This window comes from Cytobacillus sp. IB215665, assembly GCF_033963835.1.
Lineage (GTDB): Bacteria > Bacillota > Bacilli > Bacillales > SM2101 > Nanhaiella.
This window is the reverse complement of the sequence record NZ_JAXBME010000007.1, coordinates 115,344-213,510: the sequence shown is the minus strand read 5'-3', so window position 1 is coordinate 213,510 and position 98,167 is coordinate 115,344. Positions and strand designations below refer to the sequence as shown.

91 protein-coding genes and 1 pseudogene (1 of these 92 running past the window's edge) are annotated in these 98,167 nt (G+C 33.7%); 53 read left to right on the top strand and 39 right to left on the bottom strand.

All coding sequences use genetic code 11. From position 1 onward, the window contains the following. Nucleotides 1-407 precede the first annotated feature (407 nt). Both SLH52_RS11800 and SLH52_RS11795 read left to right on the top strand, forming a co-directional pair. On the top strand, nucleotides 408-2,195 hold the full coding sequence (locus tag SLH52_RS11800) for a S9 family peptidase (protein WP_320209473.1): 1,788 nt from the start codon (nucleotides 408-410) through the stop codon (nucleotides 2,193-2,195). A gap of 695 nt (nucleotides 2,196-2,890) precedes the next feature. Continuing rightward, nucleotides 2,891-3,877 carry an alpha/beta hydrolase gene (locus tag SLH52_RS11795; RefSeq protein WP_320209472.1) on the top strand — a complete coding sequence of 329 codons (987 nt, stop codon included), beginning with the start codon at nucleotides 2,891-2,893 and terminating at the stop codon, nucleotides 3,875-3,877. Between the two features lie 68 nt (nucleotides 3,878-3,945). Here the strand turns inward: SLH52_RS11795 and SLH52_RS11790 are convergent, their stop codons facing one another. Both SLH52_RS11790 and SLH52_RS11785 read right to left on the bottom strand, forming a co-directional pair. Next, nucleotides 3,946-4,815 (bottom strand): Cof-type HAD-IIB family hydrolase, encoded by an 870-nt coding sequence (locus tag SLH52_RS11790; protein WP_320209471.1) that lies wholly within the window; start codon nucleotides 4,813-4,815, stop codon nucleotides 3,946-3,948. 190 nt (nucleotides 4,816-5,005) lie between these two features. After that, the gene (locus SLH52_RS11785) at nucleotides 5,006-5,782 is read right to left on the bottom strand and encodes a DeoR/GlpR family DNA-binding transcription regulator (protein WP_320209470.1); all 777 of its coding nucleotides are present in this window, start codon (nucleotides 5,780-5,782) and stop codon (nucleotides 5,006-5,008) included. 381 nt (nucleotides 5,783-6,163) lie between these two features. Between SLH52_RS11785 and treP the strand changes: the two genes are divergently transcribed. The 4 genes from treP to SLH52_RS11765 all read left to right on the top strand — a co-directional run bounded on the left by treP (nucleotide 6,164) and on the right by SLH52_RS11765 (nucleotide 11,178). Next, nucleotides 6,164-7,573, top strand: a complete 1,410-nt coding sequence (gene treP, locus SLH52_RS11780; protein WP_320209469.1) for a PTS system trehalose-specific EIIBC component — start codon at nucleotides 6,164-6,166, stop codon at nucleotides 7,571-7,573. A 415-nt stretch (nucleotides 7,574-7,988) separates the two neighbouring features. Next, nucleotides 7,989-9,674, top strand: coding sequence for an alpha,alpha-phosphotrehalase (gene treC / locus SLH52_RS11775; RefSeq protein WP_320209468.1), 1,686 nt, complete (start codon nucleotides 7,989-7,991; stop codon nucleotides 9,672-9,674). A gap of 26 nt (nucleotides 9,675-9,700) precedes the next feature. After that, nucleotides 9,701-10,417 carry a trehalose operon repressor gene (treR, locus tag SLH52_RS11770; protein ID WP_320209467.1) on the top strand — a complete coding sequence of 239 codons (717 nt, stop codon included), beginning with the start codon at nucleotides 9,701-9,703 and terminating at the stop codon, nucleotides 10,415-10,417. Between the two features lie 362 nt (nucleotides 10,418-10,779). Next, entirely contained in the window at nucleotides 10,780-11,178 is a 399-nt protein-coding gene (locus SLH52_RS11765) for a M23 family metallopeptidase (RefSeq protein ID WP_320209466.1), read from the top strand. A 132-nt stretch (nucleotides 11,179-11,310) separates the two neighbouring features. Here the strand turns inward: SLH52_RS11765 and SLH52_RS11760 are convergent, their stop codons facing one another. Beyond that, nucleotides 11,311-12,387, bottom strand: coding sequence for a hypothetical protein (locus SLH52_RS11760; protein WP_320209465.1), 1,077 nt, complete (start codon nucleotides 12,385-12,387; stop codon nucleotides 11,311-11,313). A 481-nt stretch (nucleotides 12,388-12,868) separates the two neighbouring features. On the opposite strand from SLH52_RS11760, the gene SLH52_RS11755 reads away from it, so the two are divergent. From SLH52_RS11755 to SLH52_RS11745, 3 genes are all read left to right on the top strand, one after another. Beyond that, nucleotides 12,869-14,173, top strand: coding sequence for an ATP-binding protein (locus SLH52_RS11755; RefSeq protein ID WP_320209464.1), 1,305 nt, complete (start codon nucleotides 12,869-12,871; stop codon nucleotides 14,171-14,173). A gap of 136 nt (nucleotides 14,174-14,309) precedes the next feature. Next, the gene (locus SLH52_RS11750) at nucleotides 14,310-15,113 is read left to right on the top strand and encodes a DUF368 domain-containing protein (protein WP_214481935.1); all 804 of its coding nucleotides are present in this window, start codon (nucleotides 14,310-14,312) and stop codon (nucleotides 15,111-15,113) included. Between the two features lie 113 nt (nucleotides 15,114-15,226). Further along, a complete protein-coding gene (locus tag SLH52_RS11745) occupies nucleotides 15,227-15,535 on the top strand; it encodes a cupin domain-containing protein (RefSeq protein ID WP_214481936.1) in 309 nt (102 codons plus the stop codon). 146 nt (nucleotides 15,536-15,681) lie between these two features. Here the strand turns inward: SLH52_RS11745 and SLH52_RS11740 are convergent, their stop codons facing one another. Continuing rightward, the gene (locus tag SLH52_RS11740; protein WP_320209463.1) at nucleotides 15,682-17,340 is read right to left on the bottom strand and encodes an AMP-binding protein; all 1,659 of its coding nucleotides are present in this window, start codon (nucleotides 17,338-17,340) and stop codon (nucleotides 15,682-15,684) included. Between the two features lie 300 nt (nucleotides 17,341-17,640). On the opposite strand from SLH52_RS11740, the gene SLH52_RS11735 reads away from it, so the two are divergent. The 3 genes from SLH52_RS11735 to SLH52_RS11725 all read left to right on the top strand — a co-directional run bounded on the left by SLH52_RS11735 (nucleotide 17,641) and on the right by SLH52_RS11725 (nucleotide 20,965). Further along, a complete protein-coding gene (locus SLH52_RS11735; protein ID WP_320209462.1) occupies nucleotides 17,641-18,879 on the top strand; it encodes an acyl-CoA dehydrogenase family protein in 1,239 nt (412 codons plus the stop codon). Between the two features lie 277 nt (nucleotides 18,880-19,156). Continuing rightward, entirely contained in the window at nucleotides 19,157-20,224 is a 1,068-nt protein-coding gene (locus SLH52_RS11730; protein ID WP_320209461.1) for a phosphotransferase family protein, read from the top strand. Between the two features lie 9 nt (nucleotides 20,225-20,233). Further along, nucleotides 20,234-20,965: a 2-phosphosulfolactate phosphatase gene (locus SLH52_RS11725; protein WP_320209460.1), complete on the top strand. Its 732-nt coding sequence runs from the start codon at nucleotides 20,234-20,236 to the stop codon at nucleotides 20,963-20,965. Between the two features lie 552 nt (nucleotides 20,966-21,517). Here SLH52_RS11725 and trpA read toward each other — a convergent pair. Genes trpA through trpE form a run of 6 tightly spaced genes read right to left on the bottom strand, consistent with a single transcriptional unit; the run spans nucleotide 21,518 to nucleotide 27,467 of the window. After that, a complete protein-coding gene (gene trpA / locus SLH52_RS11720) occupies nucleotides 21,518-22,324 on the bottom strand; it encodes a tryptophan synthase subunit alpha (RefSeq protein ID WP_320209459.1) in 807 nt (268 codons plus the stop codon). After that, nucleotides 22,287-23,519 carry a tryptophan synthase subunit beta gene (trpB, locus tag SLH52_RS11715; RefSeq protein WP_320209458.1) on the bottom strand — a complete coding sequence of 411 codons (1,233 nt, stop codon included), beginning with the start codon at nucleotides 23,517-23,519 and terminating at the stop codon, nucleotides 22,287-22,289. The genes trpA and trpB overlap by 38 nt, the downstream gene beginning before the upstream one ends. Continuing rightward, nucleotides 23,516-24,172 carry a phosphoribosylanthranilate isomerase gene (locus SLH52_RS11710; RefSeq protein WP_320209457.1) on the bottom strand — a complete coding sequence of 219 codons (657 nt, stop codon included), beginning with the start codon at nucleotides 24,170-24,172 and terminating at the stop codon, nucleotides 23,516-23,518. Before SLH52_RS11710 ends, trpB begins: the two co-directional genes overlap by 4 nt. Continuing rightward, a complete protein-coding gene (gene trpC, locus SLH52_RS11705) occupies nucleotides 24,159-24,929 on the bottom strand; it encodes an indole-3-glycerol phosphate synthase TrpC (protein ID WP_320209456.1) in 771 nt (256 codons plus the stop codon). Before trpC ends, SLH52_RS11710 begins: the two co-directional genes overlap by 14 nt. After that, nucleotides 24,922-25,947: an anthranilate phosphoribosyltransferase gene (gene trpD / locus SLH52_RS11700; protein WP_320209455.1), complete on the bottom strand. Its 1,026-nt coding sequence runs from the start codon at nucleotides 25,945-25,947 to the stop codon at nucleotides 24,922-24,924. The genes trpC and trpD overlap by 8 nt, the downstream gene beginning before the upstream one ends. Then, a complete protein-coding gene (gene trpE, locus SLH52_RS11695; protein WP_320209454.1) occupies nucleotides 25,944-27,467 on the bottom strand; it encodes an anthranilate synthase component I in 1,524 nt (507 codons plus the stop codon). Before trpE ends, trpD begins: the two co-directional genes overlap by 4 nt. A gap of 853 nt (nucleotides 27,468-28,320) precedes the next feature. Between trpE and SLH52_RS11690 the strand changes: the two genes are divergently transcribed. Beyond that, complete coding sequence (locus tag SLH52_RS11690) at nucleotides 28,321-29,613, top strand: MFS transporter (RefSeq protein ID WP_320209453.1); 1,293 nt, start codon at nucleotides 28,321-28,323, stop codon at nucleotides 29,611-29,613. Nucleotides 29,614-29,935: 322 nt separating this feature from the next. Here SLH52_RS11690 and SLH52_RS11685 read toward each other — a convergent pair whose 3' ends face one another. Further along, nucleotides 29,936-30,391 (bottom strand): GNAT family N-acetyltransferase, encoded by a 456-nt coding sequence (locus tag SLH52_RS11685; protein WP_320209452.1) that lies wholly within the window; start codon nucleotides 30,389-30,391, stop codon nucleotides 29,936-29,938. 610 nt (nucleotides 30,392-31,001) lie between these two features. On the opposite strand from SLH52_RS11685, the pseudogene SLH52_RS11680 reads away from it, so the two are divergent. From SLH52_RS11680 to SLH52_RS11670, 3 genes and pseudogenes are all read left to right on the top strand, one after another. After that, nucleotides 31,002-31,642 (top strand): annotated as a pseudogene (locus SLH52_RS11680) (HD domain-containing protein). A 217-nt stretch (nucleotides 31,643-31,859) separates the two neighbouring features. Next, entirely contained in the window at nucleotides 31,860-32,192 is a 333-nt protein-coding gene (locus SLH52_RS11675; protein WP_320209451.1) for a hypothetical protein, read from the top strand. Nucleotides 32,193-32,341: 149 nt separating this feature from the next. Beyond that, nucleotides 32,342-32,839, top strand: coding sequence for an NUDIX domain-containing protein (locus tag SLH52_RS11670; protein WP_320209450.1), 498 nt, complete (start codon nucleotides 32,342-32,344; stop codon nucleotides 32,837-32,839). A gap of 261 nt (nucleotides 32,840-33,100) precedes the next feature. Here the strand turns inward: SLH52_RS11670 and SLH52_RS11665 are convergent, their stop codons facing one another. Further along, nucleotides 33,101-33,691: an NAD(P)H-dependent oxidoreductase gene (locus tag SLH52_RS11665; RefSeq protein ID WP_320209449.1), complete on the bottom strand. Its 591-nt coding sequence runs from the start codon at nucleotides 33,689-33,691 to the stop codon at nucleotides 33,101-33,103. Between the two features lie 119 nt (nucleotides 33,692-33,810). Here SLH52_RS11665 and SLH52_RS11660 point away from each other — a divergent pair, with 119 nt between their 5' ends. The 4 genes from SLH52_RS11660 to SLH52_RS11645 all read left to right on the top strand — a co-directional run bounded on the left by SLH52_RS11660 (nucleotide 33,811) and on the right by SLH52_RS11645 (nucleotide 37,186). Beyond that, a complete protein-coding gene (locus SLH52_RS11660; RefSeq protein ID WP_320209448.1) occupies nucleotides 33,811-34,242 on the top strand; it encodes a MarR family winged helix-turn-helix transcriptional regulator in 432 nt (143 codons plus the stop codon). A gap of 461 nt (nucleotides 34,243-34,703) precedes the next feature. Then, the gene (locus SLH52_RS11655) at nucleotides 34,704-36,062 is read left to right on the top strand and encodes a helix-turn-helix domain-containing protein (RefSeq protein WP_320209447.1); all 1,359 of its coding nucleotides are present in this window, start codon (nucleotides 34,704-34,706) and stop codon (nucleotides 36,060-36,062) included. Nucleotide 36,063: 1 nt separating this feature from the next. Beyond that, nucleotides 36,064-36,684 carry a GyrI-like domain-containing protein gene (locus tag SLH52_RS11650; RefSeq protein ID WP_320209446.1) on the top strand — a complete coding sequence of 207 codons (621 nt, stop codon included), beginning with the start codon at nucleotides 36,064-36,066 and terminating at the stop codon, nucleotides 36,682-36,684. Nucleotides 36,685-36,709: 25 nt separating this feature from the next. Then, nucleotides 36,710-37,186, top strand: a complete 477-nt coding sequence (locus SLH52_RS11645; protein WP_320209445.1) for a GyrI-like domain-containing protein — start codon at nucleotides 36,710-36,712, stop codon at nucleotides 37,184-37,186. Between the two features lie 253 nt (nucleotides 37,187-37,439). Here SLH52_RS11645 and SLH52_RS11640 read toward each other — a convergent pair whose 3' ends face one another. Then, nucleotides 37,440-37,700: a hypothetical protein gene (locus SLH52_RS11640; protein WP_320209444.1), complete on the bottom strand. Its 261-nt coding sequence runs from the start codon at nucleotides 37,698-37,700 to the stop codon at nucleotides 37,440-37,442. 533 nt (nucleotides 37,701-38,233) lie between these two features. On the opposite strand from SLH52_RS11640, the gene coaW reads away from it, so the two are divergent. After that, nucleotides 38,234-39,052, top strand: a complete 819-nt coding sequence (coaW, locus tag SLH52_RS11635; protein WP_320209443.1) for a type II pantothenate kinase — start codon at nucleotides 38,234-38,236, stop codon at nucleotides 39,050-39,052. A 236-nt stretch (nucleotides 39,053-39,288) separates the two neighbouring features. On the opposite strand, the gene SLH52_RS11630 is transcribed toward coaW, so the two are convergent. Next, nucleotides 39,289-39,705: a hypothetical protein gene (locus SLH52_RS11630; protein ID WP_320209442.1), complete on the bottom strand. Its 417-nt coding sequence runs from the start codon at nucleotides 39,703-39,705 to the stop codon at nucleotides 39,289-39,291. A 338-nt stretch (nucleotides 39,706-40,043) separates the two neighbouring features. On the opposite strand from SLH52_RS11630, the gene SLH52_RS11625 reads away from it, so the two are divergent. Further along, nucleotides 40,044-40,559 (top strand): hypothetical protein, encoded by a 516-nt coding sequence (locus SLH52_RS11625; protein WP_320209441.1) that lies wholly within the window; start codon nucleotides 40,044-40,046, stop codon nucleotides 40,557-40,559. Nucleotides 40,560-40,906: 347 nt separating this feature from the next. Here SLH52_RS11625 and SLH52_RS11620 read toward each other — a convergent pair whose 3' ends face one another. Next, nucleotides 40,907-41,098, bottom strand: a complete 192-nt coding sequence (locus tag SLH52_RS11620) for a hypothetical protein (RefSeq protein WP_320209440.1) — start codon at nucleotides 41,096-41,098, stop codon at nucleotides 40,907-40,909. A gap of 605 nt (nucleotides 41,099-41,703) precedes the next feature. Next, the gene (locus tag SLH52_RS11615; RefSeq protein ID WP_320209439.1) at nucleotides 41,704-42,294 is read right to left on the bottom strand and encodes a LysE family translocator; all 591 of its coding nucleotides are present in this window, start codon (nucleotides 42,292-42,294) and stop codon (nucleotides 41,704-41,706) included. 116 nt (nucleotides 42,295-42,410) lie between these two features. Here SLH52_RS11615 and SLH52_RS11610 point away from each other — a divergent pair, with 116 nt between their 5' ends. From SLH52_RS11610 to SLH52_RS11590, 5 genes are all read left to right on the top strand, one after another. Further along, on the top strand, nucleotides 42,411-42,965 hold the full coding sequence (locus SLH52_RS11610) for a helix-turn-helix domain-containing protein (RefSeq protein WP_320209438.1): 555 nt from the start codon (nucleotides 42,411-42,413) through the stop codon (nucleotides 42,963-42,965). A gap of 147 nt (nucleotides 42,966-43,112) precedes the next feature. After that, the gene (locus SLH52_RS11605) at nucleotides 43,113-43,676 is read left to right on the top strand and encodes a GNAT family N-acetyltransferase (protein WP_320209437.1); all 564 of its coding nucleotides are present in this window, start codon (nucleotides 43,113-43,115) and stop codon (nucleotides 43,674-43,676) included. 387 nt (nucleotides 43,677-44,063) lie between these two features. After that, nucleotides 44,064-44,462, top strand: a complete 399-nt coding sequence (locus SLH52_RS11600; RefSeq protein WP_214481972.1) for a GntR family transcriptional regulator — start codon at nucleotides 44,064-44,066, stop codon at nucleotides 44,460-44,462. Next, complete coding sequence (locus tag SLH52_RS11595) at nucleotides 44,446-45,345, top strand: ABC transporter ATP-binding protein (protein ID WP_320209436.1); 900 nt, start codon at nucleotides 44,446-44,448, stop codon at nucleotides 45,343-45,345. The genes SLH52_RS11600 and SLH52_RS11595 overlap by 17 nt, the downstream gene beginning before the upstream one ends. Further along, a complete protein-coding gene (locus SLH52_RS11590; protein WP_320209435.1) occupies nucleotides 45,320-47,383 on the top strand; it encodes a DUF6449 domain-containing protein in 2,064 nt (687 codons plus the stop codon). The genes SLH52_RS11595 and SLH52_RS11590 overlap by 26 nt, the downstream gene beginning before the upstream one ends. Nucleotides 47,384-47,501: 118 nt before the next feature. Here SLH52_RS11590 and SLH52_RS11585 read toward each other — a convergent pair whose 3' ends face one another. Beyond that, nucleotides 47,502-47,942, bottom strand: coding sequence for a Dps family protein (locus SLH52_RS11585; protein ID WP_214481977.1), 441 nt, complete (start codon nucleotides 47,940-47,942; stop codon nucleotides 47,502-47,504). A gap of 389 nt (nucleotides 47,943-48,331) precedes the next feature. Between SLH52_RS11585 and SLH52_RS11580 the strand changes: the two genes are divergently transcribed. The 8 genes from SLH52_RS11580 (at nucleotide 48,332) to SLH52_RS11545 (ending at nucleotide 56,495) form a co-directional block, all read left to right on the top strand. Then, the gene (locus SLH52_RS11580) at nucleotides 48,332-49,042 is read left to right on the top strand and encodes a phosphoadenylyl-sulfate reductase (protein WP_320209434.1); all 711 of its coding nucleotides are present in this window, start codon (nucleotides 48,332-48,334) and stop codon (nucleotides 49,040-49,042) included. Between the two features lie 12 nt (nucleotides 49,043-49,054). After that, nucleotides 49,055-50,134: an anion permease gene (locus SLH52_RS11575; protein ID WP_320209433.1), complete on the top strand. Its 1,080-nt coding sequence runs from the start codon at nucleotides 49,055-49,057 to the stop codon at nucleotides 50,132-50,134. A 50-nt stretch (nucleotides 50,135-50,184) separates the two neighbouring features. Further along, nucleotides 50,185-51,330 carry a sulfate adenylyltransferase gene (gene sat, locus SLH52_RS11570; RefSeq protein ID WP_320209432.1) on the top strand — a complete coding sequence of 382 codons (1,146 nt, stop codon included), beginning with the start codon at nucleotides 50,185-50,187 and terminating at the stop codon, nucleotides 51,328-51,330. 320 nt (nucleotides 51,331-51,650) lie between these two features. Next, on the top strand, nucleotides 51,651-52,253 hold the full coding sequence (gene cysC / locus SLH52_RS11565; RefSeq protein ID WP_320209431.1) for an adenylyl-sulfate kinase: 603 nt from the start codon (nucleotides 51,651-51,653) through the stop codon (nucleotides 52,251-52,253). 244 nt (nucleotides 52,254-52,497) lie between these two features. Next, the gene (locus SLH52_RS11560; protein WP_320209430.1) at nucleotides 52,498-54,111 is read left to right on the top strand and encodes a nitrite/sulfite reductase; all 1,614 of its coding nucleotides are present in this window, start codon (nucleotides 52,498-52,500) and stop codon (nucleotides 54,109-54,111) included. A gap of 357 nt (nucleotides 54,112-54,468) precedes the next feature. Further along, complete coding sequence (locus SLH52_RS11555) at nucleotides 54,469-54,666, top strand: DUF3906 family protein (RefSeq protein ID WP_320209429.1); 198 nt, start codon at nucleotides 54,469-54,471, stop codon at nucleotides 54,664-54,666. 443 nt (nucleotides 54,667-55,109) lie between these two features. Next, on the top strand, nucleotides 55,110-55,844 hold the full coding sequence (locus SLH52_RS11550) for a sirohydrochlorin chelatase (RefSeq protein WP_320209428.1): 735 nt from the start codon (nucleotides 55,110-55,112) through the stop codon (nucleotides 55,842-55,844). 21 nt (nucleotides 55,845-55,865) lie between these two features. After that, nucleotides 55,866-56,495, top strand: a complete 630-nt coding sequence (locus tag SLH52_RS11545) for an NAD(P)-binding protein (RefSeq protein WP_320209427.1) — start codon at nucleotides 55,866-55,868, stop codon at nucleotides 56,493-56,495. Between the two features lie 28 nt (nucleotides 56,496-56,523). Here the strand turns inward: SLH52_RS11545 and SLH52_RS11540 are convergent, their stop codons facing one another. After that, nucleotides 56,524-57,264 (bottom strand): DUF2071 domain-containing protein, encoded by a 741-nt coding sequence (locus SLH52_RS11540; protein WP_320209426.1) that lies wholly within the window; start codon nucleotides 57,262-57,264, stop codon nucleotides 56,524-56,526. Nucleotides 57,265-57,641: 377 nt separating this feature from the next. Between SLH52_RS11540 and rsgA the strand changes: the two genes are divergently transcribed. Together rsgA and SLH52_RS11530 are read left to right on the top strand one after the other, a co-directional pair. Beyond that, nucleotides 57,642-58,703 (top strand): ribosome small subunit-dependent GTPase A, encoded by a 1,062-nt coding sequence (gene rsgA, locus SLH52_RS11535; RefSeq protein WP_320209425.1) that lies wholly within the window; start codon nucleotides 57,642-57,644, stop codon nucleotides 58,701-58,703. A 467-nt stretch (nucleotides 58,704-59,170) separates the two neighbouring features. Further along, complete coding sequence (locus tag SLH52_RS11530) at nucleotides 59,171-59,341, top strand: hypothetical protein (RefSeq protein WP_320209424.1); 171 nt, start codon at nucleotides 59,171-59,173, stop codon at nucleotides 59,339-59,341. A 259-nt stretch (nucleotides 59,342-59,600) separates the two neighbouring features. Here SLH52_RS11530 and SLH52_RS11525 read toward each other — a convergent pair whose 3' ends face one another. From SLH52_RS11525 to SLH52_RS11495, 7 genes are all read right to left on the bottom strand, one after another. Beyond that, nucleotides 59,601-60,161 carry an NADPH-dependent FMN reductase gene (locus SLH52_RS11525; protein ID WP_320209423.1) on the bottom strand — a complete coding sequence of 187 codons (561 nt, stop codon included), beginning with the start codon at nucleotides 60,159-60,161 and terminating at the stop codon, nucleotides 59,601-59,603. Nucleotides 60,162-60,187: 26 nt separating this feature from the next. Further along, complete coding sequence (locus tag SLH52_RS11520; RefSeq protein ID WP_320209422.1) at nucleotides 60,188-61,279, bottom strand: low temperature requirement protein A; 1,092 nt, start codon at nucleotides 61,277-61,279, stop codon at nucleotides 60,188-60,190. A gap of 123 nt (nucleotides 61,280-61,402) precedes the next feature. Then, nucleotides 61,403-61,678 (bottom strand): GNAT family N-acetyltransferase, encoded by a 276-nt coding sequence (locus tag SLH52_RS11515; protein WP_320209421.1) that lies wholly within the window; start codon nucleotides 61,676-61,678, stop codon nucleotides 61,403-61,405. A 60-nt stretch (nucleotides 61,679-61,738) separates the two neighbouring features. Then, nucleotides 61,739-62,146 (bottom strand): (4Fe-4S)-binding protein, encoded by a 408-nt coding sequence (locus SLH52_RS11510; RefSeq protein ID WP_320209420.1) that lies wholly within the window; start codon nucleotides 62,144-62,146, stop codon nucleotides 61,739-61,741. A gap of 838 nt (nucleotides 62,147-62,984) precedes the next feature. Beyond that, nucleotides 62,985-64,001: an NADPH dehydrogenase NamA gene (gene namA / locus SLH52_RS11505; RefSeq protein ID WP_320209419.1), complete on the bottom strand. Its 1,017-nt coding sequence runs from the start codon at nucleotides 63,999-64,001 to the stop codon at nucleotides 62,985-62,987. A gap of 508 nt (nucleotides 64,002-64,509) precedes the next feature. Continuing rightward, entirely contained in the window at nucleotides 64,510-65,268 is a 759-nt protein-coding gene (locus SLH52_RS11500; RefSeq protein ID WP_320209418.1) for a glycerophosphodiester phosphodiesterase, read from the bottom strand. 459 nt (nucleotides 65,269-65,727) lie between these two features. After that, a complete protein-coding gene (locus SLH52_RS11495; protein ID WP_320209417.1) occupies nucleotides 65,728-66,801 on the bottom strand; it encodes an S-layer homology domain-containing protein in 1,074 nt (357 codons plus the stop codon). A 637-nt stretch (nucleotides 66,802-67,438) separates the two neighbouring features. Between SLH52_RS11495 and SLH52_RS11490 the strand changes: the two genes are divergently transcribed. From SLH52_RS11490 to SLH52_RS11475, 4 genes are all read left to right on the top strand, one after another. Then, on the top strand, nucleotides 67,439-67,594 hold the full coding sequence (locus tag SLH52_RS11490; protein WP_320209416.1) for a hypothetical protein: 156 nt from the start codon (nucleotides 67,439-67,441) through the stop codon (nucleotides 67,592-67,594). Nucleotides 67,595-67,630: 36 nt separating this feature from the next. Further along, nucleotides 67,631-70,951, top strand: coding sequence for an efflux RND transporter permease subunit (locus tag SLH52_RS11485; RefSeq protein WP_320209415.1), 3,321 nt, complete (start codon nucleotides 67,631-67,633; stop codon nucleotides 70,949-70,951). A 186-nt stretch (nucleotides 70,952-71,137) separates the two neighbouring features. Next, complete coding sequence (locus tag SLH52_RS11480) at nucleotides 71,138-72,013, top strand: TetR/AcrR family transcriptional regulator (protein WP_320209414.1); 876 nt, start codon at nucleotides 71,138-71,140, stop codon at nucleotides 72,011-72,013. 11 nt (nucleotides 72,014-72,024) lie between these two features. After that, nucleotides 72,025-72,924, top strand: a complete 900-nt coding sequence (locus SLH52_RS11475; protein ID WP_320209413.1) for a fumarylacetoacetate hydrolase family protein — start codon at nucleotides 72,025-72,027, stop codon at nucleotides 72,922-72,924. A 56-nt stretch (nucleotides 72,925-72,980) separates the two neighbouring features. On the opposite strand, the gene SLH52_RS11470 is transcribed toward SLH52_RS11475, so the two are convergent. Beyond that, on the bottom strand, nucleotides 72,981-74,840 hold the full coding sequence (locus SLH52_RS11470; protein WP_320209412.1) for a DNA ligase D: 1,860 nt from the start codon (nucleotides 74,838-74,840) through the stop codon (nucleotides 72,981-72,983). Between the two features lie 170 nt (nucleotides 74,841-75,010). On the opposite strand from SLH52_RS11470, the gene SLH52_RS23385 reads away from it, so the two are divergent. Beyond that, a complete protein-coding gene (locus SLH52_RS23385; RefSeq protein ID WP_413785519.1) occupies nucleotides 75,011-75,415 on the top strand; it encodes an S-Ena type endospore appendage in 405 nt (134 codons plus the stop codon). A gap of 91 nt (nucleotides 75,416-75,506) precedes the next feature. Here the strand turns inward: SLH52_RS23385 and SLH52_RS11465 are convergent, their stop codons facing one another. Together SLH52_RS11465 and SLH52_RS11460 are read right to left on the bottom strand one after the other, a co-directional pair. Then, nucleotides 75,507-76,958 carry a DUF11 domain-containing protein gene (locus SLH52_RS11465; protein WP_320209411.1) on the bottom strand — a complete coding sequence of 484 codons (1,452 nt, stop codon included), beginning with the start codon at nucleotides 76,956-76,958 and terminating at the stop codon, nucleotides 75,507-75,509. A gap of 247 nt (nucleotides 76,959-77,205) precedes the next feature. Then, nucleotides 77,206-77,607 (bottom strand): S-Ena type endospore appendage, encoded by a 402-nt coding sequence (locus SLH52_RS11460; protein ID WP_320209410.1) that lies wholly within the window; start codon nucleotides 77,605-77,607, stop codon nucleotides 77,206-77,208. Between the two features lie 175 nt (nucleotides 77,608-77,782). Here SLH52_RS11460 and SLH52_RS11455 point away from each other — a divergent pair, with 175 nt between their 5' ends. After that, nucleotides 77,783-78,319 carry an HAD family hydrolase gene (locus SLH52_RS11455; protein ID WP_320209409.1) on the top strand — a complete coding sequence of 179 codons (537 nt, stop codon included), beginning with the start codon at nucleotides 77,783-77,785 and terminating at the stop codon, nucleotides 78,317-78,319. 53 nt (nucleotides 78,320-78,372) lie between these two features. Here SLH52_RS11455 and SLH52_RS11450 read toward each other — a convergent pair whose 3' ends face one another. Further along, on the bottom strand, nucleotides 78,373-79,227 hold the full coding sequence (locus SLH52_RS11450; RefSeq protein ID WP_320209408.1) for a Ku protein: 855 nt from the start codon (nucleotides 79,225-79,227) through the stop codon (nucleotides 78,373-78,375). Nucleotides 79,228-79,755: 528 nt separating this feature from the next. Here SLH52_RS11450 and SLH52_RS11445 point away from each other — a divergent pair. After that, nucleotides 79,756-80,853, top strand: a complete 1,098-nt coding sequence (locus SLH52_RS11445; RefSeq protein ID WP_320209407.1) for an SDR family oxidoreductase — start codon at nucleotides 79,756-79,758, stop codon at nucleotides 80,851-80,853. A 421-nt stretch (nucleotides 80,854-81,274) separates the two neighbouring features. Here SLH52_RS11445 and SLH52_RS11440 read toward each other — a convergent pair whose 3' ends face one another. Genes SLH52_RS11440 through SLH52_RS11430 form a run of 3 tightly spaced genes read right to left on the bottom strand, consistent with a single transcriptional unit; the run spans nucleotide 81,275 to nucleotide 83,161 of the window. Next, nucleotides 81,275-81,928, bottom strand: a complete 654-nt coding sequence (locus SLH52_RS11440; protein ID WP_320209406.1) for an ABC-2 transporter permease — start codon at nucleotides 81,926-81,928, stop codon at nucleotides 81,275-81,277. A gap of 2 nt (nucleotides 81,929-81,930) precedes the next feature. Further along, entirely contained in the window at nucleotides 81,931-82,779 is an 849-nt protein-coding gene (locus SLH52_RS11435; protein ID WP_320209405.1) for an ABC transporter ATP-binding protein, read from the bottom strand. A gap of 4 nt (nucleotides 82,780-82,783) precedes the next feature. After that, the gene (locus SLH52_RS11430; RefSeq protein ID WP_320209404.1) at nucleotides 82,784-83,161 is read right to left on the bottom strand and encodes a GntR family transcriptional regulator; all 378 of its coding nucleotides are present in this window, start codon (nucleotides 83,159-83,161) and stop codon (nucleotides 82,784-82,786) included. Between the two features lie 776 nt (nucleotides 83,162-83,937). Between SLH52_RS11430 and SLH52_RS11425 the strand changes: the two genes are divergently transcribed. From SLH52_RS11425 to SLH52_RS11405, 5 genes are all read left to right on the top strand, one after another. Next, entirely contained in the window at nucleotides 83,938-84,531 is a 594-nt protein-coding gene (locus SLH52_RS11425) for a DedA family protein (protein WP_320209403.1), read from the top strand. Nucleotides 84,532-84,915: 384 nt separating this feature from the next. Beyond that, nucleotides 84,916-85,788: a DUF5667 domain-containing protein gene (locus SLH52_RS11420; protein WP_320209402.1), complete on the top strand. Its 873-nt coding sequence runs from the start codon at nucleotides 84,916-84,918 to the stop codon at nucleotides 85,786-85,788. A 425-nt stretch (nucleotides 85,789-86,213) separates the two neighbouring features. Continuing rightward, nucleotides 86,214-86,948 (top strand): RNA polymerase sigma factor SigI, encoded by a 735-nt coding sequence (sigI, locus tag SLH52_RS11415; RefSeq protein ID WP_320209401.1) that lies wholly within the window; start codon nucleotides 86,214-86,216, stop codon nucleotides 86,946-86,948. Nucleotides 86,949-86,968: 20 nt separating this feature from the next. Further along, on the top strand, nucleotides 86,969-88,681 hold the full coding sequence (locus tag SLH52_RS11410) for an anti-sigma factor domain-containing protein (RefSeq protein WP_320209400.1): 1,713 nt from the start codon (nucleotides 86,969-86,971) through the stop codon (nucleotides 88,679-88,681). Nucleotides 88,682-88,997: 316 nt separating this feature from the next. Continuing rightward, nucleotides 88,998-89,504: a ferritin gene (locus tag SLH52_RS11405; RefSeq protein ID WP_320209399.1), complete on the top strand. Its 507-nt coding sequence runs from the start codon at nucleotides 88,998-89,000 to the stop codon at nucleotides 89,502-89,504. Nucleotides 89,505-89,632: 128 nt separating this feature from the next. On the opposite strand, the gene SLH52_RS11400 is transcribed toward SLH52_RS11405, so the two are convergent. Further along, nucleotides 89,633-89,833, bottom strand: coding sequence for an alpha/beta-type small acid-soluble spore protein (locus SLH52_RS11400; RefSeq protein ID WP_214482057.1), 201 nt, complete (start codon nucleotides 89,831-89,833; stop codon nucleotides 89,633-89,635). A 657-nt stretch (nucleotides 89,834-90,490) separates the two neighbouring features. Continuing rightward, the gene (locus tag SLH52_RS11395; RefSeq protein WP_250886596.1) at nucleotides 90,491-90,640 is read right to left on the bottom strand and encodes a YjcZ family sporulation protein; all 150 of its coding nucleotides are present in this window, start codon (nucleotides 90,638-90,640) and stop codon (nucleotides 90,491-90,493) included. A 142-nt stretch (nucleotides 90,641-90,782) separates the two neighbouring features. On the opposite strand from SLH52_RS11395, the gene SLH52_RS11390 reads away from it, so the two are divergent. Next, nucleotides 90,783-92,141: a TrkH family potassium uptake protein gene (locus SLH52_RS11390; protein WP_320209398.1), complete on the top strand. Its 1,359-nt coding sequence runs from the start codon at nucleotides 90,783-90,785 to the stop codon at nucleotides 92,139-92,141. 194 nt (nucleotides 92,142-92,335) lie between these two features. Here the strand turns inward: SLH52_RS11390 and SLH52_RS11385 are convergent, their stop codons facing one another. The 5 genes from SLH52_RS11385 to SLH52_RS11365 all read right to left on the bottom strand — a co-directional run bounded on the left by SLH52_RS11385 (nucleotide 92,336) and on the right by SLH52_RS11365 (nucleotide 97,509). Continuing rightward, nucleotides 92,336-93,115: an amino acid ABC transporter ATP-binding protein gene (locus SLH52_RS11385; protein WP_320209397.1), complete on the bottom strand. Its 780-nt coding sequence runs from the start codon at nucleotides 93,113-93,115 to the stop codon at nucleotides 92,336-92,338. A gap of 12 nt (nucleotides 93,116-93,127) precedes the next feature. Further along, nucleotides 93,128-94,336, bottom strand: coding sequence for an amino acid ABC transporter permease (locus SLH52_RS11380; RefSeq protein ID WP_320209396.1), 1,209 nt, complete (start codon nucleotides 94,334-94,336; stop codon nucleotides 93,128-93,130). A 9-nt stretch (nucleotides 94,337-94,345) separates the two neighbouring features. Continuing rightward, complete coding sequence (locus SLH52_RS11375) at nucleotides 94,346-95,515, bottom strand: ABC transporter permease subunit (RefSeq protein WP_320209395.1); 1,170 nt, start codon at nucleotides 95,513-95,515, stop codon at nucleotides 94,346-94,348. Between the two features lie 89 nt (nucleotides 95,516-95,604). Next, nucleotides 95,605-96,642 carry an amino acid ABC transporter substrate-binding protein gene (locus tag SLH52_RS11370; protein ID WP_320209394.1) on the bottom strand — a complete coding sequence of 346 codons (1,038 nt, stop codon included), beginning with the start codon at nucleotides 96,640-96,642 and terminating at the stop codon, nucleotides 95,605-95,607. A gap of 519 nt (nucleotides 96,643-97,161) precedes the next feature. Then, nucleotides 97,162-97,509, bottom strand: a complete 348-nt coding sequence (locus tag SLH52_RS11365; protein WP_320209393.1) for a DUF3905 domain-containing protein — start codon at nucleotides 97,507-97,509, stop codon at nucleotides 97,162-97,164. Between the two features lie 239 nt (nucleotides 97,510-97,748). Between SLH52_RS11365 and SLH52_RS11360 the strand changes: the two genes are divergently transcribed. The 3 genes in view from SLH52_RS11360 to SLH52_RS11350 are tightly spaced (at most 20 nt apart) and all read left to right on the top strand, a layout consistent with a single transcriptional unit that may run on beyond the window. Next, complete coding sequence (locus SLH52_RS11360) at nucleotides 97,749-97,886, top strand: hypothetical protein (protein WP_320209392.1); 138 nt, start codon at nucleotides 97,749-97,751, stop codon at nucleotides 97,884-97,886. A gap of 20 nt (nucleotides 97,887-97,906) precedes the next feature. Further along, the gene (locus tag SLH52_RS11355) at nucleotides 97,907-98,071 is read left to right on the top strand and encodes a hypothetical protein (protein ID WP_320209391.1); all 165 of its coding nucleotides are present in this window, start codon (nucleotides 97,907-97,909) and stop codon (nucleotides 98,069-98,071) included. A gap of 6 nt (nucleotides 98,072-98,077) precedes the next feature. Then, nucleotides 98,078-98,167 carry the 5' portion of a hypothetical protein gene (locus SLH52_RS11350; RefSeq protein ID WP_320209390.1) on the top strand. Its footprint extends 75 nt past the window's final position, so only the first 90 of its 165 coding nucleotides appear in the window; its start codon is at nucleotides 98,078-98,080; the stop codon falls past the right edge of the window.

Below are 98,167 nucleotides of genomic sequence, written 5' to 3'. Positions count from 1 at the left end.
AGGAACTACGGGGATAGCCTAATCAATTAGAAGCCGTTAGGTTTCCGTACTTAGGAATCCCCCCACTTCAATCATGACCGTAAGGTCTGATAAGTGGTGGGTAGTTCAAAAAACTCTTATATATCATCTCCATTCAAATTTTGTAAATTGATTAAGAGTAGTGTTATGAAACTTTTATGTTGATTTCCCTGATGAGCTTGTAACTTAACAGGTGAGGGGAGAAGACTCATACCACATCAATAAAACGAATCTCAGGATGAATAAAATATCAGATTCATAAACTACTGTAAGCTATACTCAAAATCATTCTCTAGACGGAGATAAAATCCAACCTCTATTATAAGACAGTGTGATTATTAAGATTTATAATAGTAGATGTGTATACATTTATTAAAGGGGAGATTAATATGCTAACATTTAAGAAACCTGATGTCGAACAGTTTTTACGTGCGTACAGAATTCAAAATTTTGTCGTGAATAATGATGAAAGTCAGCTTATTTTTAGCACGAACATTAGTGGGAAATTCAATTTGTGGGGAATGGATTTACCTAACCAGTTTCCGTATCCGCTTACATTTAATGATCAAAGTTGTCACGACCTTCGTTACGACAAAGCTGGGAAGTTTGTTATTGCAGCATTTGATCATGAAGGGGACGAAAATACTCAACTATATATGATTCCTCCTCATGGTGGACACCTAAATCCCCTAAGAACGGCAGAGGGGCACCAACACATCAACCCTATTCTGTCAGAAGATGGGAAAAGACTATATTATTCTTCTACGAAGGATGACCCAACATACTTAAAAGGGTACTGTTATCAAATGGATTCAGGAGAAGAAAAGGTAGTAGTAGACGGAGATGGAGCGGCTACTTATATAGCTGATATTAGTCCAAATGAAGAAAATATGGTTTTAATTAAGCATTTCTCAAATACACATACGTTAGGATATGTAAAAACAAATGAAGAACTATTTTCATTAACACCAGATTCCGAGAATCAACATACAGTCACCGATGTAGTTTATGTATCTGATTCAGAGCTCTTTTTCCTTACTGATTACAATGAAGATTTTTCATATATAGCAAAATTTGATATCGTAAATCGAAAATTTAGTAAGGTTGTTTCTTTACAAGATGAAAGCTTTAACACTATTAAATATAATGACAGACAGAAGCAATTATATGTGGTTAGTGAAAAAGGTGTTGAAGACCATTTATATGTATACGACCTTAAGTCAAACCAATTAAAAGAAATACAACTTCCTGTTGGAAAGGTCGAACAGCTTTCAGTTTCAGAAAAAGGTAATATTTATTTGTTAGGTACAACTGCTACAAAGCCTTGGAATATATATGTAAAAGAAACTGCTACAAACGAATGGGTATTATTGACTAATAACCGAGTGTTAGGAGTGGATGAGGAACAGCTAGTTGATCCTCAAATACTGAAATATAAATCATTTGATGGTCTCGAAATTGAATCACTCTTTTTCAAAGCAAAGCCTGAAAACAGTAATGGTCACGTTGTCTTTTGGCCACATGGAGGACCACAAGCTGCAGAACGAAAATTCTTTAGAGGAGTGTTTCAATATATTGTTAATGAAGGGTTTAGTATATTTGCTCCAAACTTCAGAGGCTCAACTGGTTATGGTTTGCAATTCACAAAAATGGTTGAAGGTGACTGGGGTCATGGACCGCGGCTTGATAATGTCGAAGGTATAGAGTTTCTCATAAATAATGGCTATGCTGAAAGAGATAAAATCTTTCTTATGGGAGGAAGCTTTGGAGGGTACATGTCGTTGCTACTCCATGGTAGACATCCAGAATACTTCAAAGCTGTTGTAGACATTTTTGGACCTAGTGATCTGTTTTCGTTCATTAATTCCGTACCAGAGCATTGGAAACCTGTTATGAACCAATGGGTAGGAGACCCTGAAAAAGATAAAGAGAAATTAATTGAATATTCACCGATCACATATTTAGAAAATATGACAAAACCTATGCTCGTCATTCAAGGTGCAAATGATCCTCGTGTTGTTAAAGCTGAGTCAGATCAAATTGTTCAAGCGTTACAGGAGAAAGGGCGAGAAGTCGAATATATTGTTTTAGAAGATGAAGGGCACGGTTTTTCTAAAAAGGAAAATGAACTTAAGGTGTACAGAGCTGTAAGTGAGTTCTTTAACAAACATATGTAAGGATAGTATAGTCCTTTATACGATTATGGAATAAAGTTCTACGGTTTAGCGACGAAACCAAAATCCTATTCATTTTGTGAAAAAACAAAATGGGTAGGATTTTTATTGTTCAGAAATTACACTTTTCTTCCTATTTTTTGATATTTATATATATAATTACTTGCGATAAATATTAATGTGTATTCGTTTTTTGAAGCATAATCTTTCTATACATACCGTTAAATAGTACAGGTATATCTTCTTTAATGAAGCGGTTTTCTTTGTTGTTTTCGTATAACTTGTTAAAGTTTTTTTTCGTATTAAAAGAATGTAATTTTAATAGTTCATTCATTAATAATAGTGATAATCCCGTATATTTATGTGCAAAATTGAGAATTAAAGCTTCGTATTTTTATACTTGATTTTAAATATTCTTTCTACTGATTAGCTATTTATTATGTAAACCCCACTATTCTACTAATGTACTCTAGAGCTAGCTGCATCATAAATTGGTATAGTGTTTCCACATTCACCAATTTGTAAAACTACAATAGCTATATATCTTTTAGTCGGCTGCTAATCAGCCTATAGGACGAATCAAACTCATTCCTAAGCTAGTTTATCTTTGGAATTATTTAGCATATTATTTATAGAGAATAGTCAATGACATTTATGTACAATGCCTAACTATGTAGTGTAAGGGAGGATAAATTAAAATGTTAAAAGCAAAAACGCCAAATTTTATTGATGCTAACAAACAAATTATTCAAGATAGTATTGCTTCGTTAGAAATGATTAGGATCGGTGGAGTCGAACAATGCATTCTTATAAGGGGAAAAAATAAACATAAACCGCTCATACTTTTTTTACACGGGGGACCTGGTGCTGCTCAAATAGGGTATGCTCCAAAGCTTCAGCAAAAGCTAGAGGAAGATTTTGTAGTCGTGAACTGGGATCAAAGGGGGGCTGGAAAATCTTACTCAAAAGAAGTTCAAATTGACAGTTTAAATATTAGCCAATTCCTCTCAGATGTACACGAGTTAGTAGTATTACTTCTGCAGAGGTTTAATCAACAGAAATTATACTTAGTCGGGCATTCCTGGGGAAGTCTGTTAGGATCGATATTTGTCAAGAGGCATCCCGAGCTAATACATGCATATATTGGTGTTGGTCAATTTGTGAATATGGTGAAAAATGAAGAAATCTCTTATCGTTTTACACTTGAGAAGGCTAATAAAACAAAAAATAACAAGGCAAAGAAGCAATTAGAAAAAATTGGATACCCACCGTATAATAAAATGACTGATATCGTTATTCAGAGAAAGTGGTTAGATAAATTTGGTGGTGCTGTTTATGGATCTACCCAAATGAAGTCCATTCGTAAATCGGTATCGTATAGAGAATATTCTATTATAGATTGGCTACGCTTTATGAGACATAATAAATTTTCTTTTTCCAACAGTAAGCTATGGGATGAGCTGATGGCGATGGATTTGGTAAGCGAAGTAGATGAAATGAAAGTACCAGTGTATATTTGTGTTGGTCGTTATGACTACACTACACCGTTTGAGCTTGCTGAGGAATATTATGAGCATTTAAAAGCACCAAAAAAAGAACTCGTGTGGTTTGAAAAATCAGCTCATTCACCTAATTTTGAAGAGCCAGATAAATTTTACGAAGTGTGTATGCAAGCAACAAAATAATAGTTATAACGAAAACAACTGACCGTGACGCCCTATGGTTACGCGGGTCAGTTGTTCTAAGCTGTAATTTATAATGATACTTTCTCGTTAATCTTATGAATAATGGCATGTGCGACACCATGCTCATCATTAAGTAATGTCGTCATATGGCAAACATCTTTAATTTCTTGTTTTGCGTTCCCCATTGCAACACTATACCCAACCTTTTTAAGCATCGACAAATCATTATGGCTATCTCCGATTGCAACTGTTTCGCTAAGTGGAATGTTTAGCGTATTTGCTACAAGCTGTACTGCATTTCCTTTAGATGCTTTATGATGTTGAAGTTCAAAGTTATTATCTGCTGATGAAACAACAGTGAGGTTTTCTTGTTCTGTGAAATAATCCCATCCTTGTAGTCGCTTTTCCTCGTCTAGGGAAAAAGCAAGGATGTTATATACTGCTTCTTTTGTATGAAGAATATCTTGATAATGATTAACAAATGTAAAGCCTGTTTGAGTAAATTGTTTGTGAGTATCGGCAAGAAGCTTTTCTTTACTTATCTCTGGGTTTGCACTTGTTAAGCGGTCTACCTCGATTGCCAAAACATCACGACAATGATGTGGAGTATATATTCCGTTATCTGTTGTAACCTCGTAATAAAGTTCAGTGTCTTCTAGCCACTTTATACTACGTTCAACTACGTTATTCTCCATAGCAAATGAATGGAGTAGTTCACCTTTTTCTGTATGAATCATCGCCCCATTTGAACTAATGATTTTTGTTGATAACTCAGCGTCTTTACATATTTTAACGGCATCAAAATAAGCTCTTCCTGTTGCAATGATAACTTCTACACCATTGTCCTGAGCATCTTTAATTGCAGCTAAGTTTACTTTACTAATATTCTTCTTATGATTTAGTAGGGTGCCATCAAGATCTATTGCAAGTAATTTCATGCCCCTTTTCCTCCTGAATTCTATATTAATGGCTGTCATCGTATAGAATGTTGTCTTTCGTACTAATAATTAAACACTTACACAACTAGCGTTCGTGCATCTTTTCTTCGATAAAGGCTATAAAAATCATATAATACTCATCAGTTACTCAAAAGTAGGTGACAAAGCAACATAGTTCACGAAAAGAGCCTTATAAATTTAACATTTGTGAAGACGCAACTAATAGTTCAACATCATAGTCATGCAAAACATTCATGAGTGAATCATCAATTTGTTGATCGGTAATGATCACATCAATTTGTGATAATGCTGCAAATGTAAAAAAAGCCTGTGTATGAAATTTCGTTGAATCAGCTAAAACTATTACTTCAGTTGCTTGCTCAATCATTTTCTTTTTTACAAATCCATCCTCTTCATGTGCAATGGTCAGACCGCGATTTGATATACCAGTAACACCAATAAATGCCTTGTCAACGTTGTAGTGTGAAAGTTTTTCTACAGTGGATGAACCATAGAGAAAGCGGTGTTCTTTATTTAATTGACCACCTAGTAAGTATATGTCTGCTCCAGGGTTATTGGACAAGATTAATGAATGACTAATTGAATTTGTTACTACTGTACAATCTGTAGCTTGAAGAAATTCTGCACAAGCTTGTACGGTTGTCGATTCATCCATAATAATAATATCGCCATCGTTTACTAGCGTGGCTGCAACTCTACCAATTGCTTCTTTCTCTTTAGAAAGGAGACGTAGTCTGTCATTATAATTTTTTATTTCATTATTTAAAGTTGGTAGAATTGCCCCACCTCTTGTTCGTAAGATAGCTTGCTTTTCTTCAAGCTTGACAAGGTCACGCCGAGCAGTATCACGTGAAACATTATATTGTTGACAAATTTCATCAATGCTTATCTTTTTATGGATTTTTAAGTAATTAAGAATGGCAAGCATTCTTTCCTCTTGAAACAAAAGATCACACCCTTCACATACTTATTGTAAGTAATTATAAGTAAAAATAATAAAATAATCAAGCGTTTATAAGTTTTTGTGATTTTTAGTAAGTTATATTAAGTGGTTTTTATATAGAATGTTGTTTTTGTACTAACAAATAAAAACATATACAAGTAGGTTCGAGGCATTTTTTTTCTATAAAACGTGACTGTTGAATTTTTATCTTGATTGTTAGAACGATAACAGCAAAGTTTACGAAAAGTACCTTAAGTTAAGGTAATAATATTCAATTAGAATATCAAAAATTATTATTGACTACTTGTATATACAGGTTTATACTTTAAATGTAATTTGTATATACAAGTTAGTGAAATATGTAAGCGATATCAGGAGGGTGAGATGATGAGCGAAAAACAACAAGTTGAGCAAATTATTAATGCAATAGGTGGGAAAGAAAACATTGAGGCTGCAACACATTGTGTTACGAGGTTAAGGTTTGCGTTAAAAGATGATGATATCGTAGATAAGGAAGCTTTAGAAAAGATAGAAATTGTAAAGGGTACTTTTCTTGCTAATGGTCAATTTCAAGTTGTTATCGGTCAAGGTTTAGTAGACAAAATATATAATCAACTCGTAGAAATGGCCGAAATAGGTAGTTCAACAAAAGAAGAGATTAAAACAGTTGCCGAAAAGAAATTAAACCCAATTCAGCGAATGATTAAAACGTTAGCAGATATTTTCATACCTATTTTACCTGCCATCGTTACCGCTGGGTTATTAATGGGGATTAATAATATTCTAACTGGTCCAGGTATATTTTATGATGAGAAGTCTTTAATTGACGTTCATACACAATGGAAAGATATTGCTAATATTATAAATTTAATTGCTAATACTGCGTTCGTTTTTTTACCTGGTCTAATTGGTTGGTCAGCTGTAAAACGGTTTGGTGGAAGTCCGTTACTCGGTATAGTACTCGGCCTAATGCTTGTCCATCCTGGTTTACTTAATGCATGGGCTTATGGAGATGCGTTAGCAAATAACGAAGTTCCTTACTGGAATTTATTCGGTTTAGACGTAGCAAAAATAGGATATCAGGGTCAAGTGTTACCTGTATTAATAGCATCATTTGTCTTAGCCAAGATTGAGCTGTTTTTAAATAAGAGGATTGCAGATGCTTTCAAACTTTTATTAGTTGCACCAATTACTTTATTAGTCACAGGGTTTTTATCATTTATTATTATTGGTCCAATTACTTTCGCAATTGGGAATGGCATTACAGATGGGTTAGTATTGGTTTTTGATAAATTTGCAGCATTAGGTGGATTATTATACGGTGGGCTTTACGCACTACTAGTAGTAACAGGGATGCACCATACTTTCTTAGCAGTAGATATACAACTGATCGGTAGTACTGGTGGAACATTCTTATGGCCAATTCTTGCTTTATCGAATATTGCTCAAGGGTCTGCAGCATTTGCTATGATGGTAGTATCAAAAGATGAAAAACTGAAAGGGTTATCACTTACTTCAGGGATCTCAGCATTTTTAGGAATTACAGAACCAGCTATGTTCGGTGTTAATATTCGGTTTAAATACCCGTTTCTTTTTGCAATATTTGGTTCAGCAATAGCAGGTATGTTTATTACAATAAATTCTGTTCAAGCTTTCTCTATAGGTGTAGGAGGTCTTCCAGGATTTTTATCAATTGTACCTGATAAGTGGATTTCATTTTTTATAGGTATGGCTATCGTATTAGTTGTTCCATTTGTGTTAACAATAGTATACGGTAAATTAAAGAAAAGCTAATTAATATGTTGGGGTACACATGAGATTGTTCAAAATAGACGGAGTCGATTTTCAATTTGATTGAAAGGTTACAGGTCGGATATAAAATCCTTATTACTATTACTCATTTTTTAACTTCATTTGATATGGCGTGTGTACTAAAATATTCTCTTTAGTGAATTTATCCTAATCGATGATTGAGCGCAGAAAAAGCAAAGCTTTTTCTGCGATGCTCATTTTAAGTAGCTTTTAATGCTCAGCGGTAGATTTTATAAAGAGAATATAAGTAATTATAAGGTCGAGGATACAAGTGGCTAGAAAATAGTAGGTAAATGAAACGATGAAATGGTCATCATTACAATCGATAATTTCTGTACTTTTATTGGAATGATCAATGCATCCAAGATTACTCAACAAAAGGATAGGTGGTAACAAAATGAAAGACGCTTGGTGGAAAAGATCTGTAGTATATCAAATTTATCCAAAAAGCTTCAAAGATACAACTGGAAACGGTGTAGGTGATTTACAGGGAATCATTTCTAAGCTTGATTATTTAACCGAACTTGGTGTAGACATCATATGGCTAACACCTATATATAAATCCCCGCAGCGAGATAATGGTTATGATATTAGTGATTATTTTAGTATTCATGAGGAATATGGAACGATGGCTGACTTTGACTTATTATTAACTGAAGCACACAAGAGAAATATGAAGGTTATTATGGATATTGTTGTAAATCATACATCGACTGAGCATGCTTGGTTTAAACAGTCACGTGAAAGTATGAAAAATAAATATCGTGATTTTTATATATGGCATGATGATATGGGGAAGGAACCAAATAATTGGCAATCAAAGTTTGGCAACTCAGCCTGGGAACTTGATGACCAAACAGGTCAATACTATTTACACTTGTTCGACATTACACAAGCAGATTTAAATTGGGAGAATAAACAAGTTCGCGAACATGTATATGAGATGATGCACTTTTGGTTTAAAAAAGGAGTTGACGGCTTTCGTTTAGATGTCATTAATCTTATTTCAAAAGATCAGCAATTTCCTAATGATGACATAACCAGATCAGGTACTACAGGGGACGGAAGGAAATTTTATACCGATGGTCCACGTGTTCATGAGTTTATACATGAGATGAATAGACAAGTGTTTTCAAAGTACGATAGTATGACAGTTGGCGAGATGTCATCAACAACGATTGACCACTGTATTAAATATACAAACCCAAAAAGACAGGAGCTTGATATGACCTTTAATTTTCATCATTTAAAGGTTGATTATCCAAATGGAGAGAAATGGGAGGTTGCAAATTTTAACTTTTTGCAACTAAAACAAATTTTGTCCACATGGCAGAGCGAAATGATTAAAGGTGGTGGTTGGAATGCTTTGTTTTGGTGTAATCATGACCAACCAAGAATTGTATCAAGATTTGGTAATGATCAAAGGTACCATAAGGAATCTGCTAAAATGCTAGCAACAACGATTCATTTGATGCAAGGGACACCTTATATATATCAAGGAGAAGAAATTGGAATGACAAACCCTAACTTTGATCGCATAGAGGATTACCGTGACGTAGAGTCGTTGAATATTTACAAGATGAAAAAGAATGAAGGAATGAAAGAGAACGAAATACTCAATATTTTAAAACAAAAATCTAGGGATAACGCAAGAACACCTATACAATGGGATAATAGCAAAAATGCTGGCTTTTCCAAAGGAAAACCTTGGATTAATGTTTCTGCTAATTATAAACATATAAATGCAACTGAAGCTCTACGTGATAACAATTCTGTCTTCTATCATTATAAACAACTAATTTCATTAAGGAAAAAGTATGACATCATCACATATGGGGATTTTCAACTAATTTTAGAAGATCATCCGCAAATTTATGCGTATGTAAGAAGCTTTAAGAATGAAAAATTGTTAGTGATAAATAATTTTTATGCTAAAGAAGCTACTTTTCTTTTACCTGAAACGGTCGAAATAGATGGTTATTCTAACAGTATATTATTATCAAATTATAATGATTCACCAATGAACATTAATTATATCGAACTAAGGCCGTATGAATCGATTATTTATCACTTAACAAAATGATGATACAATAAATTTGGTGATTTAATATGAGACAAAACAAATATAATGCAATATATAACGATATTACAGGAAAGATTCAACGTGGAGAAATAGAACCGAATACAAAGTTACCATCTGAACATGATTTAGCAAAAAATTATGATACATCAAGAGAAACGATTAGAAAAGCGTTGAATTTGTTATCTTTAAACGGCTATATTCAAAAGGTGAAGGGAAAAGGGTCTATCGTGTTAGATTTACGAAAGCTTCAATTCCCGGTGTCAGAGCTAGTAAGCTTTAAAGAAATTGCTCAAAAGATGGAAGGACAATTAGCAACACATGTTCATGAGGTCGTTTTAAGTGAACCTAACCTTTATATTCAAGATCAATTGAATATATCACCAACTGAAAAAGTATGGGAAGTCTTGCGAGTTAGGGAAATCAATGAAGAGAGAATTATTTTGGATAAAGATTATTTTATTCAAAAAATCGTACCGACATTAACGAAGCAAATTTGTAAGAATTCTATCTATGAATATTTAGAGCGAGAATTAAATTACAAAATAAGCTTTGCAAAGAAAGAAATTACAGTTGAAGAGGCAACGGAGGAAGATCAGCATCACTTAGATTTAAATGGTGATCGACACATTGTTGTAGTTAAAAATTATGTATATTTAGATGATGCTAAGTTATTCCAATATACAGAATCTAGACATCGGATGGATAAGTTCAAATTTGTAGATTTTGCTAGAAGAAGTCAATAAGAAAGTTCTTTTTATTAGACCTATTCATTGCAGTTCTGCCCGAGTTAGAGTCGGGATTCAAGTGGCATCTAGGCGTGAGCGGTATTAAACCGAACTCATGCCTTTTCTTTTTGTGAAGAATAATTTCTCACTTAATTATTGTGAAAATTGTACTATACATGTAACTAATTTTTGATCAGGTGGAGTATAGTCTCCAACTGATATTCTTTTGTGATGTCGAAGTTTACCTGCTGTAAAATAGGCAATTCATCTAAATTATAAATGCAATGCTTATACTTATGATAAACATGTATTTTACATAAGAAAGAGAACCTTTAGTACAAGTAATTACTATTATATTGAAAAAGGGGGAGGTTAATTTTGTGTTTATAAGACCTAGTAAAGGTAAAATTATATCCGGTTTTCGGACAAAACGTAGGCCAAATCATCACGGTATTGACATCGCTCAATCAGGTAAAATAAATATTTTAGCAGTTGCTAATGGTAAGGTTAGTCGTTCGTATACATCAAAAAGCTATGGAGAAGTCATTTTTGTTGTTCATCATATTAATGGTCAAACGTGGGAGACAGTATATTCACATCTAGAACTGGGGACAAGAAAGGTAAAGGTGAATCAACTAGTAAAGCAAGGTCAATTATTAGGATATATGGGTGATACGGGTTATGCTTCAAGGCAGCATCTTCACTTTGAACTTCACAAAGGTCGATGGAATTTTAATAAAACCAATGCAGTTAACCCGTTGGATTTTATAGAAAGTTGATCTATCATTTCTTTTTCTAGTAGACTCAGAGTTACGCTAACATTGTAGTCGGGGATAGTTATTTTTTAAGGTACAAAAAAGCTGTCGACTTAGTCGAGAGCCTCGAGCTTGTTTAATTAGTTGTCTACTTCTTCATGCTTTAGTGGAATTTTCATTTCCAAGGTAATGAGCAAGTTGGTCATAAAAATCCTGTGGATGATCAGCATTCAAAATGATTCTGCTAACATTTTTTTTCATACCATATAGAAGCTTTACTTGCTGAGGTTCGTTTAATAAAATCTCAAACATAGGTTTTTCTTTTATAAAATCGATGGCTCTTGCATCAAATAACGTATTTAATTCTTTATTCGGTATCTGCTCTGGACCATCATAATGCTTAAACTCTTTAATTTTATCAAGTGGTATATCAATACGTTTAGAAAACCCTACGGTTAATAACAAGTTTTGTTTAGTTAATAAAAAGGGAGACAATCTAGTTGCCTGTATTTCAGCTAAGATAAACAGAACACTGTAAATGTTTAAAATAAGAAGAATATAGGCTACGACCTCATTCCATTGATGTAAAAAGTAATGGAGGCCAATTGATTCTATAACAATCGCATGAATGATCATAATATTACAGGCTATCATACTAGTCTTATGGTGGTAGGTAAATCTTAACTCAGACGGGTTCGTAAATTTCTTTCGCCATGAAAAGAATGCATAATATAACATACTAATGTCTGTAAGTAGAATTTGTACTATACGATTTCCAGGTAAATGTTTTTCAGCTGTTTGCTTAATATTATGCTGGAAATATGTACTGTTTGAATGGTTAGATTTATAGTCTTTAATGATAATCTTCATTTTTGAGACGATTTTAAATAAAATATATAGTTCTAGTAATACAAAAATTGCTTCGCAAAAAATTACAAAGTAGTTTACAAAGGGAAATTCTTTAAAATAATTATTAGGAACAATTAAGTATGCCACACCGTAACTGAGAAGAATAACTAAACCTATATATTTGATGGAAAAACGCTTTCGAATAATGAAAAGGTAAGTTAATAAAGGAATGACTAAAATAAAATCAAGTAATGAACCTATAATTGCAGCGTCGGGAATTGGTTCTAATGAGGGCAAGTTGTATAAAGTGAAATTCGTAATTAAAATGATACTAATTAACAGCAAGAACCAAATATAGTTATGTTTTTTGATCACATTTGTCATATTAAACCACCTCTGACACCCATTATATAACATATTTCATAAATTTTCACTATTACCATTCATGTTATATTCTATACTAATTTGAGGGTAAAAAAATCCAACTGATAAATTATATCTCTGTTATAATAGAATTATCATGCATTCACCTAATATGTAATTAATTTGGACTACTACTTTCTAGCTAATATTGAGGAGTATTTGTATATTTTGTGAGGCTCTTTTACATAACACTTACATTTAAGAAAGTGATATGTAATATGTGATTTTTATAGCCTTTGGAAGAAAATACGCTCCGAACGTTAGTTATATGCGAATATAGCTTTTATTGCGAAAAAGCAACAGAGTGGGCATGATAGGCGGTGTTTAAATCATCGCTTATTTTATATCGTACAATTTTATTCTTACATTGCACGTGCTAGATTTACTAAAGGCTAAATCATAACGAATGATCATCGTATATACTGTTGAAAAAGGTGAGTAGATGCATTCAAGATTAATTGTAAATAAGCGACTTGTATTGGCATACTTTATTGGTGGTATAGTTTGGATTTTTTTTATAGATGATATTCTGATTCTTCTTAACATAATGCACGATCCTTACGCATTAAAACTAGTAGAAACTATTATTTTTATAGTGGTTTCATCATATTTATTATATAGTTTCATAAAACAAACTGAATATTGTAAGAAGGCTGAAGAGGATGAAAACCAATTATCGCTATTAATCAATTCGATGCCAGATTTCGTTTGTTTTAAAGATGGTGAAGGACGTTGGTTGAAGGTAAATGATTTCGGTCGAGACCTTTACCACTTAAATGAGGTTGATTATATTGGGAAAACAGATGCAGATTTAGGGGTAATTAATCCCTTTTTTAAAGAAGCGTTTGATGAGTGTTTGAAATCAGACAACGATACATGGAAGCAAGCGAAGATAACAAGAGCAGATGAATCATTTATATTACCTAATGAAGAGACAAAAACTTTCGATGTGATAAAAGTCCCATTGTTTTATGATAGTGGAGAACGAAAAGGACTCGTCATTATTGGTAGAGATATTACACAACAAAAACTTACTGAAGCGATGCTATTGAAAAAAGAGAAATTGTCGGTAATCGGTGAAATGGCGGCTGGAATAGCTCATGAAATTAGAAATCCACTAACAGGTGTTAAAGGGTTTCTACAGTTAATGGGAGAAAATAATACTGCTTCAAAAGATCATCTTTCGATCATCATGTCAGAGATGGATAGAATTAACCACATTGTTAGTGAACTGTTAGTACTATCTAAGCCACAGCCTAAAAAATATAATCCATTTTTATTAAGTGAATCGCTATCATATGTTTGTAATATTACATCACATGAAGCGAAGGAGAAAGGTATCATCATAGATTTTGGCAATGATTCATATGACCCAACAGTATTCGGTGATAGAAATCAACTAATCCAAGTTTTTATAAATATCGTTAAAAATGCTATAGATGCTATGCCTAGAGGGGGAAGGATCGATATTAGTGTAAACAATATTGATCAAAAGTTTGTTAAGGTCATAGTAGTAGATGATGGCATAGGAATACCGAAAGAAAGACTCAATAAAATAGGAGAGCCATTCTTCACCTTGAAAGAAAAAGGGATGGGCTTAGGGTTAACGATCAGTAATAAAATCATAAATGAACATAAAGGAACAATCAATATTAAGAGTGTTGTTACAGTTGGTACTACCGTTAGTATCACGTTACCGGTATACAATGATCATGTTCCCGAAGCTTGCAAATCTAGTAATAAATAGATTGTTTTATTCTTTCTACTAATCACAATTAATTTCTGTTTATACATAGGACTTGACATATGACCTAGTAAATAATATGATGTTAATTTCAACGAAATGTTTTTACTTAAATTATCAATAAGTAAGGTGTGAATATATGGAGTGGAAAAATCTTTATAGAGGGTTCCTTATGGGGACAAGCGATCTTATTCCGGGAGTAAGTGCCGGAACAATAGCAGTCATTTTAGGCATATACAACAGATTGATACAAGCGATTAATAGTTTTTTTAGCAAAGATTGGAAAAAACAACTAGGCTTTTTAATTCCTTTAGGCGTAGGGGTTTTATCAGCTATATTTCTTTTAAGTCATTTAATAGATGTACTATTGGAGGAATACCCCCAACCGACTAACTTTTTCTTTCTAGGGTTAATTATCGGTATACTACCGTTTTTGTACATAAAAGCAGATATAAAAAATACATTTACTAGTAAACACTATATCTTATTAGTAATTGCCTTTCTAGCCATTGCTTCTCTATCTTTGTTTAATCAAAAAACTGTCGTTTTGGAGACAATAGGTGCTACACAATTATTAGTTTTATTTTTTTCTGGTTTTTTAGCAAGTATGGCAATGGTGTTACCAGGTGTAAGCGGCTCTTTTGTATTGTTGCTCATCGGTATGTATGAACTTATTCTACATGAAGTTTCAGAGTTTAATTTCATCGTCATTGGTGCTGTTGGAGCGGGCGTATTATCTGGTATCGTCCTTATGAGCAGATTGTTAAAGTATCTTCTTACTTCTTATCCAATAATGATGTATGCAGCTATTATTGGAATGGTGGCTGGATCAACCTTTGTTATTTACCCAGGAATTGACGGACAAATTATTATTAGTATAGTGACGCTTACTGTTGGGTTTGCCACAGCAGTTATTTTAGGGAGAATCGAAAACAAAAACTAACGAAAGAAAAAAACCCCACCACTTAGTGATTCATATCACTATGGTGGGATTTATTTTGATCTATAATGAGAATAGTTATCAATCAACCTATCTATAACTAGGAGGCAATGAAAATGGAAATAAAAAATATATCTGATTTTACAAATGACAATAAAGTGCTAAAAAAAGTGGTCTACCGTACAGACTACTCTACAACAGTATTGGTAAAGCTAGCACCTGGGGGAGAAGTAGCAGAGCATAATCACCCTAAGCATGACATTTTTGTGCAGGTGGTCGGAGGTGAAGTGAAGTTTGTTGTAAACGGTGAAGAACATGAACTGTCAAAGGATCACTTACTAAGATTAGAGGGTCATGAAAAGGTTAGTCTTCAAAATAACACTGAAGCTGATGCAACAGTTTATATAATACTTTCTAAACAATAATGAGGATAGAGTATAATGGGAGTCTTTCTTCATAACTTTTATGCGTTAATTGACATATAGTAGTAGCTTATAATAAGATTCACTGATCCTTCTTTACTGGGAACAGTGAATCTTTTATGTACGTTAACGAATCTATTATTTATACACTATACTGTTTTACTATTTTGGCTTATGCATTCAGTTACCTGTTTACGAAGTTTATATTTTTGAATTTTACCTGATGCAGTCATTGGGTAATCATTTAGAAATAGAATATATTCAGGAATCTTATAAAAAGCGAGTTTACCTGTGCAAAAAGATTTCACATCTTCTTCTGTGATGGTTCGACCTTCCTTTACTTTAATACAAGCAGCTACCTTCTCACCATATTTTTCATCAGGAATGCCAATTACTTGTACATCTAAAATATCATCGTGTCTATATAGGAATTCCTCTATTTCACGGGGATATATATTTTCTCCACCCCTGATAATCATATCTTTCAGTCTTCCAGTTATCTCTATATAATGATCAGCATCCATAATGGCTAAATCTCCAGTATGAAGCCATCCATCTTGGTCAATTGCCTCGTCTGTCGCTTCTGGCATGTTGTAATATCCTTTCATGACTAAATAGCCTCTCGTACAAAGTTCACCAGGTGTTCCATATGGTACTTCTTTACGAGTAACAGGATCGACTATTTTAACTTCTACATGCTCGTGTGGTTTACCTACGGAGTTAACACGTCTGTCTAGTGGATCATTAGTCGTCGTTTGGGTTATGACAGGTGAAGATTCAGTTTGACCGTAGGCAATTGTAATTTCCTCCATACCCATCTCGGTCATGACTTTCTTCATTACTTCGATTGGACAATTAGAGCCAGCCATAATTCCTGTACGTAGTGTTGATAGATCATATCGGTTAAAGTTCTCATCATTTAATTCTGCGATGAACATCGTTGGAACACCATGTAATGCGGTACACTGCTCTTGTTCCACTGTTATCAATACTTCTTCTGGGTTAAATTCTACAATAGGTACCATTGTAGCTCCAACGGAAACACAGGCTAAAATACTTAGGACACAGCCAAAGCAATGGAAAAATGGTACGGGGATACATAATTTATCGTTATTTGACAACTTCATTGCTTGAGCAACCAAATATCCGTTATTAACAATATTATTATGTGTTAACATGACACCTTTGGGAAATCCAGTTGTGCCAGAAGTATACTGCATATTTATAACTTCATCTGGACTTAAAGATATCTCAACATCCTTAAGTTGTATATCTGTTATGTCATGACTAAGTTCCAAAAGCTGATTCCAATTCAGCATATATGATGGAGTCTCTCCAGAACCGATATAAATGATGTTTTTTAAGAAAGGTAAGTCATCAATATCGAGCTGTTCTCTATTGAGAATTTGCGTTGTTGACTTAGTAATCTCTTCTATAATATCTATGTAAGAAGTTCCCTTATATCCGTTAATACAAAACAAACTTGTTGAATCTGATTGCTTCAATAAATATGCTAACTCGGATTCTTGATAACTAGTATTAACTGTTACGAGAATTGCTCCTATTCTTGCAGAAGCAAATTGGAGTAATAACCATTCAGGAACATTCGTAGCCCATACAGCTATGTGATCACCTTTTTTAATTCCTAGACCTAGTAATGCTTTCGCAAGATTTGTTGTCTCATCATAAAATTGCTTATACGTTAATCTTTTTCCTAACTTTGAGTAAACAACTGCTTCTTGATCAGGATACTTGGAAACCGCTTCAAGGAGTACATCTCCTATTGTTTGGTTTTTTAATGTAGTCATAATTACCTCCTCATGTAAATGAAAATTTCACATTAAAATTTCCTGACGTCTAGCAAAAGAATACTTATTATAAGCGTGATTTCATAATAGTTGCAGTAGTTGTTATATGGCTATTCTTATCGTTTTAATAAGATGTGCAAATATGATCATTGTATTGTTAACTTGTAAATCTAATTACATTATATACCTAAATTTGAATTTTCAAAACATTTTTAAAATAACCTTGAATAAATCAAATAAGAAGATGTATGATAGTAATAGTTCTACGTACTGACCAGTAAGTATGTGAGGGGGAGTAAGATGAATTTTTCATATTCTGATAAGGTTAAAGTGTTGCAAAATAGCTTAATAGATTTCATGGAAAAGTATGTTTATCCAAATGAAAAAACTTTTGAACAACAATTAAACGAGAGTGAGAGTAGATGGACGGTACCTCCAATAATGGAGGAATTAAAAAACAAAGCAAAAGCAGAAGGGCTGTGGAATTTGTTCTTGCCAGATAGTCAATATGGTGCTGGGTTAACGAATGTTGAATATGCTCCATTATGTGAGATTATGGGGCGTTCAATCATAGCACCTGAAATATTTAACTGCGGTGCACCAGATACAGGCAATATGGAAGTGTTAGTGAGATATGGTACTGAACAACAAAAAGAAAAATGGTTAAAACCGCTACTAGAAGGTGAGATTCGTTCTTGTTTTTCGATGACTGAACCTAATGTGGCTTCATCTGATGCTACTAATATTGAGGCGAGTATTATTCGAGAAGGTGACGAATACGTCATCAACGGACGTAAAACGTGGTCATCGGGTGCTGGTGATCCCCGTTGTAAAGTAGCTATAGTCATGGGGAAATCTAACTTCGATGCTCAAAAGCATGAACAACAATCTATGATTATTGTTCCTCTTGATACACCAGGAGTTAAGATTGAAAGGTGTTTATCTGTGTTTGGCTATGACCATGCACCTCATGGACATGCAGAAATTACGTATAATAACGTCCGAGTATCAGCAGAGAACTTAATATGGGGGGAAGGGAAAGGGTTTGCAATTGCCCAAGGTCGACTTGGACCCGGAAGGATCCATCATTGTATGCGCTTAATTGGAGCTGCTGAAAGAGCACTAGAAGAAATGTGTGATAGAGTACAACACCGAGTTGCTTTCGGTAAGCGATTAGCAGATCAAGGTGTAATAAAAGAGTGGATTGCAGATTCTAGAATTGAAATAGAGCAGGCTCGGTTACTTACGTTGAAGGCTGCTTATATGATGGATACAGTAGGTAATAAACAAGCAAAAATGGAGATAGCGATGATCAAAGTGGTGGCTCCCAATTTAGCACTAAAAGTCATTGATAGAGCGATTCAGTCTTTTGGAGCAATAGGGGTGAGCGATGATTATACACTTGCGGCACAATGGGCTAACGCAAGAACACTGCGCCTTGCTGATGGGCCAGATGAAGTGCATAGAGCACAAATTGCCAAAATGGAGCTTAGAAGAAATAAAGAGCAGGTCAACAATAATGAAAAGCTCTTCTCATAAACTTTCGTACTATTTTTACTAAGTTAAAAGGGTTGAAAAGAATAAAGCGTCTCGAATAAAGCTGATGAAAAGTAGATTCATTAAAAACTCATATGCTGTAACAAAAGGCGATCAACACAACTTGTCAAGTTAAGCTAAGTGTGTTTTATAGTTTTTACCTCACTTTATAGGTGGGGTATTTCAATCGAAAAACAACAAACATATTAAGTGAAAAGACAATGGAATAACAAACTTGATGTTCTAAATAAAATAATATTTAATAAAGAGGTGCTAAAAAATGACAGATACGATACCTATTCGAAAAGGAGAAGACTTACAGGTTGAAAAACTAAAGAAATTTTTGCACACTGAATTTGTAGATTTACCAGATGCTCCTCTTGAGATTAAGCAGTTCAGTGCAGGTCATTCAAATTTAACATACGAACTTACAATAGGGGATTGGGTGGCGGTTCTTCGTCGTCCACCTTTAGGTCCTGTAGCTCCAAAAGCCCATGATATGCAAAGGGAATTTCATATTTTACAAGAGTTGCATCCCCATTATCCTATTGCACCTAAGCCTTTGTTATTTTCTCCGGATGAAACGATCGTTGGTAGCCCGTTTTTTATAATGGAGCGAAAAAATGGGGTTGTCATAGATACTTCATTTCCGAAGGGTGTATCGATTACGCCAGAATTAACAAGAAATATCTCTATGGAAATGGTAAACTCACTTGTTCAACTCCATAGTATTGATTATAAGCAAACAAAGCTAACAGAAATTACTAACCCTGATGGGTTTTTAGAAAGGCAAGTACATGGATGGATTAAGAGATATGATAGAGCGAAAACAGATGATATTCCTGAAGTCGATTTATTGACAAAATGGCTAGTTTCTCACATTCCTAAATCTCCACAATCTACTCCAATCCATTATGATTTTAAACTTAATAATGCCATGTTCGCGAAAGACGATTTGACAAAAATGGTAGGTTTATTTGATTGGGAAATGACTACGGTTGGAGATCCATTGCTAGATTTAGGTGTAGCTATGAGTTATTGGATACAGCAGGATGATCCTGATATTTTAAAAATAGGGTTAGGAGGCACCTCAGTAACAATTCAAAAAGGTTTTATGACTCGCGAGGAGTTCATAAGTGCATATGCAGAAAAAAGTGGTCTTGATGTGTCTAATATTAACTTCTATTTGACTTTTGCTTACTTTAAACTAGCAGGTATATGTCAGCAAATCTACTATCGATGGAAAAAGGGACAAACGAAAGATCCACGTTTTGAGTATTTCAATCATTTTGTAAATGCATTAATTATTCATGCACTGCATACATCCAACAAAAATGATTCGTATTGAGGTGCTATGATGTCAAAAATTCATCTATTGATGCGAAAGGAAGAAATTGATTCCGAAAAAATGCTCGATAATAAGCTAGCGGTCATTTTTGATGTGTTATTAGCGACATCAACAATTACATCTGGTCTATACTATGGAGCGAAGGAAGTTATACCAGTATTAAATGGTGAGGAGGCAGTAAAGGAATCATTGCATCGACAAGAGAATAGCTATGTACTTGTCGGGGAGTATGAAGGTAAGACGATAGAAGGGTTTCTTGATCCGAATCCATTAACATTGAGAGAAAAAATAGCTGAGAAAACGATGATCTTATCAACAACAAATGGAACAGTTGCGATTCGGAAAGCAGCTAGTTCAAAAAAAGTATTTATTGGCTCATTATTAAATGCTGCAAAATTAGCAGAAGTAATTGAATGTGAACATAATGATGAAACTGTAGTCATTATTTGTTCTGGAACATCTGGTGAATTTTGTTTAGAAGATTTTTATGGAGCAGGGTGCTTTCTTGATTTTTTGTTAAATCATACAAATAAAGACTGGGACCTATCCGACTCGTCACTAGCAGCTCTTTATTTTTATCGAGGTAATAAGAAAAATGGAGAAAGCCTTCTTTTGGCAACACATGTAGGTTCTATGCTAAAAAAGTACGGTTATGAGAAGGAAGTAGAGTTTATTAGCAAAGTAGGTACCATGGGAATTGTTCCTTATTTGCACGAACAAGTAATTTTACCAATGTATTAACAATGGAAATTAAGAGGTAGATGGTTTGTGCTACATGCTAAACAGTCTCACTGAGGTGAGACTGTTTAACTAAAATAAATAATATAATATGTATTTTTTAGGAGAGTAAGTCTAGGGATATCACGGATACAACATTCCACCGTTACCTACAGGACGTGGGCAATGGTGGAATTGCAGTCGTCTCCTCTAACTCCGCCTCCTAGCCTCTCGAGATCACTTCACCATTTCACCCAAAGGCAAAAAGCGCCTTCAGTTGAAATGGTTCCAGTGCTAGTCGAGTCTAAGCAAGTCGCCTCTGCTTTTATTATTATCTAGCTCCTGCGCCAATCCCCTCGAGTCACTTCGCCCCCACACCCGAAGGTAAAAGGCACCTTCAAGTATGGGGGCTCCAGCGCTTGTCGGGGATGAACAAGTCGCCTCCGCTTTTATTATTATCTAGCTCCTGCGCCAATCCCCTCGAGTCACTTCGCCCCCACACCCGAAGGTAAAAGGCACCTTCAAGTATGGGGGCTCCAGCGCTTGTCGGGGATGAACAAGTCGCCTCCGCTTTTATTATTTACCTATCATCTTCATAATGTTATTTTTAAAAGATTGCAAGGCTTCTTGTCTAGTTTCTTGATTTAATAAAACATCTTGCTGTGCTGCAATCATATTAATGATGGCACTTCCAATAATTACGCCGTCACAATGTTGCTGAAGCATTTTTACTTGTTCGTATGTTGATACACCGAAACCAACGGCAACAGGTACTTTGCTATGCCGCTTAACATGTTCTAAAAAGGATGAAATATCTGTATTCATTTCTTTTCTTGTCCCAGTTACACCTAACGAAGATACACAATATAAAAAGCCAGTTGCATTTTCTGCGATTTTTTGTACACGATCTTCTGAATTAGGAGCTACGAGTGATATAAATTCTATACCTTCTTTGTTACACCGGTCTCTCATTTGTTCACTTTCTTCAAATGGTAAATCAGGAATTAACAAGCCATCGACATCATTTTCCTTCATATGATTAAAAAATGCATCCTCACCTACTTGTAATACAGGATTATAATAAGTAAAGATAACGACGGGAATTGATACACCCTTCTTTCTCATCTCAGGCACAAGCTCGATAGCCTTTCTAAGAGTCATCTTATGCTTCAGAGCTCGGTTTGCAGCATCTTGGATAGTTGGTCCATCAGCTAATGGATCTGAGTATGGTACTCCTAATTCAAGTATATCGGCACCGGCTTCCTGTAAATTAACAGCAAGGTCAATCGTAAGTTCAGGAGAAGGGTCACCTGCCATAATAAATGGGATAAATAAATCTTTTGTTTTAGTGAGCTTTGAACGAAATGGCTTTGTAGCTATCATGGTCATCTTCTCCTTTCAACTTATCTATTAATGTACTCATATCCTTATCACCGCGTCCTGACAAACAAATAAGAATGGTTTCATCACTGGACATTTGTTTCGCTTCTTCGAATGCTTTTGCTAGTGCATGAGCACTTTCAATCGCAGGAATAATCCCTTCTTCTTGAGAAAGGAACAGTAGGGCATTTAATGCTTCGGCATCAGTGACATATTCATAGCGAACACGTTTTGTTTGATGAAGATAAGCATGCTCTGGTCCAATACCAGGATAATCTAAACCAGCAGAAATGGAATAAGGTTCAATAATTTGACCGTCCTCATCTTGTATTAAATAGGTGAGCGATCCATGAATGACACCAGGAGTACCCTTTGTTAGAGTTGCCGCATGTTCATCAGTATCGACACCAAGTCCGGCAGCTTCGACACCAATTAGCTCTACGTCATCTTCTAAAAATGGATAGAACATTCCGATTGCATTACTACCACCACCAACACAGGCATATACCCGATTCGGTAAATGATTTTCCTTTAACAAAAATTGCTCTTTCGCTTCATCACCGATAATTCGTTGGAAGTCTCTAACCATTTTTGGGTATGGATGAGGACCAACTACTGAGCCGATAATATAGAAATGATCATCGCAGTGGCTAACCCAATAACGTATCGCTTCGTTAGTGGCATCCTTCAATGTTTGTGATCCGCTTGAGACAGGAATGACCTCAGCGCCTAATAACTGCATACGAAATACGTTCAATTTTTGTCGTCTAATATCTTCTTTACCCATAAAGACTTTACATTCTAATCCAAATTTAGCTGCTACAGTTGCTGTTGCAACTCCGTGTTGGCCTGCACCAGTTTCTGCAATTATTTTTGTCTTTCCCATTCTTTTTGCTAGTAATGCCTGTCCGATCGCATTATTTAATTTGTGAGCACCTGTATGATTCAAATCTTCACGTTTTAAATAAATTTTCGCACCACCGATTTTTTCAGTAAGCTGATCTGCATACGTTAGAGCAGTCGGTCGTCCGCTATACTCTTTTAAAATCTCTGTATACTGCTGTTTAAATTCAGGGTCGGTCATTGCTTCTTGTAGCGCTTCTTCTAATTCTGCTAATGGTGCCATTAACGTTTCAGGTACGTATTTTCCACCGAACTTACCGAAGCGTCCTTGTTGGTCAGGGACTGTCTGTTTCATCTCACATCTACCTCTCTATGAATTTCTTCTAATAAGCTTGCTACTTTCTCATCATCTTTCTGATCTTGTGTTTCTATACCACTAGAAACATCAATTCCAAATGGCTCGTATTGAAGCAATTGTGTCACATTCTGAGGAGTGATCCCTCCAGCTATAAAGCAAGGAACACCTTGCTGCTGTGCTTCTTTAAGATATGAAGGAACAGCTTCCCAATCGAAGGTTATACCAGACCCACCCCATGCACCTTGGACTTTACTATCAACGACATAGCCGTCAACGACGCCACTATATGTTTGCATAAGCTGTAACCCTTGACGTTGATGGTGAATGACTTTCCATATAGGTATGTCAACTTGTTCACGTAAGGATAATATATATGGCACAGTTTCAGTTCCATGCAATTGGATGACATCAAGGTTTACATTGTCAAGTACGTTCAAGATTGTTGAAATATCCTCGTTCACAAAAACACCAACTAGTTGCTGATTGTCTTGTAGAGGATATTTTTCAATCCACTCAGCTAGCTGAAAAGGGTTAACTTGACGTTTGCTCGCTGAGAAAATAACCCCTACATAGTCAGCGGTAGATGTAGTAGTAGTTTTTAAATCTACGAGTGAGCGGTTGCCACACAATTTCACCTTAGTTGTTTTCAACGTATTCACTTCCCATTAACTGGCGTATTGCATGAACTAGGTCATCTTGACGCATTAATGCTTCACCTACTAACACTGCGTTCGCTCCACAATGTTTTAACATTGTAATATCATCATATGTGAAAATGCCACTTTCACTAACTAGTAGGCTGTCTTTCGGAACATCACTCACTAAATCAATTGTTTGTTCGAGTGATGTTTCAAATGTTTTTAAATTTCTGTTGTTAATACCAATGATTTTTGGTGTGAATATTGATAATACATTGTTTAATGTCTCTTTCGAATGTACCTCGACTAATACATCGAGATCGGCTTCTTGAGCTTGTACGTATAACTCATGTAGGTGAACAGGAGATAGTGCCTCACCAATTAATAGGATGGCATCTGCTCCTAATCGTCTACTTTCTTCAACTTGAATGGAATCGATAATAAAATCTTTTCTTAGAGCGGGTATGTTAACTATTTTTTTTATATCAGATAAATATGAATGGTGTCCTTGAAAAAATGGTTCATCCGTCAGTACTGAAATTGCGTTTGCTCCAGCTTGTTCATACGCTTTAGCAATAGTCGTTGGATGAAAATCTCCTCGAATGATCCCTTTGGAAGGAGATGCTTTTTTCACCTCCGCAATTAGTCCAAGTGGTAGAGTAGTATTTTTCAATGCTTCATAAAATGAAAACTTTTCTACTTGCACTTCATCTCGTAGTTCTAACTTATTAATCTCTTCACGTTTTACTTCTAAAATCTTTTCAAGCATGGAGCTGCTCCTCCTTTAAATCTCTGATCGATTCGTAATATTTATGAACATCTCCACGATCAATGGCTTGTTTTACTTGATGAACCCCTTCAGCAATACTCGATACTTGCTGTGCTACATATAATCCGGCTCCTGCATTTAACAAAAAGATGTTCGTTGCACTTTCATTTGCTGTTCCAGTAAAAATTTGTTGAATCAATTTTGCACTTTCCTTAGGGCTTGATATTTTTAGATCTTCCATATTTCCTCTCGGTAAGCCAGCATCTTCAGGAGAAAATACATAGCGAGATACTTTACCATCTTTCAGCTCGACGATATCAGTGTCTGCAGTAATTGATATTTCATCTAGGCCATCTTGTCCAGTAACGAATAATACATGTTTAGAGCCTAGTGCATGAAGAGTGTGTGCTAATTTTTCTGAATAGCTAGTATCAAAAATCCCGATTAATTGATGCTTAGCGTTTGCAGGGTTTGAAATAGGCCCTAATAAATTAAATAATGTACGGAAGCCGATTTCTTTACGAACTGGCGCTGCATGTTTCATCGCAAAGTGATAGTTTGGAGCGAATAAAAACGTCATTCCTTTTTTAATTAAAGCTTCTTTTCCTTGTTCAGGTGTTGTTTCAATTTGAATATTTAATTCTTCAAGAACATCAGCGCTTCCACTTGAAGAGGATACATTCCTATTTCCGTGTTTAGCAACTTTAACACCTAATGAAGCTAAGCAAATGGCAACTGCAGTAGAAATATTAAAAGTAGAGTGCCCGTCACCACCAGTTCCACACGTATCAACGACAATTTCGTCATTATATTCGATTGTTTTCATATTGTGCCTCATCGCTTTTGCAAAACCAGTAATTTCATCTACGGTTTCACCCCTCAGGCGAAGAATAGTAAGTAAAGTTGCTAGCTGGCTATTTGTTAATTGTCCGGACATAATATCGTTCATCGTATGAAATGATTGCTGCTCTGACAAAGTGTTACCTTCAATTAATTGTTTTAACGTATCTTTTATCATTTTGTCATTCCTCCTTGTTGTGGCTCTTTTGCGAATAGCTTTTCGGCTGATTGAATCGTTCGTAATAAGGCACTGGCTTTGTTTACTGTTTCTTTCCATTCAAGCTCTGGTTTTGAATCAGCAACAATACCTGCGCCTGCTTGAACGTAGGCCGTTTCATCTTGGAGAAATATCGTTCTAATCGTAATACATGAGTCTATATTGCCGTCATATCCAATATAAACAATTGCACCAGCATATAGGTTACGAGCGGTAGGTTCAAGCTCTTGTAATATTTGCATAGCTCTGATTTTAGGTGCACCTGATACTGTTCCAGCTGGAAAAGAGGACACAAGAGCATCCACTGGTTGAACGTCATCACGTAACCTACCAGTTACTTTACTAATAATGTGCATGACGTGAGAAAAATGAGTGACAGTCTTTAACACTGGTGTATCAACTGAGCCGAAATTTGCAACACGACCAATATCATTTCTTGCAAGGTCTACTAACATATAATGTTCGGCAATTTCTTTTTCATCTGCTAATAATTCTTGCTCAAGTGCTTTGTCCTCTTCTTTCGTTCGACCCCGGCGACGGGTGCCGGCAATCGGGTGGATTTCTAAGTGTCCGTTCTCAATTTGTATTAGCCTCTCAGGTGAGCTGCCAATGATCTCAAATCCATCCATTTGAAAGTAAAACAGATATGGTGATGGATTAACCTTGCGTAATACACGATATAACTCAAAGCCGCTCACATTCACTTTTTTATGAAAACGTTGAGATAACACTCCTTGAAAAATATCACCGTCTAAAATATAGTCTTTTATTTTGTTTACATGTTCCTTGAACTTTTCCTTTGAATAATTACTTTCAATACCTTTAAGGTCAATTTCAGTGTTTCGCTCAATAGGCATCATTAAATCAGAAAATGTAGTGGACTGTTTAATTTGTTCAAGTAAAGAGTCTATTTTTGATACTGCACCGTTGTAGAGTGAAGTTTTTTCATCATTGGTTTCATCACCGTTTAAACGCACAAAGTGTAGCAAGGCAACTTCTTTTTTCTCATGATCGAAAGCAATAATTGTTTCACAAAAAAGAAATTGATAGCGTGCAACACGTATATCTTGATTGTTTGGTTCAGGGACTTTTTCAAAATCCGATATGGCGTCATATGAAATATATCCTACGCCACCACCTTTAAATGGAAAATTCACTTCAGGAATCTTTACAGCTAAATTATTTAATACATCATTTAAAGCATCTTTAAAACTAGCAGCTTCAGCTACGCTATCATTTGTGTAATCGTATATTTGAAACGTGCGCTGCTCTTCTTTAATTTTTATAAATGGGTTTAAGCCGATAAATGAATATCTTGACCATGGAGAAGAAGGGTCATGACTTTCTAAAATATAAGTTGCTTGATCTCGTAACGTTTGAAATAATTGGACCGCTGTTAATGTATCTGATAAGAAACTATAAGTTAATGGGATTGTACGGTATTGATCCGTATCTTGAATAAAATGTTGTAGAGTTTCCATTGTTCACTTCTCCTTTAATTAATAATGGAGAATGAAATGGTTGAGGAAAGTGAATAAATATTGAAGAAAAAAAGATGTATCTAAATAAAGTAGCATGCATTTTGCATGTACTTTTAATGACATTATAACTATACTCGCCTCAACTAATCATACTCATTCTCAACTAAACTTATAATGAATCGTTTATTTATAAAGGAATAAACAGAACTTGTCAGCTTTTAGTGTGACTATGTTTCTCCTTTTATATTGCAATATGGGTTGATCAAAAGATTGATCAAATTTCATAACTCTCTCTTCTAAGCTTGTTTGTAAGTTTAATATATGTTGTCGTAACTGTCAATGGTGTATTCTTCAAGATCACAATTAATAACAACCAATAATCTCACACTGTAATAAAATAGACAAATACAGCTGTTGACAAATTTATGCAAGACGTGATAGTCTGTTAAAGACTTATAAAAGAAGGAGGTTACGTTATTATGTTAAACATAAATCAGTTCTTATCAACTATTACAAATATACATTACGTGACCTCAGCGGTTATTCATTAACGATTTATTTAAATTGTAAATGTATAACGCAGTTCACGTATATATCGTGGGCTGCGTTATTTTATTGGAGGAATAGAAGGGGCACAAAAGTGTTGTCTCTATAATGTGATATCCAAAAAGCGTATCGTATGCCTACGGTACGCTTTTTTTTCGTGAAAATTCACTAAGTTTATCAAATGATACTTTTTGTAGGGGGCTTGAATATGGAAAGATGTAATACAACCTGTTATAAAACAAAAGAGAATGAGAATATGGATAGCGGTTAGAAAATAAAGGAAAATTGGAGAAATGTGGTGTATCATATGAAGTGGAAAGATTGGGATCGTAATTTAAAGGTCCGTTTGTTTGGAGAAGGAGTTATAAATATATTATTCTGGATGTATTTCCCATTTATGGCGATCTACTTTGCAGATCATTTTGGTAAGGGAACTGCGGGATTGTTATTAATATTATCTCAATGTGCTGGGGTAATTGCTAATTTGTTCGGAGGATATTGTGCTGACCGTTTTGGCCGCAAAAAAATGATGGTATATTCTTATATTGGAACGGCATTTTCATTTATACTGTTTGCTGCTGCTAACTCACCATGGTACGAATCACCTGTATTATCATTTATAGCGTTTTCATTATTAGGAATATGGGGTTCTCTTTATTGGCCAGCGAGTCATGCAATGGTAGCGGATGTGGTTCCAGAAAAAGATAGAAACAATGTATTTGCAATTTTTTATATGATGATTAATATAGCAGTAGTTGTCGGACCAATACTGGGAGGGATATTCTTTTTCAATTATCGCTTTGAGTTGCTTGTTATAGCATTTGTAACGAGTGTGATATTTTCAATTGTTTTACAAATATATGTACGAGAAACGGCGCCGAAATTTGAACAGACGAAGCAAGAGGATGGAGATAAGAAGTGGTACTCATTTGTAATGGAACAAATGAGAAATTACCGAGTAATTGTGACTGATAAAGTATTCTTTATCTTTATTATTGCAGGTATATTAGTTGCACAAACGTTTATGCAGATGGACTTATTGTTAGCTGTATATATGGCAGAAATTGTACCAGTTCAAACAATACTCTCTTTTAATGAATGGACATTGAAAGCTTCTGGTGAACAAGCGTTTAGCTGGGTGATTGCGGAAAACGGTTTGTTAGTTGCTTTATTCACTGTTCTTGCTACAAAGGTATCAAACAAATTTAATGAGCGGAACGTGTTTATGATGTCGGCATTGACTTACGGGGTAGCAATTATACTGTTCGGTAGTACTGTAAACATTTGGGGCTTATTTTTTGCTATGTTTTTATTTACAGCCGCAGAATTAATGGCTGTTGGCATACAGGAAGGGTATGTTGCTAAGCTCGCACCTGAAAATATGAGGGGACAATATTATGCTGCAGCTAGCTTAAGATTTACGATAGGTCGTACACTTGCTCCAATATCTATTCCTTTAACGATATGGATCGGTTTTACTAATACTTTTTATGTCATTGGCTTACTAGCTTTCGTTAGTGCGGGACTATATTATGTGATGGGTTATTTAATGGAGCAGCAGACCAAATCGTCAAAAGGTATGAAGAAAAAACTAGTATAAGATAGTGGTATGAAGGTTTTTAGTTTTGTAAACAAACTTTTTTTGTAGGTCTTTTTCTAGTTTAAAGAGATGTTATTACTGTTCAAATTTTTTTAATAGCAACAAGTAATTTATAAAGATAGGCTATCTCATGAAGTCTTAAATAAGACTTAGAGATAGCCTTTTGTTATTGTAGATTTGAAAAAAGTCACCGTGGTTATAAAAAACTTTGAATATGGTTATATAAAAGGGTGTAGTTATATCCTTGAATGAATACCTTTTTAATGACATAAAGCCGTTCCGTTAAACGTTTATAGAAGATAATATTAAGCTGTATGACTACTCATAATTCTTTTGTCATAAATACACTATATGGATCATCTTCGTAATCTGAAAATGGCTTGCAATATTCAAATCCATAATTTTCATAGAGTTTACGAGCAGCTTCAAAAGCTTCCATAACACCGGTCCCTAAACTTAGCCGTATATAACCTCGTTTCTTAGCTTCTTCAATTATATGTTCAAGTATTTGCTTGGCAACTCCTTTACGTAAATGTGAAGGAACTGTTTTCATAGATTTTAATTCCCCGTGCTGAGAGTCAAGTTCTATAAGTGCTCCACAACCAACTAATTCATTTTGTTCCCATGCACTCCAAAATGTAATTTCAGGTTTTTTTAAATCTTCTATATTAAAACCATAATTAATATCGTCTGGGTAATGAACCCCCATGTTATGGACATGCTCTTCTATTAATGAAGTTATTTCAGTGCCTGTTAAGTCATCAAGTTTAATATCCAATAGAATCACTCCTCAGCATATCATATCGTTGTATTAAAAAAGAATTATACATGTGTAAATATATGATTGTAAACAAAAACAGTAGAAATTTATTCCTCTAATAAAATTCACATATTATTATAGACTCCATTTAAATCGGCTAAATTACGTTAGGTTTCCATCCTTGCTGTTTTATAATAAGATTAATGGAGATTAGAAAATATAAAAACGTTTAACTATCTATAACTATATGAGTACAAGTAATCGTTGAGGGGATCTTTTTTCATTGAAAGGTCCATTTAATCGAAAGAAGGACATTGTTACAATCTGTCGAAAAAGTAAGTATCTCCATAAATCCTAATAAAATCAAAAGACAATAAGCTGTTTTTTCATTAGTGGAGGGGGTTTTACTGTATGTGTATATAGAAAGACCAATGGTAGATGAAGTGAAATATTAGCACCAATATACCGAGATGCTTATTTATAAAACGAATAGAATGTTAAAAAAGTAGAAGAATTACAATGCTGTAAATTATAAAAGAAAATAGAGAATTTATAAATAAAGTTGTTAAGCTATCATGAGCAATCCTTGTGAAGGAGGGGTTGCCTTTTTGAGAAAGATGGATTCCTAATGAGATACATTTTAGAAAGGACTTATGCAATGGAATTACTCGAGTGGGCATATCAACAAAATCCAGGTCCATGGTTTGATCATTCCATTAATGTTGCAAGAGCAACTGAGAGTATTATCTCAGAACTGATTAATAATGGGTACAATCTTAATATTGATTTGGCATACAATGCTGCTCTTCTCCACGATATAGGTAGATATAAAGGTTTCCAAAATCTGTAATTCACTCTTATGATGGTTATATTTATATGAATGATTTGGGGTATAAGGGAAATGCAATTATTTGTATCACTCATTCGTTTCCTTGTAGAAATGAACATCTAGAGATTGCAGCAGATTGGAGTCTTGTTCCCGATTATAAGAAAAATCTGATGGTTGAAATTTTAAATAAGCATAGTGATTATGATTTATATAATAAAGTCATTACCCTCTGTGACGCTATCGCTGATGCAGAAGGCTTCACTACTCTTGAAAAAAGATTAATTTCAGTTGGTTTACGGCACGGAACAACTTCACACACCTCTTTACATTGGAAGGGATTCTATACTTTTAAGAAAGAGTTAGAAGTTTTGATTGGTAAGAGCATATATACACTCCTCCCCGAAGTAGAAAATTCTATATATACAAATATCAATTATTAAATATACGATATTTCTCAACAAACTGGTGTTTTAAAAGTGGTTTTAATAAGTTCTTTTCGCAAAGTTAGTGGATCATTAACAGCGTTGTAAAATAGTAAAGGAATAACATTACTTCTTGTAGTATGATTATCATAAAGATTATTCAACTAACGGTTCAACTACATCAAAACGTGAGAGAAATAGTCAGGAAAGAGTTACACTATGAATAGGAGATTCAATGAAAAAAATTATTTTATGGATTGTTATTGTACTTGTATTTTTCTTGGCTTTTGAATACCAAAAGCCAGTAATGACAACTTATGATGCAACAAAACAAGCGTTAGCCTGTGTGAATAATCCTTCAGAACGATTAGCTATAAAATCGGTTGATTATGCTTTAAAAGACCTTGAAACAGTACATACATCAATTAATGTTAAGAGTGGATTTTTCAATCAATTAACAAATCAAAGAGATTTAAGTATTACTTTGGTTTTTAATGGTGCAGAAGCAACAGTTAAAATGGATGCCTATAGTGGAAAATGTATTGCTGTAACTGGTCCGTTAAATTAACAACATCTCATTACTTATTAGGGTGAGGTTTAGCTAATAAGAATCTTATAAAGTCATATCTTTGATATGGCTTTTTTGTACCAAGTTAAAATATATTTGTACCTCAGCAGGGCAAACACATGAGTATATAGTTGAAGTGAGGTTTATAGATGGAATGGGAAGAATCGTATTTAGGGAATCTTAGGACATTTGTGGGGAATCAAAAATTAATTATTCCGTCTGTGAGAGCAATTATTGAAAACGAAGATGGAAAAATTTTGTTTGTAGAAAGATCAGGTGAAGGTAAGTGGGGGATGCCTGCTGGTTCGATTGAATTAAATGAATCTATTCATGAATGTTTAGTTAGAGAAGTGAAAGAAGAAACCGGTCTATATGTACTTTCTTCAAAAGCAATTGCAGTCTATACAAACCAAAAATACTCAAATAAAAATAAATACGGGGATGAATATCAACTGTTTGAGTTCTTGTTTTTAGTTGATAAGTGGACAGGATCAATAAAGAAAAATACCTACGAAACAAGTAACGCAAAGTTTTTTAGTCCTAATAATCTACCAACGTGTACAAATGAATTTTGGACATCGTTCCATAAAGATGTTATAGCTGATTTGAAGCTTTTTAAAGTGAACTCGCAATTTATTCTTAAGTAAATGTATAGTGGAGCCTCTCCATTTCATGCGCTAAAAAATTCAAGTGATTTTCCGCAAAATGACTCGAGATAGTAGGGCTATCTCGACCTTAAGACTAATGGCTATTAAAAATGGGTCAACCAGGTAGCTGGTTGACCTCATAATACAAGATGGTGCAATAAATGTTCTACATCATGCCATGTAGAACGAAAATAAATTAGGAAAGACTATAAGAACGCTACTTTTATATGTTATTCCTTTATCATCTATCTGTACAAATTCCTAATTTGATACTTTTTGAAAGTAGCGATACGTTTTATTTAACTTTTGTGATTGTCTACCTTCTTGACTCTCCATATTACCAAATTCAAAGAATTTTACTTTTTTGATGCCTACAAAATTCATTATTGCTTTCTTCATTAATACTTTATGAACATTATTTAAGAAAATAAGTGGATAATTCGTAGGCCCCTTCATTGTAGAAACACAGACTACTGATTTTCCTTTTAAAAGTCCTTCTGCCATCCCTAGTCGTCCCTTATTTTTATAAGCAAAATTAGAAGCAAACACTCGATCAATAAATCCTAAGAGCATTGCAGGAGGCCTTCCCCACCAAATTGGATAAACAAAAACAATTTTATCTGCCCACAATATTTGTTTTCTATACTTCTCTAGATCAGCATCAGTATGCATATCTCTCCTTAATTTATCTTCATTAAATATAAGCTGAGGAGTAAATTTTTCTTCATATAAATCTATTACTTTTAAATCAGTAACATGTGGATTCTCTTTACTTCCTTCTATAATTTTTTGCAAAAATGCATAGGATAAGCTGTTATGATTTGGGTGTGTATAAATAATAAGAGTGTTCATTCCTTCACCTCATTTATTTATCATTTGATAAATAAAATATAACCTAAGTTATTTTAGTTGTCAATTGATAATTTTATTTTGATATCTATTTTGATATCTTATTATTAGAGGTGAAAATAATGGACAACATAACTCTTTTTAATAAATTGATTAAATTTACAGATTCAGTATATAGTGTTACTTACGAACTCTCGAAAGATGAGAAGCCACAAAATATTACATCCGTACAATATGATATTCTTGTTTTAATAGCATTAAAAAAACGAACTAGTCCCAGCCAAGTTAGCGATTGTCTTCATATATCAATGCCAAATGTTAGCCGTGAACTAAAAAAATTAGGGGAACACAATTTAATAAAAAGAAGTTCGGATGTAGAGGATCGAAGAAAACAGTACATTTCTCTCTCTAAGGAGGGGGAGAAGTTGATTGAAGAAATTTATAATCGCATCTTGATCAAGTTCAATAACAGAATCAAGAATCCTTCTCAAAAAGAATTAGAAGAAATTGATCGTGCTATTGATGTGCTACAAAAATACGTTTATTTTGACTAACCAAACAAGTTTTATTAGTATGCAATAACATAAATGAATATCAACTGCCAGTAAATAGAGCCAGATCTGTAATTGATCCTACTGAGTGCTCTAAAACTGGCATAAGATGGCGCAAATCTGAAATACGGATAAGTGTCTTTTTCTTTTTTATGGCCAGATAAATAAAGGATCCTTTAATGGAATAAACAATTGTATAAATAATGGGTATTTAAAATAATTTATAATAATTTAACAAATTAATCTGAAATTAGTAAGTCCTATTCGTTTGACATGGACTTCTATGGTCATGGCTTATAAGAAAGTAGATATTGTAGTTATTAAGCTATTAAGTGGTGTGAAGGTCAAAAGTATAGGTTTGTGATAATTTTGGACAAAAGCATTTTCGATACATTTGATATAATTATCTTTAATAACATCTTTTGAATAGTGTTAGTAAAGTTTATCAAGAAAGGTGGTGTATCATGAATTATTTAGATAGTGTTCAAAAAGCTATCAATCTTTTAGAAAAAAATATTGAAGACAATATAGAACTAAATGATATTGCTAAGACAGCAATGATGTCACTTCCTCATTTATACCGTATGTTTTATTCGCTTACTGGTCACCCAATCAAGGATTATGTGCGCAAAAGACGCATAAGCGTTTCTTCGGAACATCTGAAAAACTTAAAAAAATCAATTATGGATATTGCTTTAGATTGTGGATTTGAATCACAAGCATCTTTTTCAAAATCATTCAAAAAAATAGTTGGAGTTACACCGAAAAATTACCGAGAATCGGATATGTATTATTGTTTCGAAAGGATTGATTTATTCGAGAGAGTAACTTACATGGAGGGACGTGAATTGTTTGAAAGATACCCAGAGGTTAATGTGATTTATGTAAAAGATATGACTGTATTCAGCTATATCTATAAATCAAATCGTCTAGAAGGCATTGAACAGGATGCTTTTAAGTATGTTCAACAGTTAATACAAAATGCGAAGTTAGATAACAAGAAAATTCAGTGTTTCGGGCGTAACCTCAATTTAGAAGATGATGAGGTATCACATTATAATTCTAATAGGTATGCATATGAAATGCTTATATATGCGAAAGGAGATCTTGATTTTACGATTGAAGGAATGGAAATTAAGGATATACACGGTGGGATGTATGCTGTTGGATCAACCCAATCAGATAGTGATAAAGAAATTATTTCTTTATGGAATCGAATTTACTCTGAATGGCTGCCTAAAAGTTTATTTAAAGAAGGCTCTCATACATATCTAGAGGAGTACATTACATATAGCCAAAAGTTAGTGCGAATGAAACTTTATTTGCCAATTGAGCGTCAGCTAAAGCCTGAACTTATTAAGATAGAGGAAGTTGAATCGTTTCAGGTTGCTTATTGCAAGGTTTTTGGGTTAGACAGCTTAGATAAAGCTGATAAAACCTTATCTCAATGGTTAGAAACTGATTCTTCATTGGATTGTACAAATAGTAACCTTTATGTATCTTACAATTATGGAAATGAAGACAAGGTAGAATATTGGAGTGAATATGGTATTACAACTGGTTCTAATTGTAAGAAAATTCACAACCCTAATATTAAACGAAAGACTTTAGGTGGAGGATTGTATGCTGTTATTGAAACGAAAGCATATGGAACATTAATTGGTGTTTTAGAAATGATACACCGTTGGATCGTCGGTGAAAAGAAATATATACTAGATGATTCGAGACAGTGGTTTGCACAATACAACTCCTCTCCATTTAATTCAAATGCCTATGAGGTTACCGCTCGAAGTTATATACCTATTAATGAAAGGAGCAAATAGTGTGAGTAAGAATAATTCTATAAGAGAATTAATTCCTTTAGAAGACTATCACCCTCAACAGACACCACATGCCTTAAAAGTGATTTTAGGTAAACAGTATCAGCAGAAAACAAGACACTTTGAAGTAAAGATCGTCACCATTGAACAGTTTAATATGCTAGCTCTTAAGGTTAATGGTAGCATGAAAAATTTTGAAGCGGGACATGAAGTAAGAAAAGGGTGGAAAAGACTACAGGATATCATTGTTGCAAATAATATAGTTTCTGTAGAAGAGAATGAAGGGATTGTCTTTTACGATCAAGCAAATATGGTTCAGTCTGATGGTTCGATTGAACTTTCTATAGGAGTAAAAGTGGAGGAAATTCCTTATATTCCTAAGGAGTGCACAAAAGTGACTATTCCGAAAAGACATTATGCAAAGATAGAATGCCGTTGCTTCAGTAAAGAACAAATGAATCTTAGGTACGATTATCTAAATAAATGGTTTAAGGACAAAGGATATCAAATTGATAATAACTCTTTCTCTCTTGAACCAAATCGTCTAGATTCATTTAATCCGTTTGAAATACCAGCTGATGAGATACAAGTTTTTGATTTTGATATATTGTATCCAATTAAGTAAAGTAACAATAATAGGAGGGGCTATATTGGAAAAATTAGAACATATGAAACCGTCAATTGTTGAACATGAAGAATTGAAACTTGTAGGAATACCATGTGTCAGTTTAAAAGAAATGAAAAGTAAATTTGAGAATGCTAAAGAAAGTTTATTTACTTTAGTCAAGCACTTACCACATATAATTAACGAGCGGATTCATTACGGAATTTGGCCTGTTTCCGAATTACAGGATAATCCTGAGACACATGTTTATATTCTATGTGTTGAAGTTGAATCGTTTAAAAATATCCCAGATTGGTTAATTAAAATTACACTTCCTAAGCAACGTTGTGTAGTAGTTAGAAACAAAGACCATAGCTTTGATGATGCAGGAGAAGCACTTTATTCATACATTGAAAGTAATAACATAGAGTTAAGCTCGATTGGTTTGCAGTACCGAATTTGTGAAAGATACAACTATGATGGTGAGGGATATACACGATATACTCTTCCAATCGTTTCATAATCCCTCTATCTTTCAAACGTATCACAACTGTACTTATTATCTACAAAAGTCTTTATGATAAAGAAAAATAGTGCAAAAATCTAGTTTGCTATCTATGCAATCTATGGATTAATTTTCTAAGCTATTACTGGCTGGGGGTTTCATCCTTATGGTTAGAAGCTTTTTCAGTTTTCATTAATCTATTATAGTCTGAGAACACTCTCGCAACAAAATCAATGAAAAAAGCACCTAATTATTAATACTTAACTATGTATTATTTATACAAAACTCTAATTATATCTGATCGAAAGTTCTCCGTTAAATTACCATCTTGCAGGATAGCATCAATATCTGATTCAATAATTAATCTTCTGAAATCCAAATTAAAACTCATCGCAAATGCATCATTTTTAGCAAGGTCATTAAACCAGCTCTCACTTCTTAGCTGTTTAATGCGTTTGTAAAATAATTTCGATTTTTTCGTGCCAATTCTAGGAGCAAGTAAACCTATTAACAGTTCTAATAAAATATCCATACTATAAATCCCTTTACTTACTGCACTAATCAATGCGTGAGGAGAACAAAATATATTAAGTACATTGTCTATCACGACATAGCGAAATCCCTAACTCAATGAATAGGGATTTTTGTGTTAGATTAAATTGGTTGTTACAAACTCCTTTATTACTTTGCTCACCTTTTTGAAATGTTGTTACGTTGATGCATCTGTAATTAAATATAAAATATTATCCGCATTTAAACAAAAGGAATTAGTTAAAACAACTTTCGTTACAAAAATGATAGGAACCCTATTCCGTCAGGTGAAATTACGGAAAAAGCCATGATTTGGAAAATCAATTTATAGAAATATAATTTTAGGAATTTTAAAAACTTATGGACTCAATGCCAGCTTATTCATTTAAAAAAATTAATAACGTCAATGTTCATCGAATATTGCATTATTGAATAATGTTATAATTATTTACTACAGTATGTTTTGTAAAGAATATAGATGTAATCATTCACAAACTGTGTTTTCTAAACAGTATTAAATAGAGAGGGTAAGGAATGAATCACTCAAATATAGGAATTGATGCTGGCGGTACACTCGTTAAAGTTGCGTACTCAAATAAAGATTTAATTAAATATAAATTATTTTCATCTCATAGACTAGATGAGGTTGTTTCATGGATTCGATCTTCTTTTCATCACCCAGAAATTTGTCTAACTGGTGGTAAACAACAAGTTCTTGCTAATAAGTTAGAATTACCTACAAGATCTATCTTAGAATTTGATGCTACATGCAAGGGAGTAGCATTTATTTTAAAGCAGCACCAACTTTTTCTAGGAGACAGTTATATTTTAGCGAATATTGGAACTGGAACTTCCATACATATTGTGAAAAACGGTGAACAACAACGAATTGGTGGAACTGGTGTTGGTGGGGGAACATTGATGGGTTTGTCTTATTTATATTCTGGAAAAAAAGATTTTACTGAGATCATTCAAATATCAAGGGATGGTAATAGAGGTAATGTTGACTTAAAAGTAAGTGATATTTTTGAAGGGGTTGTACCTCCCATTTCAGGAGATCTTACAGCAAGTAATTTTGGAAACATAGGTAAACTCTCCAAAGAACCCCCTTCTCAATCTGACATAATTGCTTCCATAATTGGCCTTATAGGAGAAACAGTTGTCACAATTTGCGAACAGGCGGCAAATCGTTTTGATTCACAATCAATCGTATATATTGGTTCAACTTTTCGTTCTAATCCAATATTAAAGAATATAATTAAAGAATATACCGAAATGAGAAAAAAGAAACCCTTCTTTTTGGAAGAAGGTGAATTTAGTGGAGCTGTAGGTGCTTTAATCAGTTTGAAATAAGCAATAATAAAGTTGTGATTAATTTGAGGTAGTACAGGTTACTAGTAAGTTAACTTTTGTAAGTACCTGTAAATTACCCTATAGTGATCTAAGCAAAATGGCGTAAGTCTGAAAAGAATGCGCCATTTTGTCAGGTTTTTAAGTTCAGAATGTTATATATTTTTATAGATTTCAGAAAATCGAGTTCTATGGTATCTTCTATCTAAGCTTCTCCGATATCCCCTTCTTTTACTATTTTAATTGTTATGTATTTTCTTTCTGTTGAGCATACCTTTGAAGGTTGCACAAATAAATATTAACCACATAGTAATTGATAATGGTAATAAAGTAAGACCCATTCCATAGTCCCCTTCATCTACATAATTATACGCATTTCGAAGTAGCAAGTAATATGGAATTGTACCAATATATAATATAACATTTAATAAAGGTATATAAAGTAAGTACCTCCAAACGCCAAAATATAACTTGGAGGCTAATTTATAACTAATATAAATATATAATACCAATGTCAAAATAGTTATAACGGATAAGAATGAACTTACTTTATTTGCATAAACCGCCAAGAACGATTCAAAAAATATACCTAATACGATTGTGGTAGTAAATAAGAAAATTATAAAATTATATAATCCCCATAGCTGTTTAATCATTTATCCTCCTAAGTAATAATCTTCATACATAAGTAACTCTACAGTAATAACTTGAATAAAAGAATATGTAATAATAGCCAATTGTTAATAAATCGAAAGGTTATCTCGACACCTTGAGAGTAATCCAAATTGAAATAAATCAATCCGAATTAAATAAATTAATTTGCGAGATTAAGACTCTTACACTAAGTTGGAATATTTAAGCTATGTCAGGAAAAGATTACTTTCCTCTTAATATAAATTTAATTTATTTGATCTGAACAGTTGTATTTTGATCTATATAAAATAAATGCATATATACAAGCGTTCTTGACATTATAAAATGGAGGAGGTCAATAATGAATTCGAAAATCCTAAAAATAGGATTCATAATATTACTTATTTTATCACTTACACTTAATGTCATATTAAACGAAAAAGTAAAGACAAATCAGAAATTCATGAACAATATTTACCTTGAATTCATAAGCAATGAATTTAGTATAGCTAGGAATTTGAATATGCTTGTAGACCATGCTGATAAGCAACAAGGAATGGATTATTATCAGACGTTAAGAAATGTAAAAAGAGCATCTGATATAAACTCTTATTTTATGTATAAAATAAATATTGATGGTAACATGATATCTTTTGTTGAGAAATCCAGTAACATAATCTTTTCTTTCTATGAAAAATCGTTATCTGACGAGTTAACTGAAGAAGATTTTTTGGCTTTGGGTGATTTGAACAGTATTTACCAAATTTTTGTAGAAGGTAGTGAGGATTTGAACTTTACATCATTTACAATTTCAGACATTAAAGAAGAATTATCTAAAAGAGCTGAACGAGTAACTGGAGCTGGCTATCTTGATTAAAAAAACACCTCATAAGTCAATTTAAGGTGTTTAATAAAGTGCAAGTTATTTAACAAACGTAACGAGAAATTAGTAAATTCCCCCATTTAATAACTACCTTAAGAAAAAATATGAATTAAGTATATGTGAAAAGGTAGAAACAAATGCAAAGAGAAATTCGAGACAATAAAGGGTGTATTTTTTATTTTACTAAACAAAAGATAGATTGTAGCTGCTAGGGGAATTTCTATGAACATTAGGACTGGGGTCGAATTTTTAACTTATTGAAGCATTAAATTTTTTTCTGTTAAAGAAAATTATCTTCAACATTATGCTGCTCCCTTCGAGAAAGGAGCTAAATATAATTACTAAGTCAAATCTGTTGGAATAGATGGAGTTTCTTCAATATCAGAGCAAGAACAGTTCGTGTTATAGTATGTAAAATATATATAAGAGAATCCAATAAGAGCCACAATTATTGCAATAAATAAACCTTTCTTAAAGTTTCTATTCTGCTTAATAGTATTTAGTATTGGTGAAATTGTGCTAGATTGCTTCATTAAATATCCTCCTCTACTATAATGAGTTGCTGCACATTAATTTTAGTTGAAATTAATAAAGAAGGAAAGGCTTGGAATTAATAATGACCTCGGGACGAGGTTAAAAATGAGGGATACAAATAAAGATCAATAAATCCCAAACTCTTTTTTAATGGCTCTTTTCGAAAAGATTTGTTGTTTTTAATATGACAAAGAGTAGTTACTCTTTATGATAATATTTATAAAGTTAAGTGATATATATATGATAAGGAGGAAATATTTGTACTTTTATAATCCTTATTCAAATTTTAAGAAGAGGACTAGTTAAAAGTTCTCTTTTTAATTGTATAAGATGTATTTATAATTTTAGTACCATATTGTGTAATAGCAAGTGTTATTGATTAAACGAATTTGTGGTGACGCAAAATTGCATCAATACCAAATATGTAACACATGTGTTGAAAAAAATTTCTATTAGACATCATTAGGGAATGGTTTAAAAATAGAAGACATAAAGATTTATACTAAAAAGCTCGAGAAAAATCTAGGTGTGATTTAGTTTGCATTCAATGTCTAGTAATAACAAGTTTAAGAGTTTAATAAATTCTGTAGTCTTGCTAATATCCTCAATGGATAATAATGGAGATGGCACTATAAACCAATAATAACGCCATAATAATGTTAAATAGACTCCTATATTTATCTAATAACTTCTGAAAGATAGTCCCGAATAAACTCCAACTACATGAACTGACAATACCAACAAACCCTAAAAATAAGGCATAAATAAAGTAAATTATATATGAATTGTAATAAGGATGAATAAATGAAGACACTACTGTAACTCCATATAGAATCCCTTTTGGATTTATAAACTGAACTAAGAAGCCAATAACAAATAGATTCTTTTTTTCATTACTATCATTCTTTTTATCATCCGTTCCATTGTCTTTGATAGTTTTAAATGCTAGATATAACATGTAACTGACACCCAATATGGTTAAGGGTGTTTTAATGCTGGGCATAATTTTTAAAAGCAAGTGGTTAAAAATACTGCATAGTGAGATAAGTGTAAAAAAACCTAAACCAACCCCTATACAAAATTTGAGTGTTTTCTTTAGTCCATATTTAGTGGCAAATGACATAGCCATAAAATTATTGGGCCCTGGTGTGAAGCTACTGATCAAAACAAACAAAAGAAATGGTAATAAAGGCATAAGTAGGATCCCCCCCCTAAATGTATGTTATAGTGTATTAAAGTACAATATACTATACTTATATGTTATATTATACAAAATGTGCGTTATAATGTAAATTTTAATGAGGTGATGTAATGGAAGAGATTCAGAAAATATTAGGAAAAAATCTGAAGGCCATACGAGAAAAGCAAAAACTAAGCTTAGAAAAGGTTTCTGACCTAAGTGGTGTCAGTAAAGCCATGATTGGTCAAATTGAAAGAGGAGAATCAAGTCCAACTATAACAACGATTTGGAAAATTGCGAATGGGTTAAAGGTTTCTTTTACATCACTAATAAATGTTCCTGAACCTGAAGCTAAAATTGTTTTAAGAGATGAGGTCCAAGTTTTATCAGACGATAATGGGAGGTACAGAGTTTTTCCTACCTTTCCTTTTTCAGAAAATAAGCAGTTTGAATTATACTCAATTGAAATAGAACCAGAGGGGAACTTAGATTCTCGTGGACACAAGGATGGAACCGAGGAATATATTACTGTTTTTGACGGAGAAGTCCTTATAAGTATAAATGGGTCGAACTATAAATTGAAAAATGGTGATTCAATTAAATTTAAGGCTGATAGACCACATTCATATTACAACACGGGGGATATATTAGCTCGATTAAGTATGACGATTTACTACCCAGAATAATAAAAAGCTGGGTTCTGATTCAGACAGATGAAGTCGTTTTGAAATTTTTTCATACTTTTTCTATTTTCTACTTACGTATTTGAGTTAATTATTAACTTCGAAATAATTGTAATTAAGCAATGTAGGTTAGTTAAGGAGTGATTTCCGATGCTTAATATTGAGATAAGAAGGCCACGAAGTGGGGATAATGTCGAGCTAAATCAATTTTTTAGTACAGTCATTATAGATACATATGCAAGAGAAGGTTTATCGGAATTGTTTGATGAGATAGAAAATGAAATTGAAAATAAGAAACAATACTTGAAATGTGACTTTGATAGCAATGGGAAGAATCGGTATTTTTTAATAGCTTCAGATAAAAATAATAATAAAATTATCGGTACAATTGAATACGGTCCAGCTAGTGAGCTGATTAATAGTTGTACAGGTAGTATATTGAGCGAGTTGTATGAGGTAGGTACTGTATTTGTACATCCAGATTTTCAAAATCGAGGTATTGGGACTTTACTATTAAATGTGATGTTTTTGACCTTACTGAATAGAGGAATAAAGGAATTTTGTTTGGATAGCGGATATACAAATGCACAAAAGATATGGAAGAAAAAATTTGGAGAGCCTGATTATTTAATGAAGGACTATTGGGGTGAGGGATTCGATCATATGATTTGGAGGAGAAGTACTAATGATATGTCCATTATATTTAATAGTTGATTTCAGTTCACTTTAAAAATATTTCTTATCAACTTCGCAAGGTATTTAAACTCATTCGATGTAAAACGATCAAGTTCCAAAGGGAATGAAATTAGTAACGCTTTTTTGATCTTTAGACGCAGAGGCCGTTTTGACAAAATGGCTTCTTTTTATTAGTAAAAGTAATAATGGTGCTTTAAAACCTTTTGATCAAACTTTTTACGAAAGCTACAACAGGTTCGGATTAGTATAACTTACTCAGCTCTATTGGACATCCCCATTAATGATATCCACCAATCCACACTCCGAATAAAACAGCTAAGTTTGTCCTTTACAAATGGAATTCAGTTTTATATAATCAATCTGTATTATAGGTTGTAATACAGATGGTACAGGGGGAGGGAAGCAATGTTTAATTTAGATCTCCGAAGTAGACAGCCAATCTATGAGCAATTAGTTGATAATATCAAACAGTTGATTATTAACGAAGTACTTAAGCCTGATGAGCAACTGCCATCGGTTCGGGCATTAGCAAAACAATTAACGATTAATCCTAATACGATTCAAAAAGCATATCGTGAGCTTGAACATCAGGGGTATATTTATTCTGTGAAAGGAAGAGGTAGCTTCGTTACACCATCGCCACAACTCCCTAATCAAGAGAAGCTCGAAAAGATGATGGAAGAAATCAAGAAATTACTATTAGAAGCGTTTTATTTAGGTATGACAAAAGAGCAAAGTATACAGCTAATTAATGAAGTAGAAAAAGTGGTCAAAGGAGGAGAACGCTATGATACAACTAAATAATGTTAGTAAATATTTTGATGGTCAAAAAGCGTTGAACTCTGTCAATCTACAAATTAATAAAGGGTCGATATTTGGACTACTAGGATCTAATGGTGCTGGGAAGACAACTCTATTGAAGTTGCTTGCAGGGATTTATAAACAGCATAGTGGAGAAGTGCTAATTAATGATGAACAAGTTTTTGAAAATGAACGGTTAAAGCAAAATATCATTTTTATTCCAGATGTTGTCTACTTTTTCTCGCACTATTCAATTCTGCAAATGGCGAAGTACTATAAAAGCATATACCATTCGTGGAATGAAGAAAGATTTAAAGAACTTCAACGTGTATTTGGGCTTGATCCTCGAAATAAAATACATCGCTTTTCTAAGGGTATGCAACGTCAAGTTGCTTTTTGGTTAGCATTATCAACAATGCCTGACGTATTAATCTTGGACGAACCGCTTGATGGGCTTGACCCAGTTATGCGAACAAGGATAAAAGACTTGTTAATTCAAGATGTTGCAGAAAGAGAGATGACGGTTTTAATCTCTTCTCATAACCTCCAAGAAGTAGAAGGGATATGTGATCAAATTGGCATTTTACATAAAGGACAGCTCATCATGCAAAAGGAAATTGATGCGATAAAATCAGATGTACACAAAATACAAATTGCCTTTAGTAATAATATCCCTATGAATTTGTTCAACGAGGTAGATATGTTATATAAAGAAGAACGCGGTAGTGTTATTATTTGTATCGTTAGAGGGCATGAACAGGACATAAGAACAAGTTTCTTACGATACCAGCCCGTTATATTTGATGTTTTACCGCTCACATTGGAAGAGATATTTATTTATGAAATGGGGGATGTAGGCTATGCGATCGATGACATCCTGGTTTAAAGGAGGCATCTTCATTCAAGATGTGAGGAGTGTGCTATGGGTCGGCACAATCTATTTTATGTTACTATTGCTTACTGTCCCATTATCTATTATTGATTTCTATAATCAGTTAAATAAAGGTTTTATTTATCGGGAATTTGATTTCTTTTCAGATGTGCAATATATAATTATTATTACTGTGCCAGTTGTTCTAGCTATCTTTATATTCCGTTATTTACAAACGAAAAGGTCTGTTGATTTTATTCATAGCATGCCGATAAAACGTTCAACGATTTTTCATCATCATATGATATTTGGTGCAGTCAATCTTGTATTACCAGTGATCCTTACTGCTTGCATCGCTATAGTCTTAAGGTTAACTTTGCAGTTGGATGCATATATATCACTGAATGATATATTCAATTGGTCAGGAAGCATTGTTTTATTTACGTTGTTTATCTTTGTTATAAGTGTATTTGTGGGGATGTTTACAGGGTTGTCTGTAGCCCATGGGATATTAACGTATATTTTCTTGCTGTTTCCATATGGGATAACTGTTTTAATATCGATGAATCTTGGTGTTTTACTATATGGGTTTAACTATGAATATTATTTGAATGTTGGAATTGAAAAGCTATCTCCCCTCACAAGCTGGTATAATAGATTTTTTGGATACAGCAATGAACCTGTAGAGATATTTACTTACACAGAAGTAATCGGGTATGTCATTGTAATGGTTTTTATTTATCTATTCTCAATATTGATTTATAAAAAAAGAGGGTCAGAAACCGCAACCCAAGCAGTAACTTTTAGTATTTTACAGCCTGTATTTAAATATGGGGTAACCTTTTGTACGATGCTTGTAGGTGGCGTCTACCTTTGGACTTATCAACAAAGTTTTTCTTGGACAATCGTAGGGTATGTCATCGGTTCGATAATTGGGTATTGTGTAGCTGAAATGACTTTACAAAAATCATGGAGAATCGTTCCAATTAATAAAGGTTATGCTGTTTTTACGGCAACGATGGTTTTGCTCATTACTGTCATTAATTTTGATATCATTGGCTTTGAAGAAAAAATGCCAAACATTAATGAAGTTGAAAAGGTTTATTTTGACAATGGTATATATTCTTATTTGAAAGACGATGAAGGCATTAAACGTTTTGAATATGCTGACAGTAAAAATATTGTACACGTTTATAACCTTCACCAACAGCTAGTAAAAGATAAGGAGAAAAATAAAAACAACAATGAAGCGGTAATAAACATACATGTTGTTTATGGACTAACGAACGGTAAGAAGTTTGTACGGTCTTATGATATACCAAAAGATGGTACTTACGAAAATTATTATAAACCGATTTACGAATCTGCTGAATTTAAGAAGATGGATTATGATGAACTATTTGCAATAGATGCTGAGCATATTGAACAACTTGTTTTTTCTCCTAGTCATGAATTAGACAAAGAAAAAACTGTAGCTGAAGATGAGAAAATTGAGGAGTTTTTAACATTAATTCGAGAAGATATTTTAAGTCAAGAATATGAGGACATGAGGGCTGGAAAAGGTAATGGAGGCGATGTAACCATCAGGTTAGGAAATAGCTCCCCATTGTTTGCAAACTATGGAAGGGGATTGGAAAGGAAAACGGCAATTTCTATTCATTGGGACTATTCATATAATCGAATAGTTACATGGTTAGAACAAAATGATTATATGCAATACGCGACCATTCATCCCGAAGAAATCTCAAATATGAGGATTATTGAATTAAACAATGATGAAATAAAGTTAGTAGAGAATATTTTTTGGCGTGATACAGATAATCTAGAAGAGATGTTTGAAGATGATTCCAGAGATGTACTTACCATCTCAAATGACGAACAAATACTAGATAGTTTACGGAATTATCAAGCTGTTTTTAGTTATTCTGAAAGAAGTAATCACGCAAAATATATCGTGTATTTTGAATCAGTATATGGGGACTATTCTTTCTTTAGTAGCTTCAACGATGCAAACGTACCAGGCTATATCAACGAATATTTTAGTAGTAATTAAACATGTTTTTTAGGCTACCAACCCTATTAAATAGAAAAAATAGCACCTGCTCATGGTGCTATTTTTTATTCTATAAAATGTTCACTGTTGTTTGTCCTTAGTTGCCCCTTGTTTTTTCTTATTTTAAATATGCTTTTAACATCCACACATGCTTTTCTAATGAGTTTTTAATGCCAATAAACATATCCGCAGTAGGTTGATCATTAGCATCTTCTGCTTGTTCAATTAATAGTTTGGATTCGTGGATCACTTTAAAGAAGTCTTCGGCAATGGCTCCAACCATATCTTTTGGTGTTTCTTTGTTCGTTGCTTCTTCAATTGAAGTGTGTTTTAAATAGTCAGCTAACGATGCAATAGGTTGTCCTTCGATAGTTAGAATTCTTTCAGCGATTTCATCAATATAAGTAGCTGCCTCGTCGTAAAATTCCTCAAACTTAGCATGTAGAGTAAAGAAATCAGCTCCAGTAACATACCAATGGTAATTATGAAGCTTCGTATACAATACGTTCCAGTTTGCTAGTTGTTGGTTAAGAGATTGAATAAGTGTAGTGTTTGTCATAAATGAATCCTCCTAAATTAGAATAATTATATTATATTACAGATTATAATAATTATCAATAAGAATTAATTACAATATAAAAATCTTAATAAATTAAATATTTAACACTATATATTGTTAGCTTGAATACGTAGTCTATTCAATAAAATATGAGTTTTTTGTATAGGAATAAGACCTAATTTTATCCGAAAAAAAATAATTGATTGATTTTCTTATCAGAATTTTATAAACTAAAACAAATACTAATCATTGTATTCCTACTTGTTTGGTTGGAGATATCCTTAAAGTCGATTATGCTTAATGGTAATCTTTTCTGGTAAAGGTGAAATGAGAAGTAAAATGTATTTAAACGAACATCCATTTGTGGCATTAAATAAAGGGGGGAGAATATGGCTTCAATAACGTATGATAGCTGGTCAGATCAACTATCAACAGATATTCAAGCACAGTTTAAAGAAAGTTTAGATGTGTTGAAATGGGCTTATAAGGAATATAAAGATGAGATCGTTTATGCTTGTAGTTTCGGGGCCGAAGGAATGGTTCTTATTGATCTCATTAATAAAGTTAATAAGACAGCTAAAATCGTTTTTCTTGATACAGATGTACATTTTAAAGAAACTTATGAGTTAATTGACAAAGTGAAAGAAAAATATCCTACCTTACAAATTATGCTTCAAAAACCAGAGCTAACTCTTAAAGAGCAGGCAGAACAACATGGTGATGAGCTTTGGAAAACAAACCCTAATCAATGCTGTAATATTAGAAAAATATTACCTCTGCAAAAAGCATTAAAAGGTAATTTAGCATGGATATCTGGACTAAGAAGAGAGCAATCTCAATCGAGGAGCCATACTAATTTCATCAATAAAGATGATAAGTTTCAGTCTATTAAAATATGTCCACTCATTCATTGGAGTTGGGAAGATATTTGGAATTATATCCGGTTCTTTAATTTGCCGTACAATCGCTTACACGATCAAGGCTATCCAAGTATCGGGTGTGAGTACTGTACGTTACCAACTGGTGATGATAAAGATTCCCGATCTGGACGTTGGGCAAATAGCTCTAAAACAGAATGCGGATTACATCAATCAGGTTAGGAAGAAGAGTAGATGATATTTACAATAACCGCATTTGTTGTGGCTATTTTATTCGCATTAAATATTGGTGCTAGTGGAGCAGCTGCTTCCATGGGAGTCGCGTACGGATCTGGTGTCATTTCCAAAAAGAACATTGCACTTGTTATTAGTGGCATAGGTGTTTTTTTAGGTGCTGCATTAGGTGGAGGAGAAGTTGTTAAAACGATAGGAACTGAAATTGTGCCAGCGTCAATCATTAATGTTCATATAGCAATTAGCATTCTTGCAGCAGCTACAATTTCTTTATTCATTGCCAATATTTTGGGGATTCCTTTATCAACAAGTGAAGTGACTGTCGGGGCGGTAGTTGGAGTAGGTATTGCTTTTAAAGCACTTATGTTTGATACTTTAATTATTATTATGCTGTTTTGGATTGTCACACCGCTAGTTTCTTTTACAATTACGTTGTTATTTGGCAAGTTGGTTAAGAGGGTAGAAAGCAAACAAGGTTTCCTACAGTCAAAAAAGTGGAAGACTATATTAGCAGTACTAGTTGTGGTGACAGGTTTTCTTGAAGCTTTTTCTGCAGGAATGAACAATGTTGCTAATGCAATTGGACCACTTGTAGGAGCAGAGCTGATCCCCTTACAATCTGGTATCATCCTAGGTGGTTTGTTTATCGGAATTGGAGCAATCGTTTTAGGTAGAAGAGTCATTGAAACGAATGGCAAGAAAATCGTAAGATTATCGTTATTACAAGGGAGTGTAGTATCAGGTACAGGAGCAACTCTTGTATTTATCGCATCAATTTTTGGGCTTCCGGTACCGATGACACAAGTAACCACTTCGGGCATAATAGGCATTGGTATTGCCGAGCAAGGTAGAGGCCTCTTAAAGAAACGATTAATTAAAAAACTTCTCCTTGTTTGGATTGTTTCACCAGTATTTGCGCTAGCAGTATCTTATGGATTTATCAAATTATTTATTCAAGTAGATTTATATGTTGTAAGTGCGATGATGAGTGCTGCGTTTGCATCGTATGGCTTGCTGAAGTTAATGAGGTATACACAAGAAGACAGACGGTCATATCATGAAGACGGCGGAGGTATTTAGCACTTTAATTCCGACTAAAAAGATAAGATAACTTAAAACGGAGGTAACTTATGAGTTTGAAACCACATGGGGGAGAATTGATTCAACGCCTTAACTCTCCTTATTCAGTAAACGGCATTACAACAGAAATTGAGTTAGATTTAATGGCTTTAAGTGATTTAGAATTGATTGCAACAGGGGGCTATAGCCCACTAGAAGGCTTCTTAGGCTATAAAGATTATACTTCAGTTGTGCATGATCTGCGCTTAAGTTCAGGTGCACCATGGAGTATCCCTATTACCCTGCCAGTTTCTGAGGCTAAAGCTTCAAAACTAATTGTAGGCGAAAAAGCAAAACTTGTTAAAGATGGCACTGTTTATGGTGTCATTACAATAACTGAGGTATATACACCAGATAAAGAAGTAGAAGCTCAGCACGTATTTCAAACGACAGATTTATCACATCCTGGTGTAAAAAAATTATTTGATCGTCCTAATGTATATGTTGCTGGTCCTATATATTTAGTTGAGCGTCCAAAGAAGGATAGATTTAATGAATACTATCTTGACCCTCGAGAAACAAGAGAAATATTTCAACAAAAGCAATGGAATACAGTGGTAGGATTTCAGACTCGTAACCCTGTTCATCGTGCACATGAGTATATTCAAAAAAGTGCACTAGAAATTGTTGACGGTCTTTTACTTAATCCTCTTGTAGGAGAAACAAAGTCTGATGACGTTCCAGCAGATGTGAGAATGGAAAGCTATGAAGTGCTACTTAAGCACTATTACCCTAAGGAAAGAGTCTTTTTAGCAGTATTTCCAGCCGCGATGCGCTATGCTGGTCCTAGAGAAGCAATTTTCCATGCTCTAGTTCGAAAAAACTATGGCTGTACTCATTTTATCGTTGGCCGTGATCATGCAGGTGTAGGAGATTACTATGGAACTTATGACGCACAAAAGATTTTTGATCAATTTTCTAAAGAAGAAATTGGCATCGAAATATTAAAATTTGAACATGCGTTTTATTGCAAAAAAACGAAAACGATGGCTACGTCGAAAACAACACCTAGCAGTTCTGAAGATCATCTTCATTTAAGTGGTACGAAAGTAAGAGAAATGTTAAGAAATGGGGAGGTTCCTCCAGAAGAATTTACTCGACCAGAGGTCGCGGAGGTACTTATTAAAGGATTGAAAAAAACATCAGTCCACTCATAAATGTTCGGTGTTGACAATTTTGTGTAGAAGTGACGAGATATTTAATAGGGGCGTCTATTAAGGGAGTTAAAAAATCTTATTAGGCAGCCCCATTATTAAAAATATAACATTTTGGATAACGCTCTTGTTTGTAAACTTTGTTGCTATTTTATTAAAAGCGGACAATTTGACGAGTTTTATAAGTACTCAATAAATGTTTAAGTATAAAAGGTGCTACGAAAGATATATGTTTACGTGTTTATATCTTTGAACGAAAAGCAACAATCAATGCGAAAACAGCCTTGTTTTATTATATATTAAGTAATATAGGAGAGGTGTCCATGTCATCATCTAAAAACATCGTATGGCACGAAACAACAATTACTAGGAAAGATCGAAACAGCTTAAATAATCATAATAGCTGTGTGTTATGGTTTACCGGGCTTTCTGGATCTGGAAAGTCAACGCTTGCGAATGCAGTTGAAGTTAAGCTACATGAAAGCCAAGTTAGAACTTATGTTTTAGACGGTGATAATATACGTCATGGCTTGAACAAAGACCTTGGCTTTAGTGAAGATGATCGTAAAGAGAACATACGCCGTATTGGAGAGGTATCTAAGCTATTTACAGATAGTGGTCAAATTGTTTTGACAGCTTTTATTTCACCGTTTAGAGAAGACCGTAATAGCGTAAGAGAGCTTTTTTCTAATCATGAGTTCATCGAAGTATACGTAAAGTGTCCACTTGAAGTATGTGAAACACGTGATCCAAAAGGGTTATATGACAAGGCGCGGAAAGGTGAAATTCCTGAATTCACAGGCATTAGTTCACCATATGAGCCTCCTGAACAACCTGAATTGATTATTGAAAGCAACAAAATGACAATAGAGCAATCTGTTGAACAGGTAATAAATTATTTAAAAGAAAAATCAATAGTAAAATAATATGGTTTCTTTCGCAAATAATTTTGCATTAGTTACTATATATATACAATAATAGATTATATAAAAAAGTTTCCTTCGAATTTCATACGTTCAATGATTTTATGTAAGGAAACTCCATACTTATATAAATAACGAAATAAGTCATGGGATGAATGTAGAGAGAATACACTGCACAACAGTTATTTTTCGATATTTATTGAACATGAGCTATAATACGTTATAAGGGAGTTAAGGAGGGTGCTAAATGGCATATGTGAAAACATGGGAAAACAATGAAAAATTAAACAAAAATGAAAAACAGAAGTTACAAAAAGATGGGTTAGAAATATTAAACGATATTCCACATTATGCGAAAAATGGTTTTCAATCTATCCCAAAAGATCAATGGGATTATTTTAAGTGGGCAGGATTATACTTACAAAAGCCTAAAGAAGATGGATATTTTATGATGAGGGTTAATGTTCCTTCTGGAATTTTGACTTATGATCAAGCTAATGTATTAGCTGGGATTAGTAAAGATTATGGTAGAGGTGTTTTTGATATAACAACACGTCAAGCTGTACAGTTCCATTGGCTAACAATTGAACAAATTCCAGATATTTTTAAACGCTTGGAAAGTGTTGGTTTGTCTTCAGTTGGGGCTTGTGGAGATATCACTCGTACGATAGTTGGTAACCCACTTGCGGGTATTGATGGGAGTGAACTGTTTGATACAGAACCTATCGTTAAAGAAGTATATGAATTTTTCCAGCATAATGAAGATTTCTCAAACCTTCCTAGAAAATATAAAATGTCAATAAGTTCAAATGTTCATAATGCGGGGCATGCAGAAATAAATTGTTTAGCATTTATTCCAGCAACAAAAGAAATTGATGGAAAACAAGTTGCTGGTTTCCATATTAAAGTAGGTGGAGGGCTTTCAGCACGTCCGTTTTTAGCTCAAGAACTTGATGTGTTTATACTCCCTGAACAACTCAAGGAGACAGCAATAGCAATAACAACATTATTTCGAGATTACGGTTACCGTGAAAAGCGTCATTTGGCAAGGTTGAAATTTTTAGTTGCTGACTGGGGAGTAGAGAAATTTAAAGAAAAATTAGAAGAACTGACTGGACCATTACTTTCAAAAGGTAAAAATGAATTGAAGGAATGGAATGCAGGTTATTTTTATGGAGTACACAAACAAAAACAAGAGGGATTAAGTTATGTTGGCTTTAACGTACCTGTAGGAAGACTAACTGCTGACGAAGTTTTTGAGCTAGCTAGGATATCAAAAGCATACGGAAATGGTGAGATCCGCACTTGTAATTCTCAAAACTTGATCATTCCAAATATTCCAGATGAACAGGTAGATGTACTGTTAAAGGAACAAATCTTTAATAGAATTTCAATCAATCCTAGGAACTTCATTGCTTATTCAGTTTCATGTACAGGTATTGAATATTGTAATTTAGCACTTGTAGAAACAAAAGAAAGAATGCGAAGTATTGCTGAATATTTAGATGAAGAAATTGCGATTGATCAGCCTGTACGCCTTCATATGGTTGGCTGTCCAAATTCATGTGGTCAACGTCAAATTGCCGATATTGGTTTACAAGGTGTGAAAATGAAAACGAAAGAAAAAGGTATGGTAGAGGCTTTTGAAATCTATGTTGGTGGTACGCTGAATAATGATGGGAAATTTAATGAAAAATTAAAGGGTAAAGTCGATGCGGACAATTTAGGCCCTGTATTAAAAGATTTCCTAAGTTATTTCAAGGAGAATAAAGTAGAGAAAGAATCATTCTATGACTTTGTTGGTCGAGTGGGGATTGAACCGCTTCAAAATGAACTAGACCAAATTTTAGCTCAAATATAACACAAAGGATTTTCGCTAACCTTGTTTTGCTATTGAGCTTTTTTTAGAACAGTAATTAATAATATTTGCAATTGACCTTATATTATATGAGAAAAGGTGCCACGAATACTTGGTTTAAAAGTATTTAGCTCTTAATATGAAAAAGCTAGGGTTAATGAAATACATCTAACATAAACACAAAGGATAATGAACAAATTCTCACATGAAGGTACTACACCTTCATGTGAGTCATTATTTACATGCTTATTCCTATAGAGAGAGCAAGTGAATAGCAGGCTCATCTCATTATCGGTCAAAATCAAGATGGATAGTCACCCTGACTTTTCCACTACGTATTTAACTTAGTAGGTGATTAAAGTGAATTTGTACAAATTTGAAGTGAAAATAAATGAAGAGGTTGTAGACGTAGTCATTGCATCAAAAAGCGATGATGAAGCGTTTCATTATGTAGAAATAGAGTTAGAAAAACATTTTTTAAGTATGCCTGATATAGATGATATCACACTTTATGAAAAGAAGATTATCCGTAATGGAAGTGGTTTTGTTTTGGCATAGGCTCTCTTAGTAAAATATGTTGTTATTTATACTAATAATGGATAGTATGATGAGTTTTATGAGAACTCAATAAATGTAATTGTAGAAAAGATGCGCCGAAGGCTATGTATACGTGCGTAATACTTAGAACGAAAAGTAACAATCATTGCGAAAACAGCCTTCAGTTAACTTTGTTGTTATACGGTTGCTAAACACAAACCTCATTTTAAATGAAAAAGATGCCAAAAACGCTTGGTTTATTTCTTATTACGAAAATCAACAAGCAATGTGAAAATAGTCTTAGTATAACATATAATATTGTTAGGATCTTTTCATTATCTTTGTTGCATTGTATTGAAGATACTAACCCATTACTATATTTCAGAAAAGATGCGATCAACGGATTAGATACATGTTTACATATTCGTATTTTTATTATTCACTTACAATAATACGAGGAGGGGATGAAAGTGAAAGCTATTCTCTATATAGGGCATGGTAGTAGGGTTGAGGAAGCTAAACTTCAAGCTGTTTCTTTTATAAACGAGATGAAGCAACTAATTTCAATCCCCATTCAAGAACATTGTTTTTTAGAGCTGGCATCACCAACAATTGCTGAAGGAATTAACAATTGTGTTGAGCGAGGTGCTACTGAAATTATTGTTGTTCCGATTTTGTTACTTACTGCCCACCATGCAAAAAAAGATATACCAAACGAATTAGCTAAAGCTAGCACTCATTTTCCTGACATAGTTATTAAATATGGTCAACCTATAGGTGTTCATGACAAAATCATTGATATTATGCTCGAGAGATTACATGAGAAAACAACAGTAATTGATGGAGATACGTTAATATTGCTCGTTGGTAGGGGTAGTAGTGATCCTGATGCGCCTCGAGATTTACGGACGATTGCGAAGCTCTTACTTGAGCAATCAGGAGCAGGATCAGTTGATACTTGTTTTTTAGCAGCAGCAGAGCCTTCTTTTGAGGATATGTTACAGCAAACAATATGTTCCCAATTTAACAAAGTCCTTGTACTTCCATATTTATTGTTTACTGGTATACTAATGAAATCAATGGAGCACACAATTAAGAGCATAGCATCCAATGAAAAAGAATATATTTTATGCAATTATCTAGGTTATCATAAATATTTAGGAGATATCATTAAAGAGCGTACAGAAGCATTGTTATAACACGTTATAAGGAGAAATAAGATGAGTAGCTTTCCAATAATAGTTCAGCTGGAAAACAGAAATGCGGTAGTTGTTGGTGGTGGTAAGGTTGCATCTCGAAAAGTTAAGCACTTAATCGGCGCAGGTGCTAATGTAGTCGTTATAAGCCCAAATATAAACGAAACAATGAAAACCTATGTAGCAAATCATCAGGTGGTTTGGAAAGAAAAAACGTTTGATCCTAGTGATGTAGACAATGCGTTTGTAGTTATTGCAGCAACCGACAACGAAACCGTTAATAAAGCCGTCGCTGATGCAACAAATTGTCACACACTTTTAAATGTTGTAGACCAGCCTCATTTGGGAAATTTTACCGTTCCTAGTATATTACGGAGAGGAAAACTATCTATTTCTGTTTCAACTGATGGAGCTAGCCCTCATTTAGCAAAAAAAATTCGAGATGAACTAACGAACCAATACGATGAAACCTATAGTCATTATTTAGACTTTTTATATGAATGTAGGCACATAATAAAAAATAACGTTAAGAATCCACGAGAAAAGCAAGAGTTATTATTAGAAATTATTGACCCGGTCTACTTTTCCTCATTAGAAATGCGAGATAAAATATTATCAAAACTAAAAGCAATTAATAGGAGAGTTAAATTTTAATAAAGTGGTATTTGCCCCATCATAGCTGTTATATGTTATTGCTATTAACTAACCCCCATAATAAAGCATCTTTCTTAGATGAATAATGGACGATGGGTTGTTCTGTTATTATAGAAAGATTTTGATCAAAAAAAGAAGAACTGTCAAAGGAAGTACAAGTGCCTTTTCGGAGCAGCCAAGGTTCGTGTATAAGATCTCCACGGTAGACGTTGTTATGTTTGTTGACGGTAAACAAACAATAACGATTCACTAAAAAGCTAACTAAATCTGCATTGTGCGGAGTAAATCTTTCATCATCAATCGTAAAATGTGCATGAAGTAGTGGTGAGAATTGACGCTGTTTTTGAGAGCACATATAGCTGTATCGATTTTGGTCGTTGTCAGTTGTAATTATAGAATAAGTATATGGTAAATGGTAAAAAAAAGCAGCAAGACGGCTTGCGATGAAATTGGATGCATGAATCTTTAGAAAAAAGACGCCTCGGATTCCTTGATATGTAACATACGTCCTTACATTGATTTGTTGAAAAGGTTTGAACAACGATAAAAATGGGATGCCATTAACATACATGCCGCTCATCGAAAGAAATACGATACTTATCCATGCTTGGTGTTCGTAACAATCTAGTTTTAATGGATACGGAATGATCTTTTCTAAAGAACGTGTACATACAGGCCAATGAGCAAATATGAGATCATCCCATGTTTGTTTAAATAATGGCTGACGACTTGATTGTTGAATGGGATGGAAACGGTTATTCTCCGACATTTTAACTCACAGCTCCTTAGCTATTAGGAGTTTCCTTAATTTATGTATAGAATAATCTATAACAAGAAAATTTATACAATAAACCTTTACATTTATATTTTGCAATGATATATTATACATACATTATTTGAACGGGGAGGGTTGTATTATGAGTAAATTAATTGTAATTAAAAGCGTAACTGGATATTTCATAATACAGCCCATAAACATAGCTATATAAGTTTCAATATGCTTTCAATGTGAGAAACGATATGATATGAATGTTTAGCCATGGGCTGTAGTATGCCTATGGTCTTTTTGTGATTTTGGAAAAAAGAAGACAACAAAATTTTTTAACAATAATTTAAAAAACATTCAAACATATCGGAGGAATAACGTTGAATTTATTAACTTTAGGATGGAATAAACAATTTGAAGAAGCATTTTTACCATACAAAAACTCAGAATACTCAGTAGGAAGAGTCGCATTAGAACATAAGCGGATGTACCGAATATTCACAGAGCAAGGAGAACTATTAGGAGAGGTTTCGGGAAAATTTCGTTACAATACTCTTGCTAGAGAAGATTTTCCTGCTGTTGGAGACTGGGTCGTAATTACAACACAACAAAATGAAGATAGAGCTTTAATTCATGCGGTGTTGCCAAGGCAAAGTAAGTTTTCAAGAAAAAGTGCAGGAGAAGTTACTGAAGAGCAAATAGTTGCAACAAATGTAAACTCAATCTTTTTAGTAGCTGCGTTGAATCAAGATTTCAACTTAAGAAGGTTAGAAAGGTATATTTTGCTCACATGGGAAAGTGGCGCTAATCCCGTCATCGTTTTATCTAAAAGTGATTTATGTACGGACATTGAAGAAAAATTAGCAAGAGTAGAAGCTATAGCATTTGGCGTTCCGATCCATGTCATTAGCGCTAAAGAGGATACAGGGATTGAAAGCTTGCAACAATATTTAACAGACGGTCAAACAGTTGCGTTGCTAGGCTCCTCAGGTGCTGGAAAATCTACGCTATCTAATAAACTATACGGCAAAGATGTTCAAGCTGTTCAACAAGTGCGTGAGGGCGATGATCGAGGGAGGCATACGACAACACACCGAGAACTAATCGTGCTCACAACAGGAGGTATTATTATAGATACCCCAGGTATGAGAGAGTTGCAATTATGGGATTCAGAGGATAGTGTGGCACAAAGCTTTCAAGACATAGAAGCACTATCAGAGCATTGTAGGTTTACAAATTGTAAGCATCAGTCTGAACCTGGTTGTGCAGTGTTATCCGCGATTGATCAAGGTGTACTAGAGCAAAGTCGATTTCTCAGCTTTGTAAAAATAAAAAAAGAGCTTGCTTATCTAGAAAGAAAAGCAGATAACAAGGCTAGAATAGCTGAGCGGAAAAAGTGGAAAAAAATAAGTGGCGATAGAACAAGGTTTCATCGTAAGTAAATTTGAATCTTGTTGAAAACTTTGTTCCTATTTTACCTACTTTAGAACAGCAAAGTTTGCTTATAAAAGATGTTACGAATGCTAAATATGTGTTATTACCATATTACGAAAAGTAATAATCAATCCCATAACACTTACGTATACTGGATATTGAGGAATCAGGTGGGAATTTTTATTCCACCTGATTTGTTTGTAGAGCGGAGTTGTATACGAAAATGGTTGAAAATGATACACATGAGTATACATAAAAATTTTGAATCATAAATACCTAAGAGTTAAAAATTTATTTCTACAAAGCAACATTTTGGCTATATGATAACTCTCCATTTCAATAATGACTGCTATGTATGATAAACAATACGGGATTTTATTTAGTCAAAAGTAATAACTATAGGAAGGTTTCACGAAACTAGGGAATGACTAAAAGATAACTAATAATTATTGCAGTATCAGGAGAGGTAAACTACGTGATTTGGTTAATTATTTCAAAAGTTCTAGTAATTTTAGTCGGCTTACATTTTCTTATTACAGGGTATAAAATTAATAAGAACTCACAAAAAAATGAAGTATTCATTAGTCCAAATACATATTATAATGCTTCTTTACTTTTGTATAATGATGATTTACATATAAAATAATTTCTCATCGTACCAAATGGATGAAAAAGCAATAGATTATAAGAAGAAGCCCCTCCAAATAACAATAATATCTGAAGAAGTTTACTAAAAGCGGATCAACTATTTTAACCCCGACTTAAACTAGGACGGGGTTAAAAATACTTTAAAGCTGAGAGTGAAACAAACTATTAATCATTTGTAGACACCTTTTATCGAATTAGATAGAAACTTTTGTACGTGTGCTCTTTAATCATGTAGAGATTTTTTCACGACCTTAAGTTTACTTAAAATTTTTTATCCAATTTTCAAAAGAATGAACGAGCCTTTCTATATATTGACTAGTTCTTTCATCTACTAATTCACCTTGTTCATTAAATAAGCTGTGTACTCCAGATATTAATACTTGCGGTTCCACCATAACTAACGAACGTGTTGAAGTTAAGATTTGTCTTAGTTGAGCCTGAGCCTGTGCAGTACCTGCTCGTCCCGGAGTTCCTCCCATAATTGCTATTGGTTTTTTTAATAAAGGAGCTTCTTTTCCACCTCTAGAAGCCCAATCCAGAGCATTTTTTAATACACCAGGAACGGCTCCGTTATATTCTGGAGTTACAATCAGGAGGGCGTCGGACTCTTGAATAGTTTTTTTAAATTTAGTGACAATCGAAGGGTCTTCATTCTTTTCAAGGTCTTCGTTAAACATAGGGATATCAGACAAGTCGAATGTATTGATTTCCATTTGTTGAGGTGAAAGCCTGATTGCTTCTTGGAGAAGGGCACGATTGTATGATTCTTTTCGTAAACTACCTGCAAATCCTAGAATTTTTGTTTTTTGTGTGTCCATTGGTTTCTTCCTCCTTTAGATACTTTTTAGGTTGTTGTTACTTTAGCATACACTAAAAAGAATATTGCTATTTGCGTCATAAGAATGAGCCTTGGTACTACAAACATGATGTCTATAATAAAAAAGATTGAAATTAAACCTAGGAATAATCCTAAATGATAAATTTTTAAGCGGTGGTGTTCATACCTATACATATGAAAAACCAATGTTGTTGCAAAAAAGTAAAGAATGACAGCAAAGAATAATAATCCGATCATAAACAAATAGTTTAAATCATGCAAATAAATCAAATTGATAGAAGCAGCAATCATACTTAATGTAATGAATATAATAAGGTGTCCATATACAATCAATTGACCTGCAGACTTTATCGATTTGTCTATTTTTTTATCTAAGTTATCAAAATATTGCCACCACATCGCTATAATAACTATAAATGACATAACAGCATAAGAGATGGACTCCAAATCCCCTTTTTCAGGCTGTAGGACGACAATGGTGCTAATAATCAATTCACCGAACAAGATAATTGTCAAAAGCCCAAAGCGTTCTAATAGATGTCCGATGTTAATAGGTGCTTTAACTAAATATTTTCTCCCGAAGATAGGAACTAATATATCCACAAATATACCTAAATAAAATATGACATATCTAATCCATGAATCGAAAAAAATAGAAGAAAAAGATACGATAATTCCAATCCAAAAAAACTTACCTAAAAACTGTGCAGTCTTTTTATGATGTATTGTTTCATACTGTTGTACTATTATATATTGGATAGCTGTTAGTCCTCTTAAACCGATATAACCAACCATGAATGGCACGTAATAGGTATCAAAATCAACCGATAAGCTAGAAGTCATAATTAGAACAAAGAACATTTGTACAATCATATACAACCGTTGATGAACAAAATCTTTCCCGAAACGGTTAATGAATAAAGTTTGACCTACCCATGCCCACCAAATGGGTATCATCATAATAATAAATTTAACAAAATATTCTGTGTGTATAACACCTTCTTCTACATGGATAAGCACGTGTGTTGCAGTTGATATAGCCGCTACAAAAACTAAGTCATAAAATAATTCAAGCCACGTTACCTTTTTTTCTTCCATCCTCATCAACTCTCAGTCTAATCATATTTTTACATACAAAATATATTTAAATATTGTTAGTTAGTAGTTACACATCCTTTGATAAATTACGATGTTTATTTCTTTTAATGTAAGGATTAAACATTAGTGTGCAAGAACATCCCTATAATCTGGCTTCTTATCAAATTGGCTTTTAGCAAATGGACATAAAGGGATAATTTTTTTGTTTTCTTCTCTTGCTAGATTAACTACCTTATCTACTAGTGCTTCTCCAATTCCCTCACCACGTAGTTCGTTTGATACGAAAGTATGGTCAATTATTAAACGCTCCGTACCTGAGTTAACAAAGGTGATCTCTGCAATTAGTTGATCTGCATTTTCGATATAAAATCGATTGACTCCTCTTAATATATTTTTCATTATGCCCCTCCAATAGGTTTTAAGTTGACCTCATTTAATTATGCTGTCCAACTTAAGTTTTTAATTTTCATTTACATGGCTATTATCACAGAATGGACTATTTTTAGAAGAACCACATCCACAAAGAGTTGCACGTGTACATTTAATTGTAGATTCTTTGTGTTTTATCGAGAGGTTCCCTTTTATATAGATAGGACCAATGGAAGGAGCTTCGATGGTTGTCTCATTAGCTGGTGTTTCTTGTTTACCTCCATCTTTCCTAATATACTCTAAAGCACCACTTGGACACCTTTCGATTACTTCAACTATTTTATCTACAGTTTCGCCATCTGCATTAATCCACGGTCTTTTTTTTAGGTTGAAAACTTTGGGTAGTCCTCTAACACATTTCGCAGCATGAATACATCTTTCTTTGGAAAATGTAACGTCAATGGATTCCCCGGTATACCGCTTTTTTTCTACACTCATATTTATTTCACTCCTATAATACAAATTGGTTCGAACTTTAATTAGATACAGTGATTATTGTAAGAATAAATAGAAAATTAATACTTCACGATTGCCACTAACCTGAGTTTTAAATGAATATAACATGAGACCTATCCTTATCCGATTTATAATTCTTTGGCTTCAATTTCATTGACTATATTATATTCCCCCTTTAAATATAGTTTTGGTAAGCAATTCAGAATTCAGCGGTTCTAAATTTCTTCCACAAAAGAATGGTTGTGAAATTATCTCGAATTAATAATATCTTAATTCGAGATAATTATATGATTAAACTTCCCTCATGTCAACTATACGTATAAACTGATTGTTAAAAAGTAGTATGTATAATGACACAAATATAAGTTAAATTTGTTTTATTAATGAAACAAAGAGGCTACATTCCGTTTTAATAAATGATGATTTACTATTCGGTTGAAAAGAGGTGACTTTGAGTTTGCTAGGAATATAATAAAAATTCCATTAAAGATTATGAAATAGCATAGTTTGTAAAGGGTGGTTGTAGAAGCACAATTTTTGGGGTGGTTGTAAATGGGATATTAGTTCAACAGTCCTGTCATTAAGAAAGAACTTTTTGATGATGAGGCTAATATAATGTCATGAACCTCAATTACTATGAGTCTGTTAATTATACATTCAAAAATTGAAACTCTCATCGTAAACGATGAGAGAACTATGGAATAGTCAATAGTTCCCTCACTATAGTTAAGATTAATACAGAATTTCTAATAATCCCAATCTCAAAATTAGGGATCTAGTTATATTGATAAACTTATAAATAAAAATGTTATAGGATAGATTACCATGCACGGCTGTACTGGCCAGGACCTTCAACTGTTACCCCTAATTCTTGAGCAGCTGTTTTAGGCCAATATGGGTTGCGTAATAATTCACGACCGATGAAAATTAAATCTGCACGGCCATTTTTAAGAATTTCTTCTGCTTGTATGCCAGTTGTAATTAAGCCAACTGCACCTGTTTGGATATGAGCGTTTCGTTTAATGGTTTCTGCATAAGGGACTTGATAGCCAGGAAATACATCAAATCTAGTTGGAATTACAGCGCCTGAGCTACAATCAATTAAATCAACGCCTTGTGCTTTCATCATCTGAGCAATTTGAACATAATCTTCAATAGAATTTCCTTGATTATCATAATCATTAGCTGAAACTCTTACAAATAATGGTCCAGACCATTCTGATTTGACAGCATCAATTACTTCTTTCAAAAAACGATAACGTTTTTCTAAATTTCCACCATACTCATCGGTCCGTTTATTAGTTAGTGGAGAGAGAAACTCATTTAATAAATAGCCGTGAGCAGAATGGATTTCAATAATATCAAATCCAGCCTCTTTAGCTCGGCGAGCTGCCAAAGCAAATGCGTGAATTACATCTTCAATGTCGGCTTTAGTCATTTCAATAGGCACGCGACTTTTATGATCAAAAGCAATGGCTGATGGTCCATAAATTACCCCTTCAACTTGAGACTTTCTTCCTGCATGTGCAAGTTGAATAGCTGCATGTGAGCCATTCATATGTAATTGATTTGTAAGTTGTTTGAGACCTTCAACGTGAGCAGCATCCCAAATACCTAAATCATTTGCAGATATCCTACCTTCTGGTTTCACTGCGGTTGCTTCAATCATGACTAAACCCACTTGTCCAACGGCTCGGCTAGTATAATGAGTAAGATGCCAATTTGTTACTTTCCCATCTTCCTCAAAACATGAATACATACACATTGGAGACATTACAATTCTATTTTTTAAAGTAACACTTTTTATAATGTGCGGAGAAAATAGAGCTGACTCCATCCTACACGCCTCCTAACCAAATTAATTAAATATAGTATATCATTTCATATATTAAATAACACGAAAGATGATTGTAAGGCTCTTTTCGTAAACTTTGTTGTCTTTGTTACCAAATTAGTACCATTAAAGGTGATTTTTTGTGTTAGTCATCGCTGTATAAAAGAAAAGATGCCAAGAACAATAGTTTTGAACGTGTTGATTTCTTAATACGAAAAACAATAATCAATGCAACAGCCATACATTAGGATATTGGCGCTCTTTCCAAATACTTTGTTGTTATTGTACTAACAATGGATAGCATGATGAGTTTTAAGAGAGAACTCAATAATCAAAACAGTAGATAGTGATATATGTGCTTATATCTTAGAACGAAAAGTAACATTTTACGAACATATCTAAAAAGTAAGAAGGCACAATCTCTAAGTGTCTATATGGCTATTACGTTTTCTGAAAAATTATAATCAATGCGACTCCAGTCTGGATACTAGAAGTAAACATAAAAAAACCATTAAAAAAGAAATCTCTTTTTAATGGAGGAGGACATCTTTTTTCTAATTTTAACAGCTGTATTAGGAACATCAGTAATGATTCCATCAACTTTCCATTTGTAGTACAAACGAATAGATAATGGTCTATTGACTGTATAAGTTCTAAGGGTCACATTTTCTTTACGACATTCGTCAACAAATTGCTTGCTTAAGAGGTTATGCTTGACATGAATACTCCTTGTGCCAGCATTTTTTGCACTTTCCCATGCTTTTTGTAATCTAGAGGACACTAAAAATGCTGTATCTAGCTGAGGATCAATCTTCATAACATTTTTAATACTATGATGATTAAATGAAGAAATGACTGTTCGGTCATCTACTTTGTATGCCTTTAACATGTCACAAACAATTTGTTCAATGCCTTTATATTCGATGAGGGAATTTTTCAATTCCAGATTTAATAGCATTTTTGTAGTTGAAAACCAGCTTAAAAAGTTATCTAAAGTTGGAATTTTTTCACCCATATGCAAAGGCGTAAACCAGCTTCCCGCATCTAACTCTTCCAATTCTTTTGCAGTGTAGTCTTTTACGTAACCAACGCCGTTTGTCGTCCTATTTAATGTTTCATCGTGAATAATCACAGGGATATTATCTTTTGATAATTGAACATCAAGTTCAATCCCATCTGCACCAAGCTCTTCTGCAGTTATGAATGCAGTCATCGTGTTTTCAGGAGCTAATTTACTTGCTCCTCGATGGGCGTATACGAGGGTAGACATAAACCTCCCACCTTTTTTTATAATATTATACGCATGTAAGAAATAGAAAGTGAGTAAAGTAAAGGCTCTTTTCGAATCCAATGTTGCTTTTTTTCACTTACATTAGAGTAATTGTTTTTAGAGAAGGAAAGGTGCACCGAACGTTAGTTACATTCGTATTTGGCTCTTATTACGGAAAGCAACAATTAATAAGAAAACATCCAATATAATCAATTTAATTAAAATTACTGAGAGAATGTGATCTGATAATTATCTTACCACACTTCTTCCTATTTTCTCCAAAACTTACAACAACAAAATAATGATTTTTTGTAAATGTGAAAAAATATTAGTGACTAAAGAAATGATGAGGAATATACAATTGAGGTATTTGAAAAAGGTTGTTATCCTACTTAAGCACATCACTAATACAAAAGCAGGATAACTCTCTGTAATTAACTAAATAATGTCTTATTTATCTTACTCAGCACTTGGGGAAAAAGCGTAGATTTTCCATGTTTCTTCTTGAATATCTTTTTTCAAGTAGTACTTACCTTCAGCATTTTTAGTGGATGTTACATCCAAATCCAAATCACTGTTTTTAATCTTGATTTCATAGTTCAAATCCTTGATTTGTACTGTAACGTATCTATCAGTTGATGTTGTTACCGATAAAGAAAAATTGTTGTCCGCACTTATTGTAAATTCATCAACTTCTTCTTTCATTTGTTTAACAAGTGATTTATAGCTCTCAACAGCCGCTATTCCTTGAGCTTGATAATAGCCGAGCGAGTCATTTATATATAATTGCTCTAACTCATTAAATGATTGGTTTGTCGATAATTCATTCTCATTCTCTATATATGATCTTAGTAACGAGGTAATTTCATCATTAGTCGGTACGTTTGCTAGCTCTTGATTTAATGCTCTATAGACCATTACTACTGATTGAGCTCTTGTTGCATGGTCCCTAGGTTTGAAAGTTTCATCATCGTACCCTTTAACAATTCCTTGTGCACTTGCTTTTTCTATGACATCATACGCCCAGTATGAGTTTGTAACGTCCGTGAACGATTTTTCGTTGCTTTGTTCAAAAGATATTGTACTTTCAAATGCACGTACGATCATAGCTGTTAGTTGGTCTCTTGTGATTTTTTCATACGGCGCAAAGCTGCCATCTTCCTTCCCATTAACAATGCCAAGGTTACTTGCAACATTTACATATTCATAAAACCAATCGTCAGTTGTGACATCAGTAAATGTTTTACCCTGAAGGTTAGTTTGTAAACCCATTGCATTAACGAGTATTTTTACAAATTGTGAACGGGTAACATTGTCATTAGGTCTTATTTCCATATCATCTTGGTTATTTAAATAACCGTTAATAATGTCGGCTTGAATAAAATGATTTATTTCATTGTATGCCCAATAATCTTCCTCCAAATCAGTTGGAAGATACGCAGAAACAGGTTTGTCTTGAGCAAAAACAGTCTGCATAGGAACACTTAACATGACAAGTACAAAAGCTAAGAAGATTTTAGTATATTGAAACATCGCTTTCTCCTTTCTAAACAAATGTTGTTACATATAAATTTTATCTTGGTAGAGAATGTAAATCATTATTAAAATAATGGAAAATCAAGAGTGATAAGGAGTCAAGTGTTAAATGTTGACTCCCTTTTAGTAAACTTCACTAATATTACGTTTGTAAAAATTTAAAGCAACTGTTATCGTGTTGTAGAAGAAAAGCTAAGAGGATTAGTAGTTTTATACGGATTCAAAATTAGTTACTCCTTTCACATTGATTGTTATACTTCGTTAAGAAGTAAACACCTAAACAACTAGAGTTTGTCAAGCTGTTAAAAACTATTTCTAATTTATTTACTTTGATGACAATGGCAACAAAGTTTCATAAAGACCATAATTAACATAACAACAATAAATTACGAAATTATCCAGTGCTTATTATTTGAACCGACCAGTCATTTGTTGTAAGATATAATCGTGACTTATTAGTCATATGTAAAGTAAAAAAGGATGAATATGAATTGTTGGTGAGCTAGTACATAAATTAATTTTGGTGTTTTGGAAAGTTATATTACGTGTGACTTTCCCCTTGTATGCAAGCTTTTGCTCGTGTTTGTGATGAAATGCACGTGATGGAGGTAAAAATTGAAGGGAGCGATGACTGATGGGTCAATTTAAAGATCGGTCCGAAAAATTAATTGCAGAGTTGATTAAACAAGGAGTGAAGATAGAGCTATCAAAACCGAGAGCGGATTTATCTTCACATAAGACATTCAATGAAATGACTAGTAAACAGTCGACAATTATTCATGATTGCTAAACAATAATAGATGAAAGTATCGGAAGGGGAGCAAAAATGAAAATAAGTGATTTTTCAATTAGGAGGCCTGTATTTACACTAGTATCTATGTTACTAGTTATTATATTAGGCTTTGTTTCACTGTTAAATATTCCACTAAAATTAATACCTGATATTAAACCGCCAATCGCTGTTGTAGTTGCATCATATCCTGGTGCGAATCCAGCAGAGGTAGTTGAAAAAGTAACGAAACCACTTGAAACTAATCTTTCGACGCTGCCTGGGCTAAAGACGTTAACTTCAACATCACAGGAGAGTGCAAGTTTAACGTTAATGGAATTTTCATGGACGACTTCTATTGAGGATATTGAAAACGAAGTCCGCAGTAGAATTGATCAGACACAACTTCCTGACGATGCAGGAAAACCAAGCTTTATGAAGTTTGATCCATCACAGTTTCCAATTATCCAAATGTCTGTAACAGCAAATTCTAATGATAAAGAAGAATTGCAAAGTTTAGCAGATGGACTATCTCAGGAATTAACAAAGATTGAAGGAATTGCAAGTGTTAATTTATCTGGGAATACGATAGACGAAATTAAAGTTGAGCTTGACCAAGACTTACTCCAGCAGTATTCATTAACTCAAAATGATATTGTTGATCTTATGAAAGCACAAAATATTTCATTGCCTGGAGATACGATATTAACTGATGGGAAGGAGCTAACTACTAGGGTTATAAGCTCGATCACATCAGTGGATATGCTGAAGGACATCGCAATTTCAGTAGATCCAGCTACTGGTGAAAAAGTTACTCTTGGTGATATAAGTGAAGTGAAAGTTGCTCCACAAAACGAAGATACAATCACACGTGCAAATCAGGAGCCTGCTTTACTTGTTAGTGTACTACAACAATCTGACGCAAACACTGCATCCGTTTCAGCTGCGTTTAAAGAAAAACTTGATGACATACTTGGTAAAGAGAAATACGAGGACGTAGAAGCCCAAATTTTATTTGACCAAGGTGATTTTATACAAGTGGCGATTGATAATATATCTACTACGCTTATACTAGGTGGACTATTTGCGATGGTCGTATTATTCTTCTTCCTTCGCAGTGTGAAAAGCCCGTTTATTATTGGTGTTGCAATACCGTATTCAGTTATATTAACTTTTGTACTCATGTATTTCTCAGATTTTTCATTAAACATCATGACACTAGGTGGACTTGCACTAGGAATTGGGATGTTAGTAGATAACTCGATAGTTGTTATTGAAAACATATACCGGCATTTATCAATGGGTAAAGACCCAAAAGAAGCAGCCTCTCATGGTGTGAAGGAAGTAGCCGGTGCCATTACAGCTTCAACATTCACAACTATTGCGGTCTTTGTTCCAGTTGTCTTTATTACAGGGATTATCGGTGAATTGTTTACTGAATTTGCAATGACTATTGCATTTAGTTTGTTTGCATCATTAGTCGTAGCATTAACAGTAGTACCGATGCTTGCAAGCCGAATGTTAAAAGCACCAAAAGAAAATAAAGAGAAAGTACGTAGAGAGTCTCCTTTTATGAAAGGTCTTGATCGTGCAATTAAGTGGGCTCTTCGTCGTAGAGCTGTTGTAATAATTACTGCTTTCGTATTCTTAGGCTCAGGACTCTATGGTATTACAACTGTAGGGATGGAATTTTTACCAAAAACTGATGAAGGCTTCTTTTCTATATCGGTTGAGTTGGAAAATGGAACAGCGCTAACTGAAACAGACAAAGTAGTTGAACAAATTGAAAATGTGTTAGCAGATGAAGACGATGTTGATGTATATGTCAGTTTGCTTGGCTCTACTCAAGAAAATTCATTTAGAGGGACTAGTCAAGGGAATATAGCAGAAATCTCTGTAAAAATGAAGGACTTTGATAATAGAGAGCGTTCTACATTCCAATTTGTTGATGATGTGAAACGTGAGATTGAAAAAGAAGCTGAAAGAGTAAACCCCACGGCAGAAGTTTCATTCAATTTACAATCAACTACTGGTTCTGCGCCAAATACACTTTCTTTTAGTGTGAAAGATACTGATAAGCAGCGACTAGAAGATGCAGTAACAAAAATTAATGATGAACTTCTTACAATAGATGATGTAACAGAGCTTACAACTGATTTAAGTGATACTGTGGAAGAAGTACAAATGACAGTTGATCGTGAAAAAGCATTTGCTAATGGCTTAGCACCAGCTCAAATTGCTATGGCTGTTAACAATGTGACACGTGGAGTTAATGCAATTAGAATTACCGATGAAAATAATGAAATATTTAACGTACACGTTAGCTATGATAAAGACATTACATCTAACCTAGATCAATTAAAAACTTTGTTAGTGAAGAAGCCTGACGGTTCATATATTCCTGTTGAAGATGTTGCTGATATTACAATTGGTGAAGGTCCTGTCAACATACAGAGAATCAATGAGCAAAATGCAGTGCAATTTACTTTGAAATATTCAAATTCAACCAATTTGAGTACAATCTCTAGCGAAGTAGATGAAAAGATAGCCGATTTAGATTTAAATGATGAAACTGAGATTACGTTCGGTGGAGATCGAGACCTACTAGAATCTTCAATCGATGATATGGTATTTGCGTTTATTTTAGCGATTGTTTTTGTTTATTTAGTCATGGCAGCTCAATTTGAATCATTAAAATACCCGTTTGTAATTATGTTTACCGTTCCATTAATGGTCATTGGGGTATCCATTGGCTTAACAGTTACTAGAGTTCCTGTGAGTTTAATGGCAATTATTGGTTTAATTGTATTAGCTGGTATTGTTGTTAATAATGCGATTGTATTGATCGATTACATTAATCAGAAGAAGAGTGATGGATATAAGACGTATGATGCAATCGTAGAAGCGGTTAAGGTTAGGACGCGCCCAATATTAATGACTGCTACAACGACTATACTAGGTTTATTCCCGTTAGCACTTGGGCTTGGAGAAGGTACGGAAATGAATCAACCGATGGGTATTACAGTAATTGGTGGGTTAATAAGTAGTACATTCCTGACATTATTCGTCATTCCAGTTGTGTATAGCTTCTTTGATAAAGAGACGAGACGACTGAACAAAAAATACGCTACACCTGATGGTCATCTTATTCCGGCATATTTATTAGATGAAATTCACGAAAAACCAGAAATCAAAGAACAAGCTGAACAATTACCACCAGTTGATGAGACAATTTATAGCGAGGATAATTTACCAGTAGTTGAACAAAAAGAACACAAAAACGAAGACATGGTAAATATGCTCGAAAATATATTAAAGATTGTAAAGGATCAAGAAGAGAAAAAGAATGACAACCTTGAAGACGATAAAGAGAAATAAAATCTTCAAGACTACAATGAAAAATGTAAAATAGGTGGAGTCGCCTAACTCCACCTAAAACTCAATCAACCTAAATAATGTTGGAGGGTTTTCTTCCTTTTAACTATTAATTTAATTGTAAGAAATTATGCTGTCCTCCTATAAAGGTACAGCCCCTCTCATTTTAAGGATATAGGAAGTGATTGGATGAAAGATAAAAAAATATTCATCCTAGAAACTGCGATGAAATTGTTTGCGCAAAATGGATACCATAACACCTCAATGCAGGAAATTGCTCATGAAAGTGGCGTGGCGAAAGGATCATTATATAATTATTTCTCATCTAAAGAAGAACTGTTTTTGTCAATTTTTAAGCATTTTTATGAGCATTTTACAAAACAAATGTCTGAGCAAATCAACGATGAAATCAAATCTGAAAGAGATCGTTTTATTATTCAAATCCATCGCCAACTAAAAGAATTTACAAAGTATCGAGACTTTTTACAAATGCATATGAGAGAGAAAGCCTTTCCAGAGAGGGGCAAAATAAAAACTTATTTATTTCAAATGCGAATCGAAATGTATCGCTGGTACAAAAGTCGCATTCTTGCTATTTATGGAGATGATATTCGTCCATTTGCTTTCGATTTAACTGCTATGTTCAGTGGAATGCTCGTAGAATATTTATCCTTTCTCATATTTGACTATCAAAAACTTGATTTAGAGAAACTAGCTGGATACTTAGTAGATCGATTGGATGACCTTGTAAAAAGTGTTGCAATTAAGCATGAGGTTATTATTAATGAGGATTCAATACGTCAATACTTTAGTCACCTTACAAATGATAAATATCAAGAAATCGTCCATATGATTTTGCAAATGAAGGAAATAATTATTGATGCAAATTTATCAAATGATGATGAGAAGCACGCGCTAGAGACGTTAGAAGTGTTACTAACGCAGTTTCAAAACAATGATGAATCTCCGAGAGTAGGAGTAGTACAAGGGTTATTGCTTTTTTTAGAAAAACTACAGATAGATGACTTGATGAAGTATATTACATCTATTCGCAGTTTGATATAGGAGGGGAAAGTATGCGCTTTGTGACGGCAAAAAAGGCTGACCGCTTATTTGTAGGTACTGTTAATAAAGAAATGACAGAAGTGCTAGATTTAAACGCTGCTGAACAGGAAGCTTTTGCTGATAAGTTACTTCCAACAACATTACTCCAGTGTATCCAACTTGGTCATAAGTTTGAAGAACGTGTTCAACAGATAGCAAAATGGGCTAAGCAGAACAACAACAATGTTTACAATTTAAATGATGTAGAGTTGTTAGCTCCTATCCCTCGACCATCGAAGAATGTATTTTGTGTCGGTAAAAACTATGCTGACCATGCGATAGAAATGGGAAGTGTAGCGGATATTCCAACCGATGTAATGATGTTTTCTAAAACTCCAACGACTGTCATTGGTACTAATGAAATCATATTAAACCATCGACATATAACTAACCAGCTCGATTATGAAGGGGAGCTTGCAGTCGTTATCGGTAAGAAGGGGAAGGGCATCTCAGAAGATGAGGCATTAGATTACGTATTTGGATATACAATTGTTAATGATATTACTGCGAGAGATTTGCAAGCGCGGCATAAGCAGTTCTTACTAGGAAAAAGCTTGGACACTTCATGTCCAATGGGACCAGTAATCGTTCATAAATCGCTTGTCAAGGAGCCGAACCAATTAAATATTGAGACGAGAGTAAATGATGAGATACGTCAGAGTGCAAATACAAAACAATTTATTTTTTCTATTGAAAAGATTATTTCAGTACTATCTCAAGGTACAACGCTAGAGCCAGGAGATATTATTGCGACAGGAACACCAGCAGGTGTCGGCAAAGGCTTTACCCCTCCTAAGTTTTTACAACCTGGTGATGTTGTAGAAGTAACTGTAGAAGGAATAGGTACTTTATCCAACTCCATTGAAGAATAGATTATGTTATATAACTTATCATGTGGTTTGCTGAAAAAGATATGGATTAGCAACATCTACAATAAACTCTTATTAGACCCTAAAAATTTTAATATTTGTTCAAATGGCTGTTTATTTTCTACTTGATAAAAAGTATAAAATGGACAGCCTTTCGTTGTTACTCTTTTTATGATGGATTCCATTGGAAAATGCTCAATTTTTAATTGATGATTTACCTCATCCCAAAAAAGAGGCGTTGCCACATATGCACCTTCATTTCCTCTTACGGAATATGGTGCAATAATTGTTTTACCTTCAGCGTGCTGAACATAGTCGATATATAAGCGATTTTCCCGCTTTTTTTTCAAACGCTCTACCGTAAATTTCTGTGGTTCATTTTCTATTAAAAAATTTGCAATAAATCGAGTAAATAGTCGTGTATCATGATAAGAAAAAGTGTTGGGTGGTAATGGGATATATACTTGTAATCCTTTATTTCCTGATGTTTTCACAAACGATTGTAGCTGTAATTGATCGAATATTTTCTTCATCAATAGAGCTGCTTGAACAGCCAGTTTAAAATATTGCCTAGAGGGGGGGTCAAGATCAAAAACAATTTCACTTGGGCCCGTTGACTTAATGTCTTTAAAAGGGACGTGAAATTCAATTGCAAGTTGATTCCCAAGCCATGCTAACGTTTCAGAATTGTTACATAAGATGTAAGTAATATCTTCATTTTTAAAAGTTTGAACAAAATCAGGAGCATATGCTGGACAGTTTTTTTGATAAAACTTTTCACCATATATCCCGTGTGGGTAGCGGATGGTAGTTAGTAACCGATTTTGCAAAAATGGAAGCATGTAGCTGGAGATTCTGTTTAAATAATCGAGATAATCGTGTTTAGTAATAAATCTTTCTTTCCATAATCTTTTTCCTGGGTTTGTTACTTGAACAACAGTAGTTGATTCAGGCTGGTTTAGCTGTTGTACAACGTGAAGCTTTTCCCATGTGCATTCATTTACATTTAAATCCGTTAAAAAGCTTGAAAATATTGGTTGTCTTATAGTGCCATTATAGATTTCAAGATATTTTAGCTCTACACATATACTAGGCTGGATGCAAATAAATTGAGTTGTTTCAGCTTGTTTGTTGTCTTGAATTACTTGAGAAAGTGTAGCTCTTTCAACAGGACTCAAGCCGTGCGAAAATAAACCTATTTCGTAAATGCTACCCTCACGAAAGAGACCTACGTGAAAATAGCCATTTGATTTTTCATATTTTGTCACAAAAAACTGACCTATTTTCCAGTTTTTTACCTTTATCCAACGCGTCGTTCGTTTCCCAGCTTCCCATTTACTATGTATTTGTTTCGCAATCAGCCCTTCACCGTTATGTAACTGCACTTCATTCCATAAGGAATCAAAATGACAAGATTCACTAATAAGTTGAATAAGATTCTCCTTATCCATTGTGACAGTAGTAGGTAGAGCAAGCTGTGAAAATAAGTGATATAATTGTTCCTTCCGTTTAACATAAGGTAGATGTGTCGTCATTTTACCGCTATATTGTAGCAAATCAAATACTAAAAAATGGGCTGGGGCCTGGATAAGGCTGTGTTTAATTCTTTCTTGATCTTTTAAGCGGCCTCTAAATTGAATTTTTGAGAAATTAGCTTTTATTGTTGAATCCAATATACATAGTTCACCATCTAAGATGAGAGGAAGAAATGACTCAATCTTCTCCAGCCTCATGCTCTCGACAAATGATTTTATTTCAGGGAATTGGTTTATTAAATTATTCCCGTTACGACTCATTAACTTACATTCATTATGATCAATAAACAATAGGCCTCGAAAACCATCATATTTGACTTCATAAGTCCATTCCTCTCCTTTTGGAGGGGTAAATGACAACGTTGGAAGCATCGGCTTTATCATTAAAACTATCTCCTTCAAATATATTATCGATCCCAATAAAGCTACATTTCAACATATGGTATTCAATAAGCTGTTACAATGAGGTGGTGTATTTCTTTATATTAATGTTATTTGCACCTCCTTAATAAAAGATACATACAATAGCCTAGATATATTATGAAGTGAAGGAGATGACAAAGTTAGTGAACCATAACAAATGTAGCTGTAATTATCATAAAACAGGTCCAAAAAAGCAAGATTGTTTCATTAAAGATGAAATATGTGGCAATTTCACGATGAATTGTGGGTGTAAGGACGATGTATGGACATCTCCTTCATTCCCTGTATCGGGTTCCATTACTGTGTTTTACGAATCAGGTTGTGCTGGGACATTATTAGTAAATATTTTCTCTGGAATCAATAAGATAGACACATTAATGATTCCGCTTGCATGTGAGGGCAAAAATGGAAACTCAAAGTCAATCACTCTAAAAAATTTCAATCGGCTAGAAATTTGTTGCTTAGGAAATTGTCATGATAAATGTAAAGCTTGCATCGGAAGGTTCTGTTTAAATATAAATTATCGATGTATGTAACCGATATTTACAATCAAGTATTAATATGAATGGGCACCCCCATGTTAGCAATGATAGAGGTGTCCAGTTTAACTTGCTTATTTTGAATTCTTCAATGACATTGACAGCTATCAAATTTTTGTTGACAGGTTTTACAAACTGTTGATACAGTTTGGTTACTAATTGCCTCTTTACCACAGCTAAAATCTACTATAGCTTCATTTAACAAAAAGCAATCTGAACTTGTTACTTGAACCTTAAATTCTACGGTAGTAGTAGCATTTACAGGTATAGGATCAAGCGCTATCCCAACGTTAGGGTCCTCACCAGGTGCAGGTATATTATTTATGACGACACTGTTTGGAATAAATGTTGCACCTGCAGGAACATTATCTGTCAATACTACATCTGTTGCGATAACAATCCCAGTATTTGTAATCGTAATTGTATATGTTAAGATTTCTCCAGGGACAGCAAAAGTTTTGTCAACGAATTTCTCCACTTCAAGAACAGGGTCACCTTCGTCAATTTGAATACCTAATGAATTTGGCATGTATGCATCTTGTGTCGATGTAAAACGGAAAACAGCAGTCATTTGGTTATTCGGTAACAAATTCATTGTGCTTATATTCGTAATATCCCAACCTTGTCGATCAGCATCCATATTTGTTCCCGCAAAAGCATTAGGATTTCTCGTACCAAAAGTACCAGTCATATCTATCATCCCATCATCCCCATTAATTTGTGAAGCAAAGAAATTATTTGCAGGGTTATTAGGACCTGACAATACGGTTAAGGTGCCTGCATTTGGACCAAACAAAGCTTGATCATTCGGAATAACAGCATCTCCTTCTCCAGCACTGATTAATAAATTGACATTTACATCTCCTACAGGTGGAGTGATAAATCCCCCCACATTAATATCGATATTTTGAGCTGCATTAACAATCCCTTGTGCACCTACAAACAAAGTCATTGACCGATTCGGAAGTGTTACATCTTCATACACAACTGCCAATGTCCACCCAGTGTGATTCGTATCTTGTGTTGAACCAAATGATGGATCAACTAGACCAGGAACCTGAGCTACAGAATACGTTCCGCCACCACCTGCTTGGACAAAAGCTGTAACATCTTGAGAGCGCATATAGAAACCTTTTGTCACACCAGACGATGTAAACATAGGTTGATTCGCTGTTGCAGGGTCAGGTGGAATAGGATTAGTAATTAGGTTAGGGTCGGTAAACATTACTGAATTATCAATGGACCCACTAATGTCTTCATCATCTGTTAGATAATTTCCACCCCAAATTAATTCAGCATATAATACCGTGCTTCCTATTGGCAATACTAGGTTTGCAGCTGAACTGTTCTCTGTGAAATTTAACGTCGTTCCAGCAGGGAAGGTTGGCACCGTTAAACCGAGATTTAGTGAAGTAAATGCACCTATACTCCCTCTCGTACCTGCTAAATTTTGATTTATTAATTGGCTCAATCCTAGTGTGTTTCCAGTAAAAGTCATTGCTCCGCAAGTCGTTGTTGAAAACCGAGTAATAAAAGGCAAATTTTCACGCTCCTTTCATAGTGGTATATAACACGATACACTTTCTATATCGTGTTTGGATTTTTATAGTAAAGACACCCCTGAGCAAGGGTGTCTAGGTGTGAAAAAAGTATTTGTTAAAAATGGTGTATTTCCTTTTAGGATTAAACCTAGCATGCGAGGCTATCTTACCTCTTGAATAACTATAAAAGTTCTAGGTGTGGATCACCTAGTTCGGTATACAGCAACTGAATTTAAAGAAATTAGCTTACACGAAAGATCTGTACTGAAGATCTATCTCAAATGTGCCAGTGCAAAAATCCATTACATTAGTACCGGTACATACAATTGTACAGAGTGATAATTGACTTACTTCGACTACTATTGAATCCCCATTTGCTAATAAGTTATACATCATTGGACCACCATCATCTGTTACGGTAAGTTCCATAGTACAATCTCTACTAGTATTAGTAAGTGAAATAAAGCCGCTAGCTAATGCACTATCAGGAATGTGTGCAGGTGCTGAATAGATAGTAGTAACCATGGTTCCATCACATACGCTCTTAACTGGTAGACATCTTTTTATTCCGATAATTGGTTGTTCTGGAAAAAAATTTTTATCACACGGAACTGGACAACAAAAGGAACTTGAAGAACAGCTACTCATTAATCATCATCTCTCCTTAATATTTTTTGTCTCTATACTGTACGTGACGATTCAATCAATTGCTTATACGTTTGTCCTAACTATTTATAGTTGCATTAACTATTTTTGAATAACATAACTACTTTTGAGTTAAGATGATAGTATTTTGTAACCCAAGAAAGAGGAGATGAATGAAGTGCAAAAAGCCGTATTTTTAGATCGAGATGGAGTCATTAATGAGGTGTTGTCACATCGTGTGAAATTTGTAAATAAACCGAGTGATTTTTATTTATTGGATGGCGTAGGTGAAGCGATAAAGTTGTTAAATCAAGCAAACCTTAAAGTTTTTGTCGTAACGAATCAAGGTGGGGTCGGTTTAGGGTATATGAAGGAACAACAGCTAATACGTGTACATGAGAAAATGAAGCTTGATTTGAAGGGATACGGAGCGATGATTGATGATATTGCTTATTGTCCCCATAAACCTCACGAGGGATGTGCATGTCGAAAGCCTGAACCAGAGATGATTACGAATCTTGCGCAAAAACATAACATCACACTTAAAGATAGCTATATGATCGGAGATCGTGATGTGGACATTTTTGCAGGTAAGTCGGCAGGGACAAAAACCATTTTAGTTGGAAATGAAGAACAGCTTGGATTAGCTGATATGTGGTTTGCAAATTTATTACTTGCTGTTAAGTGGATTATAGGCGAAGGAGAACGAGTGTGACGTAACAGATATAACAGGCGAGAAGAATTCCCGCCTGATTTTAGTAATTGTTCCTATGATGTTACTTTTTTACGTGATGTTCTTTGTTTTGTTTTTGTAGTACTACTGTTATTAGTTGGCGTTGTGGATTGTGGTTGTTGCTTAGTTCTGTCAATGCTTGCTTGCAATGCACTCATTAGATCAACTACATTCGTTCTTGGTATTTCGTCAACGGTAGTCGTTTCATCTGTGTTAACTTTTTCCTCAATAAGCTCCATTAATGCAGTACGATAATCATCCTTATATTTGATTGGGTCAAAGTCAGTCGTTAATTGATCAATTAATAACATAGCTGTATCAAGCTCTTTATTATTAATCTCTATTTGTTCTGGTATATTCGGCACGTCACTAACATTGCGTACTTCATCTGGATAATGGATCGTTTCCATGAGGAGGCCATCATGATAAACCCTAACAATAGCTAGATGACGCTTTGAACGAATAGTTATTTCGGCAATGCCAATTCGTTTAGATTTGACAAGTGCTTCTCTTAATAAAGCATATGCTCTAGTTCCATTATCATTTGGGCCAATAAAATAGGAGCGATTAAAATAAATAGGGTCAATGTCATCTAAATTTACAAAATCAATAATTTTAATACTTTTCTCCTCATATTCCTCTTTTAATTCTTTCATTTCTTCTTCAGATAAAATGACAAATTTCCCTTTAACATACTCATAACCTTTTACTAGGCTATCATTTGTTAGTTCCTCATTACATATTGGACAGATCTTCTCATATTTAATTGGAGTTTTACATTTTTTATGTAACGATCGGAATTTAATATCTTTATCTTCAGTTGCAGCATATAGTTTTATTGGGATCGTTACAAGCCCAAAACTAATTGACCCCTTCCAAATTGTGTGCATGACAACGCCTACCTTCCAAAGATCATATAATGTTAGCATTAACAACAAAAGGAATATGATAAGTTACAATCTTTTCCTTGTTAATTTTTAGTACAGACAAATACAGCAATAAAAAAAAAGAGCTCTTTTCAAAAGCTTTATTGTTGTTTTGCATAGGCTGTTCGCATTAATAGTTGCTTTTCGTAAAAAGAGCTTAAGACGAATATAACTCACGTTCGTGGCAACTTTTTTTCTAGGACAATAACATTCATATCATACACATAAATTACTCAAATGTTAGTGAAAAAAAGCAATACATAAGCTATACGATGGATTTAGTCATTTGTCTTGATTTATAGAACAAAAGGTGGCATTAATGTTTGATATAAGTGTGCTAATGTTTAAGGGATAAAAAATAACTATTAATGTGAGTACCGTTAAAAAAATCTATTTTGTAAACGGTTGCAAAATAGCGTAAATACGATAAACTAAAGTTAGGAAATGAATTCTGAATGTTTAGATAAGGTATATTTTATGGGGGGAGAAACGATGGGGAATACTTATTTTTTCACAGGCTTTCCTGGATTTATTGCAAGTCAAATTATTCGCTATATGATGAAGGAGAGCTATGAAATTGATCATATTTACGCGCTTGTTTTGCCTGATATGATTAACGAAGCCGAAAAGGAAATAGAGAGGCTATCTGAAGATAAGTTAATTGATAAGACTCAATTTACTATTTTACCTGGTGATATAACTAAGGATAATCTAGGTATAGCTGATGAGTATATGGCTTCATTAAGGGGTGCTGTTACACATGTTTTTCACCTAGCAGCTATTTATGATCTAGCCGTACCAAAAGATGTTGCATACCTTGTGAATGTACAAGGTACAAGTAAGGTGAATGAATTTGTAAAAGAAATGAACAAGCTTCAAAGATACATTTATTTTAGTACAGCTTATGTTGCAGGAGACCGTGCAGGAACAATTTTGGAATCTGAATTAGAAAAAAATCAAACCTTTCAAAATTATTACGAAGAGACGAAATATGAAGCAGAAGTACTTGTTAAAAAGATTTTCAATGAAGTTCCAACAACCATCATTCGTCCTGGAATTGTTAAGGGGGACTCTATAACAGGGGAAACAATAAAGTTTGATGGGCCGTACTTTATCTTGAATTTTCTTGATCGCTTGCGCTTTTTACCTATCTTGCCTAATATTGGCAGAGGTCAAGTAGAACTGAACCTAGTGCCTGTTGACTATATTATTGCTGCTTCCTGTTATCTAGGTCACGCTAGTGTTGGGGAGGGGAAAACATATCATTTAACAGACCCTTCTCCGTATAAGGCTAGTGAAGTTTATACAATGTTAATGGGTGAACTCTTACACAAGAAACCGCGTGGTAGAATACCAATTTCTTTAACAAGAACTTTCTTGCAAATAAAAAACTTACGTAAGGTATTAGGGGTGGAGAAAGAATCCTTAGACTATTTTTCGTATGAAGCAAGATTTGATTGTTCTACTGCTAAAAATGATTTAAAAGGTAGTGGAATTACATGTCCTGATTTTAAATCTGGTGTTAAAGAAATGGTCGCCTACTATAATAAACATAAACATGATAAAAATAAACAACTTATAATTAGATAGTACCATACTATAATGAAACAGTTTTGGATTTGTTAACTTAATTACTACTCATTGTTTGTTTGGAATAAAGTTTGATCAAAAATACTATATAAACGAGTACTTTGTGATAAATAAATAGAATCCATTTTGATCATAATTGATTGTTCAAAATGGATTCTTTTATTTAATAAAGGATGTTTTTCGAATTGTTTTTAGTACTAAGAAATAAATACGTATTTGCAAAGCGCTCGTGGCATCTTTTCTCATGTAAAATGAGGTCAATTGCATAAATATAGAATTATTTAGCATAAACTTAAAACACTGTTTATACTACGAGATAATAAACTCCAACTATTAGTAGTATGATTACAACAACGAATACTACATTAATCCACTTTTTACCTAGTTTATGGAATATTCGTACAAACATAATTCTCCCCCTTTATATATTTCTACGTTCGTAAACAAAAATAGAAAGAACCCAAGACACGATTATTAACATTAAACATGCGGTAGATAACCATAATGACAGAGATATTACATTGTATCTTAATAAGTCGGAGAATATTAAACTAATGTTTATATCCATCCATTCTAAAATTCGTAAACCTAATATGATCACTCCACCTATCGTCAATATAACTATTAAATCTAGGACCTGTACTATACGAGAACCCGTCATGAAAAAAATAGGAAAATAAATACTATAAAACAGAAGTAAAATGAGAATAGATATTATTACAGATTGAAAACTAAACCAAGGGAGTTCATTTGCAGGAAGAAAAAAACCGGTGACCCACCTCCATAAGGTGGTTATAAAGAAGGAGATTGCCATAAACATAAAAATTCCTATATATTTTGAGGTTACGATTTCCCTTCTGCGAAGTGGAAAAGAAGCCAACAATCGACTATTATTATTTTTCTCATCAGATTTACTTGCAAGTACAATTAAGAAGTGGCTGAATAGTGCTGCTGGTACAGCAAGAGGTAAACCTTCAAAAGCGCCTAATAAAAAAAAGAAAAAACCGATAAACACAAAACCAAGAAATATAAACCTTCTTTGAATTTGTATGTCTTTCAAAAGTAGCTTCATCATTTTTAACAAGCCCCCTGTGTATAAATCAAAATATCATCTAGTGTAGGTTTCTCTACAACAACTTGACTATCAAATGAGCTTTCAGAATAGATGTTTTTTGAAATTAAACCTTCGAATCCTAGAGGTGATTGCTGTAAACCTAATAATTGTTTATTCATTGGCAGTGATCCAATAGGTCCTTTTAATATAAAATATTCATCTAATAGGTCCTCTTTACTACCACTAAATATTAATTGTCCGTTACTTATATAAACAATGTAATCTGCTATCCTTTCTAAATCTGTACTTATATGAGTTGAAAAAAGAACTGATCGATTTTCATTTTGGATATAATCACTTAATATCGATAATACTCTCCTTCTAAACACTGGATCAAGTCCAGAGGTAGGTTCATCCATTATTAATAAATCAGGTTCATGTGCGAGTGCAGCTGCCAAGGAGAATTTGATTTTCATTCCTTTTGATAAGTTACCGATTTTTTTACGTTCAGGCAATTTAAATTCTGTTAGATATTGTTTGAAAACAGCATCGTTCCAGTTTGAATAAAATGATGCGATGATCTTTCCCATTTCCTTTATAGAAAGATGGTTATAATAAAAGTCTTCATCGTACACAAAGCCAATTCTTTGTTTAATTTCTCTTTCCCATGTTCCCATCGACTTGTTAAATACAATAACTTCTCCTTGATCAGGTGGAATTAAGTTCATAATCGCGTTAATTAACGTTGTTTTACCAGCGCCATTCGGCCCAATTAAACCGGTGATGTAACCACTGTTAATCTTAATATTTAAATCATTCAAATTAAAATCTCTATAAGATTTAGAAAACCCACACAACTCAATTACATGCATATAATTATTCATCCTCTCCATACAAAAATATAAGCATATTAATTAATTCTTCGCGATTGATTCCTAAAACTTTACTTTTCATAATAACTTGCATTAATTGATTTTCTAATCCTCGGCATTTGTCTTCTCTGATTAATTCTTTTGTGTTACCTGAAACAAAAGTTCCTTTGCCAGCGACAGATGTTATAAGACCTTTCTTCTCCAACTCATCATATGCCCTTTTCGTTGTTATCACACTTATCTTCAAATTCTGAGCAAGATTTCGAATAGAAGGAAGAAGTTCCGCTTCTTTAAGGTGTCCTGTAAGAATTTGATTTTCAATTTGCTCCACAATTTGTGAATATATTGGTGATTTTGAATTTAGAGATACTGATATATGCATAGTTTCACTCCAAAGTTCCTCTAACTGTTTATATCGTATATATACAGTATATATGATAGTTATTTGATATTCAAGAAATAATTACCAATAAAGATATCCTAAAAGAACTGTTTGCATAGAAATAACCAATCATGATAAGGAAAGTGAAGTTCTTTCTGAATTGTGCCAGATTTTTGAAGAAATACCTATGTAATCATTAATCAAAATCCTAGAATAATAAGTGAACAACCTACTTAGATATATCTGTATGGTGTTGCATTATGAATTCGGGGTTCTTTACATACTCCATGTAATTTAAGATTTGCATCCTGCTTTTTTTATGTCATTTTTTTACCTGTTGAAAAATATACTTTTGTACAAGGCTCTTTTCGTTAACTTTGTTACTTTTTCACTTATAACCGAGTAGTTGATGTGTTGATATGATTATTTATAACATTTAGAGAAGAAGAGATATCCCGAATGTTAGTTATATTAATATTTAGCTCTCATTACAAAAAACAGCAATTAATACGAAAACAGCTATGTACGAAATTACAAATAATGCTTCTTGTTAAATGTTTATATGAAATATCATTAAATTCAACTTGTTTATTAAAGTAGCAAACTACTATCGCTCTTAATTGTTAACAAAGCTAACATAGGTCTATTTAATAAGAAAATAGGTATTGAGAAATCTATTGTAAATATAATTTTTTCTTAGAACGAAACACAACAAACTATTAGCAAACAGTTTTTTGTATTACTAAAAACGAAAATAGTGAATGTTGGTGATTTATTTGGAAGAATTAATTTTATTATTTGTTGAATGGCTAAGAGAATTTTCGTATTTTGGGATTTTAATTGCATTAACATTTGAGTTTGTACCTGCTGAATTAGTTCTTCCTTTAGCTGGCTATTCTGTGTATCAAGGAGTAATGAATTTTTGGTTAGTTGTGTTAGCTGGAACCATTGGAGGAACGCTTGGTCCATTAACATTGTATGCACTTGGACGTTTTGGTGGAAGGCCGTTCCTTACATCGTTTGGAAAATACTTTTTAATACGTGAAAAGGAGCTAACAAAAGCAGAGCAATTCTTTGATAAGCACGGCGGGATTGTAGCTTTTTCTGCTAGGTTTTTACCTGGGATTCGGACGATCATATCAATACCTTGTGGAATGGCAAAAATGAGTGTGACAAGCTTTAGTTTATATACGTTTGCGGCTACACTTCCTATCACATACTGTTATGTTTATATGGGCTTCAAATTAGGGACAAGATGGCAAGATATTGCACAAATAGCTAATAGATTTATGTATATTGTAGTTATTATTATGATAACCACCATCATAATTTACGTTATGTTACATACTCGAGAAAATCGAAAAACTTGACAGTATTTACCATATTTTGTGAAATGAATGCATAATAAATGTTCGTTTCTTCGACAAAGGGGAGTAGAGTTAAGGGTATACCCTTAAAATAAAGTCGTCAATACATGGATAAAAAACCATCGGCTTTGTGGAAAACAATTTTTTGGCTAGTGGTTGATATTGCTTGCAGTTGACGGTTGGTTACTCTCTAGCAAAATACAACAAAAGGTAGAATTTGATAATGAGACTTGTCGTAAAGAAAGGATTAATTAAGGAAATATCTAATAAAATTCCGCATTGAAATATTTAGAATACAAAATATATTGAGTTTCACCCCAAAAAGAAGTAAATAAGTTCGTACAACTATAACGTATATGAAATTTTAACAATAGGGGTGTGTAGTTTTTGATAAAAGTTATAAGAAATGGCATCATTGCATGTGCTCTAGTAGTAGTAATAGCGGTAGCAGGTACTATTGCAAATGCAAATGAAAATAATACAGACATTGAAAGCACTACAAGCTTAAACACAAACAGTGAAGATCTAAAATCAATACCAGGTGACTTTTTGTATTTTATCAAAATTACACTTGAAAAAATACAGCTAGCAATTTCGTTTGATGATATGTATGATGCTGAGTTATTAGCAAGGTTTTCATCTCAAAGATTGTTAGAAGCCGAGAAGTTAATAGCTAATGGTGATAAAGATTTAGCTGAGGAATTGATCCTTAAGGCTACAAAGCTAATAGATGATTCTGAAGGTATAATTGAAGATAGACAGGATGAGGAAGCAAAGAGTCGTAGTGATGAAGATAGCAATAACGATATTTATGGAGATACAAGCCAACCTAATATCGATAATAATGGAAATATTAGCATAGAACAGCAAGATGAAATGACCGATATTAAAACACAACTCGCACAAAATATTATATCTTTAACTGCTGCTTTGGAGAAAGTAGGGAATAATAATGCACAAGAAGCACTAAAGAAAAATATTGAAAAAAGTTACAAGCGAATTGGCGACAAGATGACAAAACTTGGAGCATTACAAGAAGAACAAAAAAATATTGAAGATGATATTGAACTAATAATTAATGAGTTGTATGAAGACATTGAAAATGATGCTCAGGATCAAAAACATGACAAGAATAAGAAACAAAATCACAAAGATCAGAAAGAATTAGAAAAAGAACAGAAGAAAAAAGCACATGAAATGAAAAAAGAACAGAAAAAAAAGGAAAAGGAACTAAGGAACGAGGAAAAAAACAAAAAATAGAACAACAGTGAAAAAATAGTAAATGATGTAATTGATGTATTGTAATCATTTCGTAACCATTTCACTAATAATACGTGATATAATAATCCGTGTTAACACAAAGTGCTACCAACACTAAGCGAGGAAAATACATATCCTACAATGATAACTAGAAATATTGTTAACAATTGTCAAGTTATTAAGGCACTCAATATAATTGAGTGCTTTTTTTCTTGATTACACTTAGGTAATATTCGGTAATTGTTAGTGGCTTATGTTGCTGAACATACCATGTTGTTATAATAAAAGTGTTGTAGATTATATAAGTTAGATGAATATAGTGGTATGTAAAAAAATAGTCAAAAAAAATGACTATTTTTCTATTTTCTACCCCTATAAAAAAAGCAGAGCTACCGAACTTCATATTAGGAAGAGGGGTGTAATCGGTGCTCAGTCTGTTGTTTAAAATTGGCAAGAAAGAAAAATCATTAGAAGCAATAATTGGAGAAATCCAAAGCGGTAACAGTCAATTACATTACAAGATTATAAAGAAATATCATCCTTTTATTGCCAAGACTGTCTCCTCTGTATGTAAACGATATATTGATGAAACAGATGATGAGTTTAGCATTGGTCTTATTGCTTTCAATGACGCAATTGAAAAATTTGAAAGAGAAAAAGGTCGTTCTTTTTTAGCTTTTGCTGAGTTAATAATTAAGAGGAGAGTCATAGATTACATTCGGAAACAAGCGCGTAACAGGTCAATACCATATGATTTACATGAAAGTGAAAACGATGTACGTCCTCAAACACTAGAGTCACATCTATCCTTCGAAGAATATGGCAAACAAGTTGAACAAGAACGACGAAAAGAAGAGATTGAGCAATATAAGCAGGAGCTTAAAACATTTGGCTTAACATTTCAAGATTTAGTAAATCAATCACCAAAGCATACCGATGCTAGGCAAAATGCCATTACTGTAGCGAAGATTCTTGTTGATCATGAAGAGCTTCGAGCTAGTTTGTTGGCAAAGAAACAGTTACCAATAAAACAATTAGAAAAACAAGTAAAAGTGAGCCGAAAAACGATAGAGAGAAACCGCAAATATATAATTGCCATTTCGGTCATTCTCACTGGTGATTACTTGTTTCTAAAAGAATATTTGAAGGAGGTGATCTAAAATTGAAAAAGGGGGTCATTATGGAAATAAGCAGTAAATTTGTTACAGTATTAACAGATGAAGGAGAATTTTTACGGACAAATAAGCTGCTGGAACAACAATATGATATTGGTCAAGAGATTATATTTCTGCCCTTTCGTGAGGGGAAAAGAAGTTATTCATTTTTGTTAAAAATTTCACGAATTGAAAAATGGAAGATTGCACTTGTTAGCACAATAGCCGCTCTATTAGTTTTTATTTCTATTTTACCATTTTATACGCCAAATAAGGTTTTTGCTTATATGTCAATTGATATTAACCCGAGTATAGAATTATCTATAAATAACAAGCTAGAGGTTTTAAGCGTAACAGCACTTAACACCGAGGGTGAAAGAATTATTGAGAATTTACCAGATTGGGAAAAACAAGATATTACGTTTGTCACAAATTCTATCATTGATGAAAGCAAGAAGAATGGACATTTAATTGAAGGTAGTAATCTACTTATTACAACGGTACAAATACATCAAGAATCTACAACAAAAGATATTGAAAAAAAACTAGAAGAAAAAATTGTGTTAATATCTGAAACATTAGAAAAGGATACTATTCATGTCACCTCTGTTAAAAGTGATGAAAATACACGTAAGAAAGCAGAGGAACAGGGTATCTCTACTGGTAAATACTTAATTGAAGAAGCTGAAAATAGAGATAAAGAGCATAAGGAAGGTGAGGATGCTAAAACATCCTCTAGCCATTTAAAAAACGAAAACATCATTAAGTTAGAAAATCATAGGGATAACTTAGAGAAAAAAGAATCAAAGGATAAAAAAGATAAATGGGATCATGAGAACAAAAAAGACAAAAAAGATAAATGGGATCATGAGAACAAAAAAGACAAAAAAGATAAATGGGATCATGAGAACAAAAAAGACAAAAAAGATAAATGGGATCATGAGAACAAAAAAGACAAAAAAGATAAATGGGATCATGAGAACAAAAAAGACAAAAAAGATAAATGGGATCATGAGAACAAAAAAGACAAAAAAGATAAATGGGATCATGAGAACAAAAAAGACAAAAAAGATAAATGGGATCATGAGAACAAAAAAGACAAAAAAGATAAATGGGATCATGAGAACAAAAAAGACAAAAAAGATAAATGGGATCATGAGAACAAAAAAGACAAAAAAGATAAATGGGATCATGAGAACAAAAAAGACAGAAAAGATAAATGGGATCATGAGAACAAAAAGGATAAAGAAGATAAAAGGGACCGTGAGAACAAAAAAGACAAAAAAGATAAATGGGATCATGAGAACAAAAAAGATAAAAAAGATAAATGGGATCATGAGAACAAAAAAGACAAAAAAGATAAATGGGATCATGAGAACAAAAAAGACAGAAAAGATAAATGGGATCATGAGAACAAAAAGGATAAAGAAGATAAAAGGGACCGTGAGAACAAAAAAGATAAATGGGATCATGAGAACAAAAAAGACAGAAAAGATAAATGGGATCATGAGAACAAAAAGGATAAAGAAGATAAAAGGGACCGTGAGAACAAAAAAGATAAATGGGATCATGAGAACAAAAAAGACAGAAAAGATAAATGGGATCATGAGAACAAAAAGGATAAAGAAGATAAAAGTGATCATATGAACAAAAAAGACAAAAAAGAAAAAAGTGATCACGACAATAAAAAGAATAATGATGAACAGAAAGAACTAGAAGAACATATTTTTTACTATTAAAATAAGTCTCTTTTAGTATGTATTGTTGCTATTGTTATCAACTTAGCACTATAAAAAAGTAGTTTTAGTATCATTATACTGAAGAGAAGATGCCACAAACTCTATTAATGTACGTGTTTGCTTCTTAATACATCAATGCGAAAACAGCCTAATGTAATGAGAAACAAAAAAATAAAAAAGCAATTTCCACAACAAACAGGTGGAATAGATTTTACACATGTTCAAATTTACTAAATGGTTGCACTTCGTTTTAGAATACTCTACATAAAAGTGCTATAATAAAAAGGGAAAACATAGCAATGAAGGAGAGTATACAATGATAAGTAAAAAATTACTTGAAGGTTTAAATGAACAAATGAATTTTGAATTTTATTCTGCACATGCGTACATGGCAATGGCAGCATACTGTTCGTCTGAAAGCTTTGATGGTTTTGCGAACTTCTTTTTAGTCCAAGCAGAGGAAGAGCGTTTTCATGCGATGAAATTTTATAACTTTATAAATGCTTTAGGTGAACGTGCAACAATTATCGGCTTCCATGAACCAAATAATGAATTTTCATCACTGTTGGACGCTTATGAAAAAGCGTTAAGCCATGAAAAAGAAGTTACCAAGCGTATATACCAATTATCAGACATTGCATTGGATGAGCGTGAACATGCAACGATTAATTTTTTGAAATGGTTTATCGAAGAGCAAGTTGAAGAAGAAGATTTATTTGATAGTATTATTCAAAAATTAAAGCGTATTGAAAATGACAGCAATGCTATCTTTATGTTAGATAATGAATTTGCTGGCCGCTCTTTTTCACCAGAATCTGAATAACACAGTTAATACATAGAACGAAGCATATGTAGCATATGACAATAAGTCAGTATGAGATGAACCGAGTGATATTATCACTCGGTTTTATCCATATAGTATTAAATTTTTTTGTGGTGACCTTCACCCTATTATTTAGGAAACTGCCCGTTAATATGATGCTGAGCTTGAGTGACGAGTCTTTTCGTAATTTCTCCACCTACAGACCCGTTTGCTCGTGATGCACTATCTGGACTTAAATTTACGCCAAATTCTTGAGCGATTTCAAATTTTATTTGATCTAACGCCTGTTCTATACCAGGCACAAGTAATTTATTACTACTACGCCCCATTTCAAATCATCTCCTTGTTTATGTGTAAATAACATCATAAGAATGAAATATTCTTATTAATTATAGTGTTAAACGTCATGATAATTTTATGCGGAAGGAAGATATAAATATCGTTTCAACAGGCAATAAATATTTGGAAGAACAAAAAAAATATGTATGCTAGGAACTATGTGTAACAATATAAAAACATCTGTTCAACGCAAAAGTTATGTTTGGAGGTAAAAGTGATGGTGTTTACAATTTCCAATAAAACGTTATAATATTCAAAACTCATTTAGCTAATATATTGTTAGGTACGTTTTATATAAAAGCTCTTATCGTAAACCATATTGTTCTTTTATAAAAATACAATCATACGAAAGAAGTCTTTTGTGATCATTTTCCAAAGGTACTACGAAACTATAGACTGGAAAACAACAATCAATGCGACTATAGCCAATATAATTGCGATAGTCTTTGGAGAAGAAAAGATGCTTAAAACGATCGTGGTTTTTGTATTCATCTCTTTGTACAATCAGCAACAATCAAGGTGGAAAAACGCATAATAAAAAGAGAGGAGTTAGCCTCCCTCTCTTATGCAATTCAAAAGGATGGTAGTTTTGTTCATTTCGTAAAGAAGGTGGTAATTTGCCTAATTGCAGATTTATGCTTGTCGTTCTAGCATAAGGGACATCTTCGTGCAGGAAGCACAGGAGCTGGTGGTCTTACACAAGCACAACCGATAATGATTAACAGCACGAATAAAACGATAACCAAAGCAAAAATAGATCCAAACCCATCACTCATAAATACCATTCCTCCTTTCATTGTATATTAATACTTTATTAAAAATGTGGTAAATTGATTGTACGTTTATACTTAATGAATACATCCATTTTTTCATGTAACAACGATATTTTTTTATGATATGATTATGTGTATATGTAATGAATGAGGGAATGAAGAATTAATGTTGAAAAAATTTCGTGAACGCATAAGTGGCTTAACACCTTTTCAAATTATTGTCAGTTATTATTTTTTGGCAGTCTCAATATCAACAATTTTAATCAGTTTACCTGTTGCGCATAAACCAGGTATTGAACTATCTTTTTTGGATGCATTATTTACCGCAGTTAGTGCAGTAAGTGTCACAGGATTAACTGTTGTGTCAACTGCAGATACATTCAGTACTACAGGTGTGTTTATCCTTTTGTTAATGCTACAAGTTGGTGGTATAGGAATTATGACCTTAGGGACATTCATTTATGTTTTAATCGGTAAAAAGATTGGTTTGAGGCAACGGCGATTAATTATGACTGATCATAATCAGTCAAATTTATCTGGTTTAGTCATATTAATGAAGCAAATCCTTTGGCTCATTATTATTATTGAACTCATCGGTGCTGTTATTTTAGGAACATACTTTCTGAAGTATTATCCAACTTGGCAGGAGGCATATTTACACGGTTTATTTGCAGCAGTTAGTGCGACAACAAATGGTGGATTTGATATTACTGGACAATCACTCGTTCCGTTCGCTAAGGATTATTTCGTACAATTTATTACGATCATCTTAATTACTTTAGGAGCGATAGGGTTTCCAGTACTTATTGAAGTCAAAGATTATTTATTAAACAAAAGGGAGAATGGACAGAGCTATCGCTTCTCACTTTTTACAAAGATTACAACAATAACTTATTTTAGCTTATTAATTTTTGGTACACTTATCATTTTGTTATTTGAATTTAATCATTTCTTCGCTGATAAATCATGGCATGAATCTTTTTTCTATGCTCTTTTCCAGTCAGTCACAACGCGGAGTGGAGGTTTATCGACGATGAACGTTAGTGAGTTTACTGAACCTACCTTGTTAGTTATGTGTGCTCTTATGTTTATCGGAGCTTCTCCCAGCTCAGTAGGTGGAGGTATTAGAACGACGACCTTTGCGTTAAATTTACTATTCTTATTCCATTTTGCTAAAGGTCGTAAAACGGTTAAAGTTTTTAAAAGAGAACTTCATGAGGAAGATGTGGTTAAATCATTAGTAGTTACCATGATGGCATTTATGATGTTTTCACTGGCTATTGTCATATTAACTTTAACTGAGCCTTTCACATTAACAGAGATTATTTTTGAAGTGAGCTCTGCATTCGGAACAACTGGTTTATCAATGGGGATAACACCAGGGTTAAGTGTGATAGGAAAAATAATCATCATTTTGTTAATGTTTATAGGGAGAATAGGGTTGTTAACATTCCTCTTTTTAATAGGAAAACGGTCAAAAGAGCCGAATTATCATTTTCCCAAAGAGCGGGTTATTATTGGATAATTACACACTTGAAAACATTGCAAAGCCTGACCTTTATATTGGTCAGGCTTTGTTGTGTTATATGTAATTTGTTAGCTCCAGCACCTAGCCCTTTCGATATATCTCTCGAAGGTAAATACTTACCTTCAAGAGATATATATGGCTCTATTGCAAGTCGTAGATAAACGAGATACTTTTTTATTGTAATGATTATGTTATAAAATTTGAGATAAAAATGCTTTTGTTCGCTCATGTTGTGGATTGTCAAATAGTTCTTCAGGAGTACCAGTTTCAACAATTTCACCATGGTCAAACAAGACGATACGGTCTGCAACTTCTCTTGCGAAATTCATTTCATGGGTAACGACGAGCATTGTCATACCAGATTCTGCCAATGTTTTCATAACATCAAGCACTTCACGAACCATTTCTGGATCAAGGGCTGATGTTGGTTCATCAAATAACATAATTTTTGGTTGCATAGCTAGTGCTCGAGCAATCGCTACACGCTGCTGCTGTCCACCTGATAGCTGACCTGGGTATTTATCTGCTTGTTCTGGAATACCAACCCGCTCAAGGAGCTCATGGGCAATTTTTTCTGCTTTTTCCTTTTTCCATCTACGAACCCAAATAGGGGCTAATGTAATATTTTTTAGTATTGTCATATGAGGAAATAGGTTAAACTGTTGAAATACCATTCCTGTTTCTTTACGAATTTCCTCTATGTTCTTCACATCATTTGTTAAGCTAATGCCGTCAACAATAATTTCTCCATTCTGAAATTCTTCCAATGCATTTATTGTTCGAATAAAAGTTGATTTTCCAGAGCCGGAAGGGCCAAGAATAACGACCACTTCACCTTCTTTTACTGTAATATCAACGTTTTTTAACACATGTAGCTTTCCAAACCATTTGTCTAAATTGTTTACCGTTATAATATCGTCTCTTTCTTCAAGCGGTGTCGTTAATTTTTCAACTGCAAAAATACTACTCATATATAATACCTCCTATCGTTTCCCAACTGCGAGTGTTGCTTCTAGCTTTCTACTTACATAAGACATTAAGTAACAGAAAATAAAGAACACAAAGGCTACAAAAACGTATGATTCCATATGTGTACCTAAATATTGTGGATTTGCAATTATTTTCTTTGCCATACCTAATAAATCAGATAAACCAACAATTGTAACAAGAACGGTATCTTTAAAAATACCGATATATAAACCAACAATAGGTGGTATGACAATTTTTAGCGCTTGTGGTAATATAATAAATCCAGTCATCAATGTCTTGTTTAAGCCTAAGGCTTGAGCTGCTTCAAACTGTCCACGTGGAATAGCTTGTAATCCACCACGAACATTTTCTGCTAAGTAAGCGGCTGAAAACATGATAAACCCAATCATAGCACGTAACACATTATCTACTTCAATGCCATCTCCCAAAAACAAAGGAACCATCAGTTGGGAAATAAATAGCACTGTAATTAACGGAATACCTCGAACGAGCTCAATGAATAGGATACTAAACCATTTTACAATTGGAAGATTACTTCGTCTTCCTAGTGCAAGCAAAATGCCAATAGGAAATGAAAAGACGATAGCGACCAATGCGATTAATAATGTTAGTAAAAATCCTCCCCAGACACTCGTGCTTACCTCAGGTAATATACCGAACCCAGACAGTAAGAAAATAGAAATAGGGAATAATAAAAACCAGCCAATAAGAGTAACGTTTTTTAATTTGTTAAATTTAATAGCTAGAAAATAAGCTGCAATTAAAATGGCAATGTTTGCACCTAACCAAATTCTCGTTATACCTTCTACGAAAGGGAGGCAGGCTACAATTAACATGATAATTCCAAGTGTCCATGCGATTGGTCTAACGATTCCTTTCCAAATACCATATGAAAACCCAAGCATGGTAGATACATAGGCTAATAATACCCAAACTCGCCAAATGTCAGCAACAGGATATTGACCAACGACAAAGAGTTTAAAGTTATCAGCAACAACTCGCCACTCTGCAGTAACAAAAATCCAGTACGAAGCATTTTTAATGACAAAATAGGCTATAACGACAGATACAAGTGTTAATGCTGTATTTGCCAAGTTACTAAAAAGATTTGCTTTTAACCATTGTAAAACCTTGTTAGGTTCTTTATCAGAATTTACATCAAGTTGTTTCGGTTCTTGCTTTTCAACACCAATATTCCCCATCGTTACCACCTACCTTTCAACGATTTGTACTTTTTTGTTAAAGATATTCATTAATAAGGCTGTAAATAAATTAATGAGTAAATATACTGCTATCCAGATAAGAACTACTTCAATCGCTCGTCCATTTTGGCCTAATGTAGTTTTACCTACACTTACAAGTTCTTGAAATCCAATTGCAACTCCTAAACTTGAGTTTTTTATTAAATTTAAATATTGGCTCGTAACAGGAGGGATGATAATCCTAATGGCTTGTGGAAAAACAACGAGCCTCATAGTAGTCGACGGCTTTAGTCCTAATGCATTAGCTGCTTCTTTTTGCCCTTGTTTTACCCCTAAAATCCCCGCTCGAACAACTTCTGCAATATAAGTTGATGTATAAACGCTTAACGCCATCAGCAATGCAAGAAATTCGGGCCTAAGTACATAACCACCAGTAAATCCTTTTCCTTCAATAGAAGGGGTTGAAAGATGGAATGGAGCCTGTTGCGTAACGATAAAAGCTGCTACCATCGAAATGATTATCACAGCTGCTGACCAAATAAAAGGGTAAGTTCGTTTTCCTAAGTCAATTTGCCTTTTAAGTTGAACACGCCACATGATAATAGAAAGGATGATTCCTAATAATAGAAGAATTGCCCATAAGAGAGAACCAGAAGTTTGGGTAAACCATGGAATAGCGACTCCACGATTTGTAAAAATTAAAGCATTTGATTCAACTTCCTGTATTTTAGGTAATTGAAGCAATACAGCAAAATACCAAATGAATATCTGTACAAGTAAAGGAGTATTCCTGAATACTTCAATATAAATACTTGATGATTTGTTTACTAGCCAGTTTGAAGAAAGTCTTGATATACCAGCAATTATGCCGATTATAGTAGCAAATATAATACCGAAAAATGCAACCTTTAATGTGTTTACAATCCCGACAAGTAATGCTCTTCCATAGGTATCAGTTGATGCGTACTCGATTATACTATCGGATATTCCAAAACCAGCTGTTTGACTTAAAAAGGAGAAACCAAAGGCAATGCCGATCTTCTCCAACCCGTTTATTGCGTTAATTGCAAAATATGCACCAAATAAAATGACAACGACTGCAAAGCTTAGTTGTAGTAAAATTGGAATAACTCTTTTGTCTCGCCAAAACGGAGTTGACATTGATACATCTTTTTTCATACATCCACCTCACAATTGAAAAGGTCTGCATTAGTAACACCATAAATTTGCAGACCTTTCGTTCATTATTAAAGCATACAAAGTTAAATTTAGCGGAACGGAGGAGAATACATTAATCCGCCGTTTAAATACGTATCATTTAAGCCACGCTCTAAACCGAAAACAGACCCTAAATTACGTTCGAAAATTTCACCATAGTTTCCAACTTCTTTAATAACTTTATAAGCGAAATCATTATCAAGATGTAACTGTTCTCCAAGGTTTCCATCTTGACCTAATAAACGTTGGATCTCTTTGTTATCACTATTTAACATTTCATCTACGTTTTCAGAAGTAATGCCTAATTCCTCAGCACGCATAGTAGCAAAAGTAACCCATTTTACGATATCAAACCATGTGTCATCTCCACCAATAACTGAAGGTCCTAGTGGCTCTTTTGATAAAGTTTCGTCTAAGATTTTGTGATCACTAGGGTTTTCCATGTTTGCTTGTCTTGCGATTAACCCAGATTTATCTGTTGTCCAAGCATCAACAGATCCTTCTTCATATGCTTGAACAGCCGCATCCTGTGTATCAAAAACTGCAGCTTCATATTTAATTCCTAAAGAATCAAGTACGTCAGCTAAGTTAAGCTCAGTTGTCGTACCTTGGTCAACAGAAATACGAGCACCTTCTAAATCTTGTAAACTGTTAATGCCGCTGTCTTTACGAACGATTATCCCTTGTCCGTCATAAAACGTGACAGGTGCAAAGTTTAAACCAACTTCTGAGTCACGGTTTGTTGTCCAAGTCGTATTACGAACTAATACGTCTACCTCACCAGATTGTACAGCTGTGAAACGCTCATCTGATGTAAGTGGGCGATATTCTATCGCATTTGCATCCCCTAAAACAGCAACTGCAATTGCTTTAGCAAAGTCTACATCAAAACCAGTATATTCTCCATCAGTTCCTACATAACCAAAACCAGGTAATGAACCGTTAACACCAGCAATTAATTTTCCTCTGTCTTTTACTGTATCAAGTAGTGATTTTGACTCTTCACTTGATGCATCGTCTGAGCATCCGGAAATAGCTACAACTAACAATAAAAGAAAAACTGTGAAAATTCCAAATCTTTTTTTCATTTTTTTCCCCCTTATGTATTTGTTTCAACTGTATTACTAGTTCAAATTAATCAATTTCAGAATATAAAGAATAGTAATAAAGTTGATAATCTTAATATAATATAATTTTTATTATATTTCAATATTTTCTAATATTTTTGTAGTTAAAGGATTATGAGTGATCAAATCATTTGTGAAATGTATATTTCATAAGTAGAGAGTTGAAGATGAATTTTTTGCTAGAGATATATAGGTAGAGTTTAATAGGTACGTTAAGAAATTGTCATTTAATTGATGTCCACAAGTTAATTAATAACAAAATAATTATGCTAGAAGAAGAAAATAAATACATCAATGCGTGAGAGGATCACACGGTGTTTTCTTAATAAGCTTAACAATTACCTATTCAGGAACGGTCGAAAAAAATATATAACTATAATGTGGAAAATAATATAAATGTGGCTCAAAAGAATATGGAGACAGAGGGAGATTGAAGATGCTACTTGTAACTTGCTTATGAGCCACTTCTATTTATTAATATTAATCAGTACCGTAACTCGTATCTTCTGTGGGATGCATGAAAGGTGCACCATTAGGATTGTTGTTCTTTTCAATTAAATCTCTATTTTCTGGTGTATTCCAACCAATGTCATTAGTAGGATGTACCCAATCATCACCAGCCATAATTTCAGGATCAATGTCGTCACTCCATTGGTTTAGTGGAGAATTTGGAGAATTATACAGGCTATCGCCTATGACAACACCATTTTTATTAACAAAAGGCTCTTTCATTTTTTTCCCAGTTCCTTTAAAACTTGGAGCGTTAATTTGATGAGGTTGAGTTTCGTCAAGTATTGGTGATGATATCTTGTCTTCTTTTTTAGCCACTGAGTCTACACCTCACTACGTTTCTAATTTTTATGGGATATGTCAACTGTATTGCTTGTTTTTTCATACTTGTAGCATAGATCTTTAAATCAGATGAAAGGGTTTATACTAATGAACAGGATTACTCACAACCTTATTGCTATTATAATCGAATTTTTCATTTATCATGCATACGTTTTAGTCGTTCGAACAATATAAAAGATGAAGGACAATGATGAAAAGTACAGGCAGGTGAAAATATGAACAATGATACTTTTGCAATTGCCCAGCTTGCATCAGATGATTTAACAAAAGTTCAGCGTATTGAGGAAGAGCTTAGAACTGATACAGGTGAGGAAATTATTTTGATTGCATATAAAAATACAGAACGTCAGTAAGTTTGTTTGGAGGGTATAAGATGAAACGAAAAGTAAAATATAATGCAGCAAGAAATAATAATTTTACCCCAAAGGAAAGTCTACCTGATACTGAGTTTTCAGCTGAAGCTGACTATGAAGAACCAATAAAAGGGGCTAATAGAAACTCAAAAAAAGGGTATCAGCAAAAAAAAGAGGAGGAGTAAAGACTCATGGGAAAAAGAATGCAGAAGAAACAGCACGCAGGTGATCAAAACCATAAGATGTCTAAAGATTTATTACGTGAAGAGTTTGGAGGGGAG

What these genes read in the sequence shown, in the direction of transcription:
- SLH52_RS11795 (WP_320209472.1), top strand. Translation starts at nt 2,891, where the DNA reads ATGTTAAAAGCAAAAACGCCAAATTTTATTGATGCTAACAAACAAATT.
- treR (WP_320209467.1), top strand. Translation starts at nt 9,701, where the DNA reads ATGAGACAAAACAAATATAATGCAATATATAACGATATTACAGGAAAG.
- SLH52_RS23385 (WP_413785519.1), top strand. Translation starts at nt 75,011, where the DNA reads ATGACAAAGTTAGTGAACCATAACAAATGTAGCTGTAATTATCATAAA.
- SLH52_RS11540 (WP_320209426.1), bottom strand. Translation starts at nt 57,264, where the DNA reads ATGTCGGAGAATAACCGTTTCCATCCCATTCAACAATCAAGTCGTCAG.
- SLH52_RS11690 (WP_320209453.1), top strand. Translation starts at nt 28,321, where the DNA reads ATGAAGTGGAAAGATTGGGATCGTAATTTAAAGGTCCGTTTGTTTGGA.
- SLH52_RS11385 (WP_320209397.1), bottom strand. Translation starts at nt 93,115, where the DNA reads ATGAGTAGTATTTTTGCAGTTGAAAAATTAACGACACCGCTTGAAGAA.
- SLH52_RS11460 (WP_320209410.1), bottom strand. Translation starts at nt 77,607, where the DNA reads ATGAGTAGCTGTTCTTCAAGTTCCTTTTGTTGTCCAGTTCCGTGTGAT.
- SLH52_RS11595 (WP_320209436.1), top strand. Translation starts at nt 44,446, where the DNA reads ATGATACAACTAAATAATGTTAGTAAATATTTTGATGGTCAAAAAGCG.
- trpB (WP_320209458.1), bottom strand. Translation starts at nt 23,519, where the DNA reads ATGAAACAGACAGTCCCTGACCAACAAGGACGCTTCGGTAAGTTCGGT.
- SLH52_RS11800 (WP_320209473.1), top strand. Translation starts at nt 408, where the DNA reads ATGCTAACATTTAAGAAACCTGATGTCGAACAGTTTTTACGTGCGTAC.
- SLH52_RS11490 (WP_320209416.1), top strand. Translation starts at nt 67,439, where the DNA reads ATGGGTCAATTTAAAGATCGGTCCGAAAAATTAATTGCAGAGTTGATT.
- SLH52_RS11725 (WP_320209460.1), top strand. Translation starts at nt 20,234, where the DNA reads ATGTCAAAAATTCATCTATTGATGCGAAAGGAAGAAATTGATTCCGAA.
- SLH52_RS11585 (WP_214481977.1), bottom strand. Translation starts at nt 47,942, where the DNA reads ATGACAAACACTACACTTATTCAATCTCTTAACCAACAACTAGCAAAC.
- SLH52_RS11755 (WP_320209464.1), top strand. Translation starts at nt 12,869, where the DNA reads ATGCATTCAAGATTAATTGTAAATAAGCGACTTGTATTGGCATACTTT.
- SLH52_RS11495 (WP_320209417.1), bottom strand. Translation starts at nt 66,801, where the DNA reads ATGTTTCAATATACTAAAATCTTCTTAGCTTTTGTACTTGTCATGTTA.
- SLH52_RS11410 (WP_320209400.1), top strand. Translation starts at nt 86,969, where the DNA reads ATGGAAATAAGCAGTAAATTTGTTACAGTATTAACAGATGAAGGAGAA.
- SLH52_RS11665 (WP_320209449.1), bottom strand. Translation starts at nt 33,691, where the DNA reads ATGAACACTCTTATTATTTATACACACCCAAATCATAACAGCTTATCC.
- SLH52_RS11735 (WP_320209462.1), top strand. Translation starts at nt 17,641, where the DNA reads ATGAATTTTTCATATTCTGATAAGGTTAAAGTGTTGCAAAATAGCTTA.
- SLH52_RS11440 (WP_320209406.1), bottom strand. Translation starts at nt 81,928, where the DNA reads ATGATGAAGCTACTTTTGAAAGACATACAAATTCAAAGAAGGTTTATA.
- treC (WP_320209468.1), top strand. Translation starts at nt 7,989, where the DNA reads ATGAAAGACGCTTGGTGGAAAAGATCTGTAGTATATCAAATTTATCCA.
- sat (WP_320209432.1), top strand. Translation starts at nt 50,185, where the DNA reads ATGAGTTTGAAACCACATGGGGGAGAATTGATTCAACGCCTTAACTCT.
- SLH52_RS11670 (WP_320209450.1), top strand. Translation starts at nt 32,342, where the DNA reads ATGGAATGGGAAGAATCGTATTTAGGGAATCTTAGGACATTTGTGGGG.
- SLH52_RS11630 (WP_320209442.1), bottom strand. Translation starts at nt 39,705, where the DNA reads ATGATTAAACAGCTATGGGGATTATATAATTTTATAATTTTCTTATTT.
- SLH52_RS11600 (WP_214481972.1), top strand. Translation starts at nt 44,064, where the DNA reads ATGTTTAATTTAGATCTCCGAAGTAGACAGCCAATCTATGAGCAATTA.
- SLH52_RS11655 (WP_320209447.1), top strand. Translation starts at nt 34,704, where the DNA reads ATGAATTATTTAGATAGTGTTCAAAAAGCTATCAATCTTTTAGAAAAA.
- SLH52_RS11370 (WP_320209394.1), bottom strand. Translation starts at nt 96,642, where the DNA reads ATGAAAAAAAGATTTGGAATTTTCACAGTTTTTCTTTTATTGTTAGTT.
- trpE (WP_320209454.1), bottom strand. Translation starts at nt 27,467, where the DNA reads ATGGAAACTCTACAACATTTTATTCAAGATACGGATCAATACCGTACA.
- namA (WP_320209419.1), bottom strand. Translation starts at nt 64,001, where the DNA reads ATGGAGTCAGCTCTATTTTCTCCGCACATTATAAAAAGTGTTACTTTA.
- SLH52_RS11660 (WP_320209448.1), top strand. Translation starts at nt 33,811, where the DNA reads ATGGACAACATAACTCTTTTTAATAAATTGATTAAATTTACAGATTCA.
- SLH52_RS11390 (WP_320209398.1), top strand. Translation starts at nt 90,783, where the DNA reads ATGTTGAAAAAATTTCGTGAACGCATAAGTGGCTTAACACCTTTTCAA.
- SLH52_RS11605 (WP_320209437.1), top strand. Translation starts at nt 43,113, where the DNA reads ATGCTTAATATTGAGATAAGAAGGCCACGAAGTGGGGATAATGTCGAG.
- coaW (WP_320209443.1), top strand. Translation starts at nt 38,234, where the DNA reads ATGAATCACTCAAATATAGGAATTGATGCTGGCGGTACACTCGTTAAA.
- SLH52_RS11640 (WP_320209444.1), bottom strand. Translation starts at nt 37,700, where the DNA reads ATGGATATTTTATTAGAACTGTTAATAGGTTTACTTGCTCCTAGAATT.
- SLH52_RS11590 (WP_320209435.1), top strand. Translation starts at nt 45,320, where the DNA reads ATGCGATCGATGACATCCTGGTTTAAAGGAGGCATCTTCATTCAAGAT.
- SLH52_RS11675 (WP_320209451.1), top strand. Translation starts at nt 31,860, where the DNA reads ATGAAAAAAATTATTTTATGGATTGTTATTGTACTTGTATTTTTCTTG.
- SLH52_RS11445 (WP_320209407.1), top strand. Translation starts at nt 79,756, where the DNA reads ATGGGGAATACTTATTTTTTCACAGGCTTTCCTGGATTTATTGCAAGT.
- SLH52_RS11575 (WP_320209433.1), top strand. Translation starts at nt 49,055, where the DNA reads ATGATATTTACAATAACCGCATTTGTTGTGGCTATTTTATTCGCATTA.
- cysC (WP_320209431.1), top strand. Translation starts at nt 51,651, where the DNA reads ATGTCATCATCTAAAAACATCGTATGGCACGAAACAACAATTACTAGG.
- trpA (WP_320209459.1), bottom strand. Translation starts at nt 22,324, where the DNA reads ATGATAGCTACAAAGCCATTTCGTTCAAAGCTCACTAAAACAAAAGAT.
- trpC (WP_320209456.1), bottom strand. Translation starts at nt 24,929, where the DNA reads ATGCTTGAAAAGATTTTAGAAGTAAAACGTGAAGAGATTAATAAGTTA.
- SLH52_RS11525 (WP_320209423.1), bottom strand. Translation starts at nt 60,161, where the DNA reads ATGGACACACAAAAAACAAAAATTCTAGGATTTGCAGGTAGTTTACGA.
- SLH52_RS11745 (WP_214481936.1), top strand. Translation starts at nt 15,227, where the DNA reads ATGGAAATAAAAAATATATCTGATTTTACAAATGACAATAAAGTGCTA.
- SLH52_RS11510 (WP_320209420.1), bottom strand. Translation starts at nt 62,146, where the DNA reads ATGAGTGTAGAAAAAAAGCGGTATACCGGGGAATCCATTGACGTTACA.
- SLH52_RS11545 (WP_320209427.1), top strand. Translation starts at nt 55,866, where the DNA reads ATGAGTAGCTTTCCAATAATAGTTCAGCTGGAAAACAGAAATGCGGTA.
- SLH52_RS11515 (WP_320209421.1), bottom strand. Translation starts at nt 61,678, where the DNA reads ATGAAAAATATATTAAGAGGAGTCAATCGATTTTATATCGAAAATGCA.
- SLH52_RS11615 (WP_320209439.1), bottom strand. Translation starts at nt 42,294, where the DNA reads ATGCCTTTATTACCATTTCTTTTGTTTGTTTTGATCAGTAGCTTCACA.
- SLH52_RS11395 (WP_250886596.1), bottom strand. Translation starts at nt 90,640, where the DNA reads ATGAAAGGAGGAATGGTATTTATGAGTGATGGGTTTGGATCTATTTTT.
- SLH52_RS11500 (WP_320209418.1), bottom strand. Translation starts at nt 65,268, where the DNA reads ATGTCTACCCTCGTATACGCCCATCGAGGAGCAAGTAAATTAGCTCCT.
- SLH52_RS11580 (WP_320209434.1), top strand. Translation starts at nt 48,332, where the DNA reads ATGGCTTCAATAACGTATGATAGCTGGTCAGATCAACTATCAACAGAT.
- SLH52_RS11750 (WP_214481935.1), top strand. Translation starts at nt 14,310, where the DNA reads ATGGAGTGGAAAAATCTTTATAGAGGGTTCCTTATGGGGACAAGCGAT.
- SLH52_RS11625 (WP_320209441.1), top strand. Translation starts at nt 40,044, where the DNA reads ATGAATTCGAAAATCCTAAAAATAGGATTCATAATATTACTTATTTTA.
- SLH52_RS11400 (WP_214482057.1), bottom strand. Translation starts at nt 89,833, where the DNA reads ATGGGGCGTAGTAGTAATAAATTACTTGTGCCTGGTATAGAACAGGCG.
- SLH52_RS11760 (WP_320209465.1), bottom strand. Translation starts at nt 12,387, where the DNA reads ATGACAAATGTGATCAAAAAACATAACTATATTTGGTTCTTGCTGTTA.
- SLH52_RS11380 (WP_320209396.1), bottom strand. Translation starts at nt 94,336, where the DNA reads ATGGGGAATATTGGTGTTGAAAAGCAAGAACCGAAACAACTTGATGTA.
- SLH52_RS11405 (WP_320209399.1), top strand. Translation starts at nt 88,998, where the DNA reads ATGATAAGTAAAAAATTACTTGAAGGTTTAAATGAACAAATGAATTTT.
- SLH52_RS11550 (WP_320209428.1), top strand. Translation starts at nt 55,110, where the DNA reads ATGAAAGTGAAAGCTATTCTCTATATAGGGCATGGTAGTAGGGTTGAG.
- SLH52_RS11560 (WP_320209430.1), top strand. Translation starts at nt 52,498, where the DNA reads ATGGCATATGTGAAAACATGGGAAAACAATGAAAAATTAAACAAAAAT.
- SLH52_RS11620 (WP_320209440.1), bottom strand. Translation starts at nt 41,098, where the DNA reads ATGAAGCAATCTAGCACAATTTCACCAATACTAAATACTATTAAGCAG.
- SLH52_RS11740 (WP_320209463.1), bottom strand. Translation starts at nt 17,340, where the DNA reads ATGACTACATTAAAAAACCAAACAATAGGAGATGTACTCCTTGAAGCG.
- SLH52_RS11375 (WP_320209395.1), bottom strand. Translation starts at nt 95,515, where the DNA reads ATGAAAAAAGATGTATCAATGTCAACTCCGTTTTGGCGAGACAAAAGA.
- SLH52_RS11360 (WP_320209392.1), top strand. Translation starts at nt 97,749, where the DNA reads ATGAACAATGATACTTTTGCAATTGCCCAGCTTGCATCAGATGATTTA.
- SLH52_RS11610 (WP_320209438.1), top strand. Translation starts at nt 42,411, where the DNA reads ATGGAAGAGATTCAGAAAATATTAGGAAAAAATCTGAAGGCCATACGA.
- SLH52_RS11520 (WP_320209422.1), bottom strand. Translation starts at nt 61,279, where the DNA reads ATGGAAGAAAAAAAGGTAACGTGGCTTGAATTATTTTATGACTTAGTT.
- SLH52_RS11790 (WP_320209471.1), bottom strand. Translation starts at nt 4,815, where the DNA reads ATGAAATTACTTGCAATAGATCTTGATGGCACCCTACTAAATCATAAG.
- SLH52_RS11430 (WP_320209404.1), bottom strand. Translation starts at nt 83,161, where the DNA reads ATGCATATATCAGTATCTCTAAATTCAAAATCACCAATATATTCACAA.
- SLH52_RS11470 (WP_320209412.1), bottom strand. Translation starts at nt 74,840, where the DNA reads ATGATAAAGCCGATGCTTCCAACGTTGTCATTTACCCCTCCAAAAGGA.
- trpD (WP_320209455.1), bottom strand. Translation starts at nt 25,947, where the DNA reads ATGATAAAAGATACGTTAAAACAATTAATTGAAGGTAACACTTTGTCA.
- SLH52_RS11730 (WP_320209461.1), top strand. Translation starts at nt 19,157, where the DNA reads ATGACAGATACGATACCTATTCGAAAAGGAGAAGACTTACAGGTTGAA.
- SLH52_RS11355 (WP_320209391.1), top strand. Translation starts at nt 97,907, where the DNA reads ATGAAACGAAAAGTAAAATATAATGCAGCAAGAAATAATAATTTTACC.
- SLH52_RS11450 (WP_320209408.1), bottom strand. Translation starts at nt 79,227, where the DNA reads ATGCACACAATTTGGAAGGGGTCAATTAGTTTTGGGCTTGTAACGATC.
- SLH52_RS11480 (WP_320209414.1), top strand. Translation starts at nt 71,138, where the DNA reads ATGAAAGATAAAAAAATATTCATCCTAGAAACTGCGATGAAATTGTTT.
- SLH52_RS11485 (WP_320209415.1), top strand. Translation starts at nt 67,631, where the DNA reads ATGAAAATAAGTGATTTTTCAATTAGGAGGCCTGTATTTACACTAGTA.
- treP (WP_320209469.1), top strand. Translation starts at nt 6,164, where the DNA reads ATGATGAGCGAAAAACAACAAGTTGAGCAAATTATTAATGCAATAGGT.
- SLH52_RS11475 (WP_320209413.1), top strand. Translation starts at nt 72,025, where the DNA reads ATGCGCTTTGTGACGGCAAAAAAGGCTGACCGCTTATTTGTAGGTACT.
- SLH52_RS11435 (WP_320209405.1), bottom strand. Translation starts at nt 82,779, where the DNA reads ATGCATGTAATTGAGTTGTGTGGGTTTTCTAAATCTTATAGAGATTTT.